The sequence below is a fragment of the Rhodoferax lacus genome (assembly GCF_003415675.1).
Classification (GTDB): domain Bacteria; phylum Pseudomonadota; class Gammaproteobacteria; order Burkholderiales; family Burkholderiaceae_C; genus Allorhodoferax; species Allorhodoferax lacus.
The window spans coordinates 57672-171047 of the sequence record NZ_QFZK01000007.1 but is presented as its reverse complement, the minus strand read 5'-3'; the positions used below and the strand labels follow the sequence as shown (position 1 = coordinate 171047).

Sequence of the window (113376 nt, the reverse complement as noted above, 5' to 3'; positions counted from 1 at the left end):
GGCTCGGGCTGCGCACAGGGCTTGCGCGCCATCATCGTGCCCTTTGTGTTCCGGCGTTACCTGGACTACAACGTGTTTGATGCCCTGCGCATCCTGCACCGACAGATCCGCGAGCACGCCGCCAAGCGCAGTGCCGGCCACCCCGAACGTGGCAACGACGTGAAGCTCTCGCGCGGGGGCATCCGCGAAATCGAATTCACCGTGCAGCTGCTGCAGGTGGTGCGCGGCGGCCAGTTCCCCGAGTTGCGCACCCGTCCCACCTTGAGCGCGCTGCAGCGCGTGGCCCGCGCCGGCCTGATGCCGCAGAGCGCGGCCGACAACCTGGCCCAGGCCTATGTGTTTTTGCGCCAGGTGGAGCACCGCATCCAGTACCTGGACGACCAGCAGACCCATGTGCTGCCGGTGAATGATGACGACCTGCTGTGGATGGCCCAGACCATGGGTTTTGCCAACACGCACAGCTTTTTGGCCCAGCTCGACGCCCACCGCGAATGCGTGGCCCATGAGTTTGATGCGCTCTTGGGCGGCGCCCAACCCGAATGCAAGGGTTGCAACGGCAAGGGCGCAGCGCCCGACGCCAGTGACTTCGAGGTGCTCTTGGGCCACACCCAGGGCAAGTTCCGCGAGCGCCTGTCCACCTGGCAGACCCACCCCCGGGTGCTGGCGCTGCGCGAGGAGTCGCGCGCGCGGCTGGGGCGGCTGATCCTGCGCACCGCGCAGTGGGTGGCTGAGGGCAAGGTGAGCGAGGACGCCGCCGTGCGCCTGTCCGACTGGATTGAGCCCCTGCTGCGCCGCGAGAGCTATCTGGCCCTGCTGCTGGAGCGCCCCAACGTGCACGAGCGCCTGCTGCGCATGCTGGGTGCGGCCAAGTGGCCCGCGCGCTACCTGATGCAGCACCCCGGCGTGATCGACGAGCTGGCTGGCAGCGCCATGCTGGACGAGCGCTTTGACGCCACTGAGTTCGAAGCCGAGATGGAGCACCGCCGCAAGGCCCTGGCCGCCAGCGGCGAGGACGATGACGAGGCGCTGCTCAACCTGCTGCGCCGCGCCCACCATGCCGAGGTGTTTCGCACCCTGGCGCGCGATGTGGAGGGCCGCATCACGGTGGAGCAGGTGGCTGATGATTTGAGTGCCCTGGCCTTGAGCATTCTGCGCACCACCACCCGCTGGTGCTGGGAGCGCCTGAAAAACCGCCACCGCCCGGACCACCGCTTTGCCGTCATTGCCTACGGCAAGCTCGGCGGCCTGGAGCTGGGCTACGGCAGCGACCTGGACATTGTGTTTGTGTTCGATGACGAGGATGACCGCGCCTTCGAGGTCTATGGCGCACTCATCCGCAAGCTGATCAACTGGCTCACCGTGAAGACCGGCGAGGGCGACCTCTACGAGATCGACACCGCGCTGCGGCCCAACGGCAACTCCGGACTGCTGATCACCAGCTTTGATGCCTACGCCAACTACCAGCAGCAGCGCGGCAGCAACGCCGCCTGGACCTGGGAGCACCAGGCCATGACGCGCGCGCGCTGTGTGCTGGGTGACGCGGCCATGCAGCAGCGCTTTGAGGCGGTGCGCGAGGCGGTAATCACCACGCCACGCGACACGGCCGCCCTGCGCGCCGAGATCATGGACATGCGCGCCAAGGTCAGCAAGGCACGCACGGTGCTTGACGGCCAGTTTGACGTGAAGCACAGCGCAGGCGGCATGGTCGATATCGAATTCGCCGTGCAGTACCTGGTGCTGTCCCAGAGTGCGGCCCACCCGGAGCTGCGCGCCAATGTGGGCAACATCGCCCTGCTGCAGCGCGCCCAGGCCTGTGGCCTGCTGAGCGGCCACACCGGCGACAACGCCGCCCTGGCCTACCGCACGCTGCGCCAGATCCAGCACCGCGCCCGGCTCAATGAAGAGCCCACGCAAGTGGGCGTGGAGGAGGTGGTGGTTGAGCGGGAGGCGGGGTTGGCTTTGTGGCAGGCTGTTTTTGGTTGATTGATTGAGAGGCTTTGTTTCTCTCGCTGCGGACTTAGAGGCGTTGGCTCTCTCGCTGCGGGCTGGGTGGTGTGGGCAGTTTCCTCATAGCGGAGTACCGCAAATCGTCAACCGCCCACACCACCCAGCCCGCGAACCATAGGCGCTCCACGGTCATCCACAGCCAAGAAGCCTGGTACATAGCGCGCCGCTCACGGGTTTACGGTATGGCAAAGCAGCGCGCGCCAATGACCGGCGGGGGACGGGGTGTCTTTCAAATGGAAAGATACAAACTCAACCCGCCCGAATCCGGTTCACCAACTGCGTAGTCGAGTACCCCGCCACAAAAGGCAGCGCCAGCGCATGCCCACCCCAACTCTCCACCAACCGGGTCTCAGGCAGCTTGGCCATGTCGTAGTCGCCCCCCTTGACCAGAATGTCGGGGCGGATCTCGCCGATGATTTCCTGCGGCGTGTCCTCGTCGAACCACGTCACCAGACTGACCGATTCCTGCGAGGCCATGACGATGGCGCGGTCGGCGTCCTTGTTCAGGGGCCGGTCATCGCCCTTGCCCAAGCGCTTGACCGAGGCATCGGTATTGAGCGCCACGATCAGGCTGCCGCCCAGGGCGCGGGCCTGGGCCAGATAGACCACATGGCCACGGTGCAGCACGTCAAACACGCCGTTGGTAAACACCCAGGGCCGGGGCAGCGCCTGCAGGGCCGCAGCCAGTTCGCCGCGGGGGTGGATTTTTTGCAAAAAGGCGGGGGGAGAATTTAGGGCTTGCATAGCAAGATGCTAGCAGGGCAGTATGGGAGGCGTTATGGGTCTTATTCCAAGGCTCGAACGCCACGGGCCGGGCATAATCTTTTCAAGCCATGAACCTCATACCGATCGAAATCGACTCCGTCCGCATTGGATACCCGCTGCCATGTGACCTGGTCGACAAGGATGGGGTGCTGCTGGCCAGCAAGCGCTATGTCGTTCGCTCCAAGGACGACCTGGCCCACTTTTACAAGCGCCCTGGCGGCGTATTCATTGACGGCATGGATGCCGACGCCCTGCGCAAGGCCTATGTGGACCAGCTGCAGACCCTGATGCGCAAGGACAAATCGATTGGCGAAATCGCCGGATCCAAGCTGCAGGTGGACAAGGCGGTCAAACGCACGGTAGACGCACCGACGAAGCTGGCCTGGGGCGATCTGCAGGTGCAGGCCCTCCGCCTGCTGCGCGACCCGCAAAGCGAATCCTTTGCCGAGCGCCTGGACAATGTGCACCAGACCCTGAGCCAGGAATCCCAGCGCAACCCCAACGGTGTGCTGTTTGCCCTGATCCAGCTCTCGGCCAGCGAAACCGAGATGTACAGCGCCACCCATGCCATGCTGGTGAGTGTGATGTGCGGCCTGGCTGCCCGCGAGGTGCTGAACTGGCCCGAACCGGTGGAAACACTGCTGCGCAAGTCGGCTTTGACCATGAACATTGGCATGACCGAGCTGCAGGACCGCCTGACCCTGCAAAAAAGGCCACCAGAGCCGGGACAGCAGGCGCTGATTGACGCCCATCCCCAGGCATCGGTGGAACTGCTCAAAGCCCTTGGCGTGAGCGACAGCACCTGGCTGGAAGCCGTGGCCGCCCACCACGCACTGTTGCCGGGCCCGCTGCGCAGCAAGACCCCGGCCCAGCGGCTGGCGCGGCTGATCCAGCGTGCCGACATGTTTGCCGCGCGGCTTTCGCCCCGGCTGACGCGCCCGCCGGTCAGCCCCGCTGTAGCCATGCAGGCCTGCTACTTTGATGAAAACAAGCAGGTCGACGAGGCCGGTGCCGCGCTGATCAAGGCCGTGGGTATCTACCAGCCCGGCGCCTATGTGAAGCTGGCCTCGGAAGAAGTGGCGGTGGTGGTGCGCCGCGGCTCCAACACCAGCACCCCGCGCGTGGCGGTGGTGCTCAACCGCAGTGGCATGGCCACCAGCGAACATGCGGTGCGCGATACCAGCAACAAAGACTACCGCGTGGTGGCCAGCGTCCCGCACAGTGACGTCAAAGTGCAAATTCAGCTCGACCGGCTGCTGCCCCTGACCCAGACACTGGCCTCCGACCGCAGCTGGTAAGGCCGGTTCAGCGCCATACCGAAGCGCGCAGCAGCGCGCAGGGCTGCCAATACCCAAGAATGTTTGAGGGCTTTTGTACTGATTGATTTGAAAAAATACCAATCAGTCACAAAATAACCGCAAAGTTCAAAACCATGAAAATTGCAATTATTGGCTCCGGCATCTCCGGCCTCTCTGCCGCGCACACCCTGCGCGACCACGCCCACCTGACCCTGTTCGAGGCCGGCGACTACTTTGGCGGCCACACCCATACCGTGGATGTGACCCTGCCCGGACCCACGGGGCCCGTCACCCACGGGGTGGACACCGGCTTTCTGGTGTTCAACGAACGCACCTACCCCAAGCTGATCGCCTTGTTTGCCGAGCTCGGCGTGGCCACGGCCAAGTCCGACATGTCTTTTTCGGTGCAGGTGCCCAGGGACACGGGCCGGCCGCTGGAGTGGAGCGGCTCTTCACTCAACACCGTGTTTGCCCAGCGCCGCAACCTGCTGAACCCGCGCTTTCTGCAAATGCTGCGCGAGGTGCTGCGCTTCAACCAACTGGCCACCCGTCTGGCCGAAAGCGGCTTGGAGGGCGAGCTGACGCAACCCCTGTCGGCCTTCCTGCAACAGCATGGTTTTTCCACGGTGTTCAGGGACTGGTACTTCCTGCCCATGCTGGGCTGCATCTGGAGCTGTCCGACCGACCAGATGCTGCAGTTCCCGGTGGCCACCATGATCCGCTTCTGCCACAACCACGGCCTGATCCAGGTCAGCAACCGGCCGCAATGGTGGACCGTGGCTGGTGGCGCACGCAGCTATGTGGACAAGATCGTGTCGCGCCTGCAGGACAAACGCCTGCATACGCCTGTGACCCACATCCGGCGTGATGCCCAGGGCGTGTTGGTGTCCTCGGCGGGCCACACCGAACGCTTTGACCGCGTGGTGCTGGCCTGCCACTCCGACCAGTCGCTGCGCCTGCTTTCCGATGCCAGCCCGGCCGAGCGCGCCACGCTGGGCGCCATCCGCTACCAGCCCAATCTGGCCGTGCTGCACACCGACACCTCGGTGCTGCCGCAGAAACGCCGCGCCTGGGCGGCGTGGAACTACCAGCGCGCAGCCACCCGGGCACAGGAGCAGTCCACGGTCTGTCTGCACTACCTGCTCAACCTGCTGCAGCCCTTGCCGTTCCAGCAAAGCGTGGTGGTGTCGCTCAACCCGCTGGCACCCATTGACCCGGCACAGGTGCTGGGCAGCTATGCCTACGAGCACCCGGTGTTTGACCTGGCCGCCATCGAGGCGCAAAAGCGCCTGCCCGCCTTGCAGGGCCAGAACAGCACCTACTTTTGCGGCGCCTGGACCGGCTACGGTTTTCACGAGGACGGTCTGGCCTCGGGGCTGGATGTGGCACGCCGCATCATGGACACGCTGCCCGCGTCCGTTCAAATGGCCGAACGCCTGGCAGCCTGAAGCCCATGCCCTCTGCAGCACCCATGGAAAGCCCCGGCCCGGTCAGCGCCCTGATCGGCTTCGGCCAGGTGCGCCACCGCCGCCTCAAGCCCGTGGCCAATGCCTTTAACTACCCCACCTACTTTTTGCTGCTGCCCATGCGCAGCCTGCAGCTCAACGGACCGGGCGCCCTGGCGCGCAACCGCCGCGCGGCGCTGAGCTTTTTTGATGCCGACCATGGCGACGGCCGCGGGCCAGAGGCCGGTGGCGCCCTGGCCTGGCTGGATGCGCTGTTGCTGTCGCAGGGCATTGCGGACGCCACCGGCGAAGTCTGGCTGCACACCTACCCGCGCGTGCTGGGCTTTACCTTCAAGCCGGTGAGCTTCTGGTACTGCCAGCGCCAGGACGGCACGCTGCGCGCCATTGTGGTGGAGGTGAACAACACCTTTGGCCAGCGCCATTGCTATCTGCTGGACCAGCCGGTCTATGGCGCCGAGCTGCGGGCCGACAAGGTCTTCCATGTCTCGCCGTTTTGCGATGTGCAGGGCGGCTACCGTTTCCGTTTTATGCTCGACGCCGAACACCGCCACACGCTGGCCCGCATCGATTACGACGACGACCAGGGCCCGCTGCTGCAAACCAGCGTCAGCGGCACGCTGGAAGCGCTGACCGCTGCCAGTGCGCGCCGCGCGCTGTGGCGTTACCCCGCCATGACCTGGGGCGTGCTGGCACGCATCCACTGGCAGGCGGTCAAGCTGGCGCTCAAGCGCGTGCCGTTTTTTGGCAAGCCTGCGCTGCCCGCAAGTTTTGTTTCCCGCTAGAGCCCCACCCGCATGCCCCCCATGAACACCAACACCCTGGCCTCCAGCCGCAGCACCTCTTTCACCCTGCCACGCGGCACTCCGGCAGCCGCACGCACTGTCTTCAAGCTGCTGCAGCGCCTGACACACGGCAGCCTGACCGTGCAGTTGCCCGATGGCAGCATGCAACGCTTTGGCGGCGAGGCCCTGCCCCATGCCACCCTGGTGCTGCACAACTGGAACGTCTGTTCGGCAGCCCTCAAGTCTGGCGACATCGGGTTTGCCGAGGGCTATATCGCAGGCGACTGGAGCACGCCGAACCTGACCGACTTGCTGCGCGTGCTGGTGAAGAACCGCGCCGAAGTGGACGCCGTGTTTTTCGGCAGCTGGGCCGGGCGCCTGTTCTACCGCATCAAGCATCTGCTCCACCGCAACACGCGCACCAACAGCCAGAAGAACATCCACGCCCACTACGACCTGGGCAACGGCTTCTATGGCCTGTGGCTGGATGCCACCATGAACTATTCCAGCGCCCTCTTCAACGGCGACCTGAACCAACCCATGGCCGCTGCGCAAGATGCCAAGGTGCGCCGCGCCCTGGTGCAGGCCGCCGTGAAGCCCGGTGACCGCGTGCTGGAGATCGGCTGCGGCTGGGGCGCACTGGCCGAGATGGCCACCACTGGGATGGACGCCAGCATCACCGGCGTGACGCTGAGCACCGAGCAGCTGGCCTTTGCCCAGGCCCGCATGCAGCGCCTGGGCGTGGACCACCGCGCCGAGCTGCGTCTGCAGGACTACCGCGACATTGAGGACGCGCCCTTCGATGCCATCTGCTCTATCGAGATGGTGGAGGCCGTGGGCCGTGAATACTGGCCCACCTACTTTGGCACGGTGTCGCGGCTGCTCAAGCCGGGTGCGCGCGCCTGCATCCAGAGCATCGTGATTGATGACGCCCTTTATGAGCGCTACATCCACTCCACCGACTTCATCCAGCAGTACATCTTCCCCGGCGGTTGCCTGCCCTGCCCGCGCGTGTTCAAGGAACAGGCCGAGGCTGCCGGCCTGCAAGTGGTCGAGAGCTTCGCCTTTGGCACCGACTATGCCGAGACGCTCAGGCGCTGGCGCGAGCGCTTTCTGGCCCAGCGCACCGCCGTGCTGGCCAACGGCTTTGACGAGCGCTTTGTGCGCATCTGGGAGTTCTACCTGGCCTACTGCGAGGCAGCGTTTGACGAGCGCAACATCGACGTGATTCAGTACACCCTGCAAAAGCCGCTGGCCTGATGCCCATGTCCCGCGCCTGCCTGCCAGCCCCAGCGCGCCGCTCCGCAGGCGAGGGCTCAGCCAGCCCGGCCATGCTTTCGCGTCGAGCCACCCTGCAGGCAGTTGCAGTCTGTGCTTTGGGCGGCCTGGCACTGGGCGTCACGCCGGTTGGCCTGCACATTGCCCAGGCCGCAGACGCGCCGCTGACCACCCCTGTGCTGCTCGCCGAACTGGCCACCGACTTGCCCGGCGCGCAGGCACTGGGTTCGGCCACGCTGCGTTTTCTGGGCCTGCAGGTGTACGAGGCCAGGCTCTGGGTGCCCAGCGGCTTCAACCCCAGCGCCTATGCGCAAAGCCCGTTTGGGCTGGAGCTGAATTACTTTCGCAGCCTGCGTGGGCGCTTGATTGCCGAACGCTCGCTGAAAGAAATGCAGCGCCAGGGCAAGCTCAGCCCCCAGCGCGAGCAGGCCTGGCTGCAGGCCATGGAGCAGACCTTTCCGGACGTCAACGCCGGTGACCGCATCACGGGTTTGCACACGCCCGGCGTAGGCGCGCGCTTCTGGTTCAACGGCCGCAGTTTGCCTGCGGTGCGGGATGCCGATTTCAGCCGCGTGTTCTTCGGCATCTGGTTGTCGGAGGCCAGCAGCGAGCCGCAGATGCGCAAGGCTTTGCTGGGATTGCCCGCGTGAGCGCTGCAGCAGTGCCGGTGCCCGAAGCCACTTTTGGCTGGCGGGAGGGCTGGCGCTACGGCCTGATGGGCTTTCCCCTGGCCTTTGTGGCGCTGCCCCTGTATGTGCTGCTGCCCAACTACTACGCCCGCGCGTTTGGCGTGCCCCTGGCTGCACTGGGCGCGCTGCTGCTGGGAGCGCGCCTGCTGGATGCCGTAATAGATCCCCTGCTGGGCCGCTGGAGCGACCACCTCTTCACCCGCGCACCGGGCACCGTGCTGGCCTGGGCGGCACTGGCCAGCACGCTCTTGGGCCTGGGCTTTGCCCTGCTGTTTTTTCCGCCGCTGCGTTCCCTGAATGCGCTGCTGGCCTGGGCGGCGGTCTGCCTGCTGCTGACCTATGGCGCCTACAGCGCCTTGTCGATACTGCACCAGTCCTGGGGCGCGCGCTTGGGGGGTGACGAGGCACAACGCGCCAGCGTCGTGGCCTGGCGCGAGGGCCTGGGGCTGCTGGGTGTGGTGCTGGCCTCGGTGGCGCCCCTGGTGTTGGGCATGGCCGCCACCACGGCCCTGTTCTTTGTGGCCCTGGCACTGGGCTGGCTGGCCTGGCGCCAGGCGCGCAAACCCTTGGCCCCGCAGCTTGCCCTGCACCAAGACCCGGCAGCTCGCCCTGCGGTTTCGTACACACCGCACGTGGTGACTTCGCCCATCCCCGCTCCCGCTGCAAGCGCCGATACGACGCGCCTCGGGCGCGCGTCCATCTGGCTGCCGTTTGCGCGCCCGGCCTTTCGTGCGCTTCTGGCGGTGTTCGTGGTCAACGGCATTGCCAGCGCGGTGCCGGCCACCCTGATCCTGTTTTTTGTGCAGGACCGGCTGCAGGCCACGGCTGCCATGCAGCCGCTGTTTCTGGGCAGCTATTTCCTGAGTGCCGCACTGTCCATTCCGCTGTGGCTCAAGCTGGTGGAGCGCATCGGCCTGGCACGCACCTGGGGTGCGGGCATGTTGCTGGCAGTGGCCGTGTTTGTGTTTGCCGCCCAGCTGGGCGCTGGCGACTCTGCCGCCTTCCTGCTGGTGTGCGCGCTCTCGGGCGTGGCGCTGGGCACCGACCTGGCGCTGCCAGCCGCCCTGCTGGCCGGCACCATTGCCAGCAGTGGCGACCGGGGCCAGGCCGAGGGTGCCTACTTTGGCTGGTGGAACTTTGCCACCAAGCTCAACCTGGCCCTGGCCGCCGGCATTGCCCTGCCCGCGCTGGCCTGGCTGGGTTACACGCCCGGCGCGCAGGACGCCGCAGCCCTGCAAACCCTCACCATCGCCTACTGCCTGCTGCCCTGCGGCCTGAAGCTTCTGGCAGCCACGCTGCTCTACACCCTCATCATCCGAAAGACACCATGACACCTCGCCTTCTGAAACCCGGACGCCTGCTGCTGGCCTGCCTGGCACTGGCATCGGCCCTGACCCTGGGCGGCTGCGCCTCCCAGCAGATGGAGAGCTATGCCAACGAAAAACCGGTGCTGGACCTGCAGCAGTACTTCAACGGCACGCTCGACGCGTATGGCGTCTTCACCGACCGCTCGGGCACGGTGGTCAAACGCTTCAGCGTGGTGATGGTGTGCAGCTGGCAGGGCAATGAGGGCACGCTGGACGAGGACTTCACCTACTCCGACGGCAGCAAGCAAAAGCGCGTCTGGCACCTCACCCGCCTGGCTGACGGACGTTTCACCGGCCGCGCCGACGATGTGGTGGGCCAGGCCCAGGGAGAGAGCCGCGGCAATGCGCTGCACTGGAACTACACCCTGAGCCTGCCGGTGGATGGCAAGGTCTACGAAGTGCAGTTTGACGACTGGATGTACCTGATGGGCGAGCGCGTGATGCTCAACAAGGCCACCATGAGCAAGTTTGGCGTGCGCCTGGGTGAAGTCACTCTGTCCTTTTACAAGCGCTAGGCCATGGGCTTTCTTTCAAGCGCCAACCTTCCCATGGCCGACTGGCGCGGCAAGCGCGTCTGGCTTGTGGGCGCCAGCAGCGGCATTGGCGAAGCCACCGCAGCGGCCCTGCATGCACAGGGCGCCCTGGTGACCGTGTCGGCGCGCAAGCAAAACGACCTGCAGGCCTTTGTGGACCAGCACCCCGGCGCGCAGGCGCTGGCCCTGGATGTGACGGACCGCCAGGCCGTGCAGGCGGCAGCCGTTCAGGTGCTGGCCCAGGGACCGCTGGACTGCGTGGTGTACTGCGCGGGCACCTACACCGCCATAAGTGCCCAGGCGCTGGATGTAGATCTGGTCCTGCGGCACATGGAGGTGAATTTTGCTGGCGCCCTCTACCTGCTCGAGGCGGTGCTGCAGCCCATGCTGGCACAGGGTCACGGCCATATCAGCCTGGTGGGCAGCGTGGCCGGTTTTAGTGGCCTGCCCAACAGCCTGGGCTATGGGCAAAGCAAGGCCGCGCTGATTCACCTGGCCGAGTCGCTGTACCTGGAGCTCCAAGGCTGTGGGCTTGGCGTGTCCCTGATCAACCCGGGCTATGTGCAAACTCCGCTCACGGCACAGAACACCTACAAGATGCCCGCACTGATCACACCGCAAGCCGCCGCAACAGCCATCCTGCAGGGCTGGGCCGCGGGTGCGTTTGAAATCCATTTCCCCAAGCGCTTCACGTTGTTGCTCAAGCTGATGCGCGTGCTGCCCTACCGCATCTACTTTGCGCTGGTACGGTACGCCACCGCATGAACCCAACCCCTATGTCCTCTGCAGATTGCACTGCCGCTGCCACCCGGCTGGCACAGTATTTTGAAACCCTGAGCCCGCAGAGTGTGCAGGACGTCGCGCTGTACTACGCAGCAGACGCGCGCTTCAAGGACCCGTTCAACGACGTGCGCGGCATCGCCGCCATCCGGCAGATCTTTGCGCATATGTTTGCAGCACTGGAGCATCCGCACTTTGTGGTGACGGGCCAGGTGGTGCAGGGCCATCAGTGCTTTCTGACCTGGGAATTCCGCTTCGGCTTCAAGAGCTTCCAGCGAGGCGCGCAGCAAGTCATTCTGGGCGCCTCGCAGCTGGTGTTTTCAGAGTCGGGGTTGGTCACGCTGCACCGCGACTACTGGGATGCGGCTGAAGAGTTGTATGAAAAGCTGCCTCTGGTGGGCGGCCTGATGCGCTGGCTCAAGCGCCGCGCCAACAGCTAAGCGTTTGGGCGCCTGGCGGCGACTAGCCAGGCATCTGGCTGGGCTTGAAATCGCCAGCGCGCTTGGACTCACCCCACCAGGCACGCAGCGACTCAAACACATTGCGGCAACCGCAGCACTGGTAAGGCCCTGTGGGCAGCCAGGCACCGGAGGGCTGGCGCTCCATCAATCGTTTGTAACTGGGAGTGCCACAGCCGCGGCATTTGTAGACGGTCTTGTAGGTAGCCATAGAAGGCTACTGTAAGTGCGGGCCCGCACAAACACCAGCCAGGTTTTGTAAAACCGTGTAAGCCCTGCAGGGCCCGCGTTCAGGCCGGTACGGTGTCGGCAAAGCTGGCGCGCTGCATCAGCTTGTCGTAGAGCTTGACCAGGTTGGGGTAGTCGGCGCGCCAGGCCAGCTCGGGGAAACGGAAGTCCAGGTAGCCCAGCGCACAGCCCACGGCAATGTCGGCCAGGCTGAGGTGGATGCCAGCGCAATACGGCTTGTCGCCCAGGCCCAGGCTCATGGCCTTGAGTGCGTCTGTGCACTTGCGCATCTGGCGGTCTATCCAGGCCTGGCTGCGCTGCTCGCTGCTGCGACCGGCCCAGGTGGCTTCCATGCGGGCCAGGATGGAGGCATCGAGCACGCCATCGGCCAGCGCCTCCCAGGTCTTGATTTCAGCGCGTTCACGGCCCACGGCCGGGATCAGCTTGCCCACGGGGGACAGCGTGTCCAGGTACTCGACGATCACACGGGAATCAAACAGCGCCTCGGCGCCTTCCATGATCAGGCAAGGCACCTTGCCCAGCGGATTGGAGCTGGAGATGCTGGTGCCCTCGGACCAGACGTCTTCGGTGACGAAGGTGTACTCCAGCTTTTTTTCGGCCATCACTGCTCGTACCTTGCGGACGTAGGGGCTGGTGGTGGATCCGATGAGTTTCATGGCTGGCCTGCAAATATTAGTGACATTCATTCTATCCATTGGGTATGTATGAATGGGCGTACAAGGCCAAGTGGGAGGGGCATGCGGGATACCCACCTACAATTCGTGTATGACTTTTTCTGCCATCTCTGCACTCTCCCCACTGGACGGCCGTTACGCCGCCAAGCTTGCCACCCTGCGCCCCCTGACCAGCGAACTGGGCTACATGCACCGCCGCGTGCAGGTGGAGGTGGCCTGGTTCATCGCCCTGAGCGACGCCGGCTTTGCCGAATTCAAACCCTTGAGCCCCGGCGCGCGCACCTACCTGCTGGGCCTGGTGAAGAATTTTTCCGAAGCCGATGGCGAGGCCATCAAGGCGATTGAGAAAACCACCAACCACGATGTGAAGGCCGTGGAGTACTGGATCAAGTCCAAGTTTGAAGCAAGGCCCGAACTGGAAAAGGCCGGTGAGTTTGTGCACTTTGCCTGCACCAGCGAAGACATCAACAACACCAGCCACGGCCTGCAGCTGCGCTCCGCGCGCGACGTGGTGATATTGCCGCTGCTGGACAAGCTGGTTCTGAAATTGCGCGACATGGCCCACGCGCATGCTGAAGTGCCCATGCTCAGCCGCACCCACGGCCAGACCGCCAGCCCCACCACCGTGGGCAAGGAAATGGCCAACGTGGTGGTGCGTCTGCAAACCGCCTGTGACCGCATTGCCGCCGTCAAGATCCTGGCCAAGATGAATGGCGCTGTGGGCAACTACAACGCGCACCTGTCGGCCTGGCCTGACTTTGACTGGGAAGCCTTCAGCAAGCGGGTCATTGAAACGCCCGAGCCGCTGGGCCTGGGCCTGTCGTTCCAGCCCTTCAGCACGCAGATCGAGCCGCACGACTACATGGCCGAGCTGTTTGACGCGGTGGCCCGCACCAACACCATCCTGATTGACCTGTCGCGCGACATCTGGGGCTATGTGTCGCTGGGCTACTTCAAGCAAAAGCTGCGCGATGGCGAAGTGGGCTCCAGCACCATGCCGCACAAGGTCAACCCCATCGACTTCGAGAACGCCGAGGGCAACCTCGGGCTGGCCAACGCGGTGCTGCGCCACCTGGCCGAGAAGCTGCCGGTGTCGCGCTGGCAGCGTGACCTGACCGACTCCACCGTGCTACGCAACATCGGCGTGGCCCTGGGCTATGCCGCGCTGGCCTACCAGTCGCTGCAGACGGGCCTGAACAAGCTCGAAATCAACAAGGCCGCGATTGCCGACGACCTGGACGCTTCCTGGGAAGTGCTGGCCGAACCCATCCAGACGGTGATGCGCCGCTTCGGCCTGCCCCAGCCCTATGAGCAGCTGAAAAAATTCACCCGTGGCGAGGCCATGACACAAGAATTGATGCGCGGCTTCATTGTCGGGCTGGAGATTCCGCAGGTGGAAAAGGACCTGTTGCTGGCGATGACACCGGGCAGCTACACCGGCAAAGCGGCAGAGTTAGCGAAGCGCGTCTAGATGGCCATCAAATCCACCATCTTCAAAGCCAATCTGCAGATTGCCGACATCGACCACAGCTACTACGCCGACCACGCGCTGACGCTGGCGCGCCACCCCAGCGAGACCGATGAACGCATGATGGTGCGGCTGGTGGCGCTGGCGTTTGAGGCCCACAAGCTGCAAAGCGTGTGCGGCGGCGACGGCACGCTGAACTTTGGTGCGGGCCTGTCGGATGTGAATGAGCCCGATGCCTGGCTGCGCGACTTCACCGGCCTCACACGCCTGTGGATCGAGGTAGGCCAGCCTGAAGACAAGCCGCTGCTCAAGGCCTGCGGCAAGGCTGACGAAGTGGTGCTGTACTGCTTCAACCACGCGGCGGAAGTCTGGTGGAAGGGCATGGAGAACAAGCTCAGCCGACCCAAGAACCTGTCGGTGTTCCGCATCCCCACGGCGGCCAGCCAGGCCCTGATTCCGCTGGCCCAGCGCAGCATGCAGCTGCAGGCCACGATTCAGGAGGGTACGTTGACCTTGGGTGACGCAAGTAACACGGTCGACATCGAACCTATCCGCTGGAAGTAGATTTCTCCGCCGCCCGCTCCGCATATTTGTTGAAGCGCCAGGCCGTGCCTTCCAGGGTGATGCGCCGCCAGGTGGCGCGTTTCTGGACGGGCTCCATCTCGGTCCACTTCTGCACCTCTTCAAAGCTGCGCCCGCAGCCCTTGCATTGTTCGTCGCCCTGACTCGTGGAGCAGATGGCTATGCAGGGCGTGTCGGGCGTGCTGTGGTACCAGGCCAGCCAGGCCGTCAGTGCCTTGGGTGGCATAGTGGCCGCGTCTGCCTCCAGCTCGCGGTAATAGACCAGCAGGGCATAGACCTCGGCCAATGCGCGCGTAGGTGCAGGCAGGGACACACCGTCCGGTGAGGGCTCGCGCTGGCGCCAGTAGTTGATGGCGGCCTCGATGTCGGTGATGTGGATGCCTGTCATGGGAGGCGCATCATAGCCCGCGCAGAATGCCCCAGCCTGTATGGTGCCCAACCAGGGCCAGGCCCCAGCATTGCAAGGGGCTTCGGGCGACTGGCTATCATCAACCCCGAAAGGTGTTTATATGGAAATGTTTTCTGCGCCCTGGTTTTCGGCGCTTTTATCTATTGTCTTGATTGATCTGGTGCTGGCGGGCGACAACGCCATCGTCATCGCCCTGGCAGCACGCAACCTGCCCGGCCATCTCAGAAGCAAGGCGATCCTGTGGGGTACGGTGGGCGCCATTGGCGTGCGTGCCCTGATGACGGTGGGCGTGGTCTGGCTGCTCAAGATTCCCGGCCTGATGGCCGTGGGTGGACTGGCCCTGATGTGGATTGCCTACCAGTTGCTGGCCGACACCGGCGAGAAGGAGCACGACGGCCCCTCCGCCACCACCTTTGTCGGCGCCATGAAGACCATCATCATCGCCGACGCCCTGATGGGCGTGGACAACGTGCTGGGCGTGGCTGGTGCTTCCCACGGCGCCTTTGACCTGGTGATCATCGGCCTCTTGATCAGCGTGCCCATCGTGGTGTACGGCAGCACCGTGGTGCTCAAGTTGGTGGAGCGCTTTCCCATCATCATCCAGCTCGGTGCCGCCGTGCTGGCATTTACCGCCGCCAAGATGGTGGTCAGCGAGCCGCTGCTGGCCGGCATTTTTGGTGCCCCGCACGCCGCACTGGAACCCCTGCAGTCGGCCGCGCGCTGGGCCGCCTATACGCTAGCCATCGCCGGCGTGCTGGGTGCTGGCTGGTGGGTCAACCGCAAGGGCCACGCGTGAAGCTCCTTGCAAAATGGCTGCTGTGCGCAGCGGCCCTGCTGGCCGTGGCACACCTGTATAGCGGCGTGGTGGTGCAGAGTTTTTCTGCTGCCCTGGTGGCTGCACTGGTGATCGGGCTGCTCAACGCCGTGCTGCGCCCCATCCTGGTGGTGCTGACGCTGCCGGTGACGGTGCTCACGCTGGGCCTTTTCCTGTTTGTCATCAACGCCCTGATGTTCTACTGGGCGTCCGCCCTGCTGGACGGCTTTCAGGTGCGCAGCTTTGGTGCGGCACTCATTGGCTCGCTGCTGTACACCCTCATCGGCCTGGTGATCAACTCAGCGCTCGAGAGCCTGTTCCCGAAGAAGTGATTCCATCTGGCGGGCCCGCGTGTCCACGATGGAGGCATCGATGTGGTCTGTGGGCAGGCTGCTTTTGCGCGCCATGTCCTGCGCGGCCTTGAAGCGGGTGAGCGCCCCCTGGTAGTCCAGCTGTGCCACATTCACCTCGGCTTCGGCCCGCACGGCGGCCACGGGCCGTGCAATGGCGGCGTTGGCAGCGGCCAGCGCCTGCCAGGCCTGCGCATCATGTGGGTGGTCTGCCAGCCAGGTCTGCAAGGTTTGTGCCGCCGACTCACCCTGGCCAGCCAGGGTGTCGATATGGCTGCGCATCAGCAGCGTGGCGCGGCTGCCGTCGCTCAGGCTTTGGCTGAGCCGCTGTGCTTTGGGCACGTCGCCTTGCGCCAGCGCCATGTCCAACGCCAGCAGGCGGGCCAGGCGCAGGGCCGGTGCATTCGTGCCCACGCGCTCCTGCAAACGTGCCAGCGTGGCCTGAGCCAGTGGAAAGTCGCGCTGCTTGAGGGCCGCAAAGCTGGCGCCATACAGGGTGCCTACCTGCACCACTGCTGGCAGCTTGGCCAGGTTGCTGCCCTGTGCCTGCGTCTCCCACACCCGCAAAGCATCCACCGACGAGTCTGAGAACACGCGGGCCCGGGCCGCCACCATGGCGTGCTCCAGTGTGGTCACGGGTGCGGTGCTGGCCCGCTCGGACTGGCGCACACGCGACTGCATGTCGGCAATGCGTTCGGTGTTCAGCGGGTGGCTGCGCAAGTACGGAAACCCGCCGGAGTCATTCAGGCGGCTGGACTGCTGCAGCTTCTCGAACATGCTCACAAAGCCCTGGGGCGCGAAACCGGCCTGGGTTTGCACACCAAAGCCAATGCGGTCGGCCTCGCGCTCCATGTCGCGTGAGTAATTGAGCTGACTCTGCACGGCCGCAGCCTGCCCGCCCACGATGGCCGCCTGGGCGGCACCGGGGTTTTTGCTGGCAGCCAGCATGCCCAGCACCATCGCCCCCATCAGCCAGGGCGCCTGCGCCGCCTGGCGTGCCATGCTGCGCGAAATGTGGCGCTGCGTGACGTGGCTGATTTCATGCGCCAGCACCGAGGCCAGCTCGTCCCGGCTGGTGACAATGCCCACCAGCCCCAGATGCAGCCCAAAGTAGCCGCCCGGCAGGGCAAAGGCGTTGACCGTGCGGTCGCGCCCCATCAGGATCTCCCAGGCAAAGGCCTCGTCAAGTTGCGCCGGCAGTTCACCGCGCTGGCGCGCCGCCGCAATCAGGGGCTGCCAGATGCCTTGCACATAGTCGGTAATGACCGGGTCATCCAGATAGTCCGGGTCACGGTACAGCTCGCGGGCAATGCGGTCGCCAATGCGCCGCTCTGCGGCCGGTGTCATGTCGCTGCCGTCACCCAAATTGGGCAGGCCCGCAGTCGCCGTCTGCGGCCCTGGAACCTGCGGCAGTGCCGGGCTGACCGTGAGGGTGGCCAGGCCCAGCAGCAAGGCCTGGACCATCCGCTTGGTGCGAAAACGCCGGGTGTTGAAATGGGAAAGCATCGATGGGGTTCAGTGGGTCAGGCCGCAGGATGCCATCAGGCAGGGGCCTTGCGTGTCAAGCTCGGGTAAAGTCAGGATTATGAGCACTCTGACCCATTTTGACGCCCACGGACAAGCCCACATGGTGGACGTAGCCGCCAAGGCCTCCACGCACCGCATCGCCATCGCCCAGGGCCGCATTGACATGCTGCCAGACACGCTGGCGCTGATTGCATCGGGCACTGCAAAAAAGGGCGACGTGCTGGGCATTGCACGCATTGCCGGCATCCAGGGCGCCAAGCGCACCAGTGACCTGATTCCCCTGTGCCACCCGATTGCACTCACCCGCGTGGCCATGGATTTTGAGCTGGTGCCCGCCACAGGCGACCAGCCAGCCCAGGTACGCTGCTCGGCCACGGCCGAAACCGTGGGCCCGACCGGCGTGGAGATGGAAGCCCTGACCGCCGTGCAGGTGGCGCTGCTCACGATTTACGACATGTGCAAGGCAGTGGACCGTGGCATGACCATCACCGACGTGCGTCTGATGGAAAAGCACGGCGGCAAGTCAGGGAGCTTCGTCGCTGGCACCTGAAGCGCCGCCCTTGCCAGCAGCCTGGGCCTTGACCCACGCGGCGTAGTCCTGGGGATAGGCCCGCTTGAAGCGCAGCATGTAGTGCTTGGCCTCCTCATCCAGGCCCAGCAGGCTGGCACTCTCAATCACCTTGGTCACCACGCTGGCCTCTGGGGAAAAATGCAGCATCTGAAGCGCCAGGGCGTGGATGTGCGGTGCGTTGTCTGCCGTCAGTGGCGTGGTGCCCAACTCGGCAAACTTCACCTGGTCGGCAAACAGCCAGGAGCCGCGGATTTTTTCCAGCGTGTCATCCCGGTAAGCCGGGTCGCGCTGCGCCGCGCTCAGGTAGATCTGGCTGATGCGCCAGTAATCCCAGGCGGCGTAGCTGCAAGCGGCCAGCAACAGCGCGGCCACGACCACCGCGATCACAGACCTGGCTGACTGGCCACCTTCGGCAGCCCTTGCCAACGTGGGCGCCTGTCTTGGGCGGGTTTGCCACAGCAGCCACACCGCCAGCACGGCCGCCAACTGGAACGGCGCGTACCACAGCGGATATTCCAGCAGGCTGTGCATGCCAATCACCAGCAGCACACTCCAGGCCATTTGCCGCGTGGCGTCCTGTTCGCGCCACGGCCTGGCCCACAGCACCAGCCACAAGGCACCGCCACAGAGCAGGGCGGCCGCGGGCAGGCCCAACTCCACGGCCAGGTGCAAGGGCAGGTTGTGGGCATTGCCCAGGATTTCACAAAAGCGTGTGCCGGGGTACAGGGTTTCAAAATGCGCGTAGCTCAGCTGGCCCCAGCCCCAGCCCGTCCACGGCTTTTGCACGATCAGCTGCAGCACGTTGGACCACAGCGTCAGGCGGCTGGCGCAGGGTGAGGCAGGCTCCCCCAGACGCCCCAGAATGCCGCTGTGCAAGGGGTCCAGCCCGGCCAGGTTGGGTAGCAGCACGGCCGCTGCGGCATAGACCAGCAGCGCCAGCGCCAGGGTGGCGCTTGCGCGTTGCCAATACAGACCCAGGGCCAGCAGCAGCAACAGTTGCAGCATGCCGGTGCGCGAGCCCGAAGCCGCGTCCGCTGCGGCCAGCAGGCTGGCGGCGAAGGCAATCAGCCCGCGGGTCTGCCAGGACCGAGATCTGTTGGCCTGGGATGGAGCCTGGGCCTCGTGCAGTGCATCGCCTTGCGCGTGGGTGCGTGCTGCGGCCTCTGCTTGCACCTGCCACCACAGCAGCGCGCACAGGCCTATGGCCAGCAGCGTGGCCTGCTGGTTGCGCTGGCGCAGATTGCCATAGGCCTGCCCGGCCTCCACATAGTCAACCCAGGGGCCAAAGGCAGCTGCCAGACCGCAGTACTGGAGCAGGCCCATGCAGGCGCTGACGGCAGCCGCCAGCAGCCAGGCGGTGGCGACAATGCGCACAGCGTCTGCGCTTTTCAGGCGCGCCTGCAGGCACAGCAGCCCGCACAGGGCCGCGGCCACCCAGACCGAAAGGAATTGCACCACCGGCTGGGTGGGGCCGTAGGTGAAGGGGTTCAGCCAGGGAAGAGCCAGCAATAGGTAGGCTGTAACCTGCATGGGCACGTGCGCGCTACGGCGCTTTGACCACGGTGGCAGACTTGCGCAACACTTCGCACATGCTTTCATCGATACGGCATGCTTCCAGATAATCTGCGACAGCCAGTTTCAATTGGCCTGCTCCTTCGTAAGCTTTGGCGCGGCCCATCAGGTACACCGAGCTGGCTGGCTCTTTGCGCCTTTCGTTGATTCCCCTTGCGATGGTGTATTCGGATATGGCTTGCTCCCATTGGCTGCGCCCGTTGTACACCGCTCCCAAAGCCCCATGCGCCTGGGCCAGATCCGGATCCAGCACCAGTGCCTTTTTCAGATTTTCTTCACTTTCGTTGAACATGTGGTTGAGCAAGAGTTGCCGCCCCAGGTTGTAATAGATACGGTCTGCGCCTTCTTTTTCTCCGTTGCGCTCCACCAGTTCTTTGGCATCGTTCCAGACCAGTATGGGATCAGCCAGCGTAGCCAGGCGCTCCATACTCAGTACGAAAAATGTTGCCGCCACCGCAAACCCCAACATGGCAATCAGCTTTTTCTCCACACCATTCAACAGCACCGGAAGGGCAAACAAGGCGGCACTGGCCCACAGATAACTGCGGTACAGCACAAAGGGCTCCTGAATGCGTACGACCACCAACTCGGTGAAAAACAGCAACCAGGGACCCAACATGGCCAGGCCCAGCAATCCGCGGTTGCCACGCTTGGTCAAGAGGCGCAAACCAATCCAACCCCAGGCCACGAACAGCACCGGCGCCAGCACCTTCAGCCCTGTCATAGACCGGACAAAGGGTTCGCGCATATCAATCGACATCCAGTGGATGTTGGGCCATAGCCACAGCAGGGCATATTTGAAGAACAATCCACACTGCGTGATGACACTGAGCGGATAGGCCATAGGGCCAGCATCGGCTCCCAGCATGGCAGGTGCATCGATCTCATAGCTTGATCCCAAGAGCCCCTTGCGACTGGCTACCACCAGCGCCGCAATGCCCAGCAAAGCCACGAACAGAAGCCAACGCTGCGCCAACTTTTGGCGCCAATCGGTATGCAACAGGATGGTCAGCGGCAGAAGCACCACCACCAGCATGATGGCATGCTCCTTGGAGTAGGCGGCCAGGTAGTACAGGGGCAGACTGAGCCACAACAGGCGGGGCTTGTTTTCCACACTGCCTTGTGTGTAGGCCCACAAAGCCAGCAGACTGAACAAGGTAGCCATAACCAGGGAACGTTGCACCAGATAGCCCACGGCATAGGTGGCAACCGGGTGCAACCCGAACAACAAGGCCGCCAGCCAGGCGGCCTGGCGCGGGCTCAGTGAATCGACTGATTTGGGAACATAAACGGCACGGAACACCGCTTGCAAGAGGCCAAATAGCGCCAGGGTGGTGGCAATATGCAAGAACAGGTTTCCAAGCCTGAAATAAACCAGCTCCAAGCCAAACCAAGCCTTGGTCCAGGTCAGCGTGGCGTAGGGTAACGACCGTATTTCCAGCCAAGAAAACCCATAGCGATCGACCGGTTGCTGTCCATTTCTGCCCACCATAAAGAATGGCAGGTCATCAAAAATAATCGGGTTTGACAGAAACTGCCCATACAACGCGCCCAGCACAAGCGACAACAGGACGATCGCAGCCAGGCGGGACCAGTTTCTCATATTCATACAAGGACCTTTTTGCACATAAAAAAGGCACCCCGGAGGATGCCTTTTGAGATTTTCAAAGCGTTAGCGGCTTTGAAAACTACACCGCATGTTACTTGCAGAAGTTGGCTGCAATACAGGTTCCACTCAACGTCCACGATACCTTACCTGCGGCAATAGCCGGCGTCAGGACATAAGTCTGACCTCCCAGACCACCCGTTGAGACGGCGGTGGCTGTTACGGCATTCGTGCCTGAGTTGGTCGTCACACTTGCAACACGGCCGGAAGCGGTGGTGATATCAACCGGCACGCCATTGGATCCTGCAGCGCAATTGGCGCCGACCGCACCCTGATCTTGCAAGCAAAGCTCCATGGCAATCTTGTGTGCCGCAGTCGCCAAAATCACCTCAGAGAACTTGGCCTTGTTTGTGTAAGTCTGGTAAGCGGGCAAAGCAACCGCAGCCAAAATACCAATAATCGCCACCACAATCATCAACTCAATCAGGGTGAAACCCTTTTGAACTTTTTGCATAGAACGCTTCATATCAACCCCTTTAAATTAAAAACTAACCAAATACAATCTGATTTTCAAACAACCACCATGCTCGCAATCCAAATGGAAGGCAGCCGGCATTTTGTTTTTTGGCGTTTCCCAAAGCTATTGCTGCTTCAGGAAACAACCGACCATTTACTTGCAGAAATTTGCTGCAATACAAGTTGAAGTGGTGGCCAAAGTCCAATTGACTTTACCGCCAGTAATGGCTGGGTTCAAGATATAGGTCTGCCCACCCAGTCCACCTGTCGCTACGGCTGTTGCCGTCACCGCATTCGTGGTTGCATCAGTCGTCACACTTGCAACACGACCGGAAGCCGTCGTGATATCAACCGGCACGCCATTGGAACCAGCAGCACAATTGGCGCCGACCGCACCTTGGTCTTGCAGGCACAGTTCAATGGCAATCTTGTGTGCCGCAGTCGCCAAAATTACTTCCGAAAATTTAGCCTTGTTGGTGTAGGTCTGGTAAGCCGGCAAAGCCACTGCCGCCAAAATACCAATAATCGCCACAACGATCATCAACTCAATCAGGGTAAAGCCCCTTTGAACCTTTTGCATAGAACGCTTCATTTTCAGCTCCTTAAAATATAAACACTGGAACTTACTTACCCGCAGCTTCCATGCCAACCATTTGAAGCACTCTATTCCGTTCAAACCCGCTACTTTTTGACCAAAGGCGTCAGAAATTACCTTGTTCCCTGGATAAAGTTTGTCACATCTGACATTTTGGTCATGGACTTTTGATCACTTGATGCAGACCTGCCTGACCATCTTTAAATCGGTCAGGCCCATCATGATCTTTTCCATGCCGTCCATCTTCAGGGTGCGCATACCGCCTTCCACCGAGGCTGCAAACAGCTCGGCCACGCGGGCGCGTTCCTGGATCAGCTTCTTGATGCCGTCGTCGGCCACCAGCAGCTCGTGCAGGCCGACCCGGCCCTTGTAGCCGGTCTTGTTGCACTTGTCGCAGCCCACGGCGCGGTAGAGCCGGATCTGGCCGTTCTCGCCATAGGTCTGCATCCACTGGTCGACCATCTTCTTGCTCTCGCCGGCATAGTCCTGGGTCCAGGCCTTGGAGTGGCGCAGCTCTTCGGCGTACTCGGCGGCAAACAGGCGCAGCTCTTCGGCCTCGGGCACGTAGCTCTGCTTACAGTCGCACAGGCGCTTGGCCAGGCGCTGGGCCAGGATGCCCAGCAGGGCGTCGGCGAAGTTGAAGGGGTCCATGCCCATGTCCATCAGGCGGGTGATGGACTCGGGCGCGGAGTTGGTGTGCAGGGTGGAGAACACCAGGTGGCCGGTAAGCGACGCCTCCACGCCCATGGAGACAGTTTCCTTGTCGCGCGACTCGCCCACCATGATGATGTCCGGGTCGGCGCGCAAGAAGGCCCGCATGATGAGAGCAAAGTCGATGCCAGCCTTTTTGTTGATCTGTACCTGGCGCAAGCCCTTTTGCGTGATTTCCACCGGGTCTTCGGCTGTCCAGATCTTGGTGTCCGGCGTGTTGAGGAATTTCAGGATCGAGTGCAGGGTGGTCGTTTTGCCCGAACCGGTTGGGCCGCAGACATAGAACAGGCCGTAGGGCTTGCTGACGGTGGCCTCCAGGCGCACCTTGTTGTGCGGGGTGAGGCCCAGCTTTTCCAGGGGGATAGGCTCACCGGCGGCCAGAATCCGCATCACGACGTCTTCCACACCGCCCGCCGAGGGGATGGTGGCCACGCGCAGTTCGATGTCCAGGGGGCCGTACTTCTTGAACTTGATCTTGCCGTCCTGCGGCTTGCGGCGCTCGGAGATGTCCAGGTCGCACATGATCTTCAGGCGCGTGACCATGGCCTGGCGGAAGTGGGCAGGCACTTCCACGTAGGGCACCAGGCCACCATCGATGCGAAAGCGGATGCCGGTCTTGAACTTGCCGGGCATGGGCTCGATGTGGATGTCGGAGGCCTTCTGGTGGTAGGCGTCGATGATGACCTTGTTGACGAACTTGACCAGCTCGTTGTCTGCGGCGGCCGACTCCAGTGCCGAGTCTTCGCCGCTGCCGTCGTCTATGGGGCCGCCGTCCATGCCGGCCAGCAAATCGTCGATGGTGCTGGTGTCTGCTGCCGCACCGAACAGCTGGGCCAGGGTCTGGTCAAAGTCCCAGCGCGTGGTCACCCGGTAGGCAAACTTGGAGATACGCGGAAACACCTGCGGCACCACCCGGGCGCCACGCACGGCCTCGGGGTCGCGGCACATGATCAGCAGGCCCTCGGGGGACTCCTCCAGGGGAATCCAGCCCTGCTCTTCCACAAACTCCCGTTTCAGCACGCCTTGCAGGGCCTCTATGCGAATACGTCCCGGGTTGAAGGGCTCGTAGGGCAGGCCGAAAAACTTGGACAAGGCCGCGCCAATCTGCGCCGGTTTGATCTTGTAGGCCGAGAAAAGCAGCTGCTCCACCGGAATGTCCTGGCTGCGCGCATCCTGCACGCACAGGCCGAGTTCCTCATCGGTCAGCAGCCCATCTGCCACCAGGCCATCGAACTTGGTGGCCTTGCGGCGGGGTTCGTCATCGTTCTTTCTGGCACGCTGGCGGATGGCGGTGGCCAGGGTCTTGCAGACCTCGGCCACACCGTCGAGCTCCAGCGCCCCAAAGGGCTCGTCGCTTTTGTTGTTGATGACCTGCAGCACGCCATGCAGGTGCTCACCTTCCAGAATCGGCGCCACCAGCATCTGGCGGGTGCGGTAGCCGGAGCGGCGGTCCACCTCCTTCAGAAACGACAAGGAGGGGTGTATGCGCTTGAGCGCGTCCTCGTCATAGACATCGGGCAGGTTCAGCGCTTTCTTGCTGTAGGCCGCATAGCCGGCAATGCTTTGGGGGGAGATGGGCAGCTTCAGGTCACGGCTGCTGTTCAGGCCGGTCTTGATCTTGGAGATGATGGCGGTGCCATCTTCGTTGACCGCGTAAAGGGTCAGGCGGTCGGCGTTGAGCAGTTTGCAGATGTCCTGGCTGGTCTCCAGCATGATCTGCTCGACGTTCTCGGTGTCATGGATGCGCGCAGTGACCAGGTGCAATTGGCGGTAGAACAGCGCCTCAAAGGTCATGCCACGGGTTTGGGAGGGCAGCTTTTGCGATTCGAAAAACGCCTGCTCTGGCGATTTTTCCGGATGGGCGGGTGGCAGCACAGCACTCATATCTCAAACTCCTGACCGCCTTGCGGCCAATGCCAAACTCAGCACCACTTCAATGGGCCCGCGCAACCCCGTTGCGGGGGCCTCGCAGGCTTGCATTCAAAGGCGGACTCAGGCCTGAACGAACTGCATCTGGGTACCGGCGAGTTCGATCACATCGCCATTCTTCAGGGGCAAGGGTTCGGCCGTGATGGTTTGACCATTCAGTGTCGGATTGCCACCACCTTCGACATGCTTGACCTCGTAGTGGTGGTTGCGTTTGGTGATGGCCGCCACAGCCACGCCGGGCTTGCCGATGGTGGTGACGACTTTGGTAAGCGGCACTTCGCGCCCTGCGGCAGCACCGCTGAGCACCTTGATGGTTGCAGGCGGCAGGCCAGAGAGGTCCAGACCCGCAGGTGCAGAAGCCTGGGGGGCGGGCGCAAACGAGGGCATTGCAGCGGCGGGCCGGGCCTGCACCACCATGGTCTTGTCAAAGGTCTCGGCAGCGTTGTCGCCTACAAACTTGATGCGGTATTTTCCGACTTCGATGGCGTCTCCGTTTTGCAACGCCTGCTTCTTGATAGCCTTGCCGTTGACGTAGGTGCCGTTGGTGCTGTTGAGATCTTCCAGCATGACTTCAGCAGCACCCATATGGATCACTGCGTGCTCACCACTGACTGCCAGGTTGTCTATCACGATGTCGTTATAGGGCCTGCGTCCCAAGGTGGTTCGTTCCTTGGTCAGCTGCACTTCCTTGATAACTACCTCGTCGATCGACACGATCATTTTCGGCATGACCGGCTCCTTTTCCTGAAGTTTGATTTTGGAAAAACTAATGCGGGCTATTTTCCTAGCAATCTCGCAATTAAACCCCGCTTTTCACTGGCTTCGGCTACTTCGGCCAGCAAAACGGAAATATTGTCCCGCCCACCGTGGTCATTGGCGGCGTCCACCAGGGCTTGGGCTTGCCGCTCCAGGGTGGATTCGGTGCTGATGATTTTGGCAATGACCGCATCGCTCACCATGTCGGAGAGGCCATCCGAGCACAAAAGATAGATATCACCCATCTCCACCGCATGCTCATTGACCTCCATCAGCACCCCCGACTCCACGCCCAGGGCCCGGGTCACCAGGTTTTTGATGGTGGAGTGTTCGGCCTGCTCCGGCGTGATCAGACCGGCATCGATCTGCTCCTGCAACAGCGAATGGTCACGGGTGATTTGCTCCAGCCGCCCGGCGCGAAAGCGGTAGCAGCGGGAATCGCCAATATGCCCCAGCACCAGGCCGTCTTCACGGAACACGGCCACCACCAGGGTGGTGCCCATGCCGGCGTAGTGCACATTGGCATGGGCCGAGTTGTATATCGCCAGGTTGGCGCTGTCCACGCAGATTTCCATGGCCCGGCGCACCTCGCGCGAACGCGCCACACCGCCCACTTCGGTCAGCCAGCGGCTCAGCTCCGATTTGATGAACGCGGTCGCCATCCCGCTGGCAACCTCCCCTGCGTTGTAACCGCCCATGCCATCGGCAAGGACAGCCAGGTGCGTTTCCTCGTCAACGGCAATCGAGTCTTCGTTGTTGTCGCGGGCCCGACCCGTGTCCGTTTTTGCGCAAAATTTATAGATCATTCGTGTCTTTATATTTCAATGTCCGCACCACCTGCGACGGGCGGCGCCAGGGCCCGCAAATCGGCGGCAAATTGGTCACCGGTCTGGTAGCGTGTCTCGGGCCTTTTGCTCAAGGCCAGCGCCACCACATTGGCCAGGGATTCGGAAAGCTCCGGCCGAATACTGCGAATATCGGCAGCCTCTTCGTTGGCGATTTTGAACATCAAAGCAGACATTGAATCGCCACGAAAAGGCAGAACGCCAGTCAGCAGTTGGTACAGCATAACCCCCAGAGAGTACAGGTCGGTGCGTCCGTCCACTTTTTTACCTGCCAATTGCTCTGGTGACATGAAGCTGGGCGTGCCCAGAACCAGGCCCGTGCGGGTTTTGCTGGCGTCGGCAATGCGGGCAATGCCGAAGTCCGTCACTTTCACGCTGTCGGTGGCCGCATCAAACATGATATTTGCGGGCTTGATGTCCCTGTGCACCACATGGTGCTGGTGTGCATAGGCCAGGGCTGAGGCCACGCGCTCCGCAATCCGCACCACGGTGGCGGGTGGCAGCAGCTGGTCGCGCTGGCAGTGGTCCGAGAGATCGCGCCCCTTGAGAAACTCCATGGCGATAAAGGCCAGGTCATGCTCCTCGCCCGCGTCAAAAATCGTGACGATGTTCTGGTGCTGCAGGCGCCCGGCGGTCTCGGCCTCACGGAAGAAGCGCGCCCGGGCATCGGCCAGGTCTTCACCCGCGAACTCCTGGCTCAGTGCCAGCGTCTTGATGGCGACCACGCGACCGATCTTCGGATCGCGCCCGAGGTAGACCACCCCCATGGCGCCCTTGCCCAGCTCTTTTTCCACCAGGTAGCGCCCCAGCATGGGCTGGTCCACTGCGCCAACTGCTGGAAGCAGGTCGCCGCCTGGTTTGGCGGTCTCGGCACCGGGCTTGGGGGATTCGGATACATTCTTGGCCCGCGCGAGTCTGGACAGAACATCTTTGTAGTCGGGATCAAAGCCCGCGATGTGCTGGTACACCGCCTCTGCCTTGTCAAACTGTCGCTTGCCCTCGAACTCCAGCGCCAGGCCGTACAGGTCGCCCAGCAAGGCCTCGCCCATGGGGGCGCGGCGCAAACGCTCAAAAGCCATGTCCAGCTGACCCTGACCCTGCAGCGCCAGGCCCATCATGCGGTGGGTCTCGGCCGTCTCGCCATCGGACTTCGCCAGGGCCGACCCGTGCAGCGCAGGCCGCTTGCTGCCCAGGCTCAGGTAGACCAGCACCAAGGCTGTAGCCGGAAAGACCAGCTTGATCCATATTGCGGCCACTGCCAGCAGTCCAAACTCGGTCACCAGCAAGGCCAGCAACAGCAGCACGGTGCTGGCCGCTGCATGCCCCGCAGACAGGCGTGGCAGACCGGCAAGCCCGTAGGCCGCCACCAGCAGGAATGCCGCCAGCGAAGCCCACACACCCCAGGCCGGCTGCACGAAGAAATGCCCCTTCAGAATGCTGGAGGTGACGTGCGCCAGGGCCTCGGGAGTTGTCAGCGCTGCATGGCCAGGCACCGCAAACGTCACGCCCGCCCCGGCACCGGTAGCACCCACGATGACAATCTTGCCCGCGTATTTGGCAGCCGCAATTTTGCCGCTCAGCACGTCAGCAAACGAGTCCAGTGCAAACGCCGGCTTGCCTCCTCGGGCGGGGTAGAACTGCGGCAACAGGCGGCCTGCGGCATCGGTCGTCAGATGCAGTTTGCCAAGCTGCACCGATTCACCCGGCTGCAGTTGGAAGTCACGGGACTGGAGGTTGAGGCTGCTCAGTGCGGCCAACAAAGCCAGGGAGGGCACGGCCCGGCTGCCGCCGCCCACCAGCAATTGCTCGGCGCGCACCACGCCATCCACATCCGGGTATGGCGTCAGAGGGCCAATGCCTGCAGCGGCTTGGGCCAGCGGCTCGGCCCAAGTGGGCGCCGAGGGCAGCAGCACATTGCCGGCCTTTTGCAGGCTGTGGGCCAGCACCGCATCGGTGTCCATCAAGGACTGTGCCTCTTCCACCAAGGCACTGGCGCGGGCGTTGGCCGCATCGGGGCCTGCGTCTCCAGCGCTGTCCAGGGCGTCTTTGATCTTGTGAAGGAAATCCGGGCCAGGACTGAGCGGCGCCCCAAGGATGAGCGCTGTATGCACCACCGTCTTGGCCTGTGCAGCCGCCAGCTGGTCGATCAGCCGGGCATGCACTTCGCGCGGCCAGGGCAAGGGGCCCAGGCTGGCGATGCTTTGGTCATCCATCGCAATGATGGCAATGCGGTCCGAGGGCTGGCTTGCGGTGAAGGTGCTGGCAAAGTCGTACAGACGGCGTTCCAGGGGCCCGGTGAAGTCAGTAGTCCACTGCAATACCGCGAACAGCAAAAGGAGGGCCCCACCGGCAAACCGGTCAGAGCGCCAGAACGCTCCGGCTTTCATGTTGGAAGACTTCGTCAAAGGCACCCCTGAGCCATTTCAATCAATCGGCGCACTCCCCAAAGTCGCCCACCTGCATCCATAGGTTGGCTGCAGTCATGGACGTTAGCAGAGGGCACCCCGGCCGACAATAGCCCGAACGGTTTATTGCTTGCGTATTTGGCAAGAAAGTAACGCGTCCAAAGCAAAAAAGCCCAAGCGCTGGGGCTTGGGCTTTTGGGTTGCTGCCAGGCCGCAGGCCTGACGCAGGGTTGCTTGCGCGCTCTGCTTACAGCAGGGCCTTGAGCAGCTTGGCCATCTCGCTGGGGTTGCGTGTGACCTTGAAGCCGCACTCTTCCATCACCGCGAGCTTGGCATCCGCCGTATCGGCACCGCCAGAGATCAGCGCGCCAGCGTGGCCCATGCGCTTGCCTGCGGGTGCGGTGACACCAGCGATGAAGCCAACGATAGGCTTCTTCATGTTGAGCTTGCACCAGCGGGCGGCTTCGGCTTCGTCGGGTCCGCCGATTTCGCCAATCATGATGACCGCGTCGGTATCAGGATCGTCATTGAAGGCACGCATCACGTCGATGTGCTTCAAGCCATTGATGGGGTCGCCACCAATACCGACAGCCGACGACTGGCCCAGACCGATTTCGGTCAGTTGTGCCACGGCTTCGTACGTCAGGGTGCCGGAGCGGGAGACCACGCCAATACGACCCTTGCGGTGGATGTGGCCGGGCATGATGCCGATCTTGATTTCATCGGGGGTGATGAGGCCGGGGCAGTTCGGGCCGAGCAGCAAAGTCTTCTTGCCACCAGCGAGCTCTTTTTGCTTCATGCGGTTACGCACTTCCAGCATGTCACGCACCGGGATGCCTTCGGTAATGCAGATAGCCAGGTCCAGGTCGGCTTCCACAGCTTCCCAGATGGCAGCAGCGGCACCGGCCGGTGGCACATAGATCACCGACACGGTCGCGCCGGTTTCCGATGCTGCTTCCTTGACGGAGGCGTAGATCGGGATGTTGAAGATGGACTCGCCAGCCTTCTTGGGGTTCACGCCTGCGACGAAGCAGTTCTTGCCGTTCGCGTATTCCTGGCATTTTTCCGTGTGGAACTGACCGGTCTTGCCGGTAATGCCTTGGGTGATGACCTTGGTGTCTTTATTGATGTAGATCGACATGACTGTTCCTTACTTGACCGCTGCCACGATTTTTTGGGCCGCTTCGGCCATGGAGTCTGCGCTGATGATGGGCAGGCCGGATTCGGCCAGCATCTTCTTGCCCAGATCTTCGTTGGTACCCTTCATGCGCACCACCAGAGGCACGGACAGGTTCACGGCCTTGCAGGCTGTGATCACGCCGGTGGCGATGGTGTCGCACTTCATGATGCCGCCAAAGATGTTGACCATGATGGCCTTGACCTTGGGGTTTTTCAGCATGATCTTGAAGGCTTCAGTGACCTTCTCGGGGGTGGCACCGCCGCCCACGTCCAGGAAGTTGGCGGGCTCAGCGCCGTACAGCTTGATGGTGTCCATGGTGGCCATGGCCAAGCCGGCACCGTTCACCAGGCAGCCGATGTTGCCGTCCAGGCTGATGTAGGCCAGGTCGAACTTGGAAGCTTCGACTTCGGCAGGGTCTTCTTCGTCCAGATCGCGGTAGGCCACGATTTCGGGATGGCGGTACAGGGCGTTGGAGTCAAAGTTGAACTTGGCGTCCAGGGCAATCACGTTGCCTTTGCCGTCGCGGTTCAGAGGGTTGATTTCCACGAGGGACGCGTCGGTGTCCATGTAGCACTTGTAGAGCTTCTGGAAGATGTCCACGGCTTGTGCGGTGGAGCCAGCGGGCATGCCGATGGCGTCTGCAATCTTCTTGGCTTGCTCATCGCCCAGACCGGTCAGCGGGTCGATGAACTCGGTGATGATTTTCTCAGGGGTGGAGTGGGCCACTTCCTCGATGTCCATGCCGCCTTCGCTGGAGGCAATGAAGGCCACCTTTTGCGTACCGCGATCGGTCACCACGGAGACGTAGTATTCCTTCTGGATGTCGGCACCGTCTTCGATGTAGAGGCGGCGCACCTTCTGGCCTTCAGGGCCGGTCTGGTGGGTGATGAGCTGCATGCCCAGGATTTCGCCAGCGATGCGCTTGACGTCTTCAATGGTCTTGGCAACCTTGACGCCACCGCCCTTGCCGCGGCCTCCGGCGTGAATCTGGGCCTTGACAACCCACACGGGGCCGCCCAGCTTTTGTGCGGCTTCCACAGCCTCCTGCACGGTGAAGGCGGGGATGCCGCGAGGCACCGGCACACCGAATTGGCGCAAGATTTCCTTGCCTTGATACTCATGAATCTTCATAACATCTCTCTTGAGGCTGGACAATGTTCACCATGCAGTACAAGAGCGATCTCACACACATGGCACTGGGCACATCAGGGCGGGACTGTATCATGCTGCAGCGCAGAAAACTTCTGCCAGACTTACACAGCACATCCCCCAAACCCTTGGTTACTGCAAGGTTACCAAGTGAAAGTTTCCCGCTTCTTACTGCCCGCATCCGATGAAAAAAATATTTATTGATGGCGAAGCCGGTACCACCGGCCTGCAAATCCGCGAACGTCTGCAGACCATGTCCGCGGTCGAAGTGCTCAGCATTGACCCGGCCCTGCGCAAGGACCCGCTGGCCAAGCGCGCCCTGATGGCGCAGGCCGATCTGGTGGTGCTGTGCCTGCACGACGACGCTGCCGTGGAGTCGGTGGCGATGGTCGACTCCATTGCCGCAGAGAGTGGCAAGCCCGGCCCCAAGATCATTGACGCGTCCACCGCACACCGCACGGCGCCAGGCTGGGTCTATGGCTTTCCGGAGCTGGCCGCCGGTCAGCGTGAGGCGGTTGTGGCGGCACAGCGTGTAGCCAACCCCGGCTGCTACGCCACGGGTGCGATCGCGCTGCTGCGGCCTCTGATTGATGCCGGTTTGGTGCCTGCGGACTTTGCGGTGAGTCTGCCTTCGATCAGCGGCTATTCCGGTGGCGGGCGCTCCATGATGGAAGCCTACGAGCAGGGCAAGGCGCCCCCCATGGAGCTGTACGCCCTGGGCCTGAAGCACAAGCACGTTCCCGAAATCATGCGCTACACCGGCCTCACGCGCAGGCCCTTGTTTGTGCCCTCAGTCGGGAATTTTGTGCAGGGCATGCTGGTGCAGTTGCCGCTGCATCTAGACACCTTGCCGGGCAAGCCCACGGCTGCGGATTTGCACGAGGCTTTGGCTCGTCATTACGCCGGCAGCACCTGGGTGACGGTGGAGCCGGCCACGGCCGACCTGAAGCTCGATGCGGTGGCTTTGGCCAATACCAACAAGATGGAACTGCGGGTGTTTTCCAACAACGAAGCGGGTCATGCTTTGCTGGTGGCGCGGCTGGATAACCTGGGTAAGGGTGCCAGTGGTGCGGCGGTGCAAAACTTGCAGCTGATGTTGGGTATTTAAGAGGCTAAGTGGCGTTTCGTTATTCAGAGGCGCTGCGTTGTTTTTGCTCGCTGGCAGGGCTGGGGTAAGGCCCCGGCCCTCATACTGCGGGTACGCACAAATCGGTCCGGGGCCTTACCCCAGCCCTGCCGGTCATTTGTGGGGCTGACGCTTTAGCTTCCCGTCTGACGATTTGCTTCTGGTTGGCTTTGATGCTTCACTGCTTCAGCGTTGCTTTGCTGTTCAATGCTTGGCTGAAGTGGCCCGGTATTTGTTCTCTGTACACAAGCGGCTTATGTACTCGCCGGGGTGGGTATTGCCGGGGGCCGATTTGTGCGTACCCGCAGTATGAGGCCCCCGGCAATACCCACCCCGGCAGGCACATACGCAGGAACCAAAGGACTTAAAGGACTTGGCAAATCAGTCCTCGTCGCCCCCCGACACCACCTTGTGAATCGCATCCCCGCCAAAGCCCCGGCTCGCCAAAAACCGCATCTGCTTGCCACGCTCGGCCGCATCTACCGGCGAAGAGCCAAACTTCTTGCGCCACACCTCGCGCGCCCGCTCCACTTCGCTGGCACGCAAGCGCTCTACCGCATCGGCGACCGCTTCGGGCTCCAGACCCTTGGCCTGCAGCTCCTGCTTGATGCGTTGCGTGCCCAGCTTGGCAGCGCGGCGGTGCAGCACGGACTCGACCACACGGCCTTCGTTGATGAAGTCCTTGGCTTGCAGCTTGTCGAGGACTGCGGCCAGCGCACCCGGCTCTTCCTCAAACCGGGTGAGCTTGCGCTCCAGCTCGGCACGCGAATGCTCGCGACCCGAGAGCAGGCGCAGCGCGCGCCCGGTCAGGGAAAGGGGGGTGACTGCCATGCGCCGACCTGGGCTTACTCGGCCTTGTCTGCCTTCTCTGCCTTTTCCGCTTTGTCGGCCTTGCCGGCCTTCTTGCCTGCAGTCTTTTCCACCTCAGCCACCGGAATCAGCGGGATGCCCAGGGACTCGCGCACCTTGTTCTCGATCTCCACCGAGAGGTCGGGGTTCTCGCGCAGGAACTCGCGTGCGTTGTCACGGCCCTGGCCGATTTTCTCGCCCTGGTAGGCGTACCAGGCGCCGGACTTTTCGATGATGTGGGCGTTCACCCCCATGTCGATGATTTCGCCGTGGCGGCTGATGCCCTCGCCAAACAGGATGTCAAACTCGGCCGTCTTGAAGGGCGAGGCCACCTTGTTCTTGACCACCTTGACCTTGGTCTCGTTGCCAATGGCGTCGTCACCCTTTTTGATGGTGCCGGTGCGGCGTATGTCCAGGCGCACCGAGGCGTAGAACTTCAGCGCGTTGCCGCCGGTGGTGGTCTCGGGGCTGCCGAACATCACGCCGATCTTCATGCGGATCTGGTTGATGAAGATGACCATGCAGTTGGTCTTCTTGATGTGGGCGGTGAGCTTGCGCAGGGCCTGGCTCATCAGGCGGGCTTGCAGGCCGGGCAGGCTGTCGCCCATTTCGCCTTCCAATTCCGCCTTGGGGGTGAGTGCTGCCACCGAGTCGACCACGATCAGATCGACCGCGCCGGAGCGCACCAGGCTGTCCACAATTTCCAGAGCCTGCTCGCCGGTGTCGGGCTGGCTGATCAGCAGGTCTTGCAGGTTCACGCCCAGCTTTTGCGCGTACTGGATGTCCAGCGCGTGTTCGGCATCCACAAAGGCGCACTGGCCGCCTTGCTTTTGCATCTCGGCAATCACCTGCAGGGTGAGCGTGGTTTTGCCGGAAGACTCCGGGCCGTAGATTTCCACCACGCGGCCGCGCGGCAGGCCGCCCACGCCCAAGGCGATGTCCAGACCCAGCGAGCCGGTGGAGACCACCTGGATGTCCTCAATCACCTCGCCCTCGCCCAGACGCATGATGGTGCCCTTGCCAAACTGCTTTTCAATCTGGGCCAGTGCCACTGCCAGGGCCTTGGCTTTTTCGCTGCTGGGGGCCATGCCTTTAACCGGTGCGTCCATGAGAAATCTCCTAAATGTGTCGTTGGGTGTGAATACTGTTTTTGCATCTGCTGTTAATTACAGGCTGGATGCTTGAACAGTAGTTTAACGGCGCTTGTTGAAATCGGTAAACACATTTTTTAGTCAGTTTGCATTACCATTTACCGTATGGCTGAATCTCTCTCCACAGACAGCAGTTGGCGCAGCGCCCATGCGGGCCACTGGCTGCGCCTGGCGCTGGCGCGCTTTGATGCGCGGGTCATGGAATGCATGGCCCAGCACCCCGGTGTACCGCTGGGCCTAGCCAATCTGGCGGCGCGCGGCCAGATCAGCGCGGCCCATATCCACATCACGCGCCACCTGTCTGTCGAGGGCGCGCGCCTCACGGACCTGGCGCAGGCGGCCGGCATGAGCAAGCAGGCCATGGGCACGCTGGTGAACCAGTGCGAGGCCTGGGGCATGGTGCAGCGGCAGGGCCATGGCAGTGACGCCCGCGCCAAGCGCGTGGTGTTTACCGAGGCCGGCCTGGCCTGGCTGGCGGCTTACCAGCACGCCGTGGCACAGGCCGAAGCGGAGATGCGCAGCGCCATCGGCAACGAGGTGGCCACTGTGGTGACACTGGGTCTGGAGGCCTACAGCGGCACCTGATTCGCACCAAGGCGTCCCATGCAGCCCCGGGCCACGCAAAAGCTGCGCAATGTCTTGCTCCAGCGCAGGTGCCCATGAAAGTGCAGGCCTAGAATGCTGGAACAAGAAGGAGACTGCGATGCGGATTTTGATTGCGGAAGACGACCAGGTTCTGGCGGACGGATTGTTGCGTGCCCTGCGCAGCGCGGGGGCGGCGGTAGACCATGTGGCCAGCGGCTCCGAGGCCGACGCCGCGCTCATGACCAACACCGAATTCGACCTGCTGATCCTGGACCTGGGCCTGCCCAAGATGCACGGCCTGGAGGTGCTCAAGAAATTGCGCGCCCGTGGCTCCGCACTGCCCGTGCTCATCCTCACCGCCGCCGACAGCGTGGAAGAACGCGTCAAGGGCCTGGACTACGGCGCTGACGATTAGATGGCCAAACCCTTCAGCCTGCAGGAGCTCGAGGCCCGCGTGCGCGCCCTGGTGCGCCGGGGCATGGGGGCGTCCAGCAGCAGCATCAAGCACGGGCCGCTGACCTATGACCAGGCCGGGCGCGTGGCCACCATAGACGGCAAGATGGTGGAGCTGTCTGCCCGCGAGCTGGGCCTGCTGGAAGTGCTGCTGCAGCGCGCTGGCCGCCTGGTCAGCAAGGACCAGTTGGTAGAGCGCTTGTGCGAGTGGGGCGAAGAGGTGAGCAACAACGCCATCGAGGTCTACATCCACCGCCTGCGCAAGAAAATCGAGAAGGGCCCGATCCGCATTGCCACCGTGCGCGGCCTGGGCTACTGCCTTGAGAAAATCCCTGGATAGCCAGACTCCCGCGGCATGAAAATCTTCCAGCGTGAGCAGCGCTCTCTTTTCGGGGAGATCCTGGACTGGATGCTCACGCCGCTCTTGCTGCTGTGGCCCGTCAGCCTGGTGCTGACGTGGCTGGTGGCGCAGGGCATTGCCGGCAAGCCGTTCGATCGGGCGCTGGAATACAACGTGAGCGCGCTGGCGCAGCTCATCACCCTCAAGAACAACCACGCGCAGTTTGTGCTGCCGCTGCCGGCCCGCGAACTGCTGCGCGCGGACGACGCCGACACGGTCTACTACCAGGTGCTGGGCCCCAAGGGCGAGTTCCTGAGTGGCGAGAAAAATCTGCCCCTGCCTGGGGATATGGACAAGGCCGGAACCGGCGAAGTCCATATGCGCGATGACGAGTACAAGGGCGTGGAGCTCAAGGTGGCCTACATGTGGGTGCGGCTGGATGCGCCCAACACCAGCCCTGCACTGGTGCAGGTGGCCGAGACCATGGACAAGCGCTCGGTGCTGGCCACCGAAATCGTCAAGGGCGTGATGCTGCCGCAGTTTGTGGTGCTGCCCCTGGCCGTGCTGCTGGTGTGGCTGGCGCTGGTGCAGGCCATCAAGCCGCTCAACCGCTTGGAGGAGCGCATCCGCGCGCGCAACCCCGATGACCTGAGTCCGCTCGAAGTAGAAGCCGTGCCCATGGAAGTGGCGCCGCTGGTGTCTTCCGTGAACGACTTGCTGATGCGCCTGAAGGACTCGATTGCCACGCAAAAGCGCTTTCTGGCCGATGCCGCGCACCAGCTCAAGACGCCGCTGGCGGGCCTGCGCATGCAGGCTGATCTAGCGCAGCGCGAAGGCGCCAGTGCCGAGGACCTGAAGCTCTCGCTGCGCCAGATTGGCCGCTCCAGCATCCGCGCCACCCACACCGTCAACCAGCTCCTGGCCCTGGCCCGCGCCGAGAGCAGCAGCACGGTGCTGGCGCACCAGCCCTGCGATGTGGCGCGCCTGACCATGGACGTGATCCGCGACTGCGTGCCGCGCGCCATGGACAAGCACATTGACGTGGGCTACGAGGGCGCCCAACCCGGCTCGGAAGGTGTGATGGTGCAGGGCAACCTGACGCTCTTGACCGAGATGGTGCGCAACCTGGTGGACAACGCCATCAACTACACACCCTCGCGCGCGGCGCGCCCGGGCATCATCACCGCGCGCGTGCTGATTGACCCGTTCAGCAAGGTGCTGGTGATCCAGGTGGAAGACTCCGGCCCCGGCATTGCCCCGGCCGAACGCGAACTGGTGTTCCAGCCGTTTTACCGCGCCCTGGGCAATGAGGCCGATGGCTCCGGCCTGGGGCTGCCTATCGTGCTGGAGATTGCGCGCCAGCACCGCGCCGAAGTGACGGTGGACGATGCCCGCCCCGGCCAGAATCCGCCGGGCTGCTGCTTTACCGTGCGCTTTCCCGCCGATGCGGGTGTGCCCCAGTTCAGCTGACCCCGTGCGGGCCAGGGGCTGCAGGCGCCCGGCTCAATTGCAGCTATGCACAGACGTGCTGCCCAGCGCACTGCGCAGCTCAGCCACCTTGGGCTTGAGCGACGCACCCACCGCCGGCAACCTGAGCACATAGACCACCGAGGGCAAGCGCTCCTGTACCACGCGTGCCGTATGCAGGCCGCGCGCTGCCAGACGCGCCAGCTCGGCGTCCGCATCAGCCTTGTCTTCGAAGCCACCCAGCGAGAAACCCGGCTCCAGCGTGGCATTGCCCACGCTCTCGGGCTTGAGGTTCATCGCCAGCACCTCGGTGCGCTTTTTGGCCAGCAGGTCGGGGGTGGCGTACTTGCCCATATAGACAATCCAGCGGGCCGCCAGTGCAGACTCCTCCAGCACCCAACTGTCAACGGGCAGGATCTGCCCCAGCGTCTGGCGCAGGGCCGTGGCCTGTGCCGCGTCGAACGGGCCGGCCTGCAGGCATTCCTTGGGGGCCTGGTCCTGCTTGACTTCTTCCTCTATGCGCTTGAAATCGGCAGCACTCAGGAGGCGCACGGCCTCGGGCGCGATCTGCTGCGCCAGGCGCCGCGGCTCGCTTTGCTGTGTGGGCCCAAAGCCGTAGCCGCGCAGCAGCTCATGGCCCCAGGCGTAGTAGAGGCCATTGGCCAGCAGCAGAATCAGTGCAAGCAATCGCATGGTGGGCTATAGGTCAGGCTGTGGGTCCGTCGATAGGGCAGCAGGCGCGGGTCGCACACTCACCTCCGCACTGCTGATTTTTTGAAGTCCCTTGTCAGTATGCACCAGCAGGGCGCCACTGGCGTCCACCCCACGGGCCATGCCGGTGTTGCCGTCGGTGCAGACCACCTCACGGCCGTACAGCAGGTCGCGCGCATGGAACGCGGTGCGCAGCGCGGCAAAGCCCTCGGCCTCAAAGCCCTGCACCGCACGCACCAGCGGCAGCACAACGGCCGCAAGCGCCGAGGGTGCGTCTACTTGCGCCAGCAGCTCCTGCAAGGCCGCTGCAGGCGTGCGCAGACCAGCGCTGTCGCGCGGCAGCAGGTTGATGCCGATACCGATGACGCAAAAACGCACATCGCCCACGCTGGTGGTTTCAATCAGGATGCCGGCCAGCTTGCGGTCTTGCAGCCAGACGTCGTTGGGCCATTTGAGCTGCAGCGCCGGGTGCAGGCTTTGCACCACCGCCAGGCCCACAGCCAGGGACAGACCGGACCAGTCGGCTGGCTGCAGCGGCAGCCCCAGCGAGAAGGTCAATGTGGCCAGCCCTTCCTGGGTATCGCTCTGCCAATCGCGCCCCAGACGGCCGCGGCCCGCAGTCTGGCGCTCGGCCACCAGCAAGGTGGGCTCGGTTTGCCCGGCGCGCGCGCGGCGCATCAGCTCGGTGTTGGTGGAATCCACCGTAGGCAGGATCTCGATGGTGAAGCCGGGCAACAACGGCACCACGGCTTCCCAAATGCTTTCAGCGGACCAGCGAATCGTCATCAAACAAAGGCTCCGTGTGAAGTGCCTGCTACCAGGAATGCCGTGGAACCGGCTCCGCCGGGCCACCGGCATTGCCCCCTTGAGGGGGGAACAGGCTACACGCAGTGAGCCTGGACGGGGGTGTTCAACGTTTCCCGCGCTTGGGAGCCAGCAAGGTGCCCCGGCATTTTTTGGCGCCGCACCAGCAGGGGTACTCGGCCTTGAGCTTGGGGGTATAGCGCTCGTCGATGATCAGGCCGTAGTCGTAGTTCAGCTCTTCACCAGCCTTGATGTTGCGCCGCGCCTTGATGAAGATGCGGCCCTCCTGCTCATCGGCCTCGCAGTTGGCATCGCAGGAATGGTTGATCCAGCGCGAGGAGTTGCCGCCAAACAGCGCGTCAATCACATGCTCCTCGTCCACATGAAAGTAGAAGGTGTGGTTGGGGTCGCTCGGGTCGTGGGGATGGCGGCGCTGTGCCTCGGGCCAGCTGATGACCTCGCCCACGTACTCAATGATGGTCTCCCCTTCGGCAATGTCCACCAGCGCAAACACGCCCTTGCCGTGTACGCCGGAGCGTCGGGTCTGTATGCGGCGGCTGTCAGAGGGCTTGGTGGTTTTGGAAGGGTTTTTGGACACAGCGCAAAAATTTGGTATGGTGAATCGTATGGGCGCGCATGTGCGTGCCTGCGTATGTGAGCGCGCGCACCCGTGCGTGCGCGAGAAACTGGATTGTAGTCAGACATGAAAGACGCCGTTTTGAATAAAACACTGGTCATTGCAGAGAAGCCTTCCGTCGCCCAGGACATCGTCCGCGCGCTTACGCCCACTGCGGGCAAGTTCGAGAAGCACGACGAGTACTTCGAGAGCGACAGCTATGTGGTTTCCAGCGCCGTGGGTCACCTGGTGGAAATCCAGGCGCCCGAGGAATACGACGTCAAGCGCGGCAAGTGGAGCTTTGCCAACCTGCCGGTGATCCCGCCGCACTTTGACCTCAAGCCCGTGGACAAGACCAAGACGCGCCTGAACGCCGTGGTCAAGCTGGCCAAGCGCAAGGATGTGGACAAGATCATCAACGCCTGTGACGCGGGCCGCGAGGGCGAGCTGATTTTTCGTTTGATCGAGCAGTACGCCGGTGGCGCCAAGCCGCTGGGCAAGCCGGTCTCGCGCCTGTGGCTGCAGTCGATGACGCCCCAGGCCATCCGCGACGGCTTTGGCGCCCTGCGCACGAACGCGCAGATGCAGCCCCTGGCCGATGCCGCGCGCTGCAGGTCTGAAGCCGACTGGCTGGTGGGCATCAACGGCACACGCGCCATGACCGCCTTCAACTCGCGCGACGGCGGCTTCTTTCTGACCACCGTGGGCCGGGTACAAACCCCCACGCTGTCGGTGGTGGTGGAGCGCGAAGAGCAGATCCGCAAATTCATCAGCCGCGACTACTGGGAAGTGCACGCCACCTTTGCCGCCCAGGCCGGTGAGTACCCCGCCAAGTGGTTCAACCCGCAGTGGAAGAAGAACCCCGATGACGCCGAACTGAAAGCCGACCGCGTCTGGAGCCAGCGCGAGGCCCAGCAAATCGCCGATGCGGTGCGCGGCCAGCCCGCCACGGTCACAGAAGAAAGCAAGCCCACCACCCAGGCCTCGCCTCTGCTGTTTGACCTGACCAGCCTGCAGCGCGAGGCCAATGGCAAGTTCGGCTACAGCGCCAAGACCACGCTGTCGATTGCGCAGTCTTTGTATGAGCGCCACAAGGCACTGACCTACCCGCGTACCGATTCGCGCAACCTGCCCGAAGACTATGTGCCGGTGGTCAAGAGCACCTTCGAGATGCTGGCTGACAGCGGCATGCGCCACCTGGCACCCCACGCGCTCACCGCGCTGAACAACAACTACATCAAGCCCACCAAGCGCGTGTTCGACAACGCCAAGGTGAGCGACCACTTTGCCATCATCCCCACGCTGCAGGCGCCAAGCGGCCTGAGCGAGGCCGAGCAAAAGGTCTATGACCTGGTGGTGCGCCGCTTCATGGCCGTGTTCTTCCCCAGTGCCGAATACCAGGTCACCACGCGTATTACCAAGGCCCTGGAGCACAGCTTCAAGACTGAAGGCAAGGTGCTGGTGAAACCTGGCTGGCTGGCCATTTACGGCAAGGAAGCCGCCGAGGAAGTGGCTGACGCCAAGGAAGGCGACAAGGGCCAGAACCTGGTTCCCGTGCAACCGAATGAAAAAGTGCACGGCAACCCGGTCGACCCCAAAGGCCTCAAAACCAAGCCGCCCGCACGCTACTCGGAAGCCACCCTGCTGGGCGCCATGGAAGGTGCAGGCAAGACCGTGGAAGACGACGAGCTGCGTGAGGCCATGCAGGAAAAGGGCCTGGGCACTCCGGCCACCCGCTCCAGCATCATCGAAGGGCTGATTGCCGAGAAATACATGCTGCGCGAAGGGCGCGAGCTCATCCCCACGGCCAAGGCGTTTCAGCTGATGACGCTGTTGCGCGGCCTGGGCGTGGAGGAACTCTCCAAGGCCGAGCTCACCGGCGAGTGGGAATACAAGCTGGCCCAGATGGAGCAGGGCAAGCTCAGGCGCGAAACCTTCATGGCCGAGATTGCGTCCATGACCGAGCGCATGGTCAAGAAGGCCAAGGAATACGACCGCGACACCATCCCCGGTGACTACGCCACGCTGGCCGCCCCCTGCCCCAACTGCGGCGGCATCATCAAGGAAAACTACCGCCGCTACACCTGCACCGGCAAGACCGGAGCCGAAGAAGGCTGCGGCTTCTCGTTCGGCAAGTCACCGGCCGGGCGCACCTTCGAGCCCGCCGAGGTGGAGCAATTCCTGCGCGACAAACACATAGGCCCGCTGGACGGCTTCCGCTCCAAGGCCGGCTGGCCCTTCACGGCCGAGATGGTTATCAAGTTCGACGAAGAAGCCAAGAACTACAAGCTGGAGTTTGATTTCGGTGACGACAAGGCCGGCGAGGAAAGCGGCGAGCTCATCGACTTCTCGGCCCAGGAAACGTTAGGCCCATGCCCCAAGTGCGGTGCCGGTGCGGGCGATGCCGGCGGCGGCTCGGTGTACGAGCACGGCAAGAACTACGTGTGCGACCGCTCGGTGCCCACCCACGCCCACCCCACGCCCAGCTGCGACTTCAAGAGCGGCCAGGTCATCCTGCAGCAGCCCATCGAGCGCGCGCAAATGCAAAAGCTCCTGGCCACGGGCAAGACCGATTTGCTGGACAAGTTTGTCTCCATGCGCACCCGCCGCGCCTTCAAGGCCATGCTGGCCTGGGACGCGGAAGCGGGCAAGGTGAACTTCGAATTTGCCCCCAGCAAGTTCCCGCCGCGCAAGACTGCGGCAGGCCGCCCGGCCCCTGCTGCCAAGGCTGCGGCTGGCGCTGCAGCGAAGAAGGCCCCCGCCAAGAAAGCCGCAGCGGCCAAGAAGGCACCGGCCACCAAGGTGGCCAAGCCCAAAGCCGAGCGCAAGACCACCGCCGCCTCCGGCATGACCCCCAGCGCCGAGTTGGCCGCCGTCATCGGCAGCGAACCGGTGGCCCGCACGCAGGTCATCAAGAAACTGTGGGACTACATCAAGGCCAACGGCCTGCAAGACGCCACCAACAAGCGCGCCATCAACGCCGACGCCAAGCTGCTGGCCGTGTTCGGCAAACCGCAGGTGACGATGTTTGAGCTGGCGGGGATTGCTGGCAAGCATTTGAAGGCCTGAGAGCCTTCTGTCGGTGGGCCGCAAGGGCTCACCTGGCGACCGGGCACGGCAGCAAATAAGCCTGCCGGCCTGGTCCACTCCCTCTAGAATGATTGCAAGGGTTTGAAACCCAGGGAGGGCGGCTGCGCGCAGGGCCGCCACATAATAAATATCCAAACAGGAACTCTTGGCCACACCCCGCGGCGGGGCTCTGGCCGCTTGGCGCATGGCAACACTCATACCCGCAATTGGCACGACCTCATTTGATTCCACCGGCGAACGCCGCCTGGCCGAGCGCCTGGAGCAAAAGCTGGATGACGACTATCTGCTGTGGCACAACGTGCCCATTGGCCCCAGGCAAACGCACCCGGACTTTGTGGTGCTGCATCCCAAACGCGGCCTGCTGATTCTGGAAACCAAGGACTGGAAGCTCGACACCATCCGCCATGCCAGCAGACAGGCCTGGGACATCCTGGCCGATGGCAGGCCCAAGACTGTGATCAACCCTTTGGCGCAAGCACGCCACTGCGCCATCCAGGTGGTGAACGCCCTGGAGCGCGACCCGCAACTGGTGCAAGAGACCGGTCCCCACCAAGGCAAGCTGGCCTTTCCCTGGGGCCACGGCGTGGTGTTCACGCGCATTACGCGCAAGCAGTTTGATGACGCGGAACTGGGCAACACCATAGAACCGCACCACGTCATCTGCCAGGACGAAATGCTGGAGTCGGCCGACCCCGAAGCCTTTCAGCAGCGCCTGTGGAATATGTTTGCCTATTCTTTTGGTGGCGCCATCTCATTGCCGCAACTGGACCGCGTGCGCTGGAACATGTTTCCGCAGGTGCGTGTGCAAACCCAGGGCGCCCTGTTTGACGACAACGATAGCGAGGCCGAACTGCCCAGCATCATGCGTGTGATGGACTTGCAGCAAGAGCAGCTGGCGCGCTCCCTGGGCGATGGCCACCGTGTCATCCACGGCGTGGCCGGTTCGGGCAAGACCATGATCCTGGGCTACCGCGCCGAATACCTCGCCAAAGCCAGCACACCCACCAGCAAACCCGTGCTCATCCTGTGCTTCAACGAGCCGCTGGGTGTGAAGCTGCACAGCGTGATGCAGGCCAAAGGCCTGGGCGAACAGGTGCATGTACGGCATTTCCACAAATGGTGCCGCGACCAGTTGGTGGCCTTCGGTCAGCCCTTGCCCGCGCAAGGCCCGCAGATGTTTGATGCGATGGTGGATGGCGTCATCCGTGGCGTGGAGCGCAAGCACATCCCCAGCGGCCAGTACCAGGCTGTACTGATAGACGAGGGCCACGACTTCGCGCCCGAATGGCTCAAGCTGGTCACGCAAATGGTGGACCCGAGCACCAACAGCCTGCTCTTGCTGTATGACGATGCGCAAAGCATCTATGAGCGTGCGCGCAGCAAGCAATTCAGCTTCAAGAGCGTGGGGGTGCAGGCCCAGGGCCGCACCACCATTCTGAAAATCAATTACCGCAACACCCGGCAGATTCTGCAGACGGCCAACCTGATTGCCTCGGACCTGCTGACAGCGGACGACAAGGACGATGACGGCATCCCGCTGGTCAAGCCCATCAGCTGCGGCCGCGACGGCCAGGAGCCCGTCCTGATCCGCCTGCCCAGCTTGCGCGAAGAGGCCTATGCCATTGCCGACCAGCTAAGCGCCGCCCACAAAGAGGGCCACGCCTGGGGCGACATGGCCATCCTGTGCCACGACTACGCCACCATGGACCTGTGCGCCACCGCCTTGAACCAGCGCAAGCTGCCCTTCAATGTGCGCAAGCGCAGTGGCGACTTCAACCCCCGCGCTGACGCCATCCAGATCATGACCATGAAAGTCAGCAAGGGCCTGGAGTTCCCCGTGGTGGCGCTACCCGGCGTGGGGCATATGCCTGCACAGGGCGAGGATGAAACAGAAGCTGCGCGGGTGTTTTATGTGGCGGCCACGCGGGCTACGCAGCGGCTGGTGATGGGGGTGGGTGGGGATGGTGGGTTTGGTCGCTTGTTTTGAATGGCAGCCGACTTCGCATAACCCAATAGGCAAGGTACTTGCTGGGTAGTTGATGAGCCAGTATTTCTGAAGGTACAACACGAGGATCAAGCCCATGAGCGACATCAAACTATTCCGCCTGACAGCAGGCCAAGCCACCGAACTGCAAGGCAGTGCCTCCGATCTGGAGCGCCCCTTGCAAACGCTGATCGAGGCCAATCTGGTGCCGCTGCTCAGCATCCGTTTCCTGGCCAGCGAACACTCCACCGGCAAGACGCACGGCGGGCGCATTGATTCCCTGGGGCTGGATGAAAACGATTGCCCGGTGATTCTGGAATACAAGCGCTCGGTGGGAGAGAACGTCATCAACCAAGGCCTGTTCTATCTGGACTGGCTGATGGACCACAAAGCCGAGTTCAAGCTGTTGGTGCTGGACAAGCTGGGCGCAGCAGCGGCCGATGCCATTGACTGGAGCGCGCCACGTGTGGTGTGCATCGCGGCGGACTTCACCAAGTACGACGGCCATGCGGTGCAGCAGATTGGCCGCAACATTGAGCTGATCCGCTACCGCCGCTTTGGTGATGACTTGCTGTTGCTGGAGTCCGCCAACGCGGGGGGTGATGCCGCCGCCAAGGCCACTCCTGGAAAGCAGCCCAAGCAGGGTTCCACCAAGCCAGATGCCGCTCCTGCGGCACTGACCGATGGCGCTACGGGGAAAGCCACGGGCCCTGACAAGTCGTTTGCCGAATTGCTGGCGGTATTGCCTCAACCCATGCTGCAGCTGTTGGCCTCGCTGGAGGACTACACCTTGTCGCTTGGGGATGATGTGCAGCGCAAAGAGTTGCGCCTGTACCTGGCCTTCAAGCGTCTGAAGAACTTTGCCACCGTCATCCTGCACAAGAAGAATTGCCTGCTGCTGCACCTGCACGTGGATCCAGCGCCCGCGCTGCTGGTCCTGCCCAACGCGCGAGATGTCACCAGCATCGGGCATTGGGGCACGGGCGACTTGGAGCTCACGCTACGCAGCATGGCGGACCTGGATGCAGCCAAGCCCTTCATCAGCGCCGCCTACGAAGGGCGCGCGCTGTCTGGGGCGAAGTAGGTACCGCGCTGCGCAGTATTTTCAGTTGTGGGCTGACGGTGTAAATTCGAGCCAGCGCTTGACCAATCGAGGTGCCACCATGAAAGTCAATGAAATCATTCAAGAGGCACTGCGTTTGCCTGCGACGGCGCGGTTTGAGATTGTCGAACAGTTGATGCAAAGTCTGGACAAACCAGACCCTGCAATAGACCGCATTTGGGGCGAAGAGGCCGTCAAGCGTCTGGCCATTGTGGACGCGGGGCTTAGCCCCACTTTTTCAGCAGACGAGGTCTTTGGGTAGGCGTACTCGGTAGAGCGGGATGCTACGTTGGCGCCGATGGCCACTTCCAATTTTCTTTAGTCACCCCTTCACTCCTGACTCAGCAAGTCCACCAACTCCCCCAACCCAATGGCCTGCGCCCCATGGCGTAGTGGAATGCGCTCCAGCCCTGGGTACACAACATAGCGCTGCGTGATCTGCAGGTCGTCGCAGGCAATCGCAAAGCCTTTTTCCGGGCTGGGTGCCATGGAGCGTTTGACCTCTATCGCCATCTCGGGCTTGCCGCCCTTCTCCAACACCAGGTCTATCTCAGCGCCGACCTGGGTGCGGTAAAAGTAGGGCACGCGGCGCGGGCCGGCGGACTGGATCAGGTTCTCCAGGCAATAGCCCTCATAGCTCAGGCCGCACACCGGGTGGCCCAGCAGGTCGTGCATGGTCTCCAGCTCCAGCAGGCCGTGCAGCAGGCCGCTGTCGCGCACATACACCTTGGGCGACTTGACCAGCCGTTTGCCCAGATTGCCACTCCATGGGCGCAGGCGGCGCACCAGTTGCAGATCCACTAGCAGATCAATGTAGCGGTCTATGGTGGGGTTGGCCACGCCCAGCGCACCGGCTATGTGCGCCTGGTTGAGCACGCTGCCCTGGTTGTGCGCCAGCATGGTCCACAGGCGGCCTATGGTCTCGGCTGGCAGGCGAGGTGCAAACATGGGCACGTCGCGCTCCAGGTAGCTGCGGATAAAGTCGCGCCGCCAGTCCAGGCTTTGCGCGTCATCCGCCGCCAGCAAGCTGTCGGGAAAGCCGCCACGCAGCCAGAGGGTGCTGTCAGCAATGCCGGCGGCTGCGGCTTCCATGCTGGAGAGCGGGGCCATGTCGATGTAGGCCACGCGCCCAGCCAGGGTCTCACTGCTTTGGCGCATGAGGTCCAGGGCAGCCGAGCCCAATAACAGGAACTGGCCGTTGCGCATGCCAGCTTGCCGGTTGTCGTCGATGATGCCGCGCAAGACTTCAAACACACCCGGCGCGCGGTGGATCTCGTCCAGAATGACCAACCGGCCCTGCTGGGCGCGCAAGTAAGTGTCGGCATCTTCCAGGCGAAGGCGGTCAGCGGGGCGCTCCAGGTCCAGATACACCGCGCCGCCGGGCCAGTCTTTGGCCAGAGTTCGGGCCAAGGTGGTTTTGCCCACTTGGCGCGGCCCCAGCAACACCACGGCAGGTGTCTGGAGCAGTTTTTGGCGAACAATGGATTCGAATTTGCGGTCAATCATCATTGTAATTTTAACTTCAAGAGTTAATTTTGCAATGTTAGTCAGCTGCCGAGTGCGGGTCTTGGTATCCGGGTGGGTGCAGGTTGGCGGCGCCGTGGTGGCCTTCCTCACCTCGCATGTAAGCGTCTGCGCGCTCAGGTCTTCAATTTGCGGGCTGCTGGCTTGCTCGCTTTGTCTCCCTTGGCACGTGCTTCTAGATAGGTCTTGGCTTCATCCCATGGCACTGTCATTTCAGTAGCTTGCAGGGTTGCCCAGCGCTGGTCTGCCGCAGTCTGCCATTGCGCATCCTGCTCAAGCGGCGCGCCTTGCGCTACCAATGCATACCCCACACTGCGCCCTCCACCCTCCAACCGCTGCAGCACCCCACGCGCCAGCAACTCGTTGATGTCACGCAGCGCCGTGTCGGATGAGCACTTGCCCAGGGCCGCCCACTTGGCGTTGGTGAGCTTGCCCTCAAAGCCGTCCAGCACCCGGTTGAGCACCTGGGTCTGGCGCGCGTTCATGGGGGTGCCGGCCCAGCGCTGCCAGAACTGAGCCTTGTCCAGCACGCCGACCAGCGTGGCATCTGCGCCTTGCACGGCGCGCAGCAGGCAGGCCAGGAACCAGCCCAGCCAGGGCGTGACATCCAGCGGGCCTTTTTGCGCGGCTTCCAACTGCTCGTAATAGCCTTTGCGCTCGCGCTGTATTTGGGCGCTGAAACTGTAGAAGCGCTGGCTGCTGCCTTCGGCGCGGGCCAGCGCCATGTCGCCCACGGCGCGGCTGATGCGGCCGTTGCCGTCATCAAATGGGTGCAGCGTGACCAGCCACAAATGGGCCAACCCGGCCTTGATGAGTGCGTCCCCCACAGGGGCCGCATGGAACCATTGCAGGAACACCTTCATTTGTCGCAACAGGCTGCTGGCCGGTGGTGCCTCAAAGTGCACACGCTCACGGCCTATGGCGCCGCTGACCACTTGCATGGGGCCGCTGGCATCCTTGCGCCAAGCGCCCACGGTGATGCGGGTACGGCCGCTGAAGCCAGTGGGAAACAGGGCGGCATGCCAGCCAAAGAGGCGCTCGTCCGTGAGGGCCGCATCAAAGTTGCGGGTGGCATCCAGCACCACATCCACCAAGCCGTCCACCTGCCGGTCGCTGGGGGCCAGTGCGCCTATGTCCAGCCCCAGCCGACGGGCGACCGAGGACCGCACGGCATCCAGGCTCAGGCGCTCGCCTTCGATTGCACTGGTTGTAAGCACTTCCTGGGTCAGCACCTGCAGGGTGGCTTGCTGGCGCTCTGCCAGGCCCAGCTGCGCCATGCGACCCATGAGCTGGCCCTGCGCCCTATGCACCTGCGCCAGAGGCGCAGCCAGGGCCGCTGCGTCATAGTGCAGCTGCGGCCAATCGGGCAGCTGCCAGATGTAGCGCGGATTGCGAGGCACACGGAGCGCACGGGGCTTGGGCATGCGGTGATTATGCGGCTTATTCACCGCATTTAGTGCATTGATTGAGATGCGCCTGCATGGCGGCATCTCAACGCCAGAGCACAAGCGCCCCGCCGCCCACCCTCCCATTCCAGCGTGGCACGCCCGTTGCTAGTACAGGGTATGCAGGCCGAACTCACCCCACCCACCTTTGCGCGCGACAGCGCCGGCAGTGGCGTGTGGCAGCAGCAGCTCAAGCTGTTGCTGGATTCCACGGGCGAGGGTGTTTTCGGCATTGACCTGCACGGCGAGTGCGTGTTCATCAACCGGGCCGGGGCGGCCATGCTGGGCTGGGACGCGGACGCGGTGCTGGGGCAGAACATGCACCAGCTCACGCACCATTCGCACGAGGACGGCACGCACTATCCCGATACCCAATGCCCCATCTTCAATGCCTTCCGCCGCGGCCTGGCCTGCCGGATTGAGACGGAGGTGTTCTGGCGCAAGGACCACAGTGCTTTTGCCGTGGAGTACTCCAGCCACCCGATTCTGGATGGCGACACGGTGCTGGGGGCGGTGATCACCTTTGTGGACATCACCGCGCGCCGCCAGGCCGCCCTGGCCCTGCAGCATGCCAATGCAAGGCTGGAGCGCTCGAATGACGAACTGGAGTCGCGCGTGGCCGAGCGCACCCGCGAGCTCTCGGCAGCACTGGGCCAGCTGCGCCAGCTCTCGGCCTACTCCGAGACCATTCGCGAGGAAGAACGCACCCGCATTGCCCGCGAGGTGCATGACGAGCTGGGCAGCATGCTGGTGGCACTCAAGATGGATGTGAACTGGATGGACAAGCGCCTCTCCGAACAAAAACAGCGCACCCCGCCCGAGGCCGAGTCCATGCGCACCCGCCTGCGCTGCAAGTGCCAGAACATGAGCCAGCAGATTGAAAGCGCGGTGGTCAATGTAGGGCGCATCATCACCGACCTGCGCCCCAGCATCCTGGACCACCAGGGCCTGTGGGCCGCCCTCGAATGGCAGGCGCATGACTTCACCCAGTCGGCCGAGCTGGAGCTGGACTGGCAGATGGAGGGCACCGAGCACACCGAGCTGTCCGAGCCGGTGGCCATGGCGGTGTTCCGCATTTTTCAGGAGATGCTCAGCAACGTGGGACGGCATGCGCGCGCCAGTCAGATCCAGGTGCGCATACACACCAACGCCACCGAGCTGAGCCTGCTGGTGCGCGACAACGGACGCGGTGCCAGCGCTGACGCCTTTGATGCGCCCACGGCCTATGGCGTGATGGGCATGCGCGAGCGCGCCCGGCACCACGGCGGGCGCCTGGCCATCACCAGCCAGTTGGGACAGGGCTCGCTGTTCCATTTGCGCATGCCGATCGTAGGCCCCTGACATGGTCCGCCTGCTTTTAGGAGATGACCACCGCATCGTGCGCGAAGGCCTCAAGCAGGTGCTGGCCGACGCACCCGATGTGGCGGTGGTGGGCGAGGCGCAAAGCGGCCCCGAGGTGCTGGCGCAGGTGCGCCACCTGCAGGGCACGCTGGGTTTGGACCTGGTGCTGCTGGACATTGCCATGCCCGGCTGCGACGGCCTGGAGGTGCTGCAGATCCTGCGCCACGAGTTCCCGCTGCTGCCCGTGCTGATGCTCAGCACCTACCCCGAGCAACAGTACGCCGTGCGCTGCATCAAGCTCGGTGCGGGCGGCTACCTCAACAAGAGCGCAGACCCCGACGACATGGTGGCCGCGGTGCGCAAGGTGGCCGCGGGTGGCATGTATGTGACACCCGCCACCGCCGAGGCCCTGGCCAGCGCCATGGGCGCCAAGGCGGCAGCGGCTGGTTCCAAAACAGCGGCCGCAGGCGTCACCGCGCTGGACGCCCTGTCGCACCGCGAGCACCAGGTGTACCGCCTGCTCAGCACCGGGCAGACCGTGGGCGAAATTGGTGCGCAGCTCAAGCTGGCGTCCAACACGGTGAGCACCTACAGGGCACGCATTCTGGAAAAGACGGGTGCCAAGAACGATGTGGAGTTGGCGCTGTTGGCGGAGCGCCACGCGCGCAACGCTACCCAGCTGTAGCGCGCCCTGAGTCACACCCAGCCCGCTGCCACCTCCATCAGCTATTGGCGCGCTGCAGTGCCTGCTGTGTTCGCACTTTATGTAGTGCCAGCCCTACGCCGCGTGGTGCGGGGCGCTACGAATTGCAGTGATGGCACTCCGTCTCCTACAAACTGGCCCACAGCTTGCGTGAGCCCTTGCATCCAACCACCGAGGTGCACCATGTCCGAATTCTTCTCTCCCTATGATGCCGACCGCCCCCTCATGCTCAAGTGCAGCTGCGGGCGCGAACACTCGGTGGCCGACCACCACGCCGAAGTCGCGGCCGACAGTGCCGCCATTGAACTGCGCCGCCGCAGCTTAAGTAGCGAGTTCGAGGCCTATAGCAACGAGTTCATCGAAGCGACCTTGGTGAAGGCCCTGTTTCCGCAGGACGCAGTGCGCCGCAATTTCTTGAAGGCCGTGGGCAAGAGCACGGCCATGGCAGCCATTGCCAGCGTGCTTCCCGTGGCCAGCATGCAGGCCATGGCGCAGGAAAAAGGCGCCCTGGAAAAAACCAATCTGAAAATCGGCTTCATCCCGATCACCTGCGCCACGCCGCTGATCATGGCCCACCCCCTGGGTTTTTACAAACAGCAGGGACTCAACGTCGAAGTCACCAAGACGGCAGGCTGGGCGCTGATCCGCGACAAGATGATCAACAAGGAATACGACGCCACGCACTTCCTGTCTCCCATGCCGCTGGCGATTTCCATGGGCTTAGGGTCAAACGCCACGCCCATGAATGTGGCCACCATCCAGAACATCAACGGCCAGGCCATCACCCTCGCACTCAAGCACAAGGACAACCGCGACCCGAAGAACTGGAAGGGTTTCAAGTTCGCCATTCCCTTCGAGTACAGCATGCACAACTTCCTGCTGCGCTACTACCTGGCCGAGGCCGGGCTCAACCCCGACACCGATGTGCAACTGCGCGTGGTGCCCCCGGCCGAGATGGTGGCCAATTTGCGCGCAGGCAATATCGACGGCTTCCTGGGGCCCGACCCGTTCAACCAGCGCGCCGTGTTTGAAGAGGTGGGTTTTATTCACCTGCTGACCCGCGACATCTGGAACGGCCACCCCTGCTGCGCCTTTGGCACCAGCACCGAGTTCATCCAGAAAAACCCCAACACCTTTGCCGCCCTCTACCGCGCCGTGCTCACCTCTGCGGCCATGGCGCGCGACCCGAAGAACCGCGAGCTCATCGCCAAGGTGATTGCGCCCGCGCAATACCTGAACCAGCCCGAGGCCGTGCTCACGCAAGTGCTGACCGGCAAGTTTGCCGACGGACTGGGCAACATCCAGACCGTGCCCGAGCGCGCCGACTTCGACCCCATGCCCTGGCAAAGCATGGCGGTGTGGATGCTCACGCAGATGCAACGCTGGGGTTATGTGAAGGGCGATGTGAACTACAAGCAGATCGCTGAAAAAGTGTTCTTGCTTACCGACGCCAAGAAGCAGATGAAGGCGCTGGGCCAGAAGGTGCCAGACGGCGCTTACCCCAAGTTCAAGATCATGGGCAAAGAGTTCGATGCCGACAAGGCCGCGGCGTACGCCAAGAGCTTTGCCATCAGCAAGGCAGCCTGAGATGGGTTTTTGGCACTCGCTCAACTTCCGCGCGGCCTTGCTGTCGCTGCTCATCCTGGTGCTGCTGCTGGGCATCTGGTATGCGGCCACCGGCGCCACGCCGGCCGTGGGCAGCTCGGCGGGCATGACGCCCGAGCAGATCGAGTACGCCAAGATGATGGGCAAGGATGTGGGACAAGGCGGGGGCCAAAGCAGCGGCTCGGTCAAGGCCAGCGGATTCCCCACGCTGGGGCAAATGGGAAGCACCGCCTGGGGCCATCTGTCCCACCCGTTCTATGACAACGGCCCCAACGACAAGGGCATTGGCATCCAGCTGGCGCATTCGCTGGGGCGCGTGGGCCTGGGCTTTGGCCTGGCCATGCTGGTGGCCATACCGCTGGGCTTTGTGATCGGCATGTCGCCGCTGATGCGCAAGGCGCTGGACCCTTTCATCCAGGTGCTCAAGCCCATCAGCCCGCTGGCCTGGATGCCACTGGCGCTCTACACCATCAAGGATTCTTCCATCAGCGGCATCTTCGTCATCTTCATCTGCTCCATCTGGCCCATGCTGCTCAACACCGCGTTTGGTGTGGCCTCGGTCAAACGCGAATGGCTGGCGGTGGCCGCGACGCTGGAGGTGAACCCGCTGCGCCGCGCCTTTCTGGTGATCCTTCCGGCAGCGGCGCCCACCATCCTGACCGGCATGCGCATCAGCATGGGCATTGCCTGGCTGGTGATCGTGGCCGCCGAGATGCTGGTGGGCGGCACCGGCATTGGCTACTTCGTCTGGAACGAGTGGAACAACCTGTCGCTTACCAATGTGATCTTTGCCATCGTCGTCATCGGCGTGGTGGGCATGCTGCTGGATTTGGTATTCGCCCGGCTGCAACAGGCGGTGACGTATGTGGAGTGAAGGCGCATGAGCGAGCTGCTGAAAATAGAAGCCCTGGGTAAGACCTATGTGCCCGGCAAGCCAGTGTTTGCCGATGTGTCCTTCGCGCTGGAGCGCGGCGAGTTTGTCTGCATCATCGGCCACTCGGGCTGCGGCAAGACCACGGTGCTCAACGTGCTGGCCGGGCTGGACACGGCCACTACCGGCTACGTGTTCATGGAAGGCCGCGAGATCCGCGGCCCCAGCCTGGAGCGCGGCGTGGTGTTCCAGAGCCACGCCCTCATGCCCTGGCTGACGGTGCGCCAGAACATCGCCTTTGCCGTGGTCTCGCGCTGGCCCGAGTGGCCGCGCGCCAAGGTGAATGTGCATGTGGAGAAATGCATTGCCCAGGTGGGCCTGAGCGGCGCCATGGACAAAAAACCCAGCCAGCTCTCCGGCGGCATGAAGCAGCGCGTGGGCATTGCCCGCGCCTTTGCCATACAACCCAAAATGCTGCTGCTGGACGAGCCCTTTGGCGCGCTGGATGCGCTGACCCGCGGCACCATCCAGGACGAGCTCATGGGCATCGTGCGCGACACCCAGCAAACCGTGTTCATGATCACCCACGATGTGGACGAAGCCATTCTGCTGGCCGACCGCATTTTGCTGATGACCAACGGCCAGGAAACCGACGACGGCTACAAGCCAGGCGGCATTGCCGAGGTGGTGGTCAACCCCCTGCCGCGCGAGCGCAAGCGCGCCACCCTGCACCACCTGGATGGCTACTACGAGCTGCGCAACCACATCGTCGATTTTCTGGTGACGCGCGCCAAGGCGCATTGAGCACCGAAGTTCCGCACCCGCTTTTCTTATCTCAACAACGACACAGGAGTCCGTATGAACCGCATGGAAGTCACCGAAAAAATCATCACCGTCAAAGTGGCCAAGGGTATTCAATGGGCCGATGTGGCCAAGAAGGTCGGCCTGTCCAAGGAGTGGGTCACGTCGGCCTGCCTGGGGCAGATGACGCTGGACGACAAGCAGGCAAGAATAGTGGGCAAGATTTTTGGCCTGACCGTGGAAGAACAGAAGTGGCTGCAAGTGGTGCCCTACAAGGGCTCGCTGGCCACCGCCGTGCCCACCGATCCACTGATCTACCGCTGGTACGAAATCGTCAGCGTCTACGGCACCACCATCAAGGAGCTGATCCACGAGGAGTTTGGTGACGGCATCATGAGCGCCATTGATTTCTCCATGGACATCGTGCGCCAGCCCGACCCCAAGGGTGACCGTGTGAACGTGGTGCTGTCGGGCAAGTTTTTGCCATACAAACAGTATTGATGAAGTTGTATGTTTGAGTGCCTACAGGTTTAGGCCTGCAGCTTCTCTGGCCGCTGCCACCGGGGCGAATGCTTCCGTTCGTGTCCCCCGGACCGGGCTGCGCCCGGTCCTCCTCCTTTACCTCACTGCAGCATCCACCCCAGCGTCATCGGCAACCTGCACCTTTGGCGCGCAGTGACCGGGTACCCGAGCCGACGGCCGACTGTATTCAGACCTTTGCGCGCCAACAACACCGCTGGACTCAGGCCGGTGTGGCGCTCAGCGCCGGTAGGTAAAGGAGGAGCCCGAAGGGCGGGGGACACGGACGGCGCTGAGTGCCACGCCGGCCTGAGTCACTAAGCAACGGAGCCGCGAAATGACTTTTGGACTCAGTGACTCATCACTGCACCGGCGCACCAACCTGACGCGCCGGCTCTGCGCGCACAAACGCATCCAGCGCACTGCAGCGCGCGACGATGGCGTCAACCGTGGGAATGTTGTGCACCTCGATCTTGAAGACACGCATCACCGCCACTACGCTGGCCAGACAGATGTCGGCCATGCCCACCGTGTCGCCATGGCAGTACAGGCCGGTTTGCGCCTCGGTGGACAGGCGCTGCTCCACGGCTGCCAGGCCGGTGGTGAACCACTGCGTCTGCCAACGGCGCCAGGCCGCGTCGTCAAAGCCGGCCTCGGTGGTCAGGTACTTCTTCACCCGCGGTGTGATCAGCGGATGCGTGTCGGCCGCCAGCATGTTGCACAGCGAACGCACACGCGCGCGGCCGTGGCGGTCTGCGGGCAGGAGGGCGGGCAGGGGCTGTGTCTCTTCCAGAAATTCCAGAATCGCCAGCGACTGCGTGATGGGCGGATGGCCCGCCTCCACCAGGGTGGGCAGGCCGCCCAGCGGGTTGATCTTCAGATAGGCCTCGCTGCGCTGCTCACCGGCGTCCATATTGATGAAGGTTTCCGTGACCGGCAGGTTCTTCAGGTTGAGCGCCACGCGCACGCGAAAAGTAGCCGAGGTGCGCCAGAAGGCATACAGATTGAGGGCGGGAACAGCGGCCATGCGGGCCTCCTATCGGTAAAGCAAAAGGGGAATCAGTGCAGCGTGAGCGGACACGAGCTGGTCTTCACCCGCACCACCGCCGCACGTTGGTCGTAGGGTACGGCCTCCAGGCCGCAGAGACTCGCTACGATGGTTTTAACCTGACGGGCAATAGGCTCAATGAAGCGGCTGGTCTGGCCCTGCACCGTGATGCAGTCACCCAGGGCGTGGATGTGCGGGTTGCTGGTGCGCAGGCTGGTAGCGTCCACCGCAATGCCGTTGTTCCATTCCAGCGCGGCACTGTGGGCCAGGCGGCTGGGGGTTTGCAGGCCGGTGGCCACGATGAGGTGGTCGGCCTCCAGTTGCTGGCCGCAGCGCGTGCGCAAGACCACGCGCTCGCCCCGCTTCTCCACCCCGGCCACTTGGAGGCCACCCACAAAACGCAAGGGCAAGTCCTGCCAGGCCTGCAGCAGTTGCGCACCTGCCTGCTGCGCGCTCCAGCGGGCCAGGGGCTCTGCCTGCGTGTCGATCAACGTGACGCGGTGGCCGCCCAGGGCCAGGTCGTTGGCCAGCTCGCTGCCGATCAGACCGGCACCCACGATCACGATGTCTTTGGCACCCCTGCTGGCGCCATCACCCAGACGCGCGCGCAGCCGCTGGTAGGCACCCAGGTGGTTGATGCGCCAGCACAGGGCGGCGGGCAGCTCGGGCGGTAGCGGCACCTCGGCGCCGTGTGCCAGCACCAGCGCCGTGTAGCGCAGTGTGCCGCGCGTGGTGCGCAGGCTGCGGGTGGCGGTGTCAATGCGGATGGCATGGGTCTGGGCCAGCAGGCGCACGTTCAAACGGCGGGCGGCATCCGCGCCGCATTCCTTCACCAACTGCGCGGGCGCGATGTGGCGCGCCACAGCCACCGACAGCAGGGGCTTGTCGTACACGTCGGCGTTGCAGGCGCTCACCAGGGTGATGGGCACAGTGGCGTCCTGCGCGCGCAGGCCCTCGGCCAGCTGCCAACCGGCACGGCCCGCACCCACGATGACCACGCCGGCGCGGTGGCGCTGCGTTGATGCCACGGCCGGGCTTGCAGCACTGGCGCTGGCCTTGAGGGCCTCCAGGCTGGGCGGTAAATACAAGGTGAAGTCGGCCTTGCCCACGCCGCACAGCGGGCAGGACCAGTCCTCTGGAATATCGGCAAAGCGCGTGCCGGGGGCCAGACCGCTGTCGGGGTCGCCCAGTGCCTCGTCGTAGATCAGGCCGCAGGCGTTGCAGATGTATTGCAGGTAGTCGGCAGTAGCTTCCATGCTCATGCCGGCATGTCCTGCGCGCTCAGGCGCGCCATCTCTTTGCGCAGGTGCTTGATGGCCGGTGTGACGATGGCTACGAAGTGCGACTCGCGCACGCGGCGCTGCACGTCCGAGCTCATCAGGTAGCCGCGCGCACCCTGGTGCATCAGGGCCGACTGGGCGGCGCGCAGGCAGAGCTCGGCGCCGTGGGCCCGGGCATCGAGCACATCGATAAAGAACGCGGTGGACGCATCAAACGGTGTGGCGCAGAGCTGCTTCACGCGCGCCACCAGTCCGTCCAACTCGGCCTGCAAGGTGTCGGGGCGGTCTTCCAGAAACTGGTTGACGTGGCCCAGCTGCGCCTCCACCGCCCACATGGAATCAATAGCGCCCTGGGTGATGCCCACGGCCATGCCACATTGCAGCATCACAAAGGCGCCGCGTATGCGGGCAATGGTGGGCTTGGCCGGGTCGGCGATTACGTCGTCCGCACCGATGAACAGGTCTTTGAGGTGCAGCGCGTAGGTGCCGGTGCCCTCCATGGCGGAGAAGCTGGGGCATTCGCGCAAAGTGACGCCGGGCGCATCACAGCGCAGCAGGAACATCAGCTCACGGCTGGGCGCGCCCTTGCCTTCTGCGCTATCCATCGCGGCAATGGCGCCGCAGTAATGCGTGGGAGCCAGGTTGCTGACCCAGGGCAGCGTGCCGTTGACCACATAGCCGCCGTTCACCGGTGTGGCGCGCAGCAGCAGGCTCTCGATCTCGGCATAGCTCTTCATGGGGTTGGACAGGGCCGTGCCGCCCAGGCCCAGGCCGGCCACATGGCGCTGCAGCACCTCGCCCATCAGCGCCGGGTTGCCCGACTGCTGCAGGTACAGGCCGCACACCGCCTGGCACCACATCATGAAGCCGGTGGCGCCACACACGCGCGACACCTCGGCCATGGCCTGGATGCTCAGAAAGTAGTCGCCCGCACCCGCCTGCGAATCCAGGTGCGCGCTCATGGCACCCAGGCCGGCGAGCTGGCGCAGCAAGCCCTCGGGGTACACGCCCTCGCGGTCTATGGATTCAACCGCCTGCGCCAGTGGCCCGGCAGCCAGGGCACGCACGGCGCCGAGCAGCACGTCCGGTGCGGGCACGGTGGCAGAGGTCAGTTCCCGGGGCAGGTCGGCGGGGTGCATGGGGGCTCCTCAATCGGCCAGGCTGATGGCAAAGGGAATAGGGTTGCGCATGGAGTTGGCCACGGGCGAATACATATTGGCGTGCTGCACGATCTCGTCCAGCACGTCGCGCGAGGCATTGCCCTCGATGTGCACCTTCACGCGAATGGCCTGAAAGCCCATTTGCGGCGGCGTTTTCTCCAGCGCGCCACCGGCACCCCATGCGGCGGGGTTGCCGATGTCGCCTTCCATGTGGATCTCGATCTTGCTCAAGGTCACCTGCTTCCAGGTGGCCACGGCCGTGATGCCCACGGCCAGGCAGCCGCCCAGTCCCGAGAGCACGATCTCGCCGGGCGCGGGGGCCGTGTCCTGGCCGAACAGGTGCAAGGGCTCGTCCACCACCACCGGGGCGTGGGCACCCACGTAGCTCAGGGACCGGTACTGTCCCTCCATGACGGTGCGGACCTTGTTGGTGCCGCGTGCGGCCGGGTTGCCACGGCCCTTCTCGGCAAAGGCCAGGAGGCCTTCGCGGTCAATCGGACGCAGGCTGGTGGTGATGGTGGTGACAGGTTCTTGTAGTGCAGTAGACATAGGGTGGCTCGGACGGAGTAAAAAATCAGTTGGATGCAGCAGGCTCAGGCAGCCAGCGCGGCCATAGGCTTGACAAGGGGCAGGCCGGTTTCAATTGGCAGCGCGTCGTCACGTGACCATTCGTTCCAGGAGCCGAAGTACATGCGCACGTCCGCAAAGCCGGCCTGCTTGAGCGCCAGGAAGGTGTTGGAGGCGCGTGCGCCCTTGAAGCAATACAGGTACACCGTGTCGGTGGGGCTGATGCCGGCGGTGGCGCATTCGGCGCGCACCTCGTCGGGCGACTTGAACACCGGGCCCTGGCCCGAGGGTTTCATGAAGCGGTACCACTCCAGCCACTTGGCGCCGGGCAGGCGGCCCTTGCGCGGGGCGAAGTCTTTGCCGTAGGGCGATGAGCTGTCACCGATCCACTCGTCCACATCGCGCACGTCCAGCAGCACGGTGCTGGTGCCCAGGGCTTTGGCCACATCGTCCTTGGTGAGCATCACATCGGCCATGGTCAGCTCGGCCGGGAACACGGCAGGCACGGGCACCACGGCCTCGGTGGACACGGGCAGACCGGCGGCCTTCCAGGCCGAGTAGCCGCCGTTGAGCAGCTTTACATTGGGGTAGCCCAGCCAGGTCAGCAGGTAGTAGCCGCGGCAGGACTGGCCGTAGCCGCTGTTCATGGCGTCTTCGTAAAACACCGCCGTCTCCTTGCCCGACAGGCCGATGGCACCCAGATGCTTGGCGAAGGTGTCTTTGAGCTCCAGCAGCCCCTCAGGGGTGGAGGTGGCCAGGTAGGTAAAGGTTTCGCGCAGGTTGACGGCACCAGGGATGTGGCCCAGGGCAAAGGTATCGGCATCGCGGGTGTCGATCACCACGACGGCCTCGGTGCTTTGCAGTGCCTGCAGCTGGACGGGCGAGATCAGGATGACGTCGGAGGAGATGTTCATGGAAGGGCCTTTTCAATGCGTGGGTGGAAGGTGGGGCCTACTGCATAGCGCAACAGCCGTGCCACAGCGCAGCGATCCGGTGAAACAAACCCGCAAAGCCTTGTGAAGGCTTCAGTGATTGGCCTGCGCGCTACTCAAACCATAGCAACGCACCGTCACACCACGCTTGCACACCACCCAAAAATCACACTGTGTCGACAAAATGTCGACACAGTGTCCAGGCCACTGAGCCTCAGCGCAGACCGGCCTTGCGCAGGCGGTAGCTGAGCTGGCGCAGCGTCAGGCCCAGGGTTTGCGCGGCGCGGGTCTGGCTGCCCTGGTGGGCCTCCAGCACGGCCTGCAGGCCTTCGGCGCTGTGCGATTGGGCGGACTGGTAGTGGCGCACCAGAGGCGCAGCGCTGGGCACATGGGCCTGCACGTCCAGGCTCAGCGGTGTTGGCGTTGGGGCTTGCGCGTGCGCCTGCTCCTGCGCACCCGGCATGAAGCGCTCCAGCTCTTTGGCCGTGACCGGCGTGTGGTCAGCCAGCAGCACCAGGCGCTCCACCAGGTTGCCCAGCTCGCGGATGTTGCCGGGCCAGGCATGGGCTTCGAGCCGCTCCAGTGCGGCGGTGGACAGGTACACATTGCGCTGGTGCGCCTGGTTGGCACGGCTGACAAAGTGCAGCACCAAAGCGCGTATGTCCTCGCGCCGCTCGCGCAGGCTGGGCAGGCGGATGGGGATGACGTTGAGGCGGTAGAACAGGTCCTGGCGGAAGCGCCCCTCGGCCACCTCGCGCTCCAGTGCGCGGTTGGTGGCGGCCACCAGGCGCACATTCACACGCAGCTCTTTTTGGCCACCCAGGCGCACCAGCGTGCCCTCCTGCAGGGTGCGCAGCAGCTTGGACTGCATGGCCAGCGGCAGCTCGCCAATTTCATCCAGAAAAATCGTGCCGCCGTTGGCCTGCTCAAACCAGCCGGGGCGCGCGGTGTTGGCGCCAGTGAAGGCGCCACGCTCGTGGCCGAACAGCTCGGACTCGAACAGCGTGTCCGGTATGGCCGAGCAGTTGACCTTGATGAAGGGCTGGTCGCGCCGCCCACTGGCCAGGTGTACGGCACGGGCAAAGAGTTCCTTGCCGGTGCCCGACTCGCCCAGCAGCAGCACCGTGGCCTGGGTTTGCGACACGCGCTCGAGCTCACTGAGCGCCTGCAACAGCGGTGGCGAATTGCCAATGAGCCCATAGCGCGCAGTGTGGGTGTTCAGGGCCTGTGCCAGCACAGCGTTCTGCGCCTGCAGTTGCCCGGTCTGCTCGGCCACGAGTTGCTCCAGCTGCAGCAGCTGCCCGGCCAGCGTGGCCAGCACGCGCAAGAGCGCCAGGTCGTCATTGAGGTGGCGCTGGCGGCTGCGGATGCGGTGGCAGGCCAGCACGCCCACGGGCACGTTGTTGATCTCGATGGGCAGAGCCAGATAGGCCACGGTCTCGGGCGGCAGTTGGGCCCGGCCCACGGCGCGGAACAAAAACAGCGGCTCGGCATCAATGTCCTGCACGATGGCCGGCTGCCCCGTGGCCAGTACGCGCCCGGTGATGCCCTCGCCGCGCAGGTAGCTGCCGCGCGCGATTTCAATCTGGGTCAGGCCATAGGCCTGGTGGATGGAGGCGCGGCGCTCCGGGCCTGAGCCCGCCGGGTCGGCCAGCACGATGCGCCCGCGGTTCAGGCCCAGCAGCTCGCTCATGAGGTGCAGCATCTTGCCCAGGGCCAGCCGGGGCGCGGGGCTGCGCCCCACCAGGCGCATGACCTCGCGCATCAGCAGGAGTTCTTGCTCGCGCCAGGCATGGGCGTTGTGCGGGGGCTGGGTGTTGGGGGGCATGCAGCTTGCCAAGCAAGTTCTGCACCTTGCTGCAGGCACGGGGCCGAGCAGCTGCCGGGTAAATCCTAGTGAAAGGACGCGGTCGACTGGCGCGGTGCCTGGGCCTCAGCGCCCTGGCTCCTGTTGCGCTGGTATTCCTGCGCGTGGAGCTCCAGGATGGTGATCAGCTCATCCACCTTGCCCAGGAATTCGTCCTTGCTGACGCAGGGCTGCTGGATGAACATGCGACTGGCGTTGTCCGAGATGTCGATCTTGCCGGCCTGGCGGGCCCAACTGCGGGCCTCGCAGGAGGCCAGCAGGGCCAGGCGCCCCAACTCGCCCTTCCGGCGAGCGTGGTGCAGGTCGGCAAGCAGATCTTCTAGCCCTAATTGGATTCCTATTGCGCTGGTCATGTTGCATTGCAGCATAGGAATGATTCCCTTGCAAGCTTTACCGCAAAGACCCTGACTTTCGGTTTGGAAAGGGGCATGCCACATCGGCGCAAAGAGGCAACGCGTCAAACAGGTCCATGATGGCTGGATGTCAGCGGCGCGCCGCTCAGGAGCACCCCATGCAACGCAGAACCCTTTTCGCTTTCACAATGTCCCTGGCACTGGCGCAGCGCGTCTTGGCCCAGGCCACCACCAGCGACACCGAAGCAGAGCCACAGGCCCAGCCCCACCTCACCGTGTCATTGCAACAGATGCAGGCCGCACTGGCGCAGCGCTTTCCCCTGCGTTATCCGGTGCCCGGCCTGCTGAACCTGGATGTGCAAACGCCGCGCCTGCAACTGCTGCCGGCGCAGAACCGGCTGGCTGCGGCCATGGACGTTCAGGCCGCAGGAGCCGCCCTGCAGCGCAGCCACCAGGGCACGCTGGAGCTGGACTTTGCCCTGCGTTATGAGGCCAGTGACCGCAGCATTCGCGCGCACCAGCTGCGCCTGCGCCGCCTGCAGTTCCCCACGCTGCAACCCCCTGTGGTGGCTTTGCTCAATGGCTATGCACCGGCACTGGCCGAGCAGAGCCTGCTGGAGGTGGTGCTGCACCGCCTGAGCCCCAAGGACCTGGCCCTGCCGGACACCATGGGCCTGCAACCCGGCAGCCTCACAGTGACCGACGCGGGTGTGGTGATGGGCTTTGTCACCAAACCCCTGTAAGGCCGCTACCGCTCAATGCTGGGACGCCGCGTGGGTGCTGGTGGGGATCTTGTCGGTATACGCAATGGCCAGTGCGCTCAGCAGGAACACCACGTGGATAGTGGTCTGCCACATCAGCACCTTGACGTCGTAGTTGGCAGCGTTGATAAAGGTTTTGAGCAGGTGGATGGAGCTGATGCCGATGATGGCCGTGCCCAGCTTGACCTTGAGCACCGAGGCGTTGACATGGCTGAGCCACTCGGGCTGGTCAGGGTGGCCTTCCAGGTCCATGCGTGACACAAAGGTCTCGTAGCCCCCCACAATCACCATGATCAGCAGGTTGGAGATCATCACCACATCGATCAGTGCCAGCACCACCAGCATGATGATGGTCTCGTTGAGCGCGGTGATCTGCACATCCGAGCGGTAGCCAATGCTGGTGATGAGCGCCTGCAACGCGGGCTGGCTGCCAAAGGCAGCTTCGAGCAGGTGCACCAGCTCCACCCAGAAATGGAACACGTACACGCCCTGTGCAGCAATCAGCCCGATGTAGAGCGGCAGCTGCAACCAGCGGCTGGCGAAGATGAAGCGGGGGATGGGGCGCAGTGTGGGCGAAGGAGCAGGTTTGTTGGAAGCCATGGGTGTTCTGGGGGTTGGATCGGTGGTTGCTGAGGGCGTATTGTAAGAACGCAGACTACAGCGGGGTGACAATAGAGCCCTGCACCGCAACCCGCCTGACCACCTGCCGCCATGAACTTCTCCGACCTTGACGATTCTTCCGAGCATGCCACGCACAGTGTGGCCGAGCGCGCTGCTGCGGCCTCGCGCAGCACCTGGGTCAGCGTGGTGGTGAATGTGGTGCTGTCCAGCACGCAAATCGTGGTGGGGGTGATGGCCAAGTCACAGGGCCTGATTGCCGACGGCCTGCACTCACTGTCCGACCTGGTGTCCGACTTTGTCGTGCTGTTTGCCGGCCACCACGCCAAAAAGGACGCTGACGAAGACCACCCCTACGGTCACCAGCGCTTTGAGACCGCTGCCTCGCTGGCCCTGGGCGGGCTGTTGCTGGCGGTGGGCATCGGCATGATCTGGTCGGCCCTGCAAAAGCTCGAGTCCCCGGCCTCCATTCCCACAGCCCACATCAGCGCCTTGTGGGTGGCGCTGGGTGCCATTGCCGCCAAGGAGCTGCTGTTTCGCTACATGCTGCGCGTGGCCAAGGCGGTGAAGTCCAGCATGCTGGTGGCCAATGCCTGGCATGCGCGCTCGGACGCGGCCTCGTCGCTGGTGGTCAGCCTGGGCCTGATGGGCAACCTGCTGGGCTACCCGCTGTTGGACCCGATTGCCGCACTCATCGTGGGCTTCATGGTGGGCAAGATGGGCTGGAGCTTTGGTTGGGACGCCCTGCACGACCTGATGGACCGCGGCCTGGACGAGGCCGAGGTGCAGGCCATCCGCCAGACCCTGGTGGACACGCCCGGCGTGGCCGGTGTACATGACATACGCACCCGCAAGATGGGTGACATGGTGGTGGTGGATGCCCACATCGAGGTGGACGCCACACTCACCGTGGAGGCCGGGCACAACATTGCCGTGGCAGCCCGCCAGGCCGTGATGCAGCGCCACCGCGTGCTCAACCTGATGACCCATGTGGACCCCTCGCAGCGCCCGGACCGGGACCACGACGCCGCCCACCCGGCGCATTAGGCCGCCCGGCATGCAGGACACAGTCAAGCCCGGCCGCACCCCGCGTTCGGCGCCCAAAAGCCCGACACCGCTGGCGACGGACGCGGCCCTGAACCAGACGGTGTACGACACCCTGTTTGACGCCATCCTGGGCGGCACGCTGCCACCCGGCGCCAAGCTGGCCGAGGCCCAGCTGTGCGCGCAATTCGGCGTTAGCCGCACCGTAGTGCGTCAAGCGCTGCACCGGCTCTCCGAGCTGCATATCGTCCACATCGTCCCCAACAAGGGGGCCACCGTGGCCGCGCCCACGCCGCAGGAGGCGTTGGAAGTGTTCGAGGCGCGCCGGGCGGTGGAAGAGGCCATCATCAAGCGCCTGGCCCAGCGCATCAGCCACTCGGAGCTGGAGCGCCTGCGCCTGCGCCTGGCGGCCGAGCACAGTGCCCTGCATGGGCAAGACCATGCGCGCTGGGTGATGCTGGCCGGAGGCTTTCACCTGGCTTTGGCACAGATGGCGGGCAACACCGTGCTGCTGCGCATGCTGACCGAGTTGCTGACGCGCTGCTCGCTCATCGTGGCCCTCTACGAGCCGCCGGGCAACGCCCACTGCGAACACGCCGAGCACGAGCGCCTGGTGGACCTGCTGGCCCTGCGCGATGGCGAGGCCGCGGCCCGCCTCATGGGCGAACACCTGGACAGCCTGCAGGCGCGCCTGAAAATCCAGCGGTCCTGAGGGCCCCACAGCGCCGGCACCGCAAGCTAGCCTGCTGTGCACTGCGGCGGAGCGCCAGACTTGTGGGCGCGCCAAAAGGAGGCGCCAAAGCCATTTTGTATACGATAATAGTTTTGCAAAAAATCCAATAAATTCAATGCATTCAGCAACTTCTTCGCGTGGCATGTTCCGTGCATGTATACAAAGTTCCAGTGCTTGACTGGTCCCCACTACCGAAGGAGTCCCCCATGAATCGCCGTCGTTTATTGCTTGCCAGCGGACTGGCCGCAGGCGCCCACACCCTGTTGAACCATGCCGCCCTGGCGGCCACGCCCCCGAAGCTGAAAATCGGCTTTGTGTACCCTGGCCCGGTGTCGGACTCGGGCTGGACCTACCAGCACGACCTGGGCCGCAAGATGGTGGAAAAGGAGTTCGGCAGCAAGGTGGAAACCGTGTTCGTGGAAAACGTGCCCGAGTCAGCCGACGCCGAGCGCGTGATCCGCGACCTGATCGCCACCGGCTGCAACATGATCTTCACCACCTCCTTCGGCTTCATGAACCCCACGATTGCTGTGGCCGCCGATTTCCCCAAGGTGGTGTTCGAGCACTGCTCGGGCTACAAGACAGCGCCCAACGTGGGCATCTACCAGACCCGCTTTTACGAAGGCGCCTACCTGCTGGGTGTGATTGCCGGCCTGAAGACCAAGACCAACACCATTGGCTATGTGGCGCCCTTCCCGATTCCCGAAGTCATACGCAATCTGGACGCCTTTGTGCTGGGCGCGCGCAGCGTCAACCCCAAGGTGAGTGCCAAGGTGGTCTGGGTCAACACCTGGTACGACCCGAGCAAGGAGCATGAAGCCGCGCTCACCCTGATCAACCAGGGCGCAGACGTGCTCTACCAAAACACCGACTCCACTGCCATCGTGCAGCTGGCCGAAGCCCGGGGCATCTACGCCTTTGGCCAGGACTCCGACATGTCGCGCTTCGGCCCGCGCGCCCACCTCTCCGGCAACACCGCCAACTGGGGCGTGTACTACCTGTACAAGGTCAAACAGATGCTGGAAGGCAAGTGGAAATCGGAAGACACCAAGTGGGGCATGAAGGAGGGCATCGTCCAGGTCGTCAAGCCCAATGCCGAGGTGCCGCCCAAGGTGGTGGCCCTGTTCGAGCAGAAGAAGGCCGAGATCATCTCCGGAAAGTTCCACCCCTTCAGCGGCCCGATTGTGGACATGGACGGCAAGACCCGAGTGGAAGCCGGCAAGACCATCACCGAAGACGAGCTGTGGCAGATGAAGTGGTACGCCACTGGCATCGTCGGCAAACAACCCTGAGGAAACCAGCGCCATGACCGAGATCGATTTTGGGGAGATCAGCGCCTACCAGCGCTACAAACTGATGGCCAGTCTGATCGTGCCCCGACCGATTGCCCTGGTCACTACCCTGGGGGCCAACGGGGTGGTCAATGCGGCGCCTTTTTCCATGTTCAACATGGTGGGCGAAGACCCGCCCATCGTCATGCTCAGCATCAACCGCCTGCAGGACGGCCGCCTCAAGGACACCGCGGCCAACATCCTGGCGAGCCAGCAGTTTGTGGTGCACATGACCGACGAGGACATGGCCGACAAGATGCACGCCTGCGGCGAGAGCTTCCCCGCCGATGTGAGCGAGATCGAGCGCGTGGGCCTGCACACCACGCCCTCGCACTGCATCGCACCTCCGCGCATTGTGGAGGCCCCCGTGGCCTTCGAGTGCGTGCTGCACGAAACCCTGGAGACGCCCAGCCGCTATGTGTTCATAGGCCGGGTGCTGTGGCTGAGCGCACGCGCGGGCCTGGTGGACACCGTGGCCTGGCGGGTGGACCTGCGCCAGTACCACCCGGTGGGGCGCTTTGGTGCCAGCTTCTACGTGAAGTCCAACGAGCGCTTTGCCATTGACGGGCTGGACCGCGAATCGCGCAGCACAGCCATCGATACGATTTAAGGAAACACCGCCATGCCCTCTGCTTCCAACTCCACAGCGGCCGTGTCCGATCCGGCTGCGGCTGTTTCAGATACAGCGCCCATGGCCCTGGCCATCGCCGCCTCGGCCGCCGCACTGGAGGCCGGTGACATGCCCTTTGGCGCCACCCTGGTAAGCCCCGCAGGCGAGGTGCTGCTGGTGGCCCGCAACAACCAGGTCAGCACGCAGGACTGCACCGGCCACGCCGAACTGGTGCTGGTGCGCCAGGCCGCCGGCAGCCTGGGGCCGGACAGCCTGCGCGGCGCCACCGTATATGCCAGCGGCGAGCCCTGCGCCATGTGCTGCGGCGCCATGTTCTGGGCCGGCATTGGCCGCGTGGTGTACGCCGCATCCACAGCGGACATCGCCCAGGCCTTGGGCGGCCCGCTGCTGCCTCTGGACAGCCGCTCCGTGCTGGCGGGCGCAAGCCCGGCGGTGGAGGTGCAAGGCCCGGTGATGGGGGCAGAGGCGATTGCCGTTCTGCAGCGCTTTGCCAGCACGCCCCGCTAAGCCAACCAGACAAAGAAAAAGCGGCCCACGGGCCGCTTTTTTTATGGGGTGGAAAGGACTGCTTTAGCCCGCTTCCAGCGCCTTCTCCTGCGCTGCAATCAGGGCCTGGCGCTTGGCTATCTCGTCGCCCACCGGTGGGCCCTTGAAGCGCTTGTTTTCCAGGCCAAACCAGAGCACGCCCAGGAAGATCAAAAAGCCGATGGTGTAGTAGCCCAGGCCCGGCACAAAGCCGGTCTTGGCCACCGCGTCGGCCTCGATGGAGGGCACGAACACGTGGCCGGCAATGATGGTCACCACGGTGCCAATGGCCACGATGATGGCAAAGGGCTTGGACAGGCCGCCCAGGCGGAAGGGGCCGTAGGTGGTCCAGGTTTTGCCTTCGGCAAAAAAGCCCGCCATGATGGGCATGCCGTAGGAGATGTACAGGTACATGGCGCTGCCGGTGGAGAGGGCCGCAAAGGCTCCCAGCGGGGTGGTGATGGCTGTGAGCAGGCTGGTCAGGATGGCCGTGGCCCAGATGGCCGCCACGGGTGTGCGGTGCTTGGGGCTGACCGACTTCAAGAGGCCCGAGAAGGGCAGGCCGTCATCGCGTGCAAAGGCGTAGATCATGCGCGAGGTGGACGTCACTGCGGCCAGCGCGCAGATGAAGTTCGACAGAATCACCGCCAGCAACAGGATCTTGCCCAGGAAGCTAGACAGGATGGCCGCGATAAACAGCTCGTTGAAGGAATTCCAGCCGGTGGCCGCTGCTGCCTTCAGGTCCGGAATCGCCAGGATCATGGAGATGATCAGAGCAAAGCCAAACAGGATGGACCACAGCACGGCGTGCAGCATGCCCCTGGGCACGGTGTTGCGCGCATCCTTGGTTTCCTCAGAAGTATGGGCAGACGCGTCAAAGCCGGTGATCGTGAACAGCGGGTACAAGAGGCCAATCACAAATGCCATCAGCGGGCTGGACTCGGGGGCCACGCCGCCGCCGGCAGCGCCGGTGTTGTTCACAAAGGCAAAGGCACGGCCCACGTCGAGGCTGGGTGCGGCCATCACAAACATGCCGATCAGCAGCACCGTCACAACAAAAATCATGTAACCCGAAAAGTCGGTCAGCATGGTGGTGATCTTGATGCCGAAGTGGTTCAGCAAGGCCTGCACGGCAGTAATGGCGGCCACCGAGACGATTTGCGTGGTCTGCGACCAGGTGCTGACATCCCAGCCCAGCACGGCGCCAAAGAACAGGTCCTTGCTGATGAGGTACAGGAACACATTGACGGCGGGCACCACAAACAGCAGGCCCAGAAGGTTCACATAGGCCGTGGCCCAACCCCAGAAGCGTCCGCCCAGGATGGAAGACCAGTGGTAGAGGCCACCCGCGGTGGGGTAGGACGAGGCAATCTGCCCCAGGCTGGCCGCCACGATCAGGGCAAAGGCGCCCCCCACCAGCCAGCCAATGGTCAGCGAGAAGCCGCCGCCGCTGGAGAGGGCAATCGGGAAGGAGCCGAAGCCACCCGAGAGGATACAAATGATCGAGAACGAAATGGCAAAGTTCTGGAACGCGCCCATGCGTCGGTGCAGTTCCTGGGCATAGCCCATGCCGTGCAGGACTTTTTCGTCCTCTGTCATGTGTTCAGTCTTCATGGTTTACCCCGTTTATGTGTTGATGACGCCGCAAGCCCATTGCATCCTAGGTGTGCCGCAACAAAGCGACTATCCCGAATCGGCATGCCTACAATCCGCATGACACACCGAAAAATACATGCTCACCCCCGCCACCCTCATGCAAGGCGCGTACCAACTTTGGTATGGCCCGGACTTGGTGCATGTACAGGGCAGGCGTGCGCGCCGGGCACTGATGCTGGGCAGCATGGGCATGTGGATGATGGGCCTGGCCTGGGGCCTGTATTTCAGCTACCTGGGCAACTGGCCTCTGGTGGCGCTCGATCTGTGCATGATTTGCGCCGGGCTGGCGTCCGCCGTTCTCATCTGGCGCAAGCAGGTGCAGTGGGCCGCTGTGCTGATATTCACCACGCTGTTTGCCGTCATCTGTCTGATCGCCTGGCTGTTTGATGCGTCCACGCCGCAATCTCCGCGCACCACGCATCTCTACCTGCTGCCCCTGAGTGTGGCCGCGTTGATGATCTTCAGAGCCTCGGGCCCCTGGCTGCGCCATGGCATTGCACTGGCCTGTCTGCTGGCCATGGCGTTTCTGTCCATGCGCTATGGCTCGCCCTACCCGCAATACGCCCTGCCCGAAAGCGTGCGCGCCACTGGCGGCTGGGTGCAAGTCACAGCGGCGCTTGGCCTGTTGTACGGCATGCTGCATGTGATGCAAAACGATGCCTCGGTGCGCTCCCTGCTGGAGGAAGAACTGCAGCAGGCACTGGACCAGCAGCAGTTCGTGTTGCACTACCAGCCGCAGCTCGATTCCCAAGGCCGGGTGATTGCCGCCGAGGCCCTGATACGCTGGCAGCACCCGCAGCGCGGTCTGGTGCTGCCGGGCAAATTCATCGAAGCGGCCGAGCAGACCGGCCTGATTCTGCCGATGGGGCTGTGGGTGTTGCAGCAGGCTGCGGTGCAGCTGCAGGCCTGGGCCATGCTACCGGCTTGCGCGCAACTGCGCCTGGCGGTGAACATCAGCCAGCTGCAGTTTCGCCAGAAGGATTTTGTGGCCCAGGTGCTGGGGCTGATAGACCGCCACGGCATTGCCGCGCACCTGCTGGAGCTGGAGATCACCGAGTCCATGCTGGTGGAAGACCTGCCCGACATCATCCAGAAAATGACGGCCCTGCGCGCATGTGGCGTGACCTTCTCGCTGGACGATTTCGGCACCGGCTATTCGTCCCTCAACCACCTCAAGCGGCTGCCGCTCAACCAGCTCAAGATTGACCAGTCTTTTGTGCGCGAAGTGCTCACCGATGCCAACGATGCCTCCATCGCCCGCACCGTGGTGACGCTGGGCCACAGCCTGGGGCTCAGCGTGATTGCCGAGGGTGTGGAGTCCGCCGAGCAGCACGCCTTTCTGGTGGCCTGCGGCTGCGAGTTCTTCCAGGGCTATCTGTTCAGCCAGGCCCTGCCCGCAGACGCCTTCAATGCCTATGTGCAGGACAATTTCACACGCTGCGCAGATGCCAGGCCCGGGGCCGCGTAAATGTGGCAATGCCGTAGGTTGAGAGGGTCAGGCCCACGCCGGAGTCGCCGTGCCCGCTCCAGGGCAGGCGGGGGCTGACGCGGTCGCAGCAGTTCCAGTACACCGTGCCGGCCTGCACCTGGGACAGGATGGCCCGGGCACGCTGTGCGTCGGGCGTGAAGACACCGGCGGTGAGGCCGTAGCGGGTGTCGTTCATCAGCTGCACGGCCTCGGCATCGCCCGAGACTTTTTGCAGGCCGATGATGGGGCCAAAACTTTCTTCGCGCATCAGCTCCATGCTGTGGTTCACATGGGAGAACACGGTGGGCGCATAGAAGTTGCCGGGGCCCGCAAGGCGCGCACCACCGAGCAGCAGCCGGGCGCCCTTGGCCTGTGCGTCGGCCACCTGGGCATCGAGCACGGCAAGCTGCGGTGCACGGGTGATGGCACCAATATAGGTATCTTCAGAGGCCGGGTCACCGACCTGGAAGGTTTTGACGGTGGCCACAAACGCGTCCACAAAGGCGTCGTATATTGCTTCGTGCACATAGACACGCTCCACCGAGCAGCAGCTTTGTCCTGTGTTGTACATGGCGCCATCGGCCAGCGACTCGGCCGCCACCTGCACATTGGCGTCTTCGCACACATAGGTGGGGTCCTTGCCGCCCAGTTCCAACTGCAGCTTGACCATGCGCGGGCCCAGCGCCTGCGCTATTCTTGCGCCGGTGGCGTACGAGCCGGTGAAGAACAGGCCGTCTATCTTTTGCGCCTGCAGGGCCACGCCCACATCGCCGCCACCCACCACTGCAATGAATACATCCTCGGGGATGCCTGCCGCATGCAGCAGGCGCGCCATGGCAAGACCGGTGAGCGTGGCAAATTCGGAGGGCTTGTAGAGCACGGCGTTGCCGGTCAGCAGGGCGGGCACATAGACATTGCCGCCGACAAACCAGGGGTAGTTCCAGGCCGAGATGTTCACCACCACACCCAGGGGCGTGTGCTCGATCTGCTCGGTCATGCCGCCTTCGTCATAGACGGTTTCGGTGGCCAGTTGCGCATCGACTTCCTTCAGGAAAAAGTCGATGCGGCCCAGCAGACCATTGAGCTCGTTGCGCGACATCTTGATGGGCTTGCCGGTCTCGGAGGTCATGGTGGCAGCCAGGCTGTCCAGCTCGGCCACGATGGATGCGCGAAAGCGCGTGATGCATGCCTTGCGCTCGGTCAGGGGCACGGCGGCCCACGCGGGCTGCGCCGCACGGGCGCGCGCGGCCTTGGCGGCTACCGATGCGGCGTCATCCGCCTCCACTTCGGTCAGCAGTTTGCCGGTGGCGGGGTTATGGATGGCAAGAGTGGGCATGGCAAAGTGTCCTTGGCAATATATATATATTTATAAACGGGCGATGTAGCAGCAGCCTGGATGGGCAAATTACATGGCCGCCGTGAGCAGACGCTCAAAGTCGGCCGCCGTGCAGGCGCGCGGGTTGGTCTGGTGGCAGATGTCGGCCGTGGCGATGGCCACCAGGCGTGGCAGGTGTTCGGGCTTCACGCCGCGCGCGGCCAGACCGCCGGTGATGCCGATGTCGGCCTTGAGTTGTTTGATCCACGGCACCAGCGCGGCACCCCCTCCGGTGAGTCCGCACACATGGGCCAGCTCGTCAAACTTTTGCGGCACCGCCTCGTAGTTCCAGGCCAGCACGGTGTCGAGCATCAGCGCATTGGCCAGGCCGTGGTGCATATCGCAGACTGCCCCCAGCGCATGGGCGCAGGAGTGCACCGCGCCCAGGTCTTTCTGGAAGGCAATGGCACCCATCATGGAAGACATCATCATGTCAGCGCGTGCCTTGAGGTTGAGCGGCTCCAGCACGGCGGTGCGCAGGGCTGCGGCCGCAATGCGTGTGCCCTCCAACGCAATGCCATCGCACAGCGGGTGGTAGGCCGGTGACAGATAGCTCTCGATGTTGTGGGTGAGCGCATCGATGCCGGTGGCGGCTGTCACCGAGGCCGGCAGGCCCAGGGTCAGCTCCGGGTCGGCAAACACGCGCCGGGCCAGAATCTTGGGGCTGAACACGGTGCGCTTCACATGCGTGTCGTTCTCGCTGACCACGCTGGAGCGGCCCACCTCCGAGCCGGTGCCCGACGTGGTGGGCAGGGCCACGAAATACGGCAACGCGTTGACGATGGGGCGCACGTTGGGATGGTCCCACACGTATTCCAGAATGTCGCCCGCGTGTACCGCCGCCAGGCCCACGATCTTGGCCACATCGAGTGCAGCGCCGCCCCCAAAGCCGATCACGCAGTCTGCGTGGTGCGCTTTGTAGGCGGCGGCCCCGTCCATCACCTGGCTGCAGGTGGGGTTGCCAAACACGCCGCTGAACACGGCCACGTCCAGCCCTTGCAAATGGGTCAGAAATTCGGCCATCACGGGCAGTGCGCCCAGCGCCCGGTCGGTCACGATGAGCGGACGCTTGCAGCCCTGCTCCAGCAGGTGGGCGGCCACGAGCTTGCGCGCACCGGCGCCGAACTGGATGGGTGTTGGGAAGTTGAAGGAAGTGATGCTCATGGTGTGCTCGCAAGAAAAATATAAATAGATAACCAGGTAGTCAAGCCGGTAGACGCTGCGTCACTGCGCGCCTTAAATGATCTCGAAATAGCGTTTCATTTCATAGTCGGTCACGGCGTCCAGCCACTGGCGCCACTCCCAGTCACGGGTGGCGGCAAAGTGGTCCACAAAGCCGTCGCCCAGCCAGTCGCGGGCAATCGCCGATTTCTCGAAAATGCGGTTGGTCTCTATGAGGGTGCGGGGTGCCCGGGGCACTTTTTCGGCGCCCTTGTTGGTGCCGGTAATGGGCGGCGTGGTGAGCTTCAAGCCCTTCTCCACACCGTGCAGACCGGCGGCAATCACCGCGGCCATGGCCAGGTAGGGGTTCACATCGGCACCGGGGCAGCGGGTCTCCAGGCGCGTGGCTTTGGGGCTGCCGGCAATCACGCGAAAACTCGCGGTGCGGTTGTCCATGCCCCAGGTCGGCTTCACGGGCGCCCAGAAGCCATCCACCAGGCGCTTGTAGCTGTTGATGGTGGGCCAGATCAGGGGCGCGAAGTCCATCAGGCAGGCCACCTGGCCGGCCAGGTAGCTCTCGAACAGCGGGCTCATCTTGCGCCCGGCTTTGGCGTCATAAAACAGGTTGGTCTTGCCGTCTGAGAGGCTTTGGTGGATGTGGCCGCTGCAGCCCGGCAGCGCCTGGTTGGGTTTGGCCATGAAGCTGGGCATGATGCCAAACTGCGCACCGATTTCCTTGGTGCCGGTCTTGAACAGGATGGCGCGGTCGGCCTGCTCCAGCGCTTCGCTGAAGCCGATGGCAGCCTCGTACACACCGGGCCCGGTTTCGGTGTGCAGGCCTTCTATGGGCACGCCAAAGGCGCGCATGTCGTCCATGATGGCGTTGAAGAAATCCCGGTTCTGGTTCATGCGTAGCAGCGAGTAACCAAACATGCCGGGGGTAAGCGGCTCCGGGCCCACGCCTTTTTTGGCGGCCCAGCTCTGCGGTGTTTCCAGGAAGTTGAACCACTCAAACTCCATGCCGGTCATGACCTGGAAGCCGAGTTTTTCGGCACGCTTCAGAACGCGCTTCAAGGTCTGGCGCGGGCACTGCGCATGCGGCGTGCCGTCGGCATTGACAAACTCGCCCAGCACCAGGGGCACGTCCTCGTCCCAGGGCACGCGGCGTGTGGTCTTCAGGTCCAGACGCGCCAGCGCATCCGGAAAGCCGTGCTGCCAGCCGGTGGCCACGGTGTTGTCGTAGGTCACATCCATCATGTCCCAGCCCAGCACCACATCGCAAAAGCCGAAGCCGCCACCGGGGTACGGTTCAGTAGCACCCAGGAACTTGTCGATGTGCAAATACTTGCCGCGCAGCACGCCGTCGATGTCGCTCACGGCGACCTTGACCTTCTGCGCGCCGGAGCGGCGTATCTCGGCCACAGCCGGGTGCTCAGTAGCCTTGTTCTTCTTGCTGCTTGCCATGGTGGGTGCTCCTCGTTGTTGTGCGTTCCGGACCATGCTAGGGAGTCGGCTGGGGGCTGGCTATCCGAAATCGGCACACCAGGCCCCTGCACGCTCGGTACTTACCCGGTCGCTGTTTTGGCTTGCAAGCCGGAGAATGGCCGCATGCCTGTTCACGCCCCACACCCCCTGCAAGACCCTGGCCGCGGCCTGCGCCCGGCCGTGCGTGAGGCCCGCAGCCTGGCCCGGCAATCGCTGCACTTTGGGGATGCGCAGGAGCAGGCCAGCGCCCTGTCCGGTTGGAACCAGGACTACCTGCAACTCAGTGCCGGGCTGTTCCAGGGCGAGCTGGCACAGGTGGAAGGCAGCGGCATCAAGCTGTTTGTGGAGCGGGTGCAGCAGTCGGTGCTGCAGACCGGGCAGTTGCCCCCGCGCGTGCTGGCACTGGGCGTGCCACTGCAGGCCAGCGGCGGCGGCATGTTTTGCGGGCGCCTGTGCGGTCTGGATGCGGTGCACCTGTTCTCGGGCCGCTCGGGCTTTGAGTTCCGCACCTCGCGCCAGCACACCATGCTGGGGCTGGAGCTGCAACTCGCCGAGGGCGTGGAGCTGCCCCTGGCGGCCGGTGCGCTCACGCACACCGTGCGCCCCCTGGCCAAGATCAAGGCCTATGTGATGGAGCTGTACCAGTCCGCACGGCGCGACCCGGCCCTGCTGTCCACCCCCGCGGTGGTGGCCAGTGTGAGCGATTTTTTGCTCGACAGCCTGTTGCGCGCACCCGGCAGCACCGACACGCTGAGCGGCTCGGCCCATGCGCATTGGGCCCTGGTGCAGCGCTGCGTGGCCCGGGTGCAGGAGGCACAGGACAGCGCGCCCACCGTCACCCAGTTGTGCATGGAAATGGGGGTGAGCCGGCGCACCCTGCAAAACGCCTTTTTGCGCGTGCTCGACATGAGCCCGCTGGCCTATGTGAAGGCGGTGCGCCTGAAGCAGGCGCGCGAGGCCCTCAAGAGCGCGCAATCGGTCACCGAGGCGGCCACGGCCAGCGGCTTCTGGCATTTTGGCCACTTTGCCCACGACTACCAGGCCCTGTTTGGCGAGCTCCCCTCGGACACGCGCAAACGCCAGTCCTAGAGAGCCGACAAGCACTGCCTGTGCCGCACGCGCCCCCGGAGTGCAAACCCGGTAACCCGGCGCCCTGAGGGTGTGCAAGAATGGCCGCACCGCAAGCGCAACGCCTGGGGTGCGCCCAACATAGGCATATACAACCACCAAGGAGCAGGCCCCCAGGCCATTGACCGTCCCATGTCCCGCACACGGTCCATCCGAACCTTGTTGATCGCCGTTCTGCTGGGCGTGAACCTGTTGGCCGTGGTGGCCTCGGCCTACTGGCTCAACCAGAGCCAACAGCAGTACACGCAGCGCGCCGAGAGCAACACCCGCAATATCGCCAGTGCGGTGGAGCGCAATGTGTCCTCCAGTGTGGGCAAGATTGACTTTGCCCTGACCCATCTGGTGGACGATATCGAACTCCAGCTTGCCAGGGGCCATGGCCTGGACGCCAGTGGCGCGCACGACATTTTTGAAAACTTCCATGGCCGCTTGCCCGAAATCGAGGGCCTGCGCCTGGCCAACGAGCGGGGGCAGGTGGTGCTGGGCAACGGTGTGGACAGCAGCAAGCCCGTGAGCATCGCCGACCGCGACTATTTTGTCGCCCTGCGCCAAAGCGACGGCCACCCCCTGTGGATCACCAAGCCCGTGTGGGGCCGTCTGGTCCAGCACGACATCATTATTTTTGCGCGGCGCTTCAACCGCCCGGACGGTGCCTTTGCAGGCGTGGTGTTTGCCACCGTTTCGCTGGACTATTTTCAGCAGCTGCTCGCGCGCTTCGATCTGGGCCCCGGGGCCACAGTGATTTTGCGCGACCAGGATCTGGGCCTGATTGCGCGCAATCCACCCCTGACAGACCAGCCCGTGGGGCAGGTGGGCAACCGGCTGGTGTCGCCGGAATTCCAGGCGGTATTTGCCAGCGGCGTGGACGCTGGCAGCTTCTATACCCCGCTCAGCCCGGAGCGGCAGGAAGGTGTGTTTGCCTTCCAGCGGGTCAGCAACGCGCCCATGCTGATCAATGTCGGCTTGGGCAGCAGTGACTACCTGGCGGGCTGGCGCGAGGAGCGCAACAAGACCTATGCGGGCGCGGCCGCCTTCATCGTGGTCACGCTGGCCCTGGGGCTGCTGCTGTGGCGCATGCTGGCCATCACCACGCAGGAGGCCCTGCGCAACCGGGTCTACCTGCGCAATGCCAGCGATGGCATCCAGATCACCGATACCAGCGGCCGCCTGGTGGAAGCCAACGACAGCCTGTGTGCCATGCTGGGTTACACGCGCCAGGAGTTGCTGGGCCTGGACCAACGCCTGTGGCTGGCCTGCTGGCCCGAGCGGACGGCCCGCAACGCCATCCTGCTGCAGACCAGCCTGGACAGCGAGCCGCGCTCCATAGAGACCACGCTGCTGGGCAAGGCGGGCCAGAGGGTGGATGTGGAGGTGCGCTGCAGCCACTTTTACTTGTCTGGCAAATTGCACCTGCATGCCTCCATCCGCGACATTGGCGAGCGCCGCGCAAATGCCGAGAAGATCGAACGGCTGGCCTTCTATGACCCGCTGACCAACCTGCCCAACCGCCGCCTCATGCTGGAGCGCCTGAACCGCGCGCTGGTGGGCTGCGGGCGCCACCAGCACCACTGCGCGCTGATGCTGATCGACCTGGACAACTTCAAGGTACTCAACGACACCCTGGGCCACGGCGTGGGTGACCAGTTGCTGGTGGAAGTGGCCACGCGCCTGCAGTCCTGCATACGCCTGGGCGACACGGCTGCACGCATGGGCGGCGACGAGTTTGTGGTGATCCTCGAAGAGCTGGACGAAAGTGCACTGGCCGCAAGCCAGGCCGAAGGCGTGGCTGAGAAAATCCGGCTGCTGCTGCGCCAGCCCTACCGCCTGAATCTGGCGGCGGGCACGCAGACCGGGGGCTTGCGCGAATACAAGTGCACCTCCAGCATCGGCCTGACCCTGTTCAACGACCAGTCCGTCTCCACCGACGAGCTGTTCCGGCGCTCCGATACGGCCATGTACCAGGCCAAGGCTGCGGGCCGCAACACGGTGCGTTTCTTTGACCCCGCCATGCAGGCCGCCGTGGACGCGCGCGCAGCCCTGGAAGACGACTTGCGCCACGCTGTAGCCAACAACCAGTTGATGCTGTACTACCAGCCCCAGGTGGATGCGCATGACCGCATCCTGGGTGCCGAGGTGCTGCTGCGCTGGCGGCACCCGCAGAGGGGCATGGTCATGCCCGGCGAGTTCATTCCGCTGTCCGAAGACACCGGCCTGATCCTGCCCATAGGCGCCTGGGTGCTGGAGACGGCTTGTGCCCAGCTCAAGGCCTGGGCGGCGCGGGAGGATTGCCAGCATCTGACGATTTCGGTGAACGTCAGTGCGCGCCAGTTCCGCCAGAGCGACTTTGTGGAGCAGGTGCTGTCCATCGTGCTGGCCACCGGCGCCAATCCGCACCGGCTCAAACTGGAGCTCACCGAGAGCCTGATGGTCAACAACCTGGAAGAGACCGTCAACAAGATGGAGGCCCTGAATGACCAGGGCATTGCCTTCTCGCTGGATGATTTTGGTACCGGCTATTCCTCGCTGTCCTACCTGCAGCGTCTGCCGCTCAAGCAGCTCAAGATTGACCAGTCCTTTGTGCGTGATCTGCTGGTGGACAGCAAGGACGCCGCCATCGCCCAGACCGTCATCAACCTGGCCCAGAACCTGGGCCTGGCTGTTATTGCCGAGGGTGTGGAGACCCAGGCCCAGCGCGACTTCCTGGAGCGCCTGGGTTGCCAGGCCTACCAGGGTTACTTCTTCGGCCGCCCCGGCCCACTGCAGGATTTCGAAAAGCTGTTGTTCGCCGAGGCGCTTTAGGGCTGTTGCCGGCAGGCCCGCCTTACAAGGTTTCGGTATTGCCGTCGACCACGATTTCCTGGCCCGAGATACGCGCACCCTGGGCTGAGGCCAAAAAGCGGATGGTGTTGGAAATGTCCTGGGCTGACACAAAGGTGCGCAGCGAGGCGGTCTGGGTAAAGAGCGTGCGCACGGCCTCTTCGGTCTGGCCGGTCTTGGCGGCCTCGGCGGCAATCACCCGGTCCATGCGTTCGCCCTCGACCGAGCCGGGGCAGACGCAGTTCACCCGCACGCCCCGGGGGCCCAACTCTTGTGCCAGCGTCTTGGTCAGGCCGCGCAGCGCCCACTTGGCGCTGGCATAGGGTGCGCGGCGCGGAAAGCCATACAGCCCGGCCGTGCTCGAGAGGTTGACGATGGCACCCGACCCCTGTGGCCCCATCACCTGCGCGGCGGCGCGGCAGCACAGAAAGGTGCCATCCAGATTCACCGACAGGCATTGGCGCCAGTCGGCAAACGCCATTTCAGCCACAGTGGCGGTGGGCCCGGCAATGCCGGCGCAGTTGACCAGCACGTCCAGTCCCCCCAGGTGCTGCAGGCCCTGGCGAAACAGGGCTGCCACCTGCGCCTCCTGAGACACGTCGCAGACCATGCCCGCCAGGCTGCCGTGGGCCGCCAGCGTGCGCTGCAAGGCCAACGCGTCGGCATCGCAGATGAAGACCCGGGCCCCGTCCTGCACAAAGTCCAGCGCCGTCTGCAGGCCGATGCCGCTGGCCGCTGCGGTGATCAGGACGCGCTGGGGTGACGGGCCTTGTGCCTGGGTTGTGGACATGGTGCAGATTCCTTTAACGTTGGGGCGGTAGCTGGCGGCTGGCAACCCAGCCTTCGATACTGTAGACCAGCAGTGCAACCCAGATCAGCCCAAAGCCCACCAGGCGCACGCTCTCGAAGGCCTCGTGGAAGACCCACACGCCCAGGGCGAACTGCAGGCTGGGCGAGATGTATTGCAGGATGCCCATGGTGGTGAGCGTGATGCGTCGCGCCCCTGCGGCAAACAGCAGCAGCGGCAAGGCCGTCATGGGGCCACCAAACAGCAGCCAGCCCAGGGTAGTGGCATCCCCCTGCACGAAGGCGCTGCGGCCCTGCCAGCTCAGGTAGGCCAGCACGGCCACGGCAAAGGGTGCCAGCACCAGGGTCTCGAGGGTCAGGCCCTCCAGGGGCCCCAGAGCCCCCACCTTGCGCAGCAGGCCGTAGGCACCAAAGGTAAAGGCCAACACCAACGCAATCCAGGGCGGGTGCCCGGCCTGGATTGCCAGCCACAAGACACCGGCGCTGGCCAGTGCAACGGCCAGCCACTGGCCGCGGCGGGGGCGCTCATGCAGCACAAAGAAGCCGATGGCCACATTCACCAGCGGCAGGATGAAATAGCCCAGGCTGGCGTCGAGCAAATGGTGGTTGTGCACGGCCCACACATAGGTCAGCCAGTTGGCCGTGAGCAGCGCTGCCGACAGGGCAAAGGCCCCCAGCACCCGCGGCTGGCGCGCCACCGCCCGCAGCCACGCCCAGCGTTTCAGGTACAGCAGCACACCCAGCAAAAACACCAGCGACCACAGGGTGCGGTGCATCACCACCTCCAACGGCTCCACACCCGTCAGTTGCCGGAAGTACAGCGGAAACAAGCCCCAGGCCAGATAGGCCAGGGTTGCGTAAAGGACGCCAGGGTTCATGGAGCAGGTTGTGCCGTTAGGGGCCCGTCGAATACCGCAGGCCGGGGCGCATTGTCGCAGCCCGTGCATGCAAGCGCTGTCTCCCGTGCGCCCCTGGTTGTTCTGGCCCATAAAAAAACGCGCCGGGTGGCGCGTTTTTAGTGGGCTCGGCAGGTATTACTTGCTGACCACGCGGACCATTTCCAGGCACTTGTTCGAGTAACCCCATTCGTTGTCGTACCAGCTGACCAGCTTCACGAAGGTGCCGTCCAGGGCGATGCTGGCGTCGGCGTCGAAGATGGAGGTGCGGGTGTCACCACGGAAGTCGGTGGCCACGACCTTGTCGGTGGTGTAACCCAGCACGCCCTTCAGGGCACCTTCACTTTGCAGCTTGATTTCAGCGCAGATCTCAGCCAACGTGGCGCTGGTGTTGAGTTCCACCGTCAAGTCCACCACCGACACGTCGCTGGTGGGCACGCGGAAGGACATGCCGGTGAGCTTCTTGTTCAGCTCGGGGATGACCACGCCCACGGCCTTGGCAGCACCGGTGCTGGAGGGGATGATGTTTTCCAGAATGCCGCGGCCGCCGCGCCAGTCTTTGTTGGAAGGGCCGTCCACGGTCTTCTGTGTGGCAGTGGCTGCGTGCACAGTGGTCATCAGGCCGCGCTTGATGCCGAACTTGTCATGGACCACCTTGGCCAGCGGGGCCAGGCAGTTGGTGGTGCAGGAGGCGTTGGAGATGATGGCCTCGCCCTTGTAGGTCTTCTCGTTCACGCCAAACACGAACATGGGGGTGTCGTCTTTGGAGGGAGCAGAGAAGATGACCTTCTTGGCGCCCGCTGCCAGGTGCTTTTCGCCACCGGCCTTGTCCAGGAAGATGCCGGTGGATTCGATCACCACATCAGCGCCGACTTCGTTCCACTTCAGGTTGACGGGGTCTTTTTCCTGTGTCAGGCGGATCTTCTTGCCATTGACCACCAGGGTATTGCCTTCAACCGACACGTCGCCCTTGAAGCGGCCATGCACAGAGTCGTACTGCAGCATGTAGGCCAGGTAATGGGGCTCGAGCAGGTCGTTGATGGCGACCACTTCGATGTCGCTGAAGTTTTGCAGCGCCGAGCGCAGCACGTTGCGGCCGATACGGCCAAAGCCGTTGATACCAATCTTGATCGTCATTTGCTTCTCTCTTTTAAGTTAAAAATCGATTGTCTGAAAAAACAGGACCGTCTTATTTGCGCTGCAACACGGTTTGCACGGTATCTGCCACATTTTGCTCGGTAAAGCCGAAGTGCTTGAACAGAACCGGGGCCGGGGCCGACTCGCCAAAGGTGTCAATACCGACCACGGCGGCCACGCCGTACTTCCACCAGCCGTCACTCGATCCCATTTCCACCGCCACGCGGGGCAGGCCTGCGGGCAGCACGCTGCTCTTGTATTCCACGCTTTGCTTGTCAAAGGTGGTGGTGCTGGGCATGGAGACCACGCGCACGGCAATCTTGCGCTCGGCCAGCACCTGCTGGGCCTTGAGCGCCAGCTGCACTTCAGAGCCGGTGGCAATGATCACAGCTTGCACCTTCTTCTTCAGACCCACGTCCGATGGTTCGGACAGCACGTAGGCGCCCTTGCCGATGGAGTCGATGCCGCTGGCATCCGGTGCGGACTCGGAGTCGCACTTGGCGGCGTAGCTGATGTTCTGGCGCGACAGCAAGAGGGCCGTGGGGCAGGTCTCGTTTTGCAGGGCCACGGTCCAGGCGACGGCCGTCTCGGCGGTGTCGGCGGGGCGCCATACGTCCAGGTTGGGGATCAGGCGCAGCGAGGCAGCGTGCTCGATGGACTGGTGCGTGGGGCCGTCTTCGCCCAGACCGATGGAGTCATGGGTGAACACATGGATGACGCGCAGCTTCATGAGCGCTGCCATGCGGATGGCGTTGCGGCTGTAGTCGCTGAAGGTCAGGAAGGTGCCGCCAAAGGGGATGTAGCCACCGTGCAGGGCCACGCCGTTCATGATGGCGGCCATGCCGAATTCGCGCACGCCGTAGTTGATGTGGCGCCCACCGATCAGGTTACCGTTGGCATCCGGGGTTTGCACCACATCCCCGTGCATGGTGAAACGCAGGTTGGGCGTGCACTTGGTGTTGGTCAGGTTGGAGCCGGTCAGGTCGGCCGAGCCGCCCAGCATTTCGGGCAGGGCGGCGGTGAAGGACTCCAGCGCCAGTTGCGAGGCCTTGCGGCTGGCAACCGTCTCGCCCTTTTGGTGGGCGCCGATGATGGTGTCCACGGCGGTCTGCACGAAGTTCTTGGGCAGCTCGCCCTTCACGCGGCGCAGCAGCTCTTTGGCCAGCGCGGGGTAGGCGGCCTTGTAGGCGGCGAACTTTTCGGTCCAGTCTTTTTGCGCCTGCGCACCGGCCTTCTTGGCGTCCCAGTCGGAGTAGACCTCCTTGGGAATGACGAAGGGGGCGTGTTCCCAGCCGATGGACTCGCGGGTGAGCTTGATTTCTTCGGCACCCAGAGGCTCGCCGTGGGCCTTGGAGGTGTTGGCGCGGTTGGGGCTGCCTTTGCCGATGTGGGTCTTGCAGATGATCAGCGTGGGGCGCTCGCTGGAGAGCTTGGCCTCTGCAATGGTCTTGGACACCAGCGCGGCGTCGTGGCCATCGATGGGGCCCAGCACGTTCCAGCCATAGGCCACAAAGCGCAGGGCGGTGTTGTCGGCAAACCAGGGGGCGACCTGGCCGTCGATGGAGATGCCGTTGTCGTCGTACAGGGCGATGAGCTTGTTGAGCTTCCAGGCACCGGCGAGCGATGCGGCTTCGTGGCTGATGCCTTCCATCAGGCAGCCGTCGCCCATGAACACGTAGGTGTGGTGGTCGACCACGTTGTGCGTCACATCACCGTCGGTGCGGTTGAATTCCTTGGCCAGCAGCTTCTCTGCAAGCGCCATGCCCACGGCATTGGTCAGGCCCTGGCCCAGCGGGCCGGTGGTGGTCTCGATGCCGGGGGTGATGCCGTACTCGGGGTGGCCGGCGGTCTTGCTGTGCAGCTGGCGGAAGTTCTTGATCTCTTCCATGGGCAGCTTGTAGCCGGTGAGGTGCAGGAGCGCATAGACCAACATGGAGCCATGCCCGTTTGACAGCACAAAACGGTCGCGGTTCAACCACTGGGGGTTGGCCGGGTTGTGGCGCAGATGCTCGCCCCACAGGGCCACTGCCATATCGGCCATGCCCATGGGGGCGCCGGGGTGACCGGAGTTGGCTTGTTGAACTGCGTCCATGGCGAGTGCGCGGATTGCGCTTGCCATTTGTTGGGTATTTGCCATTGTTGGCGGCTCCGGTGAGTAAGGGGATGGCGGGAACAGGAACTCGGCATTTTACCGGTGCCACCGGCTGCACTTTGAACCATGCCGCTCCAGAAGGCTATGCTATTCCCATGAGCCTGCTTTTTACCCCCCTGACCCTGCCCGCACCGCGCGGCAGACTCACCCTTCCCAACCGCATCGTGGTGGCACCCATGTGCCAGTACTCTGCCGTCAACGGCGAGGCCACCGACTGGCATTTGATGCACTGGGGCAACCTGCTCAACAGCGGCGCGGCGATGTTCACCATCGAGGCCACCGCCGTGCTGCCCGAAGGCCGCATCACCCCGGGTTGCCTGGGCCTGTGGGACGCACGCACCGAAGACAAGCTGGCCAGCACGCTGCAGCGTGCGCGCAAGCTCGCACCCCACACTGCTGTGTGCATCCAGCTGGCGCATGCCGGGCGCAAGGCGTCGAGCGCCCTGCCCTGGCAAGGCGGCCAACTGCTGGATGCTGCACATGGCGGCTGGCAGCCCTATGGCCCCTCGGCCCTGGCGCAGCTGCCGGGTGAGGCACTGCCCATCGCCATGGATGCTTCTGAGCTGGCGCGCGTGCGCGAAGCCTTTGTGAAGGCCGCTGTGCGCGCGGATGCCATGGGCATTGATGCCATCGAGCTGCATGGCGCCCACGGCTATTTGCTGCACGAGTTCTTGTCGCCGCTGTCGAACCAGCGCACCGATGCCTATGGCGGCAGCCTGGAGAACCGCATGCGCTATCCGCTGGAAGTGTTTGCCGCCATGCGCGCCGCCTACAAGGGTGTGCTGGGCATGCGCGTGTCGGCCTCGGACTGGGTGGAGGGTGGCCTGGACATCGCGCAGAGCACGGTGTTTGCTAAAGCCCTCAAGGCCCTGGGCTGCGACTTCATACACGTCTCCAGTGGCGGCGTCTCACCGCAGCAAAAGATTGCCCTGGGACCCAACTACCAGGTGCCGTTTGCCCAACAGATTCGTGCGGCCACTGGCATGGCCACCACGGCCGTGGGCCTGATCACCGACGCTCAACAGGCCGAGGCGATTCTGCAATCCGGTGAGGCCGACTTGGTCGCCCTGGCCCGCGCCTTTTTGTACCAGCCGCGTTGGGGCTGGCAGGCCGCTGCCGCATTAGGCGGCACGGTAGAAGCCAACCCCGTGTACTGGCGCTGCCTGCCGCGCGAGGCGCAGGCCGCGTTTGGCAAAGTGGCGGTGGGCGGGCGCTAACGCGCAAGATCGCCATGCACGGACTGCACCTCACGGCTGACCTCTACGGCTGCGCCTGTGCGCCAACGCTGCTGACCGATGCAGAACTGCTGGGCGCGCAGTGCGTGCAGGCCGTGGCCGACTCAGGCTTGCAGGCCGTGGCGAACCTCTTTCACACCTTCCCCGCCACCGCGCACGGCCCCGGCGGCGTGACCGCCACCGTGCTGCTGGCCGAGTCGCACCTGTGCGTGCACACCTGGCCCGAAACGTCGGCGGTGACGCTGGATGTGTATGTCTGCAATTTTGGTGGCGACCATTCGGCCAAGGCGCATGCGCTGATGGGGGCGCTGCAGGCGCTTTTCAAACCGGACAGGTGCAGTGTGAATGGGTTGGTGCGGGGGCTGTAGTTGCTTTGGGCCACACCCTTTCAAACCGAAGGGTCCACTCCCAGGTCCTTCAGCTTTCTTGCATACGAATCCCTGCGTTTTGCTGCCTTCGCCGCAGTCTCAGTGGCCGCCTGAATGGCCTTGGGTCCCTTTTTGGCAAGCCCCTGAATCAAGCCGGACTTGTGGGCAGCATCGGCCTCTGCCCTTCTAAAGGCGGCGAGGAGTTCGGCATGGGCAGGGGATGGATTCACAAGGGCCTCTTTAATTGCAACTGAATACATACTTGCCCTTGATCTTCCTGGGTGAAAAGAAGGCAAAGTCTGGAAATATCTTCCCGCGCACATACCAAACATAGGCCAGGACGCCCGCTCCAATTGCAATGCCGACAGAAGACGCTATCGGAGTTGCCATGAAACCTTTAAGCGATTGTGGCAATTGAATGATTGCAAGAAAAATGTACCCGTTGTACATACCGACGTAGTGCTTGTAAAAGCCCCAAGCGAACAGGATGGGAATCAGGGCCAACAGCGCGCCCACAACCCATTTGGCGTTGGGCCCCAGGTGCGCACCGACTCCATATCCGATGATGGCCGCGAGGAGCGACTGGGCAACCATCAAAAACACCAGGTTGTCCACCTTGCGGCTATGTTCGTCGCACAGCCGCGCATCTGCGTAGGCAGCAATGAAATAGGCAAGTTGGCTGTCCTTTATTCCCTGACCAGAAAGCCGGGAAAACACTTCCGACTTTGCAGCGCCAGACGACAAATCTGCCACAACTTTGGCCTTGATGTCTTTTTTGCTCATGCCCATCTGTGACTCTCCCATACCAGGCAAACACAACCAATTCGCGCTGCATTTTGACAGTGCCTTCCGATTTTTGCCATCACCTGAAGGGGAGATTTCGGTACGTTTTAACTTGCTTCCATGTTTCAGCCACGCGACCGTCTAGAAACGCCGCGCGTTGACCGCCGGCACAGTCCCTGGTTTGCGCAGCAATGTGCGGCAGAAGTTCTTACAAACCCTTGTCCCGCAAAAATGCCTGTAGCGCCTTGCTGCATGGCCTGACCGACATCAACGGCTAACGCCGGGTTGGCAGCCAGCAGTCAACCTGTCTCAGGAAAACGGGGCCTGCAATGAAACCGCCAGGGTTCACAGCTGCGATTGCAATGTTCCCTTCACACGTTCCGGTTTGCGCCTAGTTTGTAATCAGAAGATTGAGCGTTACGACTTGGACCGAATCATAGGTAGACGTCGCTACCAGTGTGACAGGAACGTCTGCCAAAAGTGGATAGCGCGCGTACGTATCCAATACCGCAGAGGATCGGTTCAGTGGGGTTGCGGTGATACTGATGCCTGAGTAGTAAATCTGCACCCCGCTACCAATCCGACTACCACCGACCAATAGCGTCCAGACCACGGGTTCACCCGCATCGAGTATCACGGACTGACCGGCATGCACTGCCAATGCAAGCGAGCCACCCGGGGCCACCGGCGTCGCGCTGAGCAATTGCCCACCCACGGTTACACCAATGTTGAAATCGACTGGTATGCGCGCTTCGCCGCCCCCACCGCATGCGGTCAACAGCAAGGCGGTTGACAGCGATGCCGCCAGCAAAAACTGCCGACGCTTGCCAAAGCGCTGCCTTGGTTCTGGGATATCAGCTCCAACCATTGCGTTGATAGCTATGAACATATGCGCCTTTGTTGAGTCATGGCGTATCCAACGGACACCGCAGTGGTTCCGATGACCCCCCAACCTGGCCGGATGACTCAATCGACGGACTAATGTGTCAGCAAAGGTAGCTTCCAAGGAGTACCCCGGAGTTGTCGTGTAGCACGACTGCACCACAGCCACTTCGATGACGTCAAGGGGATGGGCCTCGCAGTATGCATGTGCCGGACGCTGCGTTCTCAGGCGCGCATGCTCAGCGCGTAACCCGGCCAGTTGCATTTGCGCCGGGCCCCCCTGGTCGCCCTTGAGCAGCCTTGGGGCTTCCCGCTTGGATTCCCAGTGTGTACCGGGCCCGGCGTTTCGGCTCGCGCATTTCGCTCTCCCGAACTGGTTTTTTCTATCAGCGATGGAGTACGTTTTTCGGGGCATTGGCTGAACTTCGTGCGGGCCCGAAGGTACGTGTTGTCGGTACCAGCAATGGGCAGGCAATGTTGGCTGTAACTGCCCTCTATGCGTCATGGCCTTGGCCGTTCAGGTGGTGGCGTGTTGTTCGGCAAGCATTTGAAATGCACGGCTCAACGGCCAATCAGCTGGATACTCCAGAAGGCCAGAAAGCCGCCAAACAGCACCAGGGTGGAGACCGGCTTTTCTTCCACCTCGTGGGCCTCGATCAGCAGTTCTTCGGTCACCAGGTACAGCAGGGCCGCCGCACTGAAGGCCAGGGTGCCACCAATCACCGCATGCGAGGCCCCGGTGAGCAGCACACTGCCCAGCACCGAGAACAGCAGCACGGTGAGGCCCAGCGCACCTGAGAGCGCAATGATGCGCCGCCCCGAAGTGGCGCTGGAGGCCAGGGCCAGGCCCAGAAACAGCAGCTCCACCGACAGGCCCAGCGCCAGGATGGTGCCGGTTTGTCCACCCGCAGCAAAGCCGGCCCCAATGATGAAGCCGTCGGTGGCCACGTCAATAGAAGTGGCCAGCAGCAAGCCGCTGCCCATGCCCGCAGCGGCACCAGACAGGGTGGCCTGATGTTCCATGCGCAGGGTCCAGAGCTTGATGCCGTACATGAACAGACTGCCCAGAGCAAAGCAGGCAATCAGCACCAGACTGGGGGCATGTTCGCGTTCAATTTCCGGCAGCAACTCCACCGCCAGAGCGGCCAGCACCACGCCGGCCGCAAAGTGCTGGATCAGACTGCGTGCCTGGTGCCCGGGCGTCCAGACCGCGGCAAGAACCCCGCCCAACAAGGCCACCACAGCAGGTATGGCCATGATCAAAAAGTCGTGTGTCGTCATGCATTAAGTCCGGGTTAACAATCCACTACAACAATCGCGTGGTTGGGCTTGCATCCTATGCAAGCCACCTTTTTACAGGCTTAAGGATTTCCATGAAATGCCCCGTATGCGCCACGCCCGACCTGCTGATGAGCGAGCGTCAAGGAATCGAAATTGATTACTGCCCGCAGTGCCGTGGCGTCTGGCTGGACCGCGGTGAACTCGACAAGATCATTGAGCGCAGCACGCGCGATGCGGCACCCGCGGCCAATCTGGCCACGCCACAGGCTACAGCACCCATGCAGCCCGTGCAGGCACCGCCGCCCTACTACGATCAGCGGCATGGCCACGACAACAAACATGGCCATCACAGCCAGGGTTATGTGCGCAAGAAGTCGGTATGGCAAGAGCTGTTTGATTGACGTTCACGCCGGCAGTTGGTGCTAGCGGACACACCAATACCCCATCCAGGGGGACGACACCACAAGAGCCAGGTCGCTGGGTGCCCTAGCCAAAGCGTGGCTGGCCGCGAAGGCATCACTTTTGAATTCACGTTTCGTCGCCATGGCAAATCTCCACACAATCAGCTGCTGACATTCACAAACCGTTGTCCCGCAAAAACACCTGCAGCGCATTGCTGTTGGCCAGCTCCAGTTTGGCAAAAATCTTGGCGCGGTGGGCTTCCACGGTGCGGTAGTCGATGGGGTTGTCCGGGTCTTCCTGCGTGAGGCGCTGGGCGCACTCCTTGCTGGACAAACCTTGCGCCACCAGGGGGGCCACCTGCTTTTCGCGTGCAGTGACTTTGGCCCAGAGCTGCTGCGCCTGCAGGCGCGCGCGGCGCGCCACGGCGATGCTGGCGGCCTGTGCTTTGGCGCGCGCTATGGTCTCCATCAACTTGTCATCACTGCAGGGTTTTTCCAGCCAGCTCACCGCGCCCTGCTGCATGGCGCGCACGGCCACCGGGATGTCGCCGTGGCCCGACAGGAACACCACCACCAGCGGGCTCTGGCGTTGCTGCAGTTGCTGGAACACATCCAGGCCGCTGAGGCCCTGCATGCGCAGGTCCAGCACCAGCACGCCGTTGGCGTCGAGCTGCGCACCGGCCAGAAAGGATTCGCCACTGTCAAAGGTCTTGACGCTGCAGTCGCTCAGGCGCGACAGCAGCAGGCTGCCGAGTGAGCGGCGCACGGCCTCGTCGTCATCAACGATGTAGATGTGGAGCAGCTCGTTCTGCATGGCGCGGGCCTCAGGTGGAGGTGGAAGTTGAAATGGGAAGGTAGACGGTAAACACGGCACCGCCCTCGGCATGGTTGTGCCACAGCAGTCGGCCGCGGTGCGCCTCTACGGTGGTGCGGCAGATGTTCAGGCCCAGCCCCAGGCCTTCGGGCTTGGTGGTGAAGAAGGGCTCAAACAGCTGGGCCTGCACGGCCGGGGCAATGCCGGGGCCGCGGTCCGTCACGCGGATGAACACCATGCCGTCTTGGGCACCTGCATCCATACCTGTCTCCACGTGCAGCACCTTGTCGGCAGGCGGCACGCCCTGCATGGCCTGCAAGGCGTTGAGCAGCAGGTTGAGCACCACCTGCTCCATCAACAGACGGTCCGCCTGGAGGGTGGGCAGGCCCTCGGCCAGCTGCGTGGTCACACGCGCCTGCTGCTGGCGGATTTCGGGGCGCAGCAGGGCCAGCACATTGGCCACCATGGCGTTCACCGTGCAGTCCTCAAAGCCGCTGGTCTGCAGGCGCACAAAGCCGCGGATGCGGCTGACGATGTCGGCCGCGCGGTGGGCCTGGGTGCTGATGTCGGCCAGCGTCTCACGCAGGGGCTCGCGCTGCTCGCGCTCGGCAAAGGCCTTGGCCGCGCCAGAAAAGCTCACCAGCGCCATCAGCGGCTGGCCCAGCTCGTGGGCCAGGGTGGAGGCCATCTCGCCCAGGGTTGCCAGGCGGCCGGTGCGCTGCATGCTGGCGGCCTGCAGGCGCTGCTGTTCCTCCAGGCGTTTTTGCTCGCTGATGTCCACCACCGAGCTCATCCAGCCGCTGTGCTGGCCGCGTCCGTCAATCAGCGCGGCCGAGTAAATCATGGTGTGCACATCGTGGCCGTCGCGGTGGCGTATGCGCGACTCAAAGCCGTGCATGCCGGTCTTGCCGCTGAGCACGGCCTCGTTGTCCTGCCAGTGCTTCTCCATGTCCTCGGGGTGCCAGTAGGGATAGGGTGGCAGCTGGCCCACCAGCTCCTCTGCGGAGTAGCCGGTGATATCGCACAGGGCCGGATTGGCGTAGATGATGCGGCCCTGCAAATCACGCGCGCGCATGCCCACCACCAGCGAGTCGCCCATGGCCTTGCGAAAAGCGTGAGCCTCCTGCAACTCGGCGGTGCGCTCCTGCACACGAACTTCCAGCTCGCTGCGGTGGCGGTGCAGCTCGGCATAGCGGCGCTCGCGCTGCTGCCAGACCTTGTAGGCCAAGAGCAGCACCAGGACCAGCAGCACGGTGAGGACTTGGCCGGTGCGCCGGGCCCAGGTCACGGGTGCGAGGTCGGTCATCACCACCAGCTTCCAGCCGAACTCCGGCAGGTCTTCCTCCAGCGACAACAGCTGCTGCGCGCGCTGGTCTATCACCGCGTGCGTCTCGAAACTGCCCTCATCGGCCTCGCGGCTTTGTTGCCAGGCCGGGGGCTCAAAGTTGAGACGGTCGCCGTACTGGCGGTTCCCGCGTATCCAGGCCAGCGCCTCGGCCGAAAGGGGCCGTGTGGCCTTGTACTGCCAGGCGTCGATGGAGCCCAGAAAAATCACGCCATAGGCATCAGCCAGGTACACCGGCTCCTTGGTGCGGCGCCAGGCCTCTTCGATATCACGCAGGCTGACCTTGATGGCGACGACACCCAGTGGGCGGTCGTAGCCGCGCACGGGTGCCGAGATGAACATGCCGGGGACACGGGTGTTGCTGCCGATGGCATAGAAGAAGCCATCGCGCCCGTCCATCGCATCCTTGAAGTAAGGGCGAAAGGCATAGCTCTGGCCGACAAAGGTGTCGGCGTCTTCCCAGTTGCTGGCCGCCAGCGTCACGCCACGCGCATCCATCAGGTAGAGCGCGTTGGAGCCCACGCGGCCACTGGCCTCCTGCAACAGGCGGTTCACCCGGCTCACCAGCACGGTGTCTTTGGGCGCACGCAACAAGGCTTGCACATCGGGGTGCTGCGCCGTGACAAAGGGAATGTGGTTGTAGCGCGCCACCGTGCCGCGCAGGCCCAGGGCCTGCACTTCGATCGTGCGGTGAATGGCCTCCACCTGCACGCGCTTCTCGCGCTGCGCCATCCAGGTACCGGCCAGCCAGGCCAGGGCGAGCACCAGCGCTGCGTAGGACGCCCAGAGCAGGGCGCTGCGCCAGGTGGGGGGTGCTGGGGTTGGTTCGGGTGGCGGGGATGGTGAAGATGGGGGTGGCATGCAGCGTGGGTTATTCATCCAGAGGGGGCATTGTCGGCTGAAGGCCAGTGCCTAAACCGAAACCTGCTTCAGCCCTGCGCCGCGCACCGCCCCCTCCGCAGCATCCGCCACACTCCAGAACAGCCGCGCCTCGCTGCCCACACCCTGCGGATCGACGTGGCCCAGCAGTTCGCGCACGGTGGTCTTCACGCGGGCCAGCAGCAGTTCCTGGCCAGTGCCTTGCAGGCTGTGGCGCAGCTCCAGCAGGCAGTCCACGGCGGTGCTGTCGAGGTCGGCACTTTCTTCCAGGCTGAGGATGACGGTGTGCAGGCCCTCGCGTGTGCGCGCCACGCGCAGCACCTCGCCCACCACGCGCTCGGCGCTGCCAAAGAACAAAGGCTCTTCGGGGCGCAGGATCAGCACCCCCGGTCGGGCCACCGCGCCCGGCTGCGTTTGCAGGTGCACATAGTTGCGGCTGGCGTCGAGCTCACCCAGCTCATGCACCACCGGCTGGCTGAAACGGTGCAGGGCCGCCAGCACCGACAGGCCCATAGCGGCCAGCATGCCGTCCAGCACGCCCAGCAACAGCACCGCCAGCACGGCGGCCAGCAGCAGCAGGCGGTCGCGGTTCATGCGCCACACGGCCAGCAGGGGCCGCACCGAGAGCGCATGCCACAGCGCGCTGACCACAGCCACAGCCAGCACCGGGCGGGGCAGGTATTGCAGCGCAGGCAGGGCGAACCCTATGGCCAGCAGCACGGCGCCCAGGGCATAGGCGCCCGCGCGGCGGCTGAGCGCACCGGCTGCGGCATTGGCGCTGGTGGCAGAAAACCCGGCCCCCACCGGCATACCCTGCAACAAGCCAGAAGCCAGGTTGCAGGCGCCCAGCACCAGCAGCTCGCGGTTGGGCTCCAGGCTGTCGCCATGCAGCAGGGCCTGGGTGCGCATGCTGCCCCAGGACTCGGCAAACACCAGCATCACCAGACCAAAGGCCAGCTCGCCCGCTCGGGCCCACTCCGTCAGCGGCAGTTGCGGCAGCCCCAGGGCGAATGTGGGTGCGGCCACCATGCCGATCTGGCGCACGCCCAGGGCCTGCCAGTTCAGCACCGGTGCCAGGCCAATGGCCAGCACCATGACCAACAGCGAGGCCGGCAGACGGGGCCACCGCCGCAGCCCCAGCATCAGGCCCGCAGCCAGCAGGGCCACGGCCAGCGTAGCCCCATGCCATTGCGCCACGTGAGACAGTGCAAAGTAAGCCAGGTGCAGCGGGTCGCCCTGCGCGGCTTGCGGCACCTCCAGCCCCAGCGCATCGGGCAGCTGTTTGATGACGATGGACACCGCCAGCGCAAAGCCAAAGCCCTTGAGCACCGGGCGCGACACATAGGACGAGAGCTGGCCCTGCCGGGTTGCGGCCAGCAGCATCAGCAGCAGTCCACACAGCAGCACCAGCGCCATCACCACCTGCGTGTAGACGGCGGCGTTGGCCGCGCTGTAGGCACCCGTCATGGACACGGCAGCCGCCGCGGCCAGGGTGGCGGTGGACGAGGTAGGTGAGACCACGGCAAAGCGGCTGCTGCCGAACAGCGCATAGATGGCCAGCCCCAGCACCACGGCGACGAGCGCATGGCCCACCGGCACATGTGCCAGCCCCGCATAGGCCACGGCCTCGGGCAGCAGCAGGCCGGCCACACACAGACCGGCCACCAGGTCAGGGCCGGTCAGCGTTGCAGGGCTCCACTCGGGTTTGCGCATAGCCCAAGTATGCGGCGCGAAATTCAGGAACGTCTATCGGGCCGCAGTCTGCTGTGCCCGCAAGTCACTGGGCGTGATGCCAAACTCCACGCGAAAGCTGCGCGCGAAATGCGAGCGGTTCACAAAACCGCTTTGCATTGCAATGTCGGACACCGGCTCCTGCCCGTGCAGCAGGCGGTGGCGCGCATGGGCCAGGCGTATGCGCAGGGCCATCACACTGGGGCTGCAGCCCACCTCGGTTTTGAACAGACGCTCGAGCTGGCGCACGCTTACCCCCACATGGCGGGCCACAAACTCGGCCGACAGCGGCGACTCCAGGTTACGCTCCATCAGCAGCATGGCCTTGCGCACGCGCAGGTCGCGCGTCTTGGGCGTCTGGAAGGGTTGGGGTTGCGGAAAGCGCGCGGGCAGCGTGGACTGCTCGATCATGATGCGCAGCGCTTTTTCGGCCGCGGCCTCGCCGCAAAACTGCTTCACCAGATGCGCGGCCAGATGGACCACGCTGGTGCCACCGGCACAGGTGAGGCGGTCGCCATCGATGATGAAGAGCTCGTCCGAACTCGCCTTGAGGTGCGGGTACAGCGTGCGGAACTCTTCATGGTGGAACCAGCTGATGCAGCTGTGCCGGTCCTGCATCAGCCCCAGGCGCGCCAGCACAAAGCTGCCGGTGCAGATGCCCACCAGCGGCACCCCGGCCACAGCAGCCTGCTGCACATACGCGGCCATGCCCTTGGAGAGCAGGTCGGTGGTGAGCGTGCCACCCACCACCACGATGTAGTCAAAGTGCTTGGGGTCCTGCAGTTCGGAATCCGGGTTGACGCTGATGCCACTGCTCGAGCGCACGGGGCGCATGGTGTCGCTCAGCACCGCCCAGGCACACAGGATGGGGCGGCTGCGGTCGCCCTCGTCGGCGGCCAGGCGCAGCGTGTCCACAAAGGCCGACAGGGCCAGCATGGTGAAGTTGGGCGCCAGCACAAAGCCAACCGAGAGTTTGCGTCGCATGCGCCCCTTTGCAGCCCCCTACTCGCGTATGCCGCGCAGGGCCACGCTGCGTCGGCGCAGGAATTCAAGGGTTAGCAACATAGTCACGGACAGGATGATAAGCACAAAGGCCGCCGCCAGGATGGTCGGAGAGAGTTGCTCGCGCAGGCCCGACCACATCTGGCGCGGCAAAGTGGTCTGGCCCGGCCCGCCCAGGAACAGCACCACCACCACTTCGTCAAACGAGGTGGCAAAGGCAAACAGTGCGCCCGACAACACGCCGGGCCAGACCAGGGGCAGCATGATGCGGCGAAACGCCACGAACGGGGAGGCGCCCAGGCTGCGCGCGGCACGCATCAGGCCCATGTCAAAGCCGGCCAGCGTGGCGCTCACCGTGATCACGACAAAGGGCATGCCCAACACCGCATGGACCAGGATGATGCCCAGCAGGTTGTTGGCAATACCCAGCCTGGAGAAGAAGAAGTACGCACCCACGGCCAGCACCACCACCGGAACAATCATGGGCGAGACCAGCACCGCCATGATCAGGCGCTTGCCGGGCAGGTTGCGGTGGTTCAGCCCCACAGAGGCCAGCGTGCCCAGTGTGGTGGACAAGGCTGTGGCGCAGATGGCTGTGATCAGGCTGTTGGCAATGGCATTGCGCCAGACCGGATTGCCAAACAGGTCATCAAACCAGCGCAGGCTCCAGTTGCGGATCGGGAAATTGAAATACGGGTCCTGGTTGAAGGCCAGCGGCATCACCACCAGCACCGGCGCAATCAGAAACAGAAATATGGCAGCGCAACCAAGCAGCAGCGCCCAGTGGCCCACGCGTTGCAGCGGCGTGGTGTAGAGGGGTAGGGCAGCGTGGCTCATCCAAACCTCACATTGGTAACACCGACCACGCGGTCATAGGCTGCGTACAGGGCCAGCACCGCCGTCAGCAGGATGGCTGCCAGCGCAGAGGCCAGGCCCCAGTTGAGTGAGCGCCCCAGGTTGTCGGCAATGAAGTAGCTGATCATCTGGTCGGTGGCACCGCCCACCAGGGCCGGTGTGATGTAGTAGCCCAGCGACAGGATGAACACCAGCAATGCGCCGGCGCTGATGCCGGGCAGGCATTGCGGAAGATAGACACGCACAAAGGCGGTGAAGGGATCTGCACCCAGCGAACGCGCGGCGCGCACAAAGGACGGCGGTATGGAGCGCATCACCGAATACAGCGGCAGGATGGTGAAGGGCAGCAGAATGTGCGTCATGGCCACCACCACACCAAAACGGTTGAAGATCAGGGGCAGGGGCTCGGAGATCAGGCCCAGGGCGGTGAGCAGGGAGTTCACCACGCCTTCTTTTTGCAGCACAACGACCCAGGCTGTGGTGCGCACCAAGAGCGAGGTCCAGAACGGCAGCAGCACCAGGATCAGGAGCATGTTGGCGGTCTTGTCCTTCAGGTGCGCCAGCAGATAGGCGATCGGAAAACCCAGGCACAGGCAGGCCAGCGTGACGGTGAGCGCCACACCGACGGTGCGCAGGAAGATGTCGACGTAGATGCGCTGGTCTTCGGGTTGCTGCGCCACTTCGCCATTGCTTTGGCGCCGCAGGTCGAGCGCCTGCAGAAAGAAAAGCGTATGGGTGCTGGAATGCAGGTTGCGGATGGTGCCCCAGATCGCGGGCTGCGCCCAGGCCGGGTCAACCTGTTCAAAAAACGGCTTCCAGGGGCCACTCTCCTGCGCCCCCACCTTGCGGGCAGCCCGCATGAAGATGGTGCGGGAGCCGGTCTCTTCAAAGTTCAGCCGCGTAGCCATGGGGCTGGCTTTTTCGTTGTCCATCGCCAGCTTCAGGTCCTGCGCCAGCGCCTCGAACACGGGCTCGGGCGGCACCAGGATGCGCGAGCCGTTCCACTGCTCCAGGGCCGCCACGGTGCGCGGCAAACCCTCGGGAATGACAGGATCGTAAAAGCTGTTGAGCAGCACGCTGCCCAACGGCAGCAAGAAACTCAGCGCCACAAAAATGAACAGCGGGGCAATCAGGGCATACGCTCGCAAATGGCCTTTGCGTTCGGCTTTGCGCAAACGGCTGACAAGATGGTCCGTGCTGTTCATGGTGGCTCTGCTTTCCCGTAACTTATTTGGCCAACCAGGCGGAGAAGCGCTTGTTCAGGTCGTCACCATATTCAGACCAGAATTCGGCGCTGGTGAGCATCTGGCGTCCGGCGTGGCCGCCATTGGGCAACCACTCCTTGGTGGCCGGGGCAATCTTGGCCAATGAAGATGCGCGGGCCGGTGCATAGGGAATCCACTTGGCCTGCTCCGCCAGGGCCGTGGTGGAGGTGGCAAAGCGCACAAACTCCTGGGCGGCTGCAGCGTTCTTGCTGCCCTTGACGATCACAAACAGATCGGGCACCTGCACCTGGCCATCCCACACCAGAGCGAAGTCGCGCTTGTCTTTCACATTGGCATCAACGACGCGGCCGTGGTAGACGCTGGTCATCACCACCTCACCGGAGGCCAGCAACTGGGGCGGCTGGGTACCCGCTGTCCACCAGACCACGCTGGACTTGATGGTGTCGAGCTTCTTGAAGGCACGGTCCACACCAGCGGGAGTGGCCAGTACCTTGTAGACATCAGCCGGGGCCACGCCATCGGCCATCAGCGCCCACTCCAGGTTCACGCTGGGGTTCTTGCGCATGCCGCGCTTGCCGGGGAACTTGGCCAGGTCAAAATAATCGTTCAGGCTTTTGGGGCCCTTGGCACCGAGCTTGGCCTTGTCATAGGCGACCACATTGGCATAGAAAATCGTGGCCACCGCACAGGGCGTGACCAGACCAGGGCCGAAGTCCTTGGCGGCTGGCGTGCCGGTGTCACTGGCAGGCAGTTTGCTGGCGTCGATTTTTTCAAACAGACCTTCTTCACAGCCCTTGATGGCCTCGGCCAGCTCCACATCCACCACATCCCATTTGACGTTTCCGGTCTTCACCTGGGCCGCAATCTCGGCCAGATCACCGTTGTAATCCTGGACCACCACCTTGGTGCCGGTCTTGGCGGTGAAGGGCTTGTAGTAAGCCTCTTCCTGGCTCTTGGTGTAGGCACCGCCCCAGGAGGTGACGGTGATTTCCTGCGCAGCCAGAGGCGTTGCACACAGCACGGCAACGCCCGCCAGGGCGAGTGCTCCAACGTGGATTTTCTTGAACATGGTCAGTCCTTTATGTGAAGTAAAAAAAGAGGGGCTCATACACCATCCAGCGCACGGCAGTCCGACACGTTCCAGCCCAAAGCCAGTTGCGTGCCAGAGACCAGCACCAGATCACGTCCATCGTTGGGGAGGGTCACGATGAATTCTTCCAGCCCGCAGGTCTGCAGACGCACGCGGGCATAGCGGCCCAGATAGATCACGTCCACCACCGTGGCGGTGACCTGCGTTTCCATCGGGGCTGTAGGGTTGAGGTGCACGCGCTCGGGCCGCACCGAAAGCCGGGTGTTGTCACCAGCGTGCAGGGCACCCACAGCCATGGCATCCATCTGCACACCATCGGGCAACTCGACGCGGCAACGTTCGCCGCTGACTGACAGCACACGGCCCTGCAAGGTGTTGTTCTCGCCGATGAACTGGGCCACAAAGGCATTGGCCGGGCGCTCGTACAGGTTGGTGGGTGTGTCGATCTGCTGGATGCGCCCCTGGTGAAACACGGCGACCCGGTCCGACATGGCCAGCGCCTCGGTTTGGTCATGCGTCACATAGACGATGGTGATGCCCAGCTCTTCGTGCAGGCGCTTGATTTCATATTGCAGCTGCTCGCGCAGTTGCTTGTCCAGAGCGGAGAGTGGCTCATCCATCAGCACCAGCTTGGGCTCGAACACCAGGGCACGCGCCACTGCCACGCGCTGCTGCTGCCCGCCCGACATCTGTGCCGGGCGGCGCGACTCAAAGCCGCTCAGGCCCACCTTGGCCAGGGCCTTGGCAATCTTCTCCTTGGCAATCGCCGCAGGCACCTTGCGCACCGAGAGCGGAAAACCCACGTTCTCTTCCACGCTCATGTGCGGAAACAGCGCGTAGTTCTGGAACACCATGCCGATGTCGCGGTGCTCCGGGGCGATGGCATTGATGGGCTTGCCGTCCAGGTAGATTTCGCCGGATGTGGCGGTCTCAAAACCGGCCAGCATCATCAGCGTGGTGGTCTTGCCGGAACCCGAGGGCCCCAGCAGGGTCAGGAATTCGCCCTTGGCAATGTCGATGTTCAAATCGTGCACCACCAGTTGCACGCCGTCATAGGTTTTCTCTACATGCTCAAATTTGACGAAGGGCTGGTTCATGGTGGTGCAGTGCTCGCGGGATGGGCCAGGGCTCAGGCCTGGATGATGTTGTGCTCCGGACCGAAGGGGAAGCCGGTGATGTTCACGTGGCCGGTTTCGGTGACCACCAGAATGTCGTGCTCGCGGTAGCCACCAGCACCCGGCATGCCTTCGGGGAGCATGATCATAGGTTCAATGGACACCACCATGCCGGGTTGCAGGACGGTATCGATGTCCTCGCGGAATTCCAGCCCGGCTTCGCGGCCGTAGTAGTGCGAGAGCACACCAAAGGAGTGGCCGTAGCCAAAGGTGCGGTACTGCAGCAGGCCGTGTTCTTCGTAAATCTTGTTGAGCTCGTTGGCCACATCGCAGCAGCGCACGCCGGGCTTGACCAGCTTCTGGCCTTCCTCATGCACCTGCACATTCACCTCCCAGAGCTTGCGCGATGCCGCGTCGACTTCACCGAAGAACAGGGTGCGCTCCAGCGCCGTGTAGTAGCCCGAGATCATGGAGAAGCAGTTCAGGCTCAGGATGTCGCCGTGCTGCACCTTGCGGGTGGTGACGGGGTTGTGCGCACCGTCGGTGTTGATGCCGGACTGGAACCAGGTCCAGGTGTCCATCAGCTCGGTGTGCGGATAGCGCTTGGCAATCTCGCGCACCATGGCCTGGGTGGAGGCCAGGGCCACTTCGTACTCGGGCACGCCTTCTTTCAAGGCGGCCACCAGTGCGGCGGCACCGATGTCGCACACATTGGCGCCGTTGGTGATGAATTCGATTTCTTCGGCGGACTTGATCATGCGCATTTGCATGCAGTCGGCAGCGATGTTGACAACCGAGACACCGGGCAGCACGGACTTGATCATGTCCAGGCGCTCGAGCGGCAGGTGGTCAAACTCCAGGCCCAGAGTGCCGCTGTTGGCAATTTCCTGCTTGAGGGCGCGGAAGTAGTTGCCCTTTTGCCAGTCGGTGTAAATCAGCGCGCGGTCGGCCACGCCCTTGCGGAAGGGCTGACCGCCGTCGATGTTGGCGGCAATCAGCACGGTCTTGTCCTGCGTGACCACCAGGCCGTAGAAGCGGCCGAACTGGCAGTAGACAAAGTCGGCGTAGTAATTGATGTTGTGGTAGCTGGTGAAGAGCACGCTGTCCACGCCCTTTTTGGCCATCATCGCGCGCAGCTTACTGATGCGGTTGGCGTACTCGGGGAGCGAAAAACTGTTGCGGACTTTCTCGCCATTGTCGATGTAGATGAGGTCGGGCATTGCCATGTTGGGACTCCTGTTGGTTTGCTTCGTTGGATGAAGTGTGCGTGCACAAGGCCAAAGCAGGATGTCCCATTACGACAAATACATGTCTATAAAAGGCTGGCAACTATTGCGACATTTGCAAGGGTTTTTACCCATGCACCAAACTGATATATCCCTCGCACTTCACTGGTGCGTCACAGGAGAAATAGCTCGGAAGGCAAGGACTTTCTGTCGACAGTCGCGCTGGTCAAAAAAAACAATTGCGTCTGTTAAATGTCTTTATGCGACAGACCAATGCCGCGCTCGACGCGATCCACCCGCGGCGATGCACCAAAGCGGGGGGTGTAGCGTGCGGTGAGATGCGAGGCCGAAGCAAAGCCGGTTTCATGCGCAATGTCATTGAGGCTCTTGTCACTGCGCTGCACCAGGATGCGGGCGCGCGTCAGGCGGATATCCAGATAGACCCGCTCGGGCGATTTGCCCAGCTGTTTTTTGAAGCGCCGCTGCAGGCTGCGCGGCTCCACTTTGGCAAACTCTGCGATCTCGGCAATGGTCAGTGGCTCACTGATATTTGCTTCCATCAATTTGAGCGCATCGATGGTGGTGGAGTCCGTCACGCGGCTCTGGTGGATCACCGACACGGTCTGCGTATCGGTCAGGCTGCGCCGGTCGGCAATCAGGAGGTTCGCCACCTCGTTGGCAAGCTGGCGGCTGCCGGGTGGCTGCGTCAGCAGATAGGTCATCAGGTCGAGTGGCGCCACACCCCCGCTGCAGGTAGAACGGTCACGGTCCACTTCAAAGAAGTGCTGCGTCACGATGATGTTGGGAAAGCGTTCCACCATGGCCTCCTGGTCTTCCCAGTGGATGGTGCAGCGGTAACCATCCAGCAACCCGGCCTGCGCCATCAGGTAGGCGCCCGTGTCCACCCCGGCCAGGGGGATGCCCGCACCGGCCGCTTTTTTCAGCCAGATGGTCAGCGCGCTCAAGCCCCGCTTGGGGATGGGGTTGGGGCCAATGACAAAGATGGTGTCCAGGCGCGGCGCATTGGACAGCGAACTGTCCGACATCACCAGAATGCCGTCGCTGGAAGCCACCAGGCCACCGTCTATGGATAGCAGCACCGTCTTGTAGATAGGCCGACCCATGACCTGGTTGGCAAGGCGCAGCGGGTCCACACAGGCGCTGAGCGCGATGAGCGAAAAATTCGGAACGATGACAAAACCGAAGGTGAGTGTGGACATGGATAGCGGCCTTTGCAAAGCAATCTGTCCGATTGTTCCACGCGCTTGGGTACCATCCATGCGGGCGATAGCGCAGGACTCACAAGTCCTCTTCACACGAGGCTCAAGCGCCAGCCAAGTGCCCTAACGCAAAGGCTTCTTCAAACACCGAATAGCCGGCCCAGTCGCTGTGGGCAAAGCGGATGCGGCCGAAGGCCGGTGGCACCTGGCCTGCGCGGCCGCCCTTGTCGGGCACGGGAATAGCCATGGCGTGGCCGTAGCGGGTGATGTCCATGCGCGTGGCCTTGGCGCCCAAGTCCGGGTGGGCGATGGAGAGTTCGCGCAGGATCTCGTCGCGCCACTGCGCCCACGGCTTTTGCAATAACAGTTCGCGGCCTTTCTTTGGCCCGCCCTCCACACTGCCCAAGGCCCGGTAGTAGGTGAGCACGGTGGCACCCGGCACCGGCAGCAGGCTTTGGTGCATGGCATCCACATATCCCAGACCAGGGGCGGTAGCGGCATCGCCATAAATCAGGTTGTCCCAGCTGGGGGCCGGGCCGGGTCGGTCAAACAGCGGCTTGTCGATGTGGAGGTTGGCCACCAGCCAGGGGGCATGCACGGTGCGCGCAGCGGCCTCCTGCAAAAAGCCTGGGGCGTTTTGCACGATGCGTGCGGCCACGAACACGGGCAGCGCCACCACCACCTGCTCGGCCTGCCAGCGCTCCACCGTGTGGGTGTGGGTGTTGAAGGCGTCTACTTCCACGCCGTGCTTGCCAGGCTCAACCCGCAGCACAATCTGCCCGGTGTGCAGGCGCTCGCCCAGGGGTGCGGCCAGGCGCCGCGTGAGCCAGGCATTGCCCTCGGGCCAGGTGAGCAGGCCTTCGCGCTCACCGGACTCGGCACCGGGTGCGGAAAAGCCGTGGCGGCTGGCGAAGTAGTGGATGCCGGCCCAGGCCGACACCGTGCCAATGCCAGCGCCATAGTCGTCGCGGCAGCAGTAGTCCAGGTACCAGCGCAGGTGCGTGTCATTCAGGCCCTGCTGGTTCAGCCAGGCCGCAAAGGTCTGGGCGGCCAGTGCCTGCTTGAAAGGGGTGTGGGGCGAGCGCCAGGCCGGCAGGCTCCAATGCACCGTCTTGCGGGCTTGTTCCACCAGTGCAGCAAAAGCGCGGTACTGCGCCAGTGTGGCTTCCCCCACACCCTGCACGGGCAACAGCCCCTCCTGCCAGGCGCCATGGAAGAACAGGCGCTCCTGTGGGCTGTGGCACAGGTGGCGTTCATCGTATTGCCAGCGTCCGGAGACGCGCTGGCGCAGGCCCAGCTCTTCCAGCAGGTCCTGCACCTCGGGCGCGTCCGGGCCGGGCAGTGGCAGGTAGTGCGCGCCCAGCGGGCAGGCTATTGCCTCCACACTGCCACCCCGCGCGTTGCCACCGGCCTCGTCCTCGAGCTCCAGCAGCGCGAAGTCATTCATGCCGCGCAGGCGCAGGGCGCGGGCTGCGGCAAGCCCTGCCACACCGCCACCGGCAATCAGCACGCGGGGCTTGTGTTGCACAGACGGCGCAGGCCAGCTGCGGGTGTCACGCAACTGGTGGCCGCGTGTGTGGTTGATGCCGGTAAAGCCGCCCTGGATTGCGCGGTCCGCATTGCAGCCCGCTAGGGTCAGCAGCGATGCGCCTGCGGCGCTGGCCAGTAGGTGACGGCGTTGCATCGCCTCAGCCCGCGTCCAGCGCGCAGTGTTCCGTCACCACGCGTGCGAGCCAGTCCATCACCACCCGCACGCGCGTGGACTGGTTGCGGCGGCTGGCATAGACCAGCGACAGGGGCATGGGCCGGGCCTCATATTGCGGCAACAGCAACTGCACCGCGCCGCTGCGTACGAGGTCACGCAGGCCCACATAGGGCGCCTGGATGATGCCCAGCCCGGCCACGCAGGCGGCCTGGTAGGCCTCGGCATTGTTCACACTCACCGGTCCGGGCATGGGCAGCGACTGGTCCACACCACCCTGCACGTATTCAAAGCCGCCCGAGCGCGCGCCGAGCACGGCCACGTAGTGCACCAGGCGGTGCGCCTGCAAGTTGGCCAGCGTCTCAGGGATTCCATAACGCGCGACATAGCCGGGGCTGGCGGCATTGACCATGCGCAGCTCGCACAGCGGCCGGGCGATCAGGCCGGGCTCGGCCAACTTGCCGGCACGCAGCACGCAGTCAAAACCCTCGCGGATCAGGTCCACGCGGCGCTCGGTGCTGCTCACTTCCACCTCCAGTTGCGGGTGGTGCTGCAGCAACTCGGGCAAGCGCGGCAGCACGGCGTTGCGGGCCATGATGGTGCTCATGTCGATGCGCACCCGGCCCTTGAGGGTGTTGGCATTCTTCTGCTGAAACATGGTCTGCAGCTCGTCCATGTCGGACAGTGCGTCGGTACAGCGCTCGTAAAAGGCCTGGCCGTCCTGCGTCAACAATACCTTGCGGGTGGTGCGGTGCAGAAGGCGCGCGCCCAGCAGGTTCTCGAGTTGCTGCACCGAGGTGGACACCGTGGCCCGCGGCAGGCCCAGGTTGTCGGCGGCCTGGGTAAAGCTTGAGAGTTCGGCCACGCGCGAAAAAATGCGCATGTGTTCCAGCAGGTTCATTGTTTGAGTTTACTGAACAAAGCAATCAGGCACAGGGGCTTTATCGGTTCATGGTCGACCAATAGACTCCAGCCCAGACACCTTTGTTTCAACCGCTTGCAAGGAGCATCCCATGAGCACCACCACGACATCCACCACCAAAGATACCCATCAGCGCATCGCCCTCATCACCGGCGGCAGCCGGGGTCTTGGCAAGAGCACGGCCCTGCACCTGGCCCAGCAGGGCGTGGACGTGATCCTGACCTACCAAGCGCAGCACACCGCAGCGCTTGCCGTGGTCGCCGAGATCGAAGCCATGGGCCGCAAGGCCGTGGCCATGCAACTTGATGTGGCGCAGAGCAGCAGCTTTGCCGCCTTTGCCGAGCAGGTGGGCGCAGCCCTGCAAAACCATTGGGGCAGCAGCACCTTTGATGTACTGGTGAACAACGCGGGCACCGGTGCCCACGCATCGATTATGGAAACCACCGAGGCGCAGTTTGATGCGCTGGTGAATGTGCACTTCAAGGGCACCTTCTTCCTCACGCAAAAGCTCTTGCCGCTGATGCGCGACGGCGGGCGCATCGTCAATCTGTCCTCGGGTTTGGCGCGCTTTGCCCTGCCCGGCTACGCGGCCTACGCGTCCATGAAGGGTGCGGTGGAGACGCTGACCAAGTACATGGCCCGGGAACTGGGGCCGCGCGGCATTGCCGTCAACGTGGTGGCGCCGGGTGCGATTGCCACCGACTTCGGCGGCGGCGCGGTACGCGACAACCCGCAGCTCAACGCCTTCGTGGCCGGGCAAACCGCCCTCGGACGCGTGGGCGAGGCCGATGACATAGGCGCCATGATTGCCTCGCTGGTGGGCAGCGACAACCGCTGGATCAATGCGCAGCGCATTGAGGTGTCGGGCGGCATGATGCTCTGAGCTATTTCGCCACCCGCCCCCACTCTTCCTCGTAGGTGCTCACCAGCACCTGGTTGGAGAGGCGGTTGATCTCGGTGGGCACACTGTCCATGTCCTGCGGGAAGTCAAACAGCAGGGGCAGGCTCTTGGTGTTCAGAAAGCGCAGGCCTGCAGGCAGCGCGTTGGGAAGGTGATACGGCCTGCGGCTGGCGATCACGAAGCCCCACTCGCCAAAGCTGGGCACATGGGCGTGGTAGGGCGTGGCGCTCAGGCCCACGGATTCCACGGTGTGCACCACAGTCCAGAAGCTCTTGCGCGCCACCAGCGGTGATGTGGTCTGGATCACCGCATAACCACTGGCCGAGAGGTGCTGGTCCAGCAGGGCGTAGAAGGCGTTGGTGAAGAGTTTGCCCACCGAGAAGTTGGTGGGGTCGGGGAAGTCCACCACGATCACGTCAAACACCTCGTCTGAATGTTCCAGGTAGCCAAAGGCATCGGTGTTGACCACCCGCACCTTGGGCGAGGACAGCGACTGCGCGTTCAGTGCAGAGAGCACCGGCTCGTCCGTAAACAACTTCGTCATGGCCGGATCCAGCTCGACCAGTGTGATGCTTTCCACGCCCGGGTATTTGAGGATTTCGCGCGCCGCCATGCCGTCGCCACCGCCCAGCACCGCTACTTTTTTAGGCGCACCGTGTTCGGCAAACGCGGCCATCACCGGGTGCACCAGGGCCTCGTGGTAGCGGTATTCATCGCGCTGGGCAAACTGCAGGTTGCCGTTCAAAAAGAGCCGGTAGCCCAGGCGGCCTTCGCCGGGCGCGTTGGTCACCACGATCCGCTGGTAGGGCGTGGTGAGCGCAATCACCGCGTGGTCCTGGTAGAGCTTGTCTTCGGCCCAGGTGGTGATGTGGTCGGCCCATACAAAAGCCCCGGTGAGCGCGGCCAGCGTGGCCGCGCAGGCCAGTACATGGGAGCCGAAGTGCCGCAGCTCATGGCGGAACAGCCACAGGGCCCACAGCGCCACGCCCGCATTCATCAGCCCGAACAGCAGGCCGGTGCGCGCCAGGCCCAGGTTGGGCACCAGCAGCAGCGGGAAGGCCACCGACACGGCCAGCGCGCCCAGGTAGTCAAAGGTCAGCACCTGCGAGACCAGGTCCTTGAGCGCCACGTTTTTTTTCAGCATGCGCATGACCAGCGGAATCTCCAGCCCCACCAGAATGCCCACCAGCATCACCAGCGCGTAGAGCACCAGGCGAAAGGACTGGGGCACGGCGGCATGGGCCACAAACAGCAGCAGCGGCAACAGGCCACCGGCCAGGGCCACCAGCAGCTCGATGCGCAGGAAGTGGGCACTGAGCTGGCGCTCCAGAAAGCGCGACAGGTACGAGCCCACGCCCATGGCAAACAGGTAGGCACCGATGACGGTGGAGAACTGCAGCACCGAGTCGCCCAGCAGGTAGGACGCCAAGGCACCCGCCGCCAGCTCATAAACCAGGCCGCAGGCCGAGACGACGAAGACCGAGATCAGCAGCGCCAGCTCGACCGGGCTGGGGGGATTGGGCCTCAATGTATAGCGGCAGCCACAATGATGCAGATGCCCAGCGACATGGCGGCCACCACCAAGGCCAGGGCCTGGTTCTGCTTCTCCACGATCTCCAGCCACAGGTTGTAGGGCGTGAGCTTGTCGATCACCAGAAAGCTGATCCAGAAAATCAGCACACCCGCCAGCGCATACACCACCGAGCCCAGCAGGATTTCAGGTTTCATCCATTCCATAGTGTGTCCTTCTTGTGAATCGTTGTGGCTGTTTATACCGCCTGCGCGCCCAACCGGCGCATACCGGCGCATACCGGCGCTCAGGGCACTTGTGTCACCCGGTAAACGCAGGCTTTAAAAATTGAAACTTCCATTACACTTCTTCGCGCAGTAATTGATAAAAACACATGGCCAGACTGGTTCAGGGGTTTGAACTTCCGTTCCACCACTGAAGCGCGCCATTGAAAGAGGTTCATGGCAAATATGAATTTGGGGGTCCACTTCGAAGTCCGTCGCAGCCAATGCTCCGCAGGAGCGCGCGCATGAGCCAGCTGAGTGCAGAGCTTCGGCAGTTTCTGGCGCCTACCGATGGCGATGACGAGCCGGTTTCGGCCTCCCACTCCCATGGCATCTGGGGACCCGGCATTCGGCTGATGCGCAACCTGCGCTTTGTGCTGAAGGCCGCACTGATTTGCTCCATGTTCGTGATCCCCATGGTGTGGCTGACCTGGTCTTACCTGTCCAACATCTCCACACAGATCGACTTCTCCGCCAAGGAACGCGTGGGCGTGCAATACAACCGGACCTTGCTGCCGGTATTGGCTGCAGCGCAGGAACTGCGCCACGCCACCGCCAGCGGCGAGGCACAGGACACCCCAAAAAGTGCACTGAAAGCAGCACAGGACAAACTGGCAACGGTTGACGCGGAGCTTGGCGCAACGCTGGGCGTGTCCAAGGCCTATGCCTCAGCGGGTACGGCCTTTGCTGCCTTGGCGCAATCCGGTGCCGACACCGCATTCAAGAGCCAGACCGACTATGTTGCCGCCCTGCAAAGCCTGCTGGCCCAGGCCACCGATGCCTCCAATCTGACGCTGGACCCGGACATTGACTCCTACTACCTGATGGATGCGGTGTACTTTCGCCTGCCGGATATTTCCGAAAACACAGCCAAGCTGGCGGCGTTGGGGCAAGCAGTCATGAAAGCCGGGACGGCCACGCCCGCGCAGCTGCGCAGCATGGTGGAACTCGCCGCCCTGGCCCGCTTCCAGTTGGTGAACATGCAGGACGGGCTGGCCAAGGCTCAGGCCTACAACCCCACACTAGCGGCCCGTTTGCAGGCCGCCGAGGCCCTGGAAACCAGCACAGCACTGGTGGGAACCGCAAGCAAGGTCTTGATTGAGGCTCAGGACTTTTCACCTGCCAGCCAAGCCGCCCTGGCTGGCGCAGCGTCCAAGGCAAGCCAGGCGCAATATGCGCTGACGGACCGGGTCACGGTCGCGCTGGATGATCTGCTGGCCGTGCGACTGGGTGGCATGCAAAACCAGCGTATTGAAACCTCCATCGTGCTTGCCGTGGGCCTGTTGCTGGCCCTGTACCTGTTCTACAGTTTCTTTCTGGTCACGCGCGGCGGCCTGCTGCTCATCAGCAAGCACCTGGACGAGATGTCCACCGGCGACCTGCGCCACCGCCCGCGCAAGCCCTGGGGCAGTGACGAGCCGGCCAAGGTGATCACGGACCTGCGCAAAGCCTACGACTCGCTGCACATCCTGATCCGCAAGGTACGCCACTCGGCGCGCGCCCTGCACAGCGCGGCGGCTGAAATTTCTGCCGCCAGCACCGATCTGGGCGCACGCACCGAATCCAGTGCCTCAGCGCTGGAGGCACAAGCCTCCACCATGCACGGCATCAGCACCATGGTCAGCTCAACCGCAGAGCGCGCAGCCATGGCCGCCGCGTTTGCGGAAGAAAACCACCAGGTCGCGGCAAAGGGCAGTTCGGTGTTCGCACAGGTGGTGGGCACCATGCGCGACATCCACACGTCTTCGAGCAAGATCAACGACATCATCAGCGTGATCGACGGCATTGCCTTCCAGACCAACATCCTGGCCTTGAACGCGGCCGTAGAGGCGGCGCGGGCTGGCGAGTCAGGCCGGGGCTTTGCGGTGGTAGCCAGCGAGGTGCGTCTGCTGGCGCAGCGCAGCGCCACGGCAGCCAAGGAGATCAAGGCCCTGATTACGGCCAGCGTGGAACGTGTGGACAGTGGCACCCGGCTGGTGGAGGGTGCGGGCCAGACCATGACAGACGTGGTGGCCAATGCACAACAAATCAACGCCTTCCTGGGCGAAATTGCCACGGCCGCACGGGTGCAGGCCAACTCGGTCAACGAAGTGGGCAACTCGATCCAGGAGCTGGACCAGAACACGCAGCAAAACGCCGCGCTGGTGGAAGAGACCAATGCCGCGGCTGGCGCACTGACCGCACAGGCGGACGCACTGCAGGACGAGATTGCCAACTTCAAGGTTGGCTGAACCCACGGCACACACCGCACCATGAAAATTCTTCTTGTGGACGATGCGCGCTCTGTGGTGCAAGTCATGACCTCGCGGCTCAACAGCTACGGCTATGAAGTGGTGCATGCCGAAAACGGCCAGAAGGCGGTGGAGGTTTTCCCGGCGGTGTGCCCCGACCTGATCCTGATGGACATCGAGATGCCGGTGATGAACGGTTTTGTGGCCACCAACCAGATTCGGGCCATCGAGGCGACCCAGGAATGGGCCTGGACGCCCATCATCTTTTTGACCTCCTCGGACACGGTGCAGAACCTGATTACGGCCATCGAAGCTGGTGGTGATGACTTCATGTCCAAGTTTGTGCCCGAGCCGGTGCTGCAGGCCAAGATGCAGGCCATGAGCCGCATTGCCGGCTTGCGCCAGCGCCTGGCCGTGGCCAATGCCAAGCTGCAAAACATTGCCGACCACGACGGCCTCACCGGCCTGCTCAACCGCCGCAGCATGGACCGCAAGGTGGACCATGCCTGGTCCACCGCCCTGCACGGTGGCGACTCGTTTGGGCTCTTGATGCTCGACATCGACAACTTCAAGAAATACAACGACCACTACGGCCACCAGGCCGGTGATGACTGCCTGAAGATGGTGGCCAAGGCGGTGGAATATGTGGCCCATTCCACCAACACCCAGGGCCTGACGGCCAATGCCTTTGCTGCACGTTACGGCGGTGAAGAGTTCGCAGTCACCATTCCCGGCGCTTCGTACGCGGCTTACGAGCATGTATCGCACGCCATCGTCCAGGCCGTGCACGACCTGTCCATTCCGCACGAGAAAAACAGCGAGTGGGGTGTGACCACGATTTCGGTAGGTGGCACCTGGCTGGAGGCTGCCAATGGCGAAATCAAGCAGGTATTCCGGCTGGCTGATGAAAAGCTCTACATGGCCAAGGAGCGCGGCCGCAACCGGGCCGAGGTCTAGGCTCGCTACAAAAACCAGTCAGGATAGACGTAGCGCGCCTGGCTCAGCAGCTGGTCGCCCAGCACCATCAGGGCCTGCAACTCGGCCTGTGCCACCGGCTCGGTGGAGCCATAGGCGATCAGCTCGCGGTGCGTGTTGGCATACAGGATGTCGTTGGTCAGCCGCACCGGCAGGTGCAGGCATTCGCAGGCGAGCTGCATCACCATGCCACGGTGGCCAACCAGGCCGGTGGGCAGCACACCATGCAGGTAAAGAACCCCCAGGCTGAGCGAATGGATGCCTTCGTTGACCATGAAGAAGCGCGCCAGCTCGCCGAACTCTTCTGTCTTGCCATTGCGGATGCAGCACACCGCATTCGACAGCAGCTTGAGGGCGGCGAACTCGTTGAACTGGATGGTCTGCAACTGGCCGCTCCAGAGCAGCACCTGGAGCTCGGAGGGCAGCGCCCGCTGCAGGCTGGTGGTGGCATTCATTTGGGGGTGGCCCTGGTTGATTCTTTCCTCTTGGTTATCGGCCAATGGGGCCCAAACAGGAGGGGAAATTCCAGCCCATGGCACGCTTGTGCGCAACAGAGCACAGCGCGACTACTTGTGCCCGCCACCCGTGGAAAAGCCGCCAAAGGAGCCGCCCGAGGTGCGCACGCCACCGGTGCTGCTGGAGCAGTTTTGTGTGTTGGGATCGCAGTTGTTCGAGCAGGTGGTAAACGACAGCATCACCAGCACGATGACCACAAACACCCAGAAGTCCGGGCGCAACCAGAAGGCGCCACCCACGGCAAAGGGTTTGGCATCGCTGTGCTGCAGCATCGCCTGCTGGTCCTGCAGGCCAAAGGCCTGGGCCACGGTGTCGCTGGACACCATGCCGCCCACCGACCAGGTCAGCTCCTGGGCAGACTGCTCCATGGAGAGCAGGTTTTTGCCGTCGCTGTAGTCGCGGTTGCTGGTGTGCTGGCCGCGCTGCACCTGCCAGTAAAACTCGCCCAGCACATAGCTGGTTTCGGCCGTGTAGCTTTCCTTGAGCAGGTAGCGTGTGCCCAGGTAAGTGGCGCTCTGCCCGTTGCTGCTGACAACCGGTGCGCCGGTGGCCGGTTTCACGATGCTCCAGCCCTCCGAACTGGACACCAGAAACGTGAAGCCGCGCTTGCGGTTGAAGAGCAGATACTCGTCCCAGCCAAAGTGCTCGTCGGGGTCGGTGGGGGCGTTGCCCATGCGATGCTGGTAACCCACCACCTGCCAGGCCACGCCCTGCAGGGTGCCGCTGCTGCCCAGGGCAATCAGGGGCTGCACCGGCTCATCCTGCGCGGCATGCTTGAGCTCGCCGCCAATGCCCTGGGAGACATCGATGATGCTGTGGCAGCTGCCACAGGTCATGCTCTGCGTGGTGGACAGCTGCAGGCTCAGGGCCGCACCACAGCTGGGGCAGTTGAAGGCGCGGCCTTTCTCATCCTTGGCCGACGCGTCACGCAGGCCGGAGAGCTTCAGGTCTTCCAGCAGCACCGGCTGGCCCAGGCTGATGGCGGGGGGCGTCTGGCCATAGTCCAGGCTCAGCACGGCCGCACTGTCTTGGCCCGCAGCGTCGCCCTGGCTGCGCAGTTCCACCAGGGCAAAGGGGCGGCCCAGCTCGGGCAGACGCGGCAACTCGCCCTGCGCTGACAGCAGGGACACTGTCTGGTTGGAGGCTACCGAAAAGCTGCGTCCGTTGATGGCCGTGGTGGCGCCCACGCGGAAGAATTCGGCTGCGGGCAACGTGCGTTGCTGGGGTTGCGATAACTGAGGTACGGCAAAGACATAGGCGCCGTTGTCCTCGGCCAGCCAGGCGCTGCTGCCATCGGCCAAGAGGGCATGCCACTCGGTCCAGGTGCCCTCGCCGTACTTGTATTGCAAGCGGCCCACCAGGGTGAAGGCCTGGCCCTTCCAGGTGCCCGCGCTTTGCAGCTGCAGCGGGCTGTGGTCGTCAAACAGCTCGGCCATCTTGCCGATGCGCTTGAGCACCTCGCCCTGGCGCACCACCAGGCTCTGGCAGTAGGCGCAGATGGCGTGGGTGGACTGGGCGCTGCGGAATTCAACCGGCGCGCCACAACCCGGGCAGGGTGCCCGGTAGCTGCGTTGGGGGGAAGGGGTGGCCACGCCTGCGGGTACAGGCTAGACCAGCTTTTTCAGCAACTCGGCCTTCTTGGCGTCAAACTCTTCTGCGGTGAGGATGCCTTTGCCCTTGAGCTCGGCCAGCTTCTCCAGCGTGGCCATCACGTCCTCGGGCTTCATGCCCACCGCAGCCGCTGCTGCTGCGGCCGGTGCCGCCTGCAACCCGGCCTGCAGGTTTTGCGCCAGCACCTGGCCCAGCGCCACACCGGCGCCCAGGCCCATGGCGTCTCCGGCAATGCCGCCACCCTGGCCTGCACCTTCGGCAAATTTGGGAATGGCCTGCGCGGTCTGGTACTGCATGAATTTGCCCATGTCTCCGCCCACCATGCCCATGCCGATTTTCTGGTCCAGGATTTTTTGCAGCTCTTCGGGCAGGGAGACGTTTTGCACCGTCATGGCTTCGAGCTTGAGGCCGATCTTGTCGAACTCGGGCGCCAGCTGTTTGGTCAGGGCCTGGGCAAAGGCGAGCTGGTTGCTGGCCAGGTCAAGGAAAGCCACGCCGCTGCTGGCAATCGCGTTGCTGATGTTCTGCAGCACCAGGCCGCGCAGCTGGCCGTCCACATCGGCCACGGTGTAGTTGTCACGCGTGCCGGAGATTTCGGTGTGAAACAGGGCGGGTGCAGCCACGCGGAAGCTGTAGTTGCCAAAGGCGCGCAGGCGCACGGCACCAAAGTCGGCATCGCGGATGGTGATGGGCTGCGGTGTGCCCCACTTCTGGTCGATCTGCTGGCGCGTGCTGAAGAAATACACATCGCTCTTGAAGGGCGAGTCAAACAGCTTGTCCCAGTTCTTCAGGTTGGTCAGCAGCGGCAGGGTTTGCGTGGTGAGCTTGTAGGTGCCGGGGCCGAACACATCGGCCACCTTGCCCTCGTTGACAAACAGGGCCATTTGCGACTCGCGTACCACCAGCACACCGCCGTTCTGGATTTCCATGTCCTGCATGGGGTAACGCCAGGCCAGGGTGCCATCCTCGCCTTCGGTCCATTGAATGACGTCAATAAACTGTTTCTTGATGAAATCCATCAGACCCATGGCGCGCTCCGGTTATGAGAAGGTGGCCGAATCATACTGCGCGGCCCTGTGCCCCTGCACACGGGCAAGCCGTCAGCAGGTTGCACACTGATTCATTCATCCCTAGACTGGCGGCGACCTATCATTTGGAGTGTGTCATGGCCGTGCTGGAGCAGGCACAACTGGAAACCACGCTGACGCGGGCACTCTTGCTGGCGCAGGCGTTGGCCGCGCTGGAAGCAAGGCAGCATATGCACGGCGCCCTGTCGCCACAGGCACTGGACCTGCTGCCCGATGGCAGCCTGCGCCTCTTGCCCGCGCCGCCCGCGGGGCGATCGCTGTCGCTGGAGCAGCTGCGCTACGCCTCCCCGGAGCAGGCCGGACGCCACGCGCGGGTAGATGGGCGCAGCGACCTCTACAGCCTGGGCCTGATCCTCTACGAATGGTTGCTGGGCCGGGCAGCCTTTGACTCCATGGATCCACTCGATTTGGCCTACCGGCAACTTCTGGTGCTGCCAGACGCGCCTCACACCGTCAATGCCGCGGTGCCACTGCAAGTATCCGGGCTGGTCATGCGCCTGCTGGCCAAGTCCCCGGACGCGCGCTATGCCAGCGCCCAGGGTCTGGCCGATGACCTGCAGCACTGCCTGCATACGCTGACCAGCAGCGGCCAGGTGCCACACTTTGTCTTGGGGCAAAGCGATCCGCATTCGCAGTTTGCGATGCCCGAACAGCTCTATGGCCGCGCACGTGAGATGACCGGGCTGGTGCACCAGTGGCAGTGCACGGTCAAGGGAGATTTCCTGCTGTGCCTGGTGAGCGGCGAGGCCGGGGTAGGCAAGACGGCGCTGGTGCAGGCCCTGCGCAACACCGTGCTGGGCACAGGCGGCATGCTGGTGGAAAGCCGGTTCGAC

The 113376-nt window shown here is 63.6% G+C and carries 101 protein-coding genes and 2 pseudogenes (2 of these 103 running past the window's edge); 45 read left to right on the top strand and 58 right to left on the bottom strand.

Annotation, left to right across the window (positions count from 1 at the left end):
- A protein-coding gene (glnE, locus tag DIC66_RS13085) for a bifunctional [glutamate--ammonia ligase]-adenylyl-L-tyrosine phosphorylase/[glutamate--ammonia-ligase] adenylyltransferase (RefSeq protein ID WP_233505905.1) crosses the window boundary here: on the top strand, positions 1-1983 show its 3' portion. 744 nt of this gene lie to the left of the window's left edge; only the last 1983 of its 2727 coding nucleotides appear in the window; its start codon lies off the left edge, out of view; its stop codon occupies positions 1981-1983.
- A 273-nt stretch (positions 1984-2256) separates the two neighbouring features.
- Here glnE and DIC66_RS13080 read toward each other — a convergent pair whose 3' ends face one another.
- Positions 2257-2751, bottom strand: coding sequence for an adenylyltransferase/cytidyltransferase family protein (locus DIC66_RS13080; protein WP_117177871.1), 495 nt, complete (start codon positions 2749-2751; stop codon positions 2257-2259).
- Positions 2752-2840: 89 nt separating this feature from the next.
- Between DIC66_RS13080 and DIC66_RS13075 the strand changes: the two genes are divergently transcribed.
- From DIC66_RS13075 to DIC66_RS13035, 9 genes are all read left to right on the top strand, one after another.
- Positions 2841-4070 carry an HD-GYP domain-containing protein gene (locus DIC66_RS13075; protein WP_117177869.1) on the top strand — a complete coding sequence of 410 codons (1230 nt, stop codon included), beginning with the start codon at positions 2841-2843 and terminating at the stop codon, positions 4068-4070.
- A 134-nt stretch (positions 4071-4204) separates the two neighbouring features.
- The gene (locus tag DIC66_RS13070; protein ID WP_117177867.1) at positions 4205-5518 is read left to right on the top strand and encodes an NAD(P)/FAD-dependent oxidoreductase; all 1314 of its coding nucleotides are present in this window, start codon (positions 4205-4207) and stop codon (positions 5516-5518) included.
- A 5-nt stretch (positions 5519-5523) separates the two neighbouring features.
- Positions 5524-6318, top strand: coding sequence for a DUF1365 domain-containing protein (locus DIC66_RS13065; protein ID WP_117177865.1), 795 nt, complete (start codon positions 5524-5526; stop codon positions 6316-6318).
- 21 nt (positions 6319-6339) lie between these two features.
- Positions 6340-7578: an SAM-dependent methyltransferase gene (locus DIC66_RS13060; RefSeq protein WP_117177863.1), complete on the top strand. Its 1239-nt coding sequence runs from the start codon at positions 6340-6342 to the stop codon at positions 7576-7578.
- A complete protein-coding gene (locus tag DIC66_RS13055) occupies positions 7578-8246 on the top strand; it encodes a chalcone isomerase family protein (protein ID WP_233505904.1) in 669 nt (222 codons plus the stop codon). The genes DIC66_RS13060 and DIC66_RS13055 overlap by 1 nt, the downstream gene beginning before the upstream one ends.
- A 65-nt stretch (positions 8247-8311) precedes the next feature.
- The gene (locus DIC66_RS13050; protein ID WP_117177961.1) at positions 8312-9616 is read left to right on the top strand and encodes an MFS transporter; all 1305 of its coding nucleotides are present in this window, start codon (positions 8312-8314) and stop codon (positions 9614-9616) included.
- The gene (locus DIC66_RS13045) at positions 9613-10167 is read left to right on the top strand and encodes a DUF3833 domain-containing protein (RefSeq protein WP_117177861.1); all 555 of its coding nucleotides are present in this window, start codon (positions 9613-9615) and stop codon (positions 10165-10167) included. The genes DIC66_RS13050 and DIC66_RS13045 overlap by 4 nt, the downstream gene beginning before the upstream one ends.
- A 3-nt stretch (positions 10168-10170) precedes the next feature.
- Positions 10171-10950 carry an SDR family NAD(P)-dependent oxidoreductase gene (locus DIC66_RS13040; RefSeq protein WP_117177859.1) on the top strand — a complete coding sequence of 260 codons (780 nt, stop codon included), beginning with the start codon at positions 10171-10173 and terminating at the stop codon, positions 10948-10950.
- A gap of 11 nt (positions 10951-10961) precedes the next feature.
- On the top strand, positions 10962-11405 hold the full coding sequence (locus DIC66_RS13035) for a nuclear transport factor 2 family protein (RefSeq protein WP_117177857.1): 444 nt from the start codon (positions 10962-10964) through the stop codon (positions 11403-11405).
- 22 nt (positions 11406-11427) lie between these two features.
- On the opposite strand, the gene DIC66_RS22915 is transcribed toward DIC66_RS13035, so the two are convergent.
- Together DIC66_RS22915 and DIC66_RS13030 are read right to left on the bottom strand one after the other, a co-directional pair.
- Positions 11428-11634: a hypothetical protein gene (locus tag DIC66_RS22915; protein ID WP_147321307.1), complete on the bottom strand. Its 207-nt coding sequence runs from the start codon at positions 11632-11634 to the stop codon at positions 11428-11430.
- A 79-nt stretch (positions 11635-11713) separates the two neighbouring features.
- Positions 11714-12328, bottom strand: a complete 615-nt coding sequence (locus DIC66_RS13030; protein ID WP_117177856.1) for a glutathione S-transferase N-terminal domain-containing protein — start codon at positions 12326-12328, stop codon at positions 11714-11716.
- A gap of 109 nt (positions 12329-12437) precedes the next feature.
- On the opposite strand from DIC66_RS13030, the gene purB reads away from it, so the two are divergent.
- Both purB and DIC66_RS13020 read left to right on the top strand, forming a co-directional pair.
- Entirely contained in the window at positions 12438-13817 is a 1380-nt protein-coding gene (purB, locus tag DIC66_RS13025) for an adenylosuccinate lyase (protein ID WP_117177854.1), read from the top strand.
- Positions 13818-14378 carry a YaeQ family protein gene (locus DIC66_RS13020; RefSeq protein ID WP_117177852.1) on the top strand — a complete coding sequence of 187 codons (561 nt, stop codon included), beginning with the start codon at positions 13818-13820 and terminating at the stop codon, positions 14376-14378.
- Here DIC66_RS13020 and DIC66_RS13015 read toward each other — a convergent pair.
- Positions 14362-14784 carry a DUF3717 domain-containing protein gene (locus DIC66_RS13015; RefSeq protein WP_117177850.1) on the bottom strand — a complete coding sequence of 141 codons (423 nt, stop codon included), beginning with the start codon at positions 14782-14784 and terminating at the stop codon, positions 14362-14364. The genes DIC66_RS13020 and DIC66_RS13015 overlap by 17 nt on opposite strands.
- Before the next feature lie 121 nt (positions 14785-14905).
- Here DIC66_RS13015 and DIC66_RS13010 point away from each other — a divergent pair, with 121 nt between their 5' ends.
- Both DIC66_RS13010 and DIC66_RS13005 read left to right on the top strand, forming a co-directional pair.
- A complete protein-coding gene (locus tag DIC66_RS13010; RefSeq protein ID WP_117177848.1) occupies positions 14906-15601 on the top strand; it encodes a TerC family protein in 696 nt (231 codons plus the stop codon).
- Entirely contained in the window at positions 15598-15951 is a 354-nt protein-coding gene (locus DIC66_RS13005) for a phage holin family protein (RefSeq protein WP_117177846.1), read from the top strand. The genes DIC66_RS13010 and DIC66_RS13005 overlap by 4 nt, the downstream gene beginning before the upstream one ends.
- Here the strand turns inward: DIC66_RS13005 and DIC66_RS13000 are convergent.
- Positions 15919-17475, bottom strand: coding sequence for a M48 family metalloprotease (locus tag DIC66_RS13000; protein WP_233505903.1), 1557 nt, complete (start codon positions 17473-17475; stop codon positions 15919-15921). The two genes, DIC66_RS13005 and DIC66_RS13000, sit on opposite strands and share 33 nt — an antisense overlap.
- A 79-nt stretch (positions 17476-17554) precedes the next feature.
- Between DIC66_RS13000 and moaC the strand changes: the two genes are divergently transcribed.
- Entirely contained in the window at positions 17555-18046 is a 492-nt protein-coding gene (gene moaC / locus DIC66_RS12995; protein WP_117177842.1) for a cyclic pyranopterin monophosphate synthase MoaC, read from the top strand.
- Here the strand turns inward: moaC and DIC66_RS12990 are convergent.
- The 10 genes from DIC66_RS12990 to sucC all read right to left on the bottom strand — a co-directional run bounded on the left by DIC66_RS12990 (position 18020) and on the right by sucC (position 31313).
- Positions 18020-19597: a Wzy polymerase domain-containing protein gene (locus DIC66_RS12990; protein WP_117177840.1), complete on the bottom strand. Its 1578-nt coding sequence runs from the start codon at positions 19595-19597 to the stop codon at positions 18020-18022. The two genes, moaC and DIC66_RS12990, sit on opposite strands and share 27 nt — an antisense overlap.
- Before the next feature lie 13 nt (positions 19598-19610).
- Positions 19611-20987, bottom strand: a complete 1377-nt coding sequence (locus tag DIC66_RS12985) for a hypothetical protein (protein WP_147321306.1) — start codon at positions 20985-20987, stop codon at positions 19611-19613.
- A 352-nt stretch (positions 20988-21339) separates the two neighbouring features.
- On the bottom strand, positions 21340-21759 hold the full coding sequence (locus tag DIC66_RS12980) for a pilin (protein WP_117177959.1): 420 nt from the start codon (positions 21757-21759) through the stop codon (positions 21340-21342).
- 156 nt (positions 21760-21915) lie between these two features.
- Positions 21916-22353: a pilin gene (locus DIC66_RS12975; protein ID WP_275405230.1), complete on the bottom strand. Its 438-nt coding sequence runs from the start codon at positions 22351-22353 to the stop codon at positions 21916-21918.
- A 174-nt stretch (positions 22354-22527) separates the two neighbouring features.
- Entirely contained in the window at positions 22528-24951 is a 2424-nt protein-coding gene (locus DIC66_RS12970) for a GspE/PulE family protein (RefSeq protein WP_117177836.1), read from the bottom strand.
- A gap of 108 nt (positions 24952-25059) precedes the next feature.
- A complete protein-coding gene (locus tag DIC66_RS12965) occupies positions 25060-25725 on the bottom strand; it encodes an FHA domain-containing protein (protein ID WP_117177834.1) in 666 nt (221 codons plus the stop codon).
- 47 nt (positions 25726-25772) lie between these two features.
- Positions 25773-26558: a Stp1/IreP family PP2C-type Ser/Thr phosphatase gene (locus DIC66_RS12960; RefSeq protein WP_117177832.1), complete on the bottom strand. Its 786-nt coding sequence runs from the start codon at positions 26556-26558 to the stop codon at positions 25773-25775.
- 8 nt (positions 26559-26566) lie between these two features.
- Positions 26567-28984 (bottom strand): CHASE2 domain-containing serine/threonine-protein kinase, encoded by a 2418-nt coding sequence (locus tag DIC66_RS12955; protein WP_117177830.1) that lies wholly within the window; start codon positions 28982-28984, stop codon positions 26567-26569.
- 265 nt (positions 28985-29249) lie between these two features.
- A complete protein-coding gene (sucD, locus tag DIC66_RS12950; protein ID WP_117177828.1) occupies positions 29250-30143 on the bottom strand; it encodes a succinate--CoA ligase subunit alpha in 894 nt (297 codons plus the stop codon).
- Positions 30144-30152: 9 nt separating this feature from the next.
- The gene (gene sucC / locus DIC66_RS12945; RefSeq protein ID WP_117177826.1) at positions 30153-31313 is read right to left on the bottom strand and encodes an ADP-forming succinate--CoA ligase subunit beta; all 1161 of its coding nucleotides are present in this window, start codon (positions 31311-31313) and stop codon (positions 30153-30155) included.
- A gap of 202 nt (positions 31314-31515) precedes the next feature.
- Between sucC and argC the strand changes: the two genes are divergently transcribed.
- Positions 31516-32439 carry an N-acetyl-gamma-glutamyl-phosphate reductase gene (gene argC / locus DIC66_RS12940; protein WP_117177824.1) on the top strand — a complete coding sequence of 308 codons (924 nt, stop codon included), beginning with the start codon at positions 31516-31518 and terminating at the stop codon, positions 32437-32439.
- A gap of 399 nt (positions 32440-32838) precedes the next feature.
- Here argC and recX read toward each other — a convergent pair whose 3' ends face one another.
- A complete protein-coding gene (gene recX, locus DIC66_RS12935) occupies positions 32839-33288 on the bottom strand; it encodes a recombination regulator RecX (RefSeq protein ID WP_117177822.1) in 450 nt (149 codons plus the stop codon).
- Between the two features lie 14 nt (positions 33289-33302).
- Positions 33303-34415 carry a recombinase RecA gene (gene recA, locus DIC66_RS12930; RefSeq protein ID WP_117177820.1) on the bottom strand — a complete coding sequence of 371 codons (1113 nt, stop codon included), beginning with the start codon at positions 34413-34415 and terminating at the stop codon, positions 33303-33305.
- 147 nt (positions 34416-34562) lie between these two features.
- On the opposite strand from recA, the gene DIC66_RS12925 reads away from it, so the two are divergent.
- The 3 genes and pseudogenes from DIC66_RS12925 to DIC66_RS12915 all read left to right on the top strand — a co-directional run bounded on the left by DIC66_RS12925 (position 34563) and on the right by DIC66_RS12915 (position 37305).
- Complete coding sequence (locus DIC66_RS12925; protein WP_117177818.1) at positions 34563-35042, top strand: MarR family winged helix-turn-helix transcriptional regulator; 480 nt, start codon at positions 34563-34565, stop codon at positions 35040-35042.
- 118 nt (positions 35043-35160) lie between these two features.
- Positions 35161-35835 (top strand): annotated as a pseudogene (locus DIC66_RS12920) (response regulator).
- A gap of 15 nt (positions 35836-35850) precedes the next feature.
- A complete protein-coding gene (locus DIC66_RS12915) occupies positions 35851-37305 on the top strand; it encodes a sensor histidine kinase (RefSeq protein WP_117177816.1) in 1455 nt (484 codons plus the stop codon).
- Positions 37306-37338: 33 nt separating this feature from the next.
- Here the strand turns inward: DIC66_RS12915 and DIC66_RS12910 are convergent, their stop codons facing one another.
- The 3 genes and pseudogenes from DIC66_RS12910 to DIC66_RS12900 all read right to left on the bottom strand — a co-directional run.
- Positions 37339-37995, bottom strand: coding sequence for an SPOR domain-containing protein (locus DIC66_RS12910; protein WP_117177814.1), 657 nt, complete (start codon positions 37993-37995; stop codon positions 37339-37341).
- 6 nt (positions 37996-38001) lie between these two features.
- Entirely contained in the window at positions 38002-38799 is a 798-nt protein-coding gene (locus tag DIC66_RS12905; protein ID WP_117177812.1) for a biotin--[acetyl-CoA-carboxylase] ligase, read from the bottom strand.
- Between the two features lie 133 nt (positions 38800-38932).
- Positions 38933-39415 (bottom strand): annotated as a pseudogene (locus DIC66_RS12900) (SET domain-containing protein); the annotation flags it as partial.
- A gap of 105 nt (positions 39416-39520) precedes the next feature.
- Here DIC66_RS12900 and DIC66_RS12895 point away from each other — a divergent pair.
- From DIC66_RS12895 to DIC66_RS12880, 4 genes are all read left to right on the top strand, one after another.
- Complete coding sequence (locus tag DIC66_RS12895; protein WP_199534741.1) at positions 39521-42502, top strand: DNA topoisomerase III; 2982 nt, start codon at positions 39521-39523, stop codon at positions 42500-42502.
- A 205-nt stretch (positions 42503-42707) separates the two neighbouring features.
- Positions 42708-44510, top strand: coding sequence for a DEAD/DEAH box helicase (locus DIC66_RS12890; RefSeq protein ID WP_117177953.1), 1803 nt, complete (start codon positions 42708-42710; stop codon positions 44508-44510).
- A 94-nt stretch (positions 44511-44604) separates the two neighbouring features.
- Positions 44605-45591: a DUF5655 domain-containing protein gene (locus DIC66_RS12885; RefSeq protein ID WP_117177808.1), complete on the top strand. Its 987-nt coding sequence runs from the start codon at positions 44605-44607 to the stop codon at positions 45589-45591.
- 79 nt (positions 45592-45670) lie between these two features.
- On the top strand, positions 45671-45871 hold the full coding sequence (locus DIC66_RS12880) for an addiction module protein (RefSeq protein ID WP_117177806.1): 201 nt from the start codon (positions 45671-45673) through the stop codon (positions 45869-45871).
- Between the two features lie 68 nt (positions 45872-45939).
- On the opposite strand, the gene DIC66_RS12875 is transcribed toward DIC66_RS12880, so the two are convergent.
- Both DIC66_RS12875 and DIC66_RS12870 read right to left on the bottom strand, forming a co-directional pair.
- Entirely contained in the window at positions 45940-47115 is a 1176-nt protein-coding gene (locus DIC66_RS12875) for an ATP-binding protein (RefSeq protein ID WP_199534740.1), read from the bottom strand.
- 134 nt (positions 47116-47249) lie between these two features.
- On the bottom strand, positions 47250-48557 hold the full coding sequence (locus DIC66_RS12870) for a Fic family protein (protein WP_117177802.1): 1308 nt from the start codon (positions 48555-48557) through the stop codon (positions 47250-47252).
- A 141-nt stretch (positions 48558-48698) separates the two neighbouring features.
- On the opposite strand from DIC66_RS12870, the gene DIC66_RS12865 reads away from it, so the two are divergent.
- The 6 genes from DIC66_RS12865 (at position 48699) to cynS (ending at position 54400) form a co-directional block, all read left to right on the top strand.
- Entirely contained in the window at positions 48699-49919 is a 1221-nt protein-coding gene (locus DIC66_RS12865) for a sensor histidine kinase (RefSeq protein ID WP_117177800.1), read from the top strand.
- Between the two features lies 1 nt (position 49920).
- Positions 49921-50604 (top strand): response regulator, encoded by a 684-nt coding sequence (locus tag DIC66_RS12860; RefSeq protein ID WP_117177798.1) that lies wholly within the window; start codon positions 49921-49923, stop codon positions 50602-50604.
- A gap of 201 nt (positions 50605-50805) precedes the next feature.
- Positions 50806-52209, top strand: a complete 1404-nt coding sequence (locus tag DIC66_RS12855) for a CmpA/NrtA family ABC transporter substrate-binding protein (RefSeq protein ID WP_117177796.1) — start codon at positions 50806-50808, stop codon at positions 52207-52209.
- Between the two features lies 1 nt (position 52210).
- Complete coding sequence (ntrB, locus tag DIC66_RS12850; protein WP_117177794.1) at positions 52211-53101, top strand: nitrate ABC transporter permease; 891 nt, start codon at positions 52211-52213, stop codon at positions 53099-53101.
- A 6-nt stretch (positions 53102-53107) separates the two neighbouring features.
- Entirely contained in the window at positions 53108-53902 is a 795-nt protein-coding gene (locus DIC66_RS12845) for an ABC transporter ATP-binding protein (RefSeq protein WP_117177792.1), read from the top strand.
- 54 nt (positions 53903-53956) lie between these two features.
- Positions 53957-54400, top strand: a complete 444-nt coding sequence (cynS, locus tag DIC66_RS12840; RefSeq protein ID WP_117177790.1) for a cyanase — start codon at positions 53957-53959, stop codon at positions 54398-54400.
- A 379-nt stretch (positions 54401-54779) separates the two neighbouring features.
- Here the strand turns inward: cynS and maiA are convergent, their stop codons facing one another.
- The 7 genes from maiA to DIC66_RS12805 form a co-directional block, all read right to left on the bottom strand.
- Positions 54780-55445 (bottom strand): maleylacetoacetate isomerase, encoded by a 666-nt coding sequence (gene maiA / locus DIC66_RS12835; RefSeq protein WP_117177788.1) that lies wholly within the window; start codon positions 55443-55445, stop codon positions 54780-54782.
- 32 nt (positions 55446-55477) lie between these two features.
- On the bottom strand, positions 55478-56728 hold the full coding sequence (locus tag DIC66_RS12830; RefSeq protein WP_117177786.1) for an FAD-dependent oxidoreductase: 1251 nt from the start codon (positions 56726-56728) through the stop codon (positions 55478-55480).
- Positions 56725-57885 carry an acyl-CoA dehydrogenase family protein gene (locus DIC66_RS12825; protein ID WP_117177784.1) on the bottom strand — a complete coding sequence of 387 codons (1161 nt, stop codon included), beginning with the start codon at positions 57883-57885 and terminating at the stop codon, positions 56725-56727. Before DIC66_RS12825 ends, DIC66_RS12830 begins: the two co-directional genes overlap by 4 nt.
- 9 nt (positions 57886-57894) lie before the next feature.
- Complete coding sequence (locus DIC66_RS12820; RefSeq protein WP_117177782.1) at positions 57895-58455, bottom strand: OsmC family protein; 561 nt, start codon at positions 58453-58455, stop codon at positions 57895-57897.
- Between the two features lie 44 nt (positions 58456-58499).
- Positions 58500-59387 (bottom strand): sulfurtransferase, encoded by an 888-nt coding sequence (locus tag DIC66_RS12815; RefSeq protein ID WP_117177780.1) that lies wholly within the window; start codon positions 59385-59387, stop codon positions 58500-58502.
- A 232-nt stretch (positions 59388-59619) separates the two neighbouring features.
- Positions 59620-61233 (bottom strand): sigma 54-interacting transcriptional regulator, encoded by a 1614-nt coding sequence (locus DIC66_RS12810; protein WP_117177778.1) that lies wholly within the window; start codon positions 61231-61233, stop codon positions 59620-59622.
- A gap of 65 nt (positions 61234-61298) precedes the next feature.
- On the bottom strand, positions 61299-61625 hold the full coding sequence (locus tag DIC66_RS12805; protein ID WP_147321305.1) for a hypothetical protein: 327 nt from the start codon (positions 61623-61625) through the stop codon (positions 61299-61301).
- Between the two features lie 188 nt (positions 61626-61813).
- On the opposite strand from DIC66_RS12805, the gene DIC66_RS12800 reads away from it, so the two are divergent.
- On the top strand, positions 61814-62368 hold the full coding sequence (locus DIC66_RS12800) for a YceB family lipoprotein (protein WP_233505902.1): 555 nt from the start codon (positions 61814-61816) through the stop codon (positions 62366-62368).
- Positions 62369-62380: 12 nt separating this feature from the next.
- On the opposite strand, the gene DIC66_RS12795 is transcribed toward DIC66_RS12800, so the two are convergent.
- Positions 62381-62986 carry a TIGR00645 family protein gene (locus tag DIC66_RS12795; protein ID WP_117177772.1) on the bottom strand — a complete coding sequence of 202 codons (606 nt, stop codon included), beginning with the start codon at positions 62984-62986 and terminating at the stop codon, positions 62381-62383.
- 111 nt (positions 62987-63097) lie between these two features.
- On the opposite strand from DIC66_RS12795, the gene DIC66_RS12790 reads away from it, so the two are divergent.
- The 5 genes from DIC66_RS12790 (at position 63098) to DIC66_RS12770 (ending at position 67250) form a co-directional block, all read left to right on the top strand.
- A complete protein-coding gene (locus DIC66_RS12790) occupies positions 63098-64051 on the top strand; it encodes a cation diffusion facilitator family transporter (protein WP_117177769.1) in 954 nt (317 codons plus the stop codon).
- Between the two features lie 10 nt (positions 64052-64061).
- On the top strand, positions 64062-64760 hold the full coding sequence (locus DIC66_RS12785; protein ID WP_117177767.1) for a GntR family transcriptional regulator: 699 nt from the start codon (positions 64062-64064) through the stop codon (positions 64758-64760).
- Positions 64761-64987: 227 nt separating this feature from the next.
- Positions 64988-66073, top strand: coding sequence for a BMP family ABC transporter substrate-binding protein (locus DIC66_RS12780; protein ID WP_117177765.1), 1086 nt, complete (start codon positions 64988-64990; stop codon positions 66071-66073).
- 13 nt (positions 66074-66086) lie between these two features.
- The gene (locus DIC66_RS12775; protein WP_117177763.1) at positions 66087-66722 is read left to right on the top strand and encodes a flavin reductase family protein; all 636 of its coding nucleotides are present in this window, start codon (positions 66087-66089) and stop codon (positions 66720-66722) included.
- A 12-nt stretch (positions 66723-66734) separates the two neighbouring features.
- On the top strand, positions 66735-67250 hold the full coding sequence (locus DIC66_RS12770; RefSeq protein ID WP_117177761.1) for a nucleoside deaminase: 516 nt from the start codon (positions 66735-66737) through the stop codon (positions 67248-67250).
- A 63-nt stretch (positions 67251-67313) separates the two neighbouring features.
- Here DIC66_RS12770 and DIC66_RS12765 read toward each other — a convergent pair whose 3' ends face one another.
- The gene (locus DIC66_RS12765) at positions 67314-68882 is read right to left on the bottom strand and encodes an amino acid permease (RefSeq protein WP_199534739.1); all 1569 of its coding nucleotides are present in this window, start codon (positions 68880-68882) and stop codon (positions 67314-67316) included.
- A gap of 118 nt (positions 68883-69000) precedes the next feature.
- Between DIC66_RS12765 and DIC66_RS12760 the strand changes: the two genes are divergently transcribed.
- Entirely contained in the window at positions 69001-70392 is a 1392-nt protein-coding gene (locus DIC66_RS12760; RefSeq protein ID WP_117177759.1) for a putative bifunctional diguanylate cyclase/phosphodiesterase, read from the top strand.
- Here DIC66_RS12760 and DIC66_RS12755 read toward each other — a convergent pair.
- The 3 genes from DIC66_RS12755 to DIC66_RS12745 all read right to left on the bottom strand — a co-directional run bounded on the left by DIC66_RS12755 (position 70355) and on the right by DIC66_RS12745 (position 74392).
- On the bottom strand, positions 70355-71728 hold the full coding sequence (locus DIC66_RS12755) for an aldehyde dehydrogenase family protein (RefSeq protein WP_117177757.1): 1374 nt from the start codon (positions 71726-71728) through the stop codon (positions 70355-70357). The two genes, DIC66_RS12760 and DIC66_RS12755, sit on opposite strands and share 38 nt — an antisense overlap.
- Before the next feature lie 69 nt (positions 71729-71797).
- On the bottom strand, positions 71798-72931 hold the full coding sequence (locus tag DIC66_RS12750; RefSeq protein ID WP_117177755.1) for an iron-containing alcohol dehydrogenase: 1134 nt from the start codon (positions 72929-72931) through the stop codon (positions 71798-71800).
- A gap of 72 nt (positions 72932-73003) precedes the next feature.
- On the bottom strand, positions 73004-74392 hold the full coding sequence (locus tag DIC66_RS12745; protein ID WP_117177753.1) for a glutamine synthetase family protein: 1389 nt from the start codon (positions 74390-74392) through the stop codon (positions 73004-73006).
- A gap of 144 nt (positions 74393-74536) precedes the next feature.
- On the opposite strand from DIC66_RS12745, the gene DIC66_RS12740 reads away from it, so the two are divergent.
- Entirely contained in the window at positions 74537-75502 is a 966-nt protein-coding gene (locus DIC66_RS12740; protein ID WP_117177751.1) for a helix-turn-helix domain-containing protein, read from the top strand.
- 171 nt (positions 75503-75673) lie between these two features.
- Positions 75674-78340, top strand: a complete 2667-nt coding sequence (locus DIC66_RS12735; protein ID WP_147321304.1) for a bifunctional diguanylate cyclase/phosphodiesterase — start codon at positions 75674-75676, stop codon at positions 78338-78340.
- Between the two features lie 22 nt (positions 78341-78362).
- On the opposite strand, the gene DIC66_RS12730 is transcribed toward DIC66_RS12735, so the two are convergent.
- The 4 genes from DIC66_RS12730 to tkt form a co-directional block, all read right to left on the bottom strand.
- Positions 78363-79148: an SDR family oxidoreductase gene (locus DIC66_RS12730; RefSeq protein WP_117177747.1), complete on the bottom strand. Its 786-nt coding sequence runs from the start codon at positions 79146-79148 to the stop codon at positions 78363-78365.
- Positions 79149-79161: 13 nt separating this feature from the next.
- Entirely contained in the window at positions 79162-80043 is an 882-nt protein-coding gene (rarD, locus tag DIC66_RS12725) for an EamA family transporter RarD (protein WP_117177745.1), read from the bottom strand.
- Between the two features lie 156 nt (positions 80044-80199).
- Positions 80200-81198, bottom strand: coding sequence for a type I glyceraldehyde-3-phosphate dehydrogenase (gap, locus tag DIC66_RS12720; RefSeq protein ID WP_117177743.1), 999 nt, complete (start codon positions 81196-81198; stop codon positions 80200-80202).
- Between the two features lie 52 nt (positions 81199-81250).
- The gene (gene tkt / locus DIC66_RS12715) at positions 81251-83335 is read right to left on the bottom strand and encodes a transketolase (protein ID WP_117177741.1); all 2085 of its coding nucleotides are present in this window, start codon (positions 83333-83335) and stop codon (positions 81251-81253) included.
- Positions 83336-83445: 110 nt separating this feature from the next.
- Between tkt and DIC66_RS12710 the strand changes: the two genes are divergently transcribed.
- Entirely contained in the window at positions 83446-84567 is a 1122-nt protein-coding gene (locus tag DIC66_RS12710; RefSeq protein ID WP_117177739.1) for an NADH:flavin oxidoreductase/NADH oxidase, read from the top strand.
- Positions 84568-84581: 14 nt separating this feature from the next.
- Entirely contained in the window at positions 84582-84953 is a 372-nt protein-coding gene (speD, locus tag DIC66_RS12705) for an adenosylmethionine decarboxylase (RefSeq protein ID WP_117177737.1), read from the top strand.
- Positions 84954-85193: 240 nt separating this feature from the next.
- On the opposite strand, the gene DIC66_RS12695 is transcribed toward speD, so the two are convergent.
- From DIC66_RS12695 to DIC66_RS12685, 3 genes are all read right to left on the bottom strand, one after another.
- Positions 85194-85736 carry a hypothetical protein gene (locus DIC66_RS12695; RefSeq protein WP_117177947.1) on the bottom strand — a complete coding sequence of 181 codons (543 nt, stop codon included), beginning with the start codon at positions 85734-85736 and terminating at the stop codon, positions 85194-85196.
- A gap of 391 nt (positions 85737-86127) precedes the next feature.
- Positions 86128-86625 carry a hypothetical protein gene (locus DIC66_RS12690; protein ID WP_117177735.1) on the bottom strand — a complete coding sequence of 166 codons (498 nt, stop codon included), beginning with the start codon at positions 86623-86625 and terminating at the stop codon, positions 86128-86130.
- A gap of 554 nt (positions 86626-87179) precedes the next feature.
- Positions 87180-87899: a ZIP family metal transporter gene (locus DIC66_RS12685; RefSeq protein ID WP_117177733.1), complete on the bottom strand. Its 720-nt coding sequence runs from the start codon at positions 87897-87899 to the stop codon at positions 87180-87182.
- A gap of 92 nt (positions 87900-87991) precedes the next feature.
- Here DIC66_RS12685 and DIC66_RS12680 point away from each other — a divergent pair, with 92 nt between their 5' ends.
- The gene (locus DIC66_RS12680; protein ID WP_117177731.1) at positions 87992-88300 is read left to right on the top strand and encodes a TFIIB-type zinc ribbon-containing protein; all 309 of its coding nucleotides are present in this window, start codon (positions 87992-87994) and stop codon (positions 88298-88300) included.
- Between the two features lie 175 nt (positions 88301-88475).
- Here DIC66_RS12680 and DIC66_RS12675 read toward each other — a convergent pair whose 3' ends face one another.
- The 12 genes from DIC66_RS12675 to DIC66_RS12620 form a co-directional block, all read right to left on the bottom strand.
- Positions 88476-89114, bottom strand: a complete 639-nt coding sequence (locus DIC66_RS12675) for a response regulator transcription factor (protein ID WP_117177730.1) — start codon at positions 89112-89114, stop codon at positions 88476-88478.
- 10 nt (positions 89115-89124) lie between these two features.
- Positions 89125-91320, bottom strand: a complete 2196-nt coding sequence (locus DIC66_RS12670; RefSeq protein ID WP_117177728.1) for a PAS domain S-box protein — start codon at positions 91318-91320, stop codon at positions 89125-89127.
- 51 nt (positions 91321-91371) lie between these two features.
- A complete protein-coding gene (locus DIC66_RS12665) occupies positions 91372-93051 on the bottom strand; it encodes a SulP family inorganic anion transporter (protein ID WP_117177726.1) in 1680 nt (559 codons plus the stop codon).
- A 33-nt stretch (positions 93052-93084) separates the two neighbouring features.
- Positions 93085-94053 (bottom strand): GlxA family transcriptional regulator, encoded by a 969-nt coding sequence (locus tag DIC66_RS12660; protein ID WP_117177724.1) that lies wholly within the window; start codon positions 94051-94053, stop codon positions 93085-93087.
- Positions 94054-94071: 18 nt separating this feature from the next.
- Positions 94072-94908, bottom strand: coding sequence for an ABC transporter permease (locus DIC66_RS12655; protein ID WP_117177722.1), 837 nt, complete (start codon positions 94906-94908; stop codon positions 94072-94074).
- Complete coding sequence (locus DIC66_RS12650) at positions 94905-96131, bottom strand: ABC transporter permease (protein ID WP_117177720.1); 1227 nt, start codon at positions 96129-96131, stop codon at positions 94905-94907. Before DIC66_RS12650 ends, DIC66_RS12655 begins: the two co-directional genes overlap by 4 nt.
- A gap of 22 nt (positions 96132-96153) precedes the next feature.
- Complete coding sequence (locus DIC66_RS12645; RefSeq protein WP_117177718.1) at positions 96154-97221, bottom strand: ABC transporter substrate-binding protein; 1068 nt, start codon at positions 97219-97221, stop codon at positions 96154-96156.
- A gap of 35 nt (positions 97222-97256) precedes the next feature.
- Positions 97257-98339 (bottom strand): ABC transporter ATP-binding protein, encoded by a 1083-nt coding sequence (locus tag DIC66_RS12640; RefSeq protein ID WP_117177716.1) that lies wholly within the window; start codon positions 98337-98339, stop codon positions 97257-97259.
- A 32-nt stretch (positions 98340-98371) separates the two neighbouring features.
- On the bottom strand, positions 98372-99583 hold the full coding sequence (locus DIC66_RS12635; RefSeq protein WP_117177714.1) for a M24 family metallopeptidase: 1212 nt from the start codon (positions 99581-99583) through the stop codon (positions 98372-98374).
- A gap of 248 nt (positions 99584-99831) precedes the next feature.
- Positions 99832-100803, bottom strand: coding sequence for a GlxA family transcriptional regulator (locus DIC66_RS12630; protein WP_117177712.1), 972 nt, complete (start codon positions 100801-100803; stop codon positions 99832-99834).
- Positions 100804-100906: 103 nt separating this feature from the next.
- Positions 100907-102487, bottom strand: a complete 1581-nt coding sequence (locus DIC66_RS12625) for an NAD(P)-binding protein (RefSeq protein ID WP_117177710.1) — start codon at positions 102485-102487, stop codon at positions 100907-100909.
- 4 nt (positions 102488-102491) lie between these two features.
- On the bottom strand, positions 102492-103406 hold the full coding sequence (locus tag DIC66_RS12620; protein ID WP_117177708.1) for a LysR family transcriptional regulator: 915 nt from the start codon (positions 103404-103406) through the stop codon (positions 102492-102494).
- 112 nt (positions 103407-103518) lie between these two features.
- On the opposite strand from DIC66_RS12620, the gene DIC66_RS12615 reads away from it, so the two are divergent.
- Positions 103519-104310 (top strand): SDR family NAD(P)-dependent oxidoreductase, encoded by a 792-nt coding sequence (locus tag DIC66_RS12615; RefSeq protein ID WP_117177707.1) that lies wholly within the window; start codon positions 103519-103521, stop codon positions 104308-104310.
- A 1-nt stretch (position 104311) separates the two neighbouring features.
- Here the strand turns inward: DIC66_RS12615 and DIC66_RS12610 are convergent, their stop codons facing one another.
- Positions 104312-105856, bottom strand: coding sequence for a polyamine aminopropyltransferase (locus tag DIC66_RS12610; protein ID WP_233505901.1), 1545 nt, complete (start codon positions 105854-105856; stop codon positions 104312-104314).
- Positions 105853-106065, bottom strand: a complete 213-nt coding sequence (locus tag DIC66_RS12605) for a DUF350 domain-containing protein (RefSeq protein ID WP_117177705.1) — start codon at positions 106063-106065, stop codon at positions 105853-105855. The genes DIC66_RS12610 and DIC66_RS12605 overlap by 4 nt, the downstream gene beginning before the upstream one ends.
- 302 nt (positions 106066-106367) lie before the next feature.
- Between DIC66_RS12605 and DIC66_RS12600 the strand changes: the two genes are divergently transcribed.
- Together DIC66_RS12600 and DIC66_RS12595 are read left to right on the top strand one after the other, a co-directional pair.
- Entirely contained in the window at positions 106368-108353 is a 1986-nt protein-coding gene (locus DIC66_RS12600) for a methyl-accepting chemotaxis protein (RefSeq protein ID WP_158558907.1), read from the top strand.
- 21 nt (positions 108354-108374) lie between these two features.
- Positions 108375-109310 carry a GGDEF domain-containing response regulator gene (locus DIC66_RS12595; RefSeq protein WP_117177701.1) on the top strand — a complete coding sequence of 312 codons (936 nt, stop codon included), beginning with the start codon at positions 108375-108377 and terminating at the stop codon, positions 109308-109310.
- Positions 109311-109315: 5 nt separating this feature from the next.
- Here the strand turns inward: DIC66_RS12595 and DIC66_RS12590 are convergent, their stop codons facing one another.
- The 3 genes from DIC66_RS12590 to DIC66_RS12580 all read right to left on the bottom strand — a co-directional run bounded on the left by DIC66_RS12590 (position 109316) and on the right by DIC66_RS12580 (position 112483).
- Positions 109316-109783 (bottom strand): hypothetical protein, encoded by a 468-nt coding sequence (locus DIC66_RS12590; RefSeq protein ID WP_147321303.1) that lies wholly within the window; start codon positions 109781-109783, stop codon positions 109316-109318.
- 111 nt (positions 109784-109894) lie between these two features.
- A complete protein-coding gene (locus tag DIC66_RS12585) occupies positions 109895-111436 on the bottom strand; it encodes a DUF4178 domain-containing protein (RefSeq protein WP_117177697.1) in 1542 nt (513 codons plus the stop codon).
- Between the two features lie 15 nt (positions 111437-111451).
- The gene (locus tag DIC66_RS12580; RefSeq protein ID WP_117177695.1) at positions 111452-112483 is read right to left on the bottom strand and encodes an SPFH domain-containing protein; all 1032 of its coding nucleotides are present in this window, start codon (positions 112481-112483) and stop codon (positions 111452-111454) included.
- 137 nt (positions 112484-112620) lie between these two features.
- Between DIC66_RS12580 and DIC66_RS12575 the strand changes: the two genes are divergently transcribed.
- Positions 112621-113376, top strand: the 5' portion of a protein-coding gene (locus DIC66_RS12575) for an ATP-binding protein (protein WP_158558906.1). It continues 723 nt past the right edge of the window; the window shows 756 of its 1479 coding nt (coding positions 1-756); it begins with the start codon at positions 112621-112623; the stop codon falls past the right edge of the window.

Coding starts and splice junctions, on each gene's coding strand:
- DIC66_RS12650 (WP_117177720.1), bottom strand. CDS start 96,131: ATGAACAGCACGGACCATCTTGTCAGCCGTTTGCGCAAAGCCGAACGC.
- recA (WP_117177820.1), bottom strand. CDS start 34,415: ATGGACGCACCGGTTAAAGGCATGGCCCCCAGCAGCGAAAAAGCCAAG.
- DIC66_RS12665 (WP_117177726.1), bottom strand. CDS start 93,051: ATGCGCAAACCCGAGTGGAGCCCTGCAACGCTGACCGGCCCTGACCTG.
- DIC66_RS12750 (WP_117177755.1), bottom strand. CDS start 72,931: ATGAGCATCACTTCCTTCAACTTCCCAACACCCATCCAGTTCGGCGCC.
- DIC66_RS12880 (WP_117177806.1), top strand. CDS start 45,671: ATGAAAGTCAATGAAATCATTCAAGAGGCACTGCGTTTGCCTGCGACG.
- DIC66_RS12905 (WP_117177812.1), bottom strand. CDS start 38,799: ATGACGATTCGCTGGTCCGCTGAAAGCATTTGGGAAGCCGTGGTGCCG.
- DIC66_RS12745 (WP_117177753.1), bottom strand. CDS start 74,392: ATGGCAAGCAGCAAGAAGAACAAGGCTACTGAGCACCCGGCTGTGGCC.
- DIC66_RS13045 (WP_117177861.1), top strand. CDS start 9,613: ATGACACCTCGCCTTCTGAAACCCGGACGCCTGCTGCTGGCCTGCCTG.
- DIC66_RS12685 (WP_117177733.1), bottom strand. CDS start 87,899: ATGACGACACACGACTTTTTGATCATGGCCATACCTGCTGTGGTGGCC.
- DIC66_RS12800 (WP_233505902.1), top strand. CDS start 61,814: ATGTCCCTGGCACTGGCGCAGCGCGTCTTGGCCCAGGCCACCACCAGC.
- DIC66_RS13075 (WP_117177869.1), top strand. CDS start 2,841: ATGAACCTCATACCGATCGAAATCGACTCCGTCCGCATTGGATACCCG.
- DIC66_RS12760 (WP_117177759.1), top strand. CDS start 69,001: ATGCTCACCCCCGCCACCCTCATGCAAGGCGCGTACCAACTTTGGTAT.
- DIC66_RS22915 (WP_147321307.1), bottom strand. CDS start 11,634: ATGGCTACCTACAAGACCGTCTACAAATGCCGCGGCTGTGGCACTCCC.
- ntrB (WP_117177794.1), top strand. CDS start 52,211: ATGGGTTTTTGGCACTCGCTCAACTTCCGCGCGGCCTTGCTGTCGCTG.
- DIC66_RS13010 (WP_117177848.1), top strand. CDS start 14,906: ATGGAAATGTTTTCTGCGCCCTGGTTTTCGGCGCTTTTATCTATTGTC.
- DIC66_RS13020 (WP_117177852.1), top strand. CDS start 13,818: ATGGCCATCAAATCCACCATCTTCAAAGCCAATCTGCAGATTGCCGAC.
- DIC66_RS13035 (WP_117177857.1), top strand. CDS start 10,962: ATGTCCTCTGCAGATTGCACTGCCGCTGCCACCCGGCTGGCACAGTAT.
- DIC66_RS12680 (WP_117177731.1), top strand. CDS start 87,992: ATGAAATGCCCCGTATGCGCCACGCCCGACCTGCTGATGAGCGAGCGT.
- DIC66_RS12730 (WP_117177747.1), bottom strand. CDS start 79,148: ATGTCCACAACCCAGGCACAAGGCCCGTCACCCCAGCGCGTCCTGATC.
- DIC66_RS12825 (WP_117177784.1), bottom strand. CDS start 57,885: ATGCACCCCGCCGACCTGCCCCGGGAACTGACCTCTGCCACCGTGCCC.
- DIC66_RS12885 (WP_117177808.1), top strand. CDS start 44,605: ATGAGCGACATCAAACTATTCCGCCTGACAGCAGGCCAAGCCACCGAA.
- DIC66_RS12765 (WP_199534739.1), bottom strand. CDS start 68,882: ATGAAGACTGAACACATGACAGAGGACGAAAAAGTCCTGCACGGCATG.
- DIC66_RS12980 (WP_117177959.1), bottom strand. CDS start 21,759: ATGCAAAAAGTTCAAAAGGGTTTCACCCTGATTGAGTTGATGATTGTG.
- DIC66_RS12990 (WP_117177840.1), bottom strand. CDS start 19,597: ATGCAGGTTACAGCCTACCTATTGCTGGCTCTTCCCTGGCTGAACCCC.
- tkt (WP_117177741.1), bottom strand. CDS start 83,335: ATGGCAAATACCCAACAAATGGCAAGCGCAATCCGCGCACTCGCCATG.
- DIC66_RS12635 (WP_117177714.1), bottom strand. CDS start 99,583: ATGGCAATGCCCGACCTCATCTACATCGACAATGGCGAGAAAGTCCGC.
- DIC66_RS12615 (WP_117177707.1), top strand. CDS start 103,519: ATGAGCACCACCACGACATCCACCACCAAAGATACCCATCAGCGCATC.
- DIC66_RS12655 (WP_117177722.1), bottom strand. CDS start 94,908: ATGAGCCACGCTGCCCTACCCCTCTACACCACGCCGCTGCAACGCGTG.
- DIC66_RS12670 (WP_117177728.1), bottom strand. CDS start 91,320: ATGCCACCCCCATCTTCACCATCCCCGCCACCCGAACCAACCCCAGCA.
- DIC66_RS12580 (WP_117177695.1), bottom strand. CDS start 112,483: ATGGGTCTGATGGATTTCATCAAGAAACAGTTTATTGACGTCATTCAA.
- DIC66_RS12690 (WP_117177735.1), bottom strand. CDS start 86,625: ATGTTCATAGCTATCAACGCAATGGTTGGAGCTGATATCCCAGAACCA.
- DIC66_RS12875 (WP_199534740.1), bottom strand. CDS start 47,115: ATGATTGACCGCAAATTCGAATCCATTGTTCGCCAAAAACTGCTCCAG.
- DIC66_RS12915 (WP_117177816.1), top strand. CDS start 35,851: ATGAAAATCTTCCAGCGTGAGCAGCGCTCTCTTTTCGGGGAGATCCTG.
- gap (WP_117177743.1), bottom strand. CDS start 81,198: ATGACGATCAAGATTGGTATCAACGGCTTTGGCCGTATCGGCCGCAAC.
- DIC66_RS12695 (WP_117177947.1), bottom strand. CDS start 85,736: ATGAGCAAAAAAGACATCAAGGCCAAAGTTGTGGCAGATTTGTCGTCT.
- DIC66_RS12775 (WP_117177763.1), top strand. CDS start 66,087: ATGACCGAGATCGATTTTGGGGAGATCAGCGCCTACCAGCGCTACAAA.
- DIC66_RS13000 (WP_233505903.1), bottom strand. CDS start 17,475: ATGCTTTCCCATTTCAACACCCGGCGTTTTCGCACCAAGCGGATGGTC.
- DIC66_RS12630 (WP_117177712.1), bottom strand. CDS start 100,803: ATGTCCACACTCACCTTCGGTTTTGTCATCGTTCCGAATTTTTCGCTC.
- DIC66_RS12785 (WP_117177767.1), top strand. CDS start 64,062: ATGCAGGACACAGTCAAGCCCGGCCGCACCCCGCGTTCGGCGCCCAAA.
- DIC66_RS12855 (WP_117177796.1), top strand. CDS start 50,806: ATGTCCGAATTCTTCTCTCCCTATGATGCCGACCGCCCCCTCATGCTC.
- DIC66_RS12895 (WP_199534741.1), top strand. CDS start 39,521: ATGAAAGACGCCGTTTTGAATAAAACACTGGTCATTGCAGAGAAGCCT.
- DIC66_RS12960 (WP_117177832.1), bottom strand. CDS start 26,558: ATGATCTATAAATTTTGCGCAAAAACGGACACGGGTCGGGCCCGCGAC.
- DIC66_RS12740 (WP_117177751.1), top strand. CDS start 74,537: ATGCCTGTTCACGCCCCACACCCCCTGCAAGACCCTGGCCGCGGCCTG.
- DIC66_RS13015 (WP_117177850.1), bottom strand. CDS start 14,784: ATGACAGGCATCCACATCACCGACATCGAGGCCGCCATCAACTACTGG.
- DIC66_RS12805 (WP_147321305.1), bottom strand. CDS start 61,625: ATGACCAGCGCAATAGGAATCCAATTAGGGCTAGAAGATCTGCTTGCC.
- DIC66_RS13040 (WP_117177859.1), top strand. CDS start 10,171: ATGGGCTTTCTTTCAAGCGCCAACCTTCCCATGGCCGACTGGCGCGGC.
- moaC (WP_117177842.1), top strand. CDS start 17,555: ATGAGCACTCTGACCCATTTTGACGCCCACGGACAAGCCCACATGGTG.
- DIC66_RS12735 (WP_147321304.1), top strand. CDS start 75,674: ATGTCCCGCACACGGTCCATCCGAACCTTGTTGATCGCCGTTCTGCTG.
- argC (WP_117177824.1), top strand. CDS start 31,516: ATGAAAAAAATATTTATTGATGGCGAAGCCGGTACCACCGGCCTGCAA.
- DIC66_RS12600 (WP_158558907.1), top strand. CDS start 106,368: ATGAGCCAGCTGAGTGCAGAGCTTCGGCAGTTTCTGGCGCCTACCGAT.
- DIC66_RS12755 (WP_117177757.1), bottom strand. CDS start 71,728: ATGCCCACTCTTGCCATCCATAACCCCGCCACCGGCAAACTGCTGACC.
- DIC66_RS12780 (WP_117177765.1), top strand. CDS start 64,988: ATGAATCGCCGTCGTTTATTGCTTGCCAGCGGACTGGCCGCAGGCGCC.
- DIC66_RS12910 (WP_117177814.1), bottom strand. CDS start 37,995: ATGCGATTGCTTGCACTGATTCTGCTGCTGGCCAATGGCCTCTACTAC.
- DIC66_RS13050 (WP_117177961.1), top strand. CDS start 8,312: ATGGGCTTTCCCCTGGCCTTTGTGGCGCTGCCCCTGTATGTGCTGCTG.
- DIC66_RS13030 (WP_117177856.1), bottom strand. CDS start 12,328: ATGAAACTCATCGGATCCACCACCAGCCCCTACGTCCGCAAGGTACGA.
- DIC66_RS12870 (WP_117177802.1), bottom strand. CDS start 48,557: ATGCCCAAGCCCCGTGCGCTCCGTGTGCCTCGCAATCCGCGCTACATC.
- DIC66_RS12790 (WP_117177769.1), top strand. CDS start 63,098: ATGAACTTCTCCGACCTTGACGATTCTTCCGAGCATGCCACGCACAGT.
- maiA (WP_117177788.1), bottom strand. CDS start 55,445: ATGGCCGCTGTTCCCGCCCTCAATCTGTATGCCTTCTGGCGCACCTCG.
- DIC66_RS12975 (WP_275405230.1), bottom strand. CDS start 22,353: ATGAAGCGTTCTATGCAAAAGGTTCAAAGGGGCTTTACCCTGATTGAG.
- DIC66_RS12770 (WP_117177761.1), top strand. CDS start 66,735: ATGCCCTCTGCTTCCAACTCCACAGCGGCCGTGTCCGATCCGGCTGCG.
- cynS (WP_117177790.1), top strand. CDS start 53,957: ATGAACCGCATGGAAGTCACCGAAAAAATCATCACCGTCAAAGTGGCC.
- purB (WP_117177854.1), top strand. CDS start 12,438: ATGACTTTTTCTGCCATCTCTGCACTCTCCCCACTGGACGGCCGTTAC.
- DIC66_RS12605 (WP_117177705.1), bottom strand. CDS start 106,065: ATGGAATGGATGAAACCTGAAATCCTGCTGGGCTCGGTGGTGTATGCG.
- sucD (WP_117177828.1), bottom strand. CDS start 30,143: ATGTCGATCTACATCAATAAAGACACCAAGGTCATCACCCAAGGCATT.
- DIC66_RS12955 (WP_117177830.1), bottom strand. CDS start 28,984: ATGAAAGCCGGAGCGTTCTGGCGCTCTGACCGGTTTGCCGGTGGGGCC.
- DIC66_RS12710 (WP_117177739.1), top strand. CDS start 83,446: ATGAGCCTGCTTTTTACCCCCCTGACCCTGCCCGCACCGCGCGGCAGA.
- DIC66_RS12590 (WP_147321303.1), bottom strand. CDS start 109,783: ATGAATGCCACCACCAGCCTGCAGCGGGCGCTGCCCTCCGAGCTCCAG.
- DIC66_RS12925 (WP_117177818.1), top strand. CDS start 34,563: ATGGCTGAATCTCTCTCCACAGACAGCAGTTGGCGCAGCGCCCATGCG.
- DIC66_RS12645 (WP_117177718.1), bottom strand. CDS start 97,221: ATGTTCAAGAAAATCCACGTTGGAGCACTCGCCCTGGCGGGCGTTGCC.
- DIC66_RS12620 (WP_117177708.1), bottom strand. CDS start 103,406: ATGAACCTGCTGGAACACATGCGCATTTTTTCGCGCGTGGCCGAACTC.
- DIC66_RS12660 (WP_117177724.1), bottom strand. CDS start 94,053: ATGCGACGCAAACTCTCGGTTGGCTTTGTGCTGGCGCCCAACTTCACC.
- DIC66_RS12820 (WP_117177782.1), bottom strand. CDS start 58,455: ATGTCTACTGCACTACAAGAACCTGTCACCACCATCACCACCAGCCTG.
- DIC66_RS13060 (WP_117177863.1), top strand. CDS start 6,340: ATGAACACCAACACCCTGGCCTCCAGCCGCAGCACCTCTTTCACCCTG.
- recX (WP_117177822.1), bottom strand. CDS start 33,288: ATGGCAGTCACCCCCCTTTCCCTGACCGGGCGCGCGCTGCGCCTGCTC.
- DIC66_RS12865 (WP_117177800.1), top strand. CDS start 48,699: ATGCAGGCCGAACTCACCCCACCCACCTTTGCGCGCGACAGCGCCGGC.
- DIC66_RS12795 (WP_117177772.1), bottom strand. CDS start 62,986: ATGGCTTCCAACAAACCTGCTCCTTCGCCCACACTGCGCCCCATCCCC.
- DIC66_RS12675 (WP_117177730.1), bottom strand. CDS start 89,114: ATGCAGAACGAGCTGCTCCACATCTACATCGTTGATGACGACGAGGCC.
- DIC66_RS13080 (WP_117177871.1), bottom strand. CDS start 2,751: ATGCAAGCCCTAAATTCTCCCCCCGCCTTTTTGCAAAAAATCCACCCC.
- rarD (WP_117177745.1), bottom strand. CDS start 80,043: ATGAACCCTGGCGTCCTTTACGCAACCCTGGCCTATCTGGCCTGGGGC.
- DIC66_RS12965 (WP_117177834.1), bottom strand. CDS start 25,725: ATGCCGAAAATGATCGTGTCGATCGACGAGGTAGTTATCAAGGAAGTG.
- DIC66_RS13055 (WP_233505904.1), top strand. CDS start 7,578: ATGCCCATGTCCCGCGCCTGCCTGCCAGCCCCAGCGCGCCGCTCCGCA.
- DIC66_RS12845 (WP_117177792.1), top strand. CDS start 53,108: ATGAGCGAGCTGCTGAAAATAGAAGCCCTGGGTAAGACCTATGTGCCC.
- DIC66_RS13070 (WP_117177867.1), top strand. CDS start 4,205: ATGAAAATTGCAATTATTGGCTCCGGCATCTCCGGCCTCTCTGCCGCG.
- DIC66_RS12640 (WP_117177716.1), bottom strand. CDS start 98,339: ATGAACCAGCCCTTCGTCAAATTTGAGCATGTAGAGAAAACCTATGAC.
- DIC66_RS12890 (WP_117177953.1), top strand. CDS start 42,708: ATGGCAACACTCATACCCGCAATTGGCACGACCTCATTTGATTCCACC.
- DIC66_RS12810 (WP_117177778.1), bottom strand. CDS start 61,233: ATGCCCCCCAACACCCAGCCCCCGCACAACGCCCATGCCTGGCGCGAG.
- DIC66_RS13065 (WP_117177865.1), top strand. CDS start 5,524: ATGCCCTCTGCAGCACCCATGGAAAGCCCCGGCCCGGTCAGCGCCCTG.
- speD (WP_117177737.1), top strand. CDS start 84,582: ATGCACGGACTGCACCTCACGGCTGACCTCTACGGCTGCGCCTGTGCG.
- DIC66_RS12815 (WP_117177780.1), bottom strand. CDS start 59,387: ATGAACATCTCCTCCGACGTCATCCTGATCTCGCCCGTCCAGCTGCAG.
- sucC (WP_117177826.1), bottom strand. CDS start 31,313: ATGAAGATTCATGAGTATCAAGGCAAGGAAATCTTGCGCCAATTCGGT.
- DIC66_RS12970 (WP_117177836.1), bottom strand. CDS start 24,951: ATGAGTGCTGTGCTGCCACCCGCCCATCCGGAAAAATCGCCAGAGCAG.
- DIC66_RS12625 (WP_117177710.1), bottom strand. CDS start 102,487: ATGCAACGCCGTCACCTACTGGCCAGCGCCGCAGGCGCATCGCTGCTG.
- DIC66_RS12830 (WP_117177786.1), bottom strand. CDS start 56,728: ATGAGCATGGAAGCTACTGCCGACTACCTGCAATACATCTGCAACGCC.
- DIC66_RS12860 (WP_117177798.1), top strand. CDS start 49,921: ATGGTCCGCCTGCTTTTAGGAGATGACCACCGCATCGTGCGCGAAGGC.
- DIC66_RS12595 (WP_117177701.1), top strand. CDS start 108,375: ATGAAAATTCTTCTTGTGGACGATGCGCGCTCTGTGGTGCAAGTCATG.